This is a genomic window from Pseudomonas guariconensis (genome assembly GCF_900102675.1).
Taxonomy (GTDB): Bacteria; Pseudomonadota; Gammaproteobacteria; order Pseudomonadales; family Pseudomonadaceae; genus Aquipseudomonas; species Aquipseudomonas guariconensis.
Window position 1 is genome coordinate 1 of the sequence record NZ_FMYX01000005.1, and the last position, 114,566, is coordinate 114,566.

At 63.4% G+C, this 114,566-nt stretch carries 98 protein-coding genes, 2 tRNA genes and 2 pseudogenes (1 of these 102 running past the window's edge); 42 read left to right on the forward strand and 60 right to left on the reverse strand.

Annotation, left to right across the window (positions count from 1 at the left end; genetic code table 11):
- From BLS27_RS09780 to BLS27_RS24195, 3 genes and pseudogenes are all read left to right on the forward strand, one after another.
- Nucleotides 1–315: aldehyde dehydrogenase family protein (locus tag BLS27_RS09780; RefSeq protein WP_139205748.1), on the forward strand; the 315-nt coding region annotated here is incomplete at its 5' end.
- A gap of 111 nt (nt 316–426) precedes the next feature.
- A pseudogene (locus BLS27_RS24190) lies at nt 427–1,440 on the forward strand (HAMP domain-containing protein); the annotation flags it as partial.
- A gap of 339 nt (nt 1,441–1,779) precedes the next feature.
- Nucleotides 1,780–2,298: pseudogene (locus BLS27_RS24195) on the forward strand (methyl-accepting chemotaxis protein); the annotation flags it as partial.
- A gap of 85 nt (nt 2,299–2,383) precedes the next feature.
- On the opposite strand, the gene BLS27_RS09790 reads toward BLS27_RS24195, so the two are convergent.
- A complete protein-coding gene (locus BLS27_RS09790; RefSeq protein ID WP_043212077.1) occupies nt 2,384–2,626 on the reverse strand; it encodes a DUF465 domain-containing protein in 243 nt (80 codons plus the stop codon).
- A 272-nt stretch (nt 2,627–2,898) separates the two neighbouring features.
- On the opposite strand from BLS27_RS09790, the gene BLS27_RS09795 reads away from it, so the two are divergent.
- Nucleotides 2,899–2,973 (forward strand) — tRNA-Gln (locus BLS27_RS09795).
- A 171-nt stretch (nt 2,974–3,144) separates the two neighbouring features.
- Here BLS27_RS09795 and BLS27_RS09800 read toward each other — a convergent pair.
- The 3 genes from BLS27_RS09800 to BLS27_RS09810 form a co-directional block, all read right to left on the reverse strand.
- Complete coding sequence (locus BLS27_RS09800; protein WP_043212076.1) at nt 3,145–4,293, reverse strand: M14 family metallopeptidase; 1,149 nt, start codon at nt 4,291–4,293, stop codon at nt 3,145–3,147.
- A 106-nt stretch (nt 4,294–4,399) separates the two neighbouring features.
- Nucleotides 4,400–4,912, reverse strand: coding sequence for a DUF4880 domain-containing protein (locus tag BLS27_RS09805; RefSeq protein ID WP_090344412.1), 513 nt, complete (start codon nt 4,910–4,912; stop codon nt 4,400–4,402).
- A gap of 431 nt (nt 4,913–5,343) precedes the next feature.
- Nucleotides 5,344–5,661, reverse strand: coding sequence for a hypothetical protein (locus tag BLS27_RS09810; protein ID WP_043212074.1), 318 nt, complete (start codon nt 5,659–5,661; stop codon nt 5,344–5,346).
- 130 nt (nt 5,662–5,791) lie between these two features.
- On the opposite strand from BLS27_RS09810, the gene BLS27_RS09815 reads away from it, so the two are divergent.
- On the forward strand, nt 5,792–6,445 hold the full coding sequence (locus BLS27_RS09815) for a LexA family protein (protein WP_043212082.1): 654 nt from the start codon (nt 5,792–5,794) through the stop codon (nt 6,443–6,445).
- A gap of 47 nt (nt 6,446–6,492) precedes the next feature.
- Here the strand turns inward: BLS27_RS09815 and BLS27_RS09820 are convergent, their stop codons facing one another.
- From BLS27_RS09820 to BLS27_RS09835, 4 genes are all read right to left on the reverse strand, one after another.
- Nucleotides 6,493–8,445, reverse strand: a complete 1,953-nt coding sequence (locus BLS27_RS09820; protein ID WP_043212072.1) for an acetyl/propionyl/methylcrotonyl-CoA carboxylase subunit alpha — start codon at nt 8,443–8,445, stop codon at nt 6,493–6,495.
- Nucleotides 8,442–9,254: a gamma-carboxygeranoyl-CoA hydratase gene (locus BLS27_RS09825; protein WP_090344415.1), complete on the reverse strand. Its 813-nt coding sequence runs from the start codon at nt 9,252–9,254 to the stop codon at nt 8,442–8,444. Before BLS27_RS09825 ends, BLS27_RS09820 begins: the two co-directional genes overlap by 4 nt.
- Before the next feature lie 2 nt (nt 9,255–9,256).
- Complete coding sequence (locus tag BLS27_RS09830) at nt 9,257–10,864, reverse strand: carboxyl transferase domain-containing protein (RefSeq protein WP_043212068.1); 1,608 nt, start codon at nt 10,862–10,864, stop codon at nt 9,257–9,259.
- A gap of 102 nt (nt 10,865–10,966) precedes the next feature.
- Nucleotides 10,967–12,130: an isovaleryl-CoA dehydrogenase gene (locus BLS27_RS09835; protein ID WP_090344418.1), complete on the reverse strand. Its 1,164-nt coding sequence runs from the start codon at nt 12,128–12,130 to the stop codon at nt 10,967–10,969.
- A 239-nt stretch (nt 12,131–12,369) separates the two neighbouring features.
- On the opposite strand from BLS27_RS09835, the gene BLS27_RS09840 reads away from it, so the two are divergent.
- On the forward strand, nt 12,370–14,040 hold the full coding sequence (locus BLS27_RS09840; RefSeq protein ID WP_090344421.1) for an AMP-binding protein: 1,671 nt from the start codon (nt 12,370–12,372) through the stop codon (nt 14,038–14,040).
- Between the two features lie 178 nt (nt 14,041–14,218).
- On the opposite strand, the gene BLS27_RS23795 is transcribed toward BLS27_RS09840, so the two are convergent.
- A complete protein-coding gene (locus tag BLS27_RS23795) occupies nt 14,219–14,386 on the reverse strand; it encodes a hypothetical protein (protein ID WP_167358084.1) in 168 nt (55 codons plus the stop codon).
- Nucleotides 14,387–14,523: 137 nt separating this feature from the next.
- On the opposite strand from BLS27_RS23795, the gene BLS27_RS09845 reads away from it, so the two are divergent.
- From BLS27_RS09845 to glgB, 3 genes are all read left to right on the forward strand, one after another.
- Nucleotides 14,524–16,542, forward strand: a complete 2,019-nt coding sequence (locus tag BLS27_RS09845; protein WP_090344423.1) for an alpha-1,4-glucan--maltose-1-phosphate maltosyltransferase — start codon at nt 14,524–14,526, stop codon at nt 16,540–16,542.
- Nucleotides 16,543–16,666: 124 nt separating this feature from the next.
- Complete coding sequence (gene treS / locus BLS27_RS09850) at nt 16,667–19,978, forward strand: maltose alpha-D-glucosyltransferase (RefSeq protein ID WP_090344426.1); 3,312 nt, start codon at nt 16,667–16,669, stop codon at nt 19,976–19,978.
- A gap of 76 nt (nt 19,979–20,054) precedes the next feature.
- Nucleotides 20,055–22,265: a 1,4-alpha-glucan branching protein GlgB gene (gene glgB / locus BLS27_RS09855; protein WP_043212061.1), complete on the forward strand. Its 2,211-nt coding sequence runs from the start codon at nt 20,055–20,057 to the stop codon at nt 22,263–22,265.
- An 87-nt stretch (nt 22,266–22,352) separates the two neighbouring features.
- Here glgB and BLS27_RS09860 read toward each other — a convergent pair whose 3' ends face one another.
- From BLS27_RS09860 to BLS27_RS23800, 10 genes are all read right to left on the reverse strand, one after another.
- A complete protein-coding gene (locus tag BLS27_RS09860; protein WP_090344429.1) occupies nt 22,353–23,426 on the reverse strand; it encodes an autotransporter domain-containing protein in 1,074 nt (357 codons plus the stop codon).
- A 330-nt stretch (nt 23,427–23,756) separates the two neighbouring features.
- Nucleotides 23,757–24,551 carry an endonuclease/exonuclease/phosphatase family protein gene (locus tag BLS27_RS09865; protein WP_090344432.1) on the reverse strand — a complete coding sequence of 265 codons (795 nt, stop codon included), beginning with the start codon at nt 24,549–24,551 and terminating at the stop codon, nt 23,757–23,759.
- Between the two features lie 177 nt (nt 24,552–24,728).
- The gene (gene glgX, locus BLS27_RS09870) at nt 24,729–26,882 is read right to left on the reverse strand and encodes a glycogen debranching protein GlgX (protein WP_043212058.1); all 2,154 of its coding nucleotides are present in this window, start codon (nt 26,880–26,882) and stop codon (nt 24,729–24,731) included.
- 90 nt (nt 26,883–26,972) lie between these two features.
- Nucleotides 26,973–27,257 (reverse strand): DUF2934 domain-containing protein, encoded by a 285-nt coding sequence (locus BLS27_RS09875; RefSeq protein ID WP_043212056.1) that lies wholly within the window; start codon nt 27,255–27,257, stop codon nt 26,973–26,975.
- Nucleotides 27,258–27,271: 14 nt separating this feature from the next.
- On the reverse strand, nt 27,272–30,046 hold the full coding sequence (locus BLS27_RS09880; protein WP_090344435.1) for a malto-oligosyltrehalose synthase: 2,775 nt from the start codon (nt 30,044–30,046) through the stop codon (nt 27,272–27,274).
- Nucleotides 30,043–32,112: a 4-alpha-glucanotransferase gene (gene malQ, locus BLS27_RS09885; RefSeq protein WP_090344437.1), complete on the reverse strand. Its 2,070-nt coding sequence runs from the start codon at nt 32,110–32,112 to the stop codon at nt 30,043–30,045. Before malQ ends, BLS27_RS09880 begins: the two co-directional genes overlap by 4 nt.
- Nucleotides 32,109–33,851, reverse strand: coding sequence for a malto-oligosyltrehalose trehalohydrolase (gene treZ, locus BLS27_RS09890; RefSeq protein WP_090344439.1), 1,743 nt, complete (start codon nt 33,849–33,851; stop codon nt 32,109–32,111). Before treZ ends, malQ begins: the two co-directional genes overlap by 4 nt.
- Nucleotides 33,852–33,866: 15 nt before the next feature.
- Nucleotides 33,867–35,426 carry a glycogen synthase GlgA gene (gene glgA, locus BLS27_RS09895; RefSeq protein ID WP_043212048.1) on the reverse strand — a complete coding sequence of 520 codons (1,560 nt, stop codon included), beginning with the start codon at nt 35,424–35,426 and terminating at the stop codon, nt 33,867–33,869.
- 454 nt (nt 35,427–35,880) lie between these two features.
- Nucleotides 35,881–36,339, reverse strand: coding sequence for an SgcJ/EcaC family oxidoreductase (locus BLS27_RS09900; protein WP_090344442.1), 459 nt, complete (start codon nt 36,337–36,339; stop codon nt 35,881–35,883).
- A gap of 152 nt (nt 36,340–36,491) precedes the next feature.
- Nucleotides 36,492–36,662 carry a DUF6026 family protein gene (locus BLS27_RS23800; RefSeq protein ID WP_167358085.1) on the reverse strand — a complete coding sequence of 57 codons (171 nt, stop codon included), beginning with the start codon at nt 36,660–36,662 and terminating at the stop codon, nt 36,492–36,494.
- Between the two features lie 202 nt (nt 36,663–36,864).
- On the opposite strand from BLS27_RS23800, the gene gnd reads away from it, so the two are divergent.
- From gnd to BLS27_RS09915, 3 genes are read left to right on the forward strand one after another with little or no spacing between them, the layout of a single operon-like run.
- A complete protein-coding gene (gene gnd / locus BLS27_RS09905; protein ID WP_043212045.1) occupies nt 36,865–37,845 on the forward strand; it encodes a phosphogluconate dehydrogenase (NAD(+)-dependent, decarboxylating) in 981 nt (326 codons plus the stop codon).
- The gene (zwf, locus tag BLS27_RS09910) at nt 37,842–39,347 is read left to right on the forward strand and encodes a glucose-6-phosphate dehydrogenase (protein ID WP_043212043.1); all 1,506 of its coding nucleotides are present in this window, start codon (nt 37,842–37,844) and stop codon (nt 39,345–39,347) included. Before gnd ends, zwf begins: the two co-directional genes overlap by 4 nt.
- A 57-nt stretch (nt 39,348–39,404) precedes the next feature.
- Nucleotides 39,405–41,264 carry a glycoside hydrolase family 15 protein gene (locus BLS27_RS09915; protein ID WP_090344445.1) on the forward strand — a complete coding sequence of 620 codons (1,860 nt, stop codon included), beginning with the start codon at nt 39,405–39,407 and terminating at the stop codon, nt 41,262–41,264.
- A gap of 19 nt (nt 41,265–41,283) precedes the next feature.
- Here BLS27_RS09915 and BLS27_RS09920 read toward each other — a convergent pair whose 3' ends face one another.
- From BLS27_RS09920 to BLS27_RS09940, 5 genes are all read right to left on the reverse strand, one after another.
- Entirely contained in the window at nt 41,284–43,728 is a 2,445-nt protein-coding gene (locus BLS27_RS09920; protein ID WP_090344448.1) for a TonB-dependent receptor, read from the reverse strand.
- A 76-nt stretch (nt 43,729–43,804) separates the two neighbouring features.
- Entirely contained in the window at nt 43,805–44,641 is an 837-nt protein-coding gene (locus tag BLS27_RS09925) for a FecR family protein (RefSeq protein ID WP_090344451.1), read from the reverse strand.
- Entirely contained in the window at nt 44,638–45,162 is a 525-nt protein-coding gene (locus BLS27_RS09930) for an RNA polymerase sigma factor (RefSeq protein WP_043212039.1), read from the reverse strand. The genes BLS27_RS09925 and BLS27_RS09930 overlap by 4 nt, the downstream gene beginning before the upstream one ends.
- A gap of 182 nt (nt 45,163–45,344) precedes the next feature.
- Nucleotides 45,345–45,770: a glycine zipper domain-containing protein gene (locus tag BLS27_RS09935; protein WP_090344454.1), complete on the reverse strand. Its 426-nt coding sequence runs from the start codon at nt 45,768–45,770 to the stop codon at nt 45,345–45,347.
- Nucleotides 45,771–45,902: 132 nt separating this feature from the next.
- Nucleotides 45,903–46,853 (reverse strand): ribonuclease Z, encoded by a 951-nt coding sequence (locus BLS27_RS09940; protein WP_090344457.1) that lies wholly within the window; start codon nt 46,851–46,853, stop codon nt 45,903–45,905.
- Between the two features lie 152 nt (nt 46,854–47,005).
- On the opposite strand from BLS27_RS09940, the gene BLS27_RS09945 reads away from it, so the two are divergent.
- The gene (locus BLS27_RS09945; protein WP_090344460.1) at nt 47,006–47,647 is read left to right on the forward strand and encodes a LysE family translocator; all 642 of its coding nucleotides are present in this window, start codon (nt 47,006–47,008) and stop codon (nt 47,645–47,647) included.
- A gap of 54 nt (nt 47,648–47,701) precedes the next feature.
- Here BLS27_RS09945 and BLS27_RS09950 read toward each other — a convergent pair whose 3' ends face one another.
- The 7 genes from BLS27_RS09950 to ehuR form a co-directional block, all read right to left on the reverse strand.
- Complete coding sequence (locus tag BLS27_RS09950) at nt 47,702–49,087, reverse strand: aspartate aminotransferase family protein (protein ID WP_043212033.1); 1,386 nt, start codon at nt 49,085–49,087, stop codon at nt 47,702–47,704.
- 12 nt (nt 49,088–49,099) lie between these two features.
- Nucleotides 49,100–50,566, reverse strand: coding sequence for an NAD-dependent succinate-semialdehyde dehydrogenase (locus tag BLS27_RS09955; protein ID WP_043212031.1), 1,467 nt, complete (start codon nt 50,564–50,566; stop codon nt 49,100–49,102).
- Nucleotides 50,567–50,607: 41 nt separating this feature from the next.
- A complete protein-coding gene (gene doeB / locus BLS27_RS09960) occupies nt 50,608–51,621 on the reverse strand; it encodes a N(2)-acetyl-L-2,4-diaminobutanoate deacetylase DoeB (RefSeq protein ID WP_043212028.1) in 1,014 nt (337 codons plus the stop codon).
- A gap of 4 nt (nt 51,622–51,625) precedes the next feature.
- Nucleotides 51,626–52,816, reverse strand: coding sequence for an ectoine hydrolase DoeA (gene doeA, locus BLS27_RS09965; protein ID WP_090344462.1), 1,191 nt, complete (start codon nt 52,814–52,816; stop codon nt 51,626–51,628).
- A 29-nt stretch (nt 52,817–52,845) separates the two neighbouring features.
- Nucleotides 52,846–53,838: an ectoine utilization protein EutC gene (gene eutC / locus BLS27_RS09970; RefSeq protein ID WP_090344465.1), complete on the reverse strand. Its 993-nt coding sequence runs from the start codon at nt 53,836–53,838 to the stop codon at nt 52,846–52,848.
- 31 nt (nt 53,839–53,869) lie between these two features.
- The gene (gene eutB / locus BLS27_RS09975) at nt 53,870–54,841 is read right to left on the reverse strand and encodes a hydroxyectoine utilization dehydratase EutB (RefSeq protein WP_090344467.1); all 972 of its coding nucleotides are present in this window, start codon (nt 54,839–54,841) and stop codon (nt 53,870–53,872) included.
- Between the two features lie 150 nt (nt 54,842–54,991).
- A complete protein-coding gene (ehuR, locus tag BLS27_RS09980) occupies nt 54,992–56,386 on the reverse strand; it encodes a MocR-like ectoine utilization transcription factor EhuR (protein ID WP_043212184.1) in 1,395 nt (464 codons plus the stop codon).
- Nucleotides 56,387–56,655: 269 nt separating this feature from the next.
- Here ehuR and ehuB point away from each other — a divergent pair, with 269 nt between their 5' ends.
- From ehuB to ehuA, 4 genes are all read left to right on the forward strand, one after another.
- Complete coding sequence (gene ehuB, locus BLS27_RS09985) at nt 56,656–57,513, forward strand: ectoine/hydroxyectoine ABC transporter substrate-binding protein EhuB (RefSeq protein ID WP_043212186.1); 858 nt, start codon at nt 56,656–56,658, stop codon at nt 57,511–57,513.
- Between the two features lie 62 nt (nt 57,514–57,575).
- Nucleotides 57,576–58,235 carry an ectoine/hydroxyectoine ABC transporter permease subunit EhuC gene (gene ehuC / locus BLS27_RS09990; protein ID WP_090344470.1) on the forward strand — a complete coding sequence of 220 codons (660 nt, stop codon included), beginning with the start codon at nt 57,576–57,578 and terminating at the stop codon, nt 58,233–58,235.
- On the forward strand, nt 58,232–58,888 hold the full coding sequence (gene ehuD, locus BLS27_RS09995) for an ectoine/hydroxyectoine ABC transporter permease subunit EhuD (RefSeq protein ID WP_090344472.1): 657 nt from the start codon (nt 58,232–58,234) through the stop codon (nt 58,886–58,888). Before ehuC ends, ehuD begins: the two co-directional genes overlap by 4 nt.
- Nucleotides 58,888–59,745: an ectoine/hydroxyectoine ABC transporter ATP-binding protein EhuA gene (gene ehuA / locus BLS27_RS10000; RefSeq protein WP_409287604.1), complete on the forward strand. Its 858-nt coding sequence runs from the start codon at nt 58,888–58,890 to the stop codon at nt 59,743–59,745. The genes ehuD and ehuA overlap by 1 nt, the downstream gene beginning before the upstream one ends.
- 110 nt (nt 59,746–59,855) lie before the next feature.
- On the opposite strand, the gene BLS27_RS10005 is transcribed toward ehuA, so the two are convergent.
- Nucleotides 59,856–61,604, reverse strand: a complete 1,749-nt coding sequence (locus BLS27_RS10005; RefSeq protein WP_043212194.1) for a BCCT family transporter — start codon at nt 61,602–61,604, stop codon at nt 59,856–59,858.
- A gap of 291 nt (nt 61,605–61,895) precedes the next feature.
- On the opposite strand from BLS27_RS10005, the gene BLS27_RS10010 reads away from it, so the two are divergent.
- The gene (locus tag BLS27_RS10010; RefSeq protein ID WP_070572581.1) at nt 61,896–62,288 is read left to right on the forward strand and encodes a GFA family protein; all 393 of its coding nucleotides are present in this window, start codon (nt 61,896–61,898) and stop codon (nt 62,286–62,288) included.
- A 55-nt stretch (nt 62,289–62,343) separates the two neighbouring features.
- Here the strand turns inward: BLS27_RS10010 and nhaB are convergent, their stop codons facing one another.
- A complete protein-coding gene (gene nhaB, locus BLS27_RS10015; protein WP_090344475.1) occupies nt 62,344–63,846 on the reverse strand; it encodes a sodium/proton antiporter NhaB in 1,503 nt (500 codons plus the stop codon).
- A gap of 150 nt (nt 63,847–63,996) precedes the next feature.
- Between nhaB and BLS27_RS10020 the strand changes: the two genes are divergently transcribed.
- Nucleotides 63,997–64,809, forward strand: coding sequence for a crotonase/enoyl-CoA hydratase family protein (locus BLS27_RS10020; RefSeq protein ID WP_090344478.1), 813 nt, complete (start codon nt 63,997–63,999; stop codon nt 64,807–64,809).
- Nucleotides 64,810–64,844: 35 nt separating this feature from the next.
- Nucleotides 64,845–65,675 carry an NAD(+) diphosphatase gene (gene nudC, locus BLS27_RS10025; RefSeq protein ID WP_070572574.1) on the forward strand — a complete coding sequence of 277 codons (831 nt, stop codon included), beginning with the start codon at nt 64,845–64,847 and terminating at the stop codon, nt 65,673–65,675.
- Here the strand turns inward: nudC and BLS27_RS10030 are convergent.
- Nucleotides 65,649–66,422, reverse strand: a complete 774-nt coding sequence (locus BLS27_RS10030; protein WP_043212203.1) for a TSUP family transporter — start codon at nt 66,420–66,422, stop codon at nt 65,649–65,651. The genes nudC and BLS27_RS10030 overlap by 27 nt on opposite strands.
- Before the next feature lie 183 nt (nt 66,423–66,605).
- Nucleotides 66,606–67,895 carry an NAD(P)/FAD-dependent oxidoreductase gene (locus BLS27_RS10035; protein ID WP_090344481.1) on the reverse strand — a complete coding sequence of 430 codons (1,290 nt, stop codon included), beginning with the start codon at nt 67,893–67,895 and terminating at the stop codon, nt 66,606–66,608.
- Between the two features lie 152 nt (nt 67,896–68,047).
- On the opposite strand from BLS27_RS10035, the gene BLS27_RS10040 reads away from it, so the two are divergent.
- The 3 genes from BLS27_RS10040 (at nt 68,048) to BLS27_RS10050 (ending at nt 71,236) form a co-directional block, all read left to right on the forward strand.
- Nucleotides 68,048–68,935 (forward strand): LysR substrate-binding domain-containing protein, encoded by an 888-nt coding sequence (locus tag BLS27_RS10040; protein ID WP_090344484.1) that lies wholly within the window; start codon nt 68,048–68,050, stop codon nt 68,933–68,935.
- Between the two features lie 94 nt (nt 68,936–69,029).
- Nucleotides 69,030–70,139: an agmatine deiminase gene (gene aguA, locus BLS27_RS10045; protein ID WP_043212208.1), complete on the forward strand. Its 1,110-nt coding sequence runs from the start codon at nt 69,030–69,032 to the stop codon at nt 70,137–70,139.
- Nucleotides 70,139–71,236, forward strand: a complete 1,098-nt coding sequence (locus tag BLS27_RS10050; RefSeq protein WP_090344487.1) for an extracellular solute-binding protein — start codon at nt 70,139–70,141, stop codon at nt 71,234–71,236. Before aguA ends, BLS27_RS10050 begins: the two co-directional genes overlap by 1 nt.
- A 69-nt stretch (nt 71,237–71,305) precedes the next feature.
- Here the strand turns inward: BLS27_RS10050 and BLS27_RS10055 are convergent, their stop codons facing one another.
- The 8 genes from BLS27_RS10055 to BLS27_RS10090 form a co-directional block, all read right to left on the reverse strand.
- Complete coding sequence (locus BLS27_RS10055; RefSeq protein ID WP_090344489.1) at nt 71,306–73,279, reverse strand: DNA topoisomerase III; 1,974 nt, start codon at nt 73,277–73,279, stop codon at nt 71,306–71,308.
- 219 nt (nt 73,280–73,498) lie between these two features.
- A complete protein-coding gene (locus BLS27_RS10060) occupies nt 73,499–73,933 on the reverse strand; it encodes a GNAT family N-acetyltransferase (protein ID WP_043212214.1) in 435 nt (144 codons plus the stop codon).
- Nucleotides 73,926–75,092: a ribosomal protein uL16 3-hydroxylase gene (locus tag BLS27_RS10065; protein ID WP_043212218.1), complete on the reverse strand. Its 1,167-nt coding sequence runs from the start codon at nt 75,090–75,092 to the stop codon at nt 73,926–73,928. The genes BLS27_RS10060 and BLS27_RS10065 overlap by 8 nt, the downstream gene beginning before the upstream one ends.
- An 81-nt stretch (nt 75,093–75,173) precedes the next feature.
- The gene (purB, locus tag BLS27_RS10070) at nt 75,174–76,544 is read right to left on the reverse strand and encodes an adenylosuccinate lyase (RefSeq protein WP_043212220.1); all 1,371 of its coding nucleotides are present in this window, start codon (nt 76,542–76,544) and stop codon (nt 75,174–75,176) included.
- Nucleotides 76,545–76,670: 126 nt separating this feature from the next.
- A complete protein-coding gene (gene hflD, locus BLS27_RS10075) occupies nt 76,671–77,291 on the reverse strand; it encodes a high frequency lysogenization protein HflD (RefSeq protein ID WP_043212222.1) in 621 nt (206 codons plus the stop codon).
- Nucleotides 77,288–78,412 carry a tRNA 2-thiouridine(34) synthase MnmA gene (gene mnmA / locus BLS27_RS10080; protein ID WP_090344492.1) on the reverse strand — a complete coding sequence of 375 codons (1,125 nt, stop codon included), beginning with the start codon at nt 78,410–78,412 and terminating at the stop codon, nt 77,288–77,290. Before mnmA ends, hflD begins: the two co-directional genes overlap by 4 nt.
- A 58-nt stretch (nt 78,413–78,470) precedes the next feature.
- The gene (locus tag BLS27_RS10085) at nt 78,471–78,911 is read right to left on the reverse strand and encodes an NUDIX hydrolase (RefSeq protein ID WP_090344495.1); all 441 of its coding nucleotides are present in this window, start codon (nt 78,909–78,911) and stop codon (nt 78,471–78,473) included.
- A 157-nt stretch (nt 78,912–79,068) separates the two neighbouring features.
- Nucleotides 79,069–81,294, reverse strand: coding sequence for an NADP-dependent isocitrate dehydrogenase (locus tag BLS27_RS10090; RefSeq protein WP_043212228.1), 2,226 nt, complete (start codon nt 81,292–81,294; stop codon nt 79,069–79,071).
- Between the two features lie 487 nt (nt 81,295–81,781).
- Between BLS27_RS10090 and icd the strand changes: the two genes are divergently transcribed.
- The gene (icd, locus tag BLS27_RS10095; RefSeq protein WP_070572558.1) at nt 81,782–83,038 is read left to right on the forward strand and encodes an NADP-dependent isocitrate dehydrogenase; all 1,257 of its coding nucleotides are present in this window, start codon (nt 81,782–81,784) and stop codon (nt 83,036–83,038) included.
- 72 nt (nt 83,039–83,110) lie between these two features.
- On the opposite strand, the gene cspD is transcribed toward icd, so the two are convergent.
- Nucleotides 83,111–83,368 (reverse strand): cold shock domain-containing protein CspD, encoded by a 258-nt coding sequence (gene cspD, locus BLS27_RS10100; RefSeq protein ID WP_043212231.1) that lies wholly within the window; start codon nt 83,366–83,368, stop codon nt 83,111–83,113.
- A 230-nt stretch (nt 83,369–83,598) separates the two neighbouring features.
- Between cspD and clpS the strand changes: the two genes are divergently transcribed.
- Both clpS and clpA read left to right on the forward strand, forming a co-directional pair.
- Complete coding sequence (clpS, locus tag BLS27_RS10105; protein ID WP_043212233.1) at nt 83,599–83,961, forward strand: ATP-dependent Clp protease adapter ClpS; 363 nt, start codon at nt 83,599–83,601, stop codon at nt 83,959–83,961.
- A 30-nt stretch (nt 83,962–83,991) separates the two neighbouring features.
- Nucleotides 83,992–86,262, forward strand: coding sequence for an ATP-dependent Clp protease ATP-binding subunit ClpA (gene clpA, locus BLS27_RS10110; protein ID WP_043212236.1), 2,271 nt, complete (start codon nt 83,992–83,994; stop codon nt 86,260–86,262).
- Nucleotides 86,263–86,412: 150 nt separating this feature from the next.
- Here clpA and infA read toward each other — a convergent pair whose 3' ends face one another.
- The 3 genes from infA to aat form a co-directional block, all read right to left on the reverse strand.
- Nucleotides 86,413–86,631 (reverse strand): translation initiation factor IF-1, encoded by a 219-nt coding sequence (gene infA / locus BLS27_RS10115; RefSeq protein ID WP_002553999.1) that lies wholly within the window; start codon nt 86,629–86,631, stop codon nt 86,413–86,415.
- A gap of 103 nt (nt 86,632–86,734) precedes the next feature.
- A complete protein-coding gene (locus tag BLS27_RS10120; RefSeq protein WP_090344498.1) occupies nt 86,735–87,442 on the reverse strand; it encodes an arginyltransferase in 708 nt (235 codons plus the stop codon).
- A gap of 55 nt (nt 87,443–87,497) precedes the next feature.
- The gene (gene aat / locus BLS27_RS10125) at nt 87,498–88,178 is read right to left on the reverse strand and encodes a leucyl/phenylalanyl-tRNA--protein transferase (RefSeq protein ID WP_043212240.1); all 681 of its coding nucleotides are present in this window, start codon (nt 88,176–88,178) and stop codon (nt 87,498–87,500) included.
- A 322-nt stretch (nt 88,179–88,500) separates the two neighbouring features.
- On the opposite strand from aat, the gene BLS27_RS10130 reads away from it, so the two are divergent.
- From BLS27_RS10130 to cysG, 6 genes are all read left to right on the forward strand, one after another.
- Nucleotides 88,501–90,999 carry a DNA translocase FtsK gene (locus BLS27_RS10130; protein WP_377735719.1) on the forward strand — a complete coding sequence of 833 codons (2,499 nt, stop codon included), beginning with the start codon at nt 88,501–88,503 and terminating at the stop codon, nt 90,997–90,999.
- Between the two features lie 62 nt (nt 91,000–91,061).
- Nucleotides 91,062–91,685, forward strand: a complete 624-nt coding sequence (gene lolA / locus BLS27_RS10135) for an outer membrane lipoprotein periplasmic chaperone LolA (protein WP_043212241.1) — start codon at nt 91,062–91,064, stop codon at nt 91,683–91,685.
- A 12-nt stretch (nt 91,686–91,697) separates the two neighbouring features.
- Entirely contained in the window at nt 91,698–93,023 is a 1,326-nt protein-coding gene (locus BLS27_RS10140; protein WP_043212243.1) for a replication-associated recombination protein A, read from the forward strand.
- Nucleotides 93,020–93,394 (forward strand): fluoride efflux transporter CrcB, encoded by a 375-nt coding sequence (crcB, locus tag BLS27_RS10145; protein ID WP_043212246.1) that lies wholly within the window; start codon nt 93,020–93,022, stop codon nt 93,392–93,394. Before BLS27_RS10140 ends, crcB begins: the two co-directional genes overlap by 4 nt.
- A 28-nt stretch (nt 93,395–93,422) precedes the next feature.
- Nucleotides 93,423–94,703, forward strand: coding sequence for a serine--tRNA ligase (gene serS, locus BLS27_RS10150; RefSeq protein ID WP_090344503.1), 1,281 nt, complete (start codon nt 93,423–93,425; stop codon nt 94,701–94,703).
- Entirely contained in the window at nt 94,704–96,095 is a 1,392-nt protein-coding gene (gene cysG / locus BLS27_RS10155) for a siroheme synthase CysG (RefSeq protein ID WP_090344507.1), read from the forward strand. It abuts the gene before it with no gap.
- A gap of 33 nt (nt 96,096–96,128) precedes the next feature.
- On the opposite strand, the gene BLS27_RS10160 is transcribed toward cysG, so the two are convergent.
- The 8 genes from BLS27_RS10160 to BLS27_RS10195 all read right to left on the reverse strand — a co-directional run bounded on the left by BLS27_RS10160 (nt 96,129) and on the right by BLS27_RS10195 (nt 101,939).
- Nucleotides 96,129–97,088 (reverse strand): glutathione S-transferase family protein, encoded by a 960-nt coding sequence (locus BLS27_RS10160; protein WP_090344510.1) that lies wholly within the window; start codon nt 97,086–97,088, stop codon nt 96,129–96,131.
- 96 nt (nt 97,089–97,184) lie between these two features.
- A complete protein-coding gene (locus BLS27_RS10165) occupies nt 97,185–98,186 on the reverse strand; it encodes a glycosyl transferase family protein (RefSeq protein ID WP_090344513.1) in 1,002 nt (333 codons plus the stop codon).
- Nucleotides 98,183–98,518: a TusE/DsrC/DsvC family sulfur relay protein gene (locus BLS27_RS10170; protein WP_043212258.1), complete on the reverse strand. Its 336-nt coding sequence runs from the start codon at nt 98,516–98,518 to the stop codon at nt 98,183–98,185. Before BLS27_RS10170 ends, BLS27_RS10165 begins: the two co-directional genes overlap by 4 nt.
- On the reverse strand, nt 98,515–98,811 hold the full coding sequence (tusB, locus tag BLS27_RS10175) for a sulfurtransferase complex subunit TusB (protein ID WP_043212260.1): 297 nt from the start codon (nt 98,809–98,811) through the stop codon (nt 98,515–98,517). Before tusB ends, BLS27_RS10170 begins: the two co-directional genes overlap by 4 nt.
- Nucleotides 98,811–99,170, reverse strand: coding sequence for a sulfurtransferase complex subunit TusC (tusC, locus tag BLS27_RS10180; protein WP_043212262.1), 360 nt, complete (start codon nt 99,168–99,170; stop codon nt 98,811–98,813). Before tusC ends, tusB begins: the two co-directional genes overlap by 1 nt.
- A gap of 1 nt (nt 99,171) precedes the next feature.
- Nucleotides 99,172–99,564, reverse strand: coding sequence for a sulfurtransferase complex subunit TusD (gene tusD, locus BLS27_RS10185; RefSeq protein WP_090344515.1), 393 nt, complete (start codon nt 99,562–99,564; stop codon nt 99,172–99,174).
- A gap of 88 nt (nt 99,565–99,652) precedes the next feature.
- Entirely contained in the window at nt 99,653–101,032 is a 1,380-nt protein-coding gene (locus BLS27_RS10190) for a nucleobase:cation symporter-2 family protein (RefSeq protein ID WP_043212265.1), read from the reverse strand.
- Nucleotides 101,033–101,267: 235 nt separating this feature from the next.
- Nucleotides 101,268–101,939 (reverse strand): Bax inhibitor-1/YccA family protein, encoded by a 672-nt coding sequence (locus tag BLS27_RS10195; RefSeq protein ID WP_043212266.1) that lies wholly within the window; start codon nt 101,937–101,939, stop codon nt 101,268–101,270.
- A gap of 139 nt (nt 101,940–102,078) precedes the next feature.
- On the opposite strand from BLS27_RS10195, the gene BLS27_RS10200 reads away from it, so the two are divergent.
- Nucleotides 102,079–102,166: transfer RNA gene (locus tag BLS27_RS10200), tRNA-Ser, on the forward strand.
- A gap of 501 nt (nt 102,167–102,667) precedes the next feature.
- Nucleotides 102,668–103,051: a hypothetical protein gene (locus BLS27_RS10205; RefSeq protein ID WP_090344517.1), complete on the forward strand. Its 384-nt coding sequence runs from the start codon at nt 102,668–102,670 to the stop codon at nt 103,049–103,051.
- A 61-nt stretch (nt 103,052–103,112) separates the two neighbouring features.
- Here BLS27_RS10205 and BLS27_RS10210 read toward each other — a convergent pair whose 3' ends face one another.
- Entirely contained in the window at nt 103,113–103,427 is a 315-nt protein-coding gene (locus BLS27_RS10210; RefSeq protein WP_080642113.1) for a phage holin, lambda family, read from the reverse strand.
- Between BLS27_RS10210 and BLS27_RS10215 the strand changes: the two genes are divergently transcribed.
- From BLS27_RS10215 to BLS27_RS10240, 6 genes are all read left to right on the forward strand, one after another.
- Nucleotides 103,426–103,608, forward strand: a complete 183-nt coding sequence (locus tag BLS27_RS10215; protein WP_080642114.1) for a hypothetical protein — start codon at nt 103,426–103,428, stop codon at nt 103,606–103,608. The genes BLS27_RS10210 and BLS27_RS10215 overlap by 2 nt on opposite strands.
- An 89-nt stretch (nt 103,609–103,697) precedes the next feature.
- Nucleotides 103,698–104,471, forward strand: coding sequence for an ABC transporter ATP-binding protein (locus BLS27_RS10220; RefSeq protein WP_090344520.1), 774 nt, complete (start codon nt 103,698–103,700; stop codon nt 104,469–104,471).
- A gap of 457 nt (nt 104,472–104,928) precedes the next feature.
- Nucleotides 104,929–105,327, forward strand: a complete 399-nt coding sequence (locus tag BLS27_RS23900) for a hypothetical protein (RefSeq protein WP_208599408.1) — start codon at nt 104,929–104,931, stop codon at nt 105,325–105,327.
- A gap of 207 nt (nt 105,328–105,534) precedes the next feature.
- On the forward strand, nt 105,535–106,389 hold the full coding sequence (locus BLS27_RS10230; protein WP_090344526.1) for a DUF6502 family protein: 855 nt from the start codon (nt 105,535–105,537) through the stop codon (nt 106,387–106,389).
- Complete coding sequence (locus BLS27_RS10235) at nt 106,386–107,966, forward strand: DUF5666 domain-containing protein (RefSeq protein WP_341845457.1); 1,581 nt, start codon at nt 106,386–106,388, stop codon at nt 107,964–107,966. The genes BLS27_RS10230 and BLS27_RS10235 overlap by 4 nt, the downstream gene beginning before the upstream one ends.
- Before the next feature lie 91 nt (nt 107,967–108,057).
- Nucleotides 108,058–108,810 carry a hypothetical protein gene (locus tag BLS27_RS10240; protein ID WP_090344529.1) on the forward strand — a complete coding sequence of 251 codons (753 nt, stop codon included), beginning with the start codon at nt 108,058–108,060 and terminating at the stop codon, nt 108,808–108,810.
- A 74-nt stretch (nt 108,811–108,884) separates the two neighbouring features.
- Here BLS27_RS10240 and BLS27_RS23805 read toward each other — a convergent pair whose 3' ends face one another.
- Nucleotides 108,885–109,061, reverse strand: coding sequence for a hypothetical protein (locus tag BLS27_RS23805; RefSeq protein ID WP_167358086.1), 177 nt, complete (start codon nt 109,059–109,061; stop codon nt 108,885–108,887).
- A 515-nt stretch (nt 109,062–109,576) separates the two neighbouring features.
- On the opposite strand from BLS27_RS23805, the gene BLS27_RS10245 reads away from it, so the two are divergent.
- Entirely contained in the window at nt 109,577–110,068 is a 492-nt protein-coding gene (locus tag BLS27_RS10245; RefSeq protein WP_090344531.1) for a GNAT family N-acetyltransferase, read from the forward strand.
- Between the two features lie 546 nt (nt 110,069–110,614).
- Here BLS27_RS10245 and BLS27_RS10250 read toward each other — a convergent pair.
- Nucleotides 110,615–111,520: a LysR family transcriptional regulator gene (locus BLS27_RS10250; protein ID WP_090344534.1), complete on the reverse strand. Its 906-nt coding sequence runs from the start codon at nt 111,518–111,520 to the stop codon at nt 110,615–110,617.
- Nucleotides 111,521–111,619: 99 nt separating this feature from the next.
- On the opposite strand from BLS27_RS10250, the gene BLS27_RS10255 reads away from it, so the two are divergent.
- Nucleotides 111,620–112,381: a sulfite exporter TauE/SafE family protein gene (locus BLS27_RS10255; protein WP_090344535.1), complete on the forward strand. Its 762-nt coding sequence runs from the start codon at nt 111,620–111,622 to the stop codon at nt 112,379–112,381.
- Between the two features lies 1 nt (nt 112,382).
- On the opposite strand, the gene BLS27_RS10260 is transcribed toward BLS27_RS10255, so the two are convergent.
- Entirely contained in the window at nt 112,383–113,792 is a 1,410-nt protein-coding gene (locus tag BLS27_RS10260; protein WP_043211689.1) for a GGDEF domain-containing protein, read from the reverse strand.
- Between the two features lie 161 nt (nt 113,793–113,953).
- A protein-coding gene (locus BLS27_RS10265; RefSeq protein ID WP_090344538.1) for an SLC13 family permease crosses the window boundary here: on the reverse strand, nt 113,954–114,566 show its final stretch. 1,217 nt of this gene lie beyond the right edge of the window; 613 of the gene's 1,830 nt are visible here — the last part of the coding sequence; the start codon falls outside the window, past its right edge — the gene reads right to left on this strand; it ends in the stop codon at nt 113,954–113,956.

The window sequence follows — 114,566 nt, forward strand, 5'->3', positions numbered from 1 at the left end:
ATCTTCGGCCCGGTGGTCAGCGTCACCACCTTCAAGGACGAAGCCGAAGCCCTGGCGATCGCCAACGACACCGAGTTCGGCCTCGGCGCTGGCGTATGGACCCGCGACATCAACCGCGCCTACCGCATGGGCCGCGGCATCAAGGCCGGTCGCGTATGGACCAACTGCTACCACCTGTACCCGGCCCACGCTGCGTTCGGGGGCTACAAGAAGTCCGGTGTCGGCCGTGAAACCCACAAGATGATGCTCGACCACTACCAGCAGACCAAGAACCTGCTGGTGAGCTACGACATCAATCCGCTGGGCTTCTTCTAAATCGCGTTGCCTTTTTCGCGGGTGAACCTGCTTCTGCAGTGCTTGTGCTGTGGGGCTGGGTTTACCCGCGAAAAAGTTATCACCGCCTTAACGATTTCTCGTGGAGTCTTGATGAAAATCCGGTACAAGGTCAGCCTCGCCGCTGCCTGTGTGTTGTTGATCACCACCAGCCTGTTGTCCTTGGCCCAGGTCAGCCAGGTGCGCACGCAAGCGGGAGAAAGCATCCTCGAATCAAGCACGGCCGTTGCAAGGCAGATCGAGAACTGGCTCAACGGCAAGCTGCACCTGATGGATTTGACGGTCCAATCCATCGCCAGCCCCGTCAGCCAGCAAACCGTCCAGCGCATCACCGATTCACCTTTGTTGAAGCAGGAGTTCGCACTGGTGTTCGGTGCCCTGCAGGTCGATGGCAAACCCATTGGCGACCTGGATACCTGGAAACCCAAGCCAGGTTATGACGGTCGCACGCGTCCTTGGTATGCGACCGGGGAAGGGAGCAGCCAGGCAGTGCTGACCGAGCCCTATCAGGATTCCTCAACGGGGAAAGTGTTGATCTCGGCTGTCAGCAGAATCACAGACGATGGGCGGTTTGCCGGTGTGCTGGGCGGCGATATCCATCTCGACACCGTCACCGAGGCCATCAATACCCTGGACTTCAGCGGCGCGGGCTATGCCTTCTTGCTGAACCAGAACGGCAACATCATTTCCCACCCCGATGCCCAGCTCAACGGCAAGCCCTACAGCGCGTTGTTCGGCGGCGCACAGCCGCCTTTGGAAAGCCAGCTTCAGTCGATCGAGGTGGATGGCAAGTCCTTGCTGGTGTCGTTCATTCCGTTGTCCAACCTCCAAGGCATGCACTGGTACATCGGCGTGGTACTGGATGAAGGCATCGTCATGGCCGCCAGTCATCAACTGACCTGGCGAGCGGCAGTCGGCACCGGATTGGGTGTGCTTCTGAGCCTGCTGGTGCTGGGCCTGTTAGTGCGGCGCTTGTTGTTACCCTTGGATCGGCTCAAGGCCTCGCTGGCCGACATGAACCGTGGTAACGGCGACCTGACGCGTCAACTACCGGTGTCCGGCAACGATGAAGTGGCGCTGGTGTCGGTGGAGTTCAATCAATTCCTGGGCAACCTCAAGACGTTGATCGGCGATGTGCAGCAGACCTCGCAACAGGTGCGCGAGAGCACCTCGGCTACTTCCCACGAGGCAAACCAGGCGGCCAGCCGCGTGCAATTGCAGTTGCAGGAGCTCGATCAACTCGCCGCCGCCATGAACGAAATGGCCTCCACCGCCGAGGACGTGGCGCGCAATGCCCAGGCCGCTGCCCAAGCCGCGGTGGCCGCACACGATCAGACTGAGAGCGGCGTGGCGCTGGTGTTGCGCTCGACCGGGGCCATCAACGGCCTGGCCGAGGAAATGAACACCACCGGGCAGGCCATCAACGAGTTGTCCACCCTAAGCCACAGCATCGAGTCGATCCTCTCGGTCATCACCAGCATTGCCGACCAGACCAACCTGCTCGCACTCAACGCCGCGATCGAGGCCGCGCGTGCCGGGGAGTCCGGGCGCGGATTCGCCGTGGTGGCCGATGAGGTGCGTTCGCTGGCTTCGCGCACCCAGCAATCGACCCAGGAGATCCGCCTGATGATCGACCAGTTGCAAGCGGGTGTGCGCCAGGCCCAGATGCGCATGCAGCAAAGTCGTGATGCCGCCAGCAAGACTGCCGAGGATGCCAATGCGGCCAATGAGACCCTCGGCCGCATTCGCGAGGCGATCTACCGCATCAACGACATGAACCTGCAGATCGCCGCTGCTGCCGAGCAGCAGAGCGCCACCAGCGAAGAGATCAACCGCAACACCACCAACATTCGCGACATCGGCCTGGAAGTGTCCGGCGGTGCGCGGCAGCAAGTCAGCCAGTGCTCGGTGATGGTCGACCATGTAAGTCAACAGGACCGCCTGCTCAGCCGCTTCCGGATATGAGCGGCCTGACAACTCTCTGCATCGTGTAAGGAGCACGGTGCGACCGTCTTCAACTGGCAGGGACTGCGAAGCAGCCCCACAGGGCTCACGCCTTACGCTCGAGTTGTCGCTCTATCATGTATTTGACCGCCAGGCGCCTTTCCTTGAGGCGCCGCAGGTCGTCGTCATCGGCAATGCCTGCCGAGATCGATTCGGCCGCCAAAACCTGATTGTCGATATCCACATATTCATCCAGCAGCCGGTCCAGCTCTTTGTCCTGCTGGCGCCGTTGCTGGACGATTTCGCGGGGATAGTGCAGGTCCTGGTACAGGTCGTGGGAAACTGGCATGGCGCCCTCCTTGTAATGCGCAGGTTTTCTTACCTGATTGGAAGGGGCGAACACGCGGTTGTTAAAGCGAGGCGCAAAAAATACGACGGATGGCCAGGGCAGGAATCAGCGGGGAAGACTAACTTGCTGTTTTAAGGCAATTTTTTTCATTCCGGGGGTTCCCAGGTGAATCGAGTGTTGGTATAGTGCCGGCCATTCCAGCACAGCGGCTCAACGTCGTTGTCAGCGAACCGTCAGAACGACAGTGCTCATGCACTCGTCGCATCCGATACAGGGGCGTCGCCAAGCGGTAAGGCAGCAGGTTTTGATCCTGCCATGCGTTGGTTCGAATCCAGCCGCCCCTGCCATTTCTTCACATCTCTTCTCGATATTCCTCTTTGCCTTGGCGCACTGTCTTCTAGTGTCTTTCGCTCGTATAGCGATTGAGGCTCGTGGCGCTTATCCGGCTGCCATCGCGGAACAAGCACAAGGCTGCTCCCTGTAGGAGCGGGCTCGTCCCGCGATAGGGCCAGAATGCTTCAGCGCAATTCCTTGACCATCTTCTCCAAGGTTTCCAACACGGCGCCAGCCAGCGCTTTGGATCGCTCGCCCGACCAGCCGGTAATGGCGTTGGGCGCATCGTCGTGATCCTTGAACGGCATCTCCAGCGTCAGTGAAAGGCAATCATAGGCTTGGCCGACGGCGTTGCAGGCCAGTGTCATGTTGGCCTGACCGGGCTCGTCGCGGGTATAGCCGTGCACGGTCTGGAAGTCCCGTGTGATGCTGCACAGTGTGGAGCGGAACTGCTCCTCTAGCTTCGCCAGGCGGGGCGTGTAGCCCGGGTTGCCTTCGCAGGCGGCGGTGAAGACATGTGGGATTTCCTCGTCGCCATGCACATCGATGAACGCATCCACCCCGTGCTGTTTCATCTGGCTCTGGGCGAAGAAGACCTCGGGGCTGAGCTCGACGCTGGCGTCCTGCCAGGCGCGGTTGAGGTCCTTGCCCTTGAAGTTGGTGCGCAGATGTCCGAGGAAGGCGCCATCAGGGTTCATGTTCGGGATCAGGTACAGGTCGGCGGCCGCGAGCAGTGACTGGACGGTGCTGTCGTTGGCTTGCAGGCGGTCTATGACGCCCTCCATGAACCATTCCGCCATGTGCTCGCCAGGGTGCTGCTGAGCGATCAGCCACAGCTTGCGCTTGCCTGGTGCGCCGTCGCCTGCGCGCAACAGCGGGATATCGCGGCCTTGCACGCTACGACCGCAGGCCAGCAGCTCGACGGCCGGCAGTTGCTTGGCTCGTTCGATCAGTTGGTTGTGGCGGGCGCGGGGGTAGGGTTCGAAATAGGCGAACCAGGCCTGCGGAGCCTTGGCTTGAAGTTCGAACACCAGGGCTTGGCCGTCGAACTGGCTGGGGATGCGAAACCAGTGCTGTTGATCATAGGATGCCACGGCCTGATAGCCGTGCCAGGCCTTGTTGTAGGAGGACTGGCTGGCGTTATCGAGGCTGAAGCGGTGGGTCTGGCCCGGGGTCAGGCCGCTGGCCTTGAAGTGGAACCACTGGAAATGGCCACTGTTGGTATCGGGGCGGATGGCCAAGCGCACGCGGCTCGGGTCGCGGGTGTCCAGTACCTGGATATTGCCGGAATCGAAATCGCAGTCGATCTGCAGCGGGGACAGCGTCACGGTCATTGCCAGACTCCTGTGGCTTTGTTGTGGCGTTACTGTACACCGCTTGGCCAGAAGGCTGGGCGACTAAATCCTGTAGGAAAGAACTGCTTGCCCAATGGCCTGGGATTCAGGTCAAGAAGCCGAGCAAGGCCAAGGCTGCCACACCCAACCCGACCACGATCGCACAACCGCCCAGCGACAGTGCTGCCCGGCCATGGCGGTACCAGCCGTCATGGCCCAATTGGCGCGCAGGGGCGAGCAGGCTGCGCCATCGCAGTTCGGTCTCGTGGAAAGCCTGCAGGTGTTCCGGGGCGGCGTCGAGCCAGCGGCGAAAGTCGATGCGTTCGCAGGCGGTGGCCTCGGGGTTCTGCAAGTGGATGTACCATTGCCCCGCAGTGCGAGCGAGGGCGTCGCCTGGAGTGCAGGTGGTTTGCAAGGCCTGATTCAGGTGGCGCTCGATGGCCAATAGCGGGAGGTCGAGACGCTGGGCGATGTTCGCAAGGTCCAGCTGGTCGAGGCGGTTGAGCAGAAAGACCTGTTGCACGCGCCGTGGCAAGCGCTGCAGGCCATGGAGCAGGGCGTCGCCGGTTGGCGTCTGCAAGGCGGTGTCATGTTCCAGAGGCAGCAATAGACGGTTCATGGACAGCTCCTTGCTCAAAATGGAGTAGGGGGCATCTTCCGTGATGCGCGAATAGATTAATCTTAACGATATTGATTCTCAAGTGCTGATTCCGTAAAACGCTGCAACACCCGTTCACGATTTGACATACCTTTGCTATCCTCGCGGCCATCAAGCGGTACCGATCTTCATTAGCCTGAAGAGCCAAAAAAATGACCCGGCAAAAAGCCGGGTCAAAAACCGTGATTAGCCTGATGAGGAGATAATCTGAGAGTCCGACCTAAGGGCTTCCAGGTTATCCAGCAGGTCTCGCGACCAGCTGAGTGCAATAATAATCGTTATCATTTGACAGTCAAATGAATTTTCCCCTTCCTGGTAAAAAAATATTACCGGGCGGCTCCCTGATAGCCGGAATACGGGCTCTTCACCGCTCGTCGGCCATCACGTCTTGCTCATCTCTCGGTCTTTCCTGACGCTTGCTCGTGCTCCAGCAACGCCCTGGCCATGTTCATCATGTGCATCAATGCGAACATCACCTCCCGGGTCATGCCCTGGGGCTGGTGAGTGGCTGTTTCGTGCGCGGTGGCCGCCGCGCAGCGCAACAGCGCCAGGGCATGATCCCGGGCCTGTGCGGCGCTTACGCCTTCATGTAGCGTCCAGATCTTGTTGTCCAGATTGGGGCGGGGCGGCGTGGGATTAAGGTAGTAGTCCAGGGCGCGGCGGGCTGCTTCGCTGTCGAGATCTGTTTCGTCGTTTTTCGATGGTTTCATCCTGATACCTGTTGATATTCACTTGGGAGTGGTGAATACGCAGCATAGGTCAGTGTGTATTATTTATCTCATTGAAGATAATTCAGGATGTGTATTGATGCGGCAGATGCAGTCCGTATTGTTCTCCGCCATGGAAAACTGGAACGAATTTCTTGCGCGCTACAAGCGTGAACACAAGCTCAACCAGCTCAAACTCGCTGAACGTCTGGGCATGACCCAGGGCGGCGTAGGCCATTGGTTGCGCGGTACCCGAAAACCCACGCTGGCGACCATCAACGAAAAACTGGAAAAACTCGGGCTGGTGTATCTGCAAGCCCAAGTCATGGTGGTGGAGCGCAACCTGTTGCGTGAAGCACCTGGGGTCTACGCGCCAGGGCGGCCAATATCGGGCGAAGCGTTGCGCTATGCCAGTTTTCGGCTTCCGGTACTGGCCTGGAGCGATCTACAGGGCAAATTGCCCGAAACCGCCGAAGTGCACGAGCAGAGTGACTACATGCCAGCCGGTAATGCATTCTGGCTGCCGGTTGAAAACGATTCGATGAATGCCGCAAGCGGTGTGAGTGTGCCCCAGGGAATGCTCATCCTCGTGGATACGGGGCTTGAGGTGGCGCCTGGAAAGCTGGTGATCGCTCGTCAGCCGGGCAAGGCCGCGGTGTTGAGGCAATTGATCGAAGAAGGCGGAGAGCGGATGCTCAGGCCGCTCAATACCCGGTATCCCACAGTGCTGTGCGAAGAGGGCTGCGAGTTTCTCGGCGTCGTGGTTCGCGTGCACGGCAAGTTCTGATCGGCAGGGGCCGCTGCGCAATTCATCGCGCAGCGGCCCCTTTGTGTTTACTCAGCCAATTCCACCAGCACCGCCCCTTCGCTGACCATGTCACCCTCCTGACAAAACAGCGCCTTGACCGTGCCGTCATGCGGTGCGCGGATGCTGTGTTCCATCTTCATCGCTTCGAGCACCATCAGCGCGGTGCCAGCCTCCACGGCCTGGCCCGGCTCCACCAGCACACGTACGATACTGCCGTTCATGGGGGCGCTCAGGCCGCCTTGATGGCTATGGCTGGCTTCGGCCTCGGCGATCGGGTCGAAGGCGTTGACCCTATGCATTTCGCCATTCCATTGCAGATACAGCGCGTCACCTCGGCGTATGGCCAGGTAGCGGCGACGCAGGCCGTCCTGCTCATGGCACAGCTGCTCGCCCTGAAGTTGCCAGGCGGAAGGAGCGCTGGATTCCAGCGCCACGGCCTGGTCCTGTCCGCCACTGCTCAGATGCAGGCTGCTACGCGCCGGCAGGCCCAGGCGCAGGCCGTCATGCCGGGCCCAGGGCGAGCCGGGATCGTCCTGACGCTGGTGCGTGGGACTGCCCTGCAACCAGGCCTCGGCGGCGGCTTGCCAGAACGCCGCAGGCAAGGCAGCGGGGGCCGGCAGCAGCTCGGCCTGGTGGCGTGGAATGAAGCCCGTGTCCAGTTCGGCCGCCGCGAAGGCCGGGTGCGCCAGGATGCGGCGAAGGAAGTCGATATTGGTCTTCAATCCGCCGATGGCGAACTCGTCGAGCATGGCCAGCAGGCGCAGACGGGCCTGTTCGCGGTCTTCGCCCCAGGCGATCAGCTTGCCCAGCATGGGGTCGTAGAACGGCGAGACGGCATCCCCCTCGCTCACGCCGCTGTCCACTCGGCGGCCTTCGCCTGGGGCCGATTCGCGGTACAGCGCAAGGGTGCCGGTGGCCGGCAGGAACTCGTTGGCGGGGTCTTCGGCATACAGCCGCACCTCGATGGCATGACCGATCAGTGGCACCTGAGCCTGGGTGATCGGCAGAGGTTCGCCACAGGCCACGCGGATCTGCCAGGCCACCAAGTCCAGGCCGGTGATGGCTTCGGTGACCGGGTGCTCGACTTGCAGGCGGGTGTTCATCTCCATGAAGAAGAACTCGCCACGGGCATCGAGCAGGAATTCCACGGTACCGGCACCGACATAGCCGATGGCCTGAGCGGCGCGCACCGCCGCCTCGCCCATGGCCCGACGCAGCTCAGGCGACAGGCCTGGGGCGGGGGCTTCTTCGACAACTTTCTGATGACGGCGCTGGATCGAGCAGTCGCGCTCGTTGAGGTACAGGCAATTGCCGTGCTGGTCGGCGAACACCTGGATTTCCACATGACGCGGCTTGAGCACGTACTTTTCCACCAGCATGCGCGCATCGCCGAACGACGATTGCGCCTCGCGCTGCGCCGAGGCCAGGGCGTCGGCCAGTTGGCTTTCTTCCTCGACCACTTTCATGCCTTTGCCGCCACCGCCGGCACTGGCCTTGAGCAGTACCGGATAGCCGATGCGCTCGGCGGCGGCGCGGAAGGTTTCCAGGTCTTGGGCATCGCCGTGGTAGCCGGGCACGAGCGGCACGCCGGCGCTTTCCATCAGCGCCTTGGCCGCCGACTTGCTGCCCATGGCATCGATAGCGCTGGCCGGTGGGCCGAGGAAGATCAGGCCGGCCTGCTCGACGGCGCGGGCGAAGCCTGCGTTCTCCGAGAGGAAGCCATAGCCTGGGTGAATGGCCTGGGCGCCGCTGGCCTTGGCGGCGGCGATGAGTTTGTCGATCACCAGGTAGCTTTCGGCAGCCTTGGTGCCGCCCAGGTCGATGCGAATATCTGCCTCGCGACTGTGGCGGGCATCGCGGTCGGTGGCGCTGTGCACGGCGACCGTGGTCAGGCCCATGGCTTTGGCGGTGCGCATGATCCGGCAGGCGATCTCGCCGCGGTTGGCGACCAGCAGGGTGGTCAGGGTGGGACGGCTCATGGGCGCGGTTCCTTCTCGTTGACTTGCCAGGCGGGGCGGCGTTTTTCCAGGAAGGCGCGCAGGCCCTCCTGGCCTTCCGGGCTGACGCGGATGCGGGCGATGGTGTTTTCGCAGTAGCGGCGCAGGGCCGGGCTCAGCTCGCCGTCGTCGACTTCGCGCAGCAGATCCTTGGTGGCGCGTAGGGCCTGGGGGCTGTTGAGCAGCAGGTTGTCGACCCAGGCCTCGACCTGAGCGTCCAGCTCGTTGGCCGGGTAGACCTCGGCCAGCAAACCCAGCTCACGGGCGCGCACGCCGCTGAAGCGCTCGGCGGTCAGGGCATAGCGGCGGGCGGCGCGCTCGCCGATGGCCTTGACCACGAACGGGCTGATCACCGCTGGCGCGAGGCCGATGCGCACTTCCGAGAGGCACAGTTGTGCGTCCTCGGCGCCGATGGCCATGTCGCAGCAACTGATCAGGCCCAGGGCACCACCGAAAGCTGCGCCTTGCACCACCGCCAGGGTTGGAGCCTTGAGCCGGTGCAGGGCGTACATCAACTCGCCCAGCTCACGGGCGTCGTCCAGATTGGTGTTGAAGTCCAGCTGTGCCGATTGTTGCATCCAGGCCAGATCGGCACCTGCGCTGAAATGCTGGCCGCGGCCGCGCAGCAGCACAAAGCGCAGGCTGGCGTCCTCGGCGAGCTGGTCCAGGGCGACGATCAGTTCGCGGATCATCTGCGCGTTGAAGGCATTGTTCTTGTCTTCGCGGCTCAGCCACAAGGTGGCGAAGCCGCGAGGGTCCTTGATGACTTCCAGGGTGCTGAAATCGTTCATGGTCACATCCGGAAAATGCCGAAGCGGCTCTGTTCGATCGGGGCGTTCAGCGCGGCGGACAACGCCAGGCCGAGCACATCGCGGGTCTGCGCCGGGTCGATGACGCCGTCGTCCCATAGCCGTGCGCTGGAGTAGTAGGGGTGGCCCTGGCGTTCGTACTGGTCGAGGATCGGCTGTTTGAGCTTGGCCTCTTCCTCGGCGCTGAAAGCCGTACCGGCGCGTTCGCTCTGTTCGCGCTTGACCTGGGCCAGTACGCCAGCAGCTTGCTCGGCCCCCATCACGCCGATGCGTGCGTTGGGCCACATCCACAAGAAGCGCGGGTCGTAGGCGCGACCGCACATGCCGTAGTTGCCGGCACCGAAGCTGCCGCCAATGATCACGGTGAACTTCGGCACTTGGGCACAGGCCACCGCGGTCACCAGCTTGGCGCCATGCTTGGCGATGCCGCCTTCTTCATACTTCTTGCCGACCATGAAGCCTGTGATGTTCTGCAGGAACAGCAGCGGGATGCCGCGTTGGCAGGCCAGCTCGATGAAGTGCGCACCTTTTTGCGCGGCCTCGGCAAAGAGGATGCCGTTGTTGGCCAGGATCGCCACCGGGTAGCCATGCAGGTGGGCGAAGCCGCACACAAGTGTGGTACCGAACAAGGCCTTGAACTCATCGAACACCGAACCATCGACCAGACGTGCGATAACTTCGCGCACGTCGAATGGTTGCTTGGCATCGGCGGGGACAACGCCGTACAGCTCCTGGGCGTCGTACAGCGGGGCGATCGGTGCCTGGCGCTGCACGTGGCCGAGCTTGCGCCAGTTGAGATTGGCCACGCTGCGCCGGGCCAAGGCCAGGGCATGTTCATCGTTGTCGGCGTAGTGGTCGGCCACGCCGCTGGTGCGGCAATGCACGTCGGCGCCTCCCAGGTCTTCGGCGCTGACCACCTCACCGGTGGCAGCCTTCACCAAAGGGGGGCCTGCGAGGAAGATCGTCGCCTGCTGGCGCACCATGATCGCTTCGTCGGCCATGGCCGGTACATAGGCGCCGCCTGCGGTGCACGAGCCCATGACCACGGCGATCTGCGGGATACCTTGCGCGCTCATGTTGGCCTGGTTGAAGAAAATCCGTCCGAAGTGCTCGCGGTCCGGGAAGACCTCGTCCTGGCGGGGCAGGTTGGCGCCGCCGGAGTCCACCAGGTAGATGCAGGGCAGGCGGTTCTGCAATGCGATGGTCTGGGCGCGCAGGTGTTTTTTCACCGTCAGCGGGTAATAGGAGCCGCCTTTGACCGTGGCGTCGTTGGCTACGATCATGCACTCGACCCCTTCGATACGACCGATGCCGGCGATCACGCCCGCGGCGGGTACGTCTTCGCCGTAGACCTCATGGGCGGCCAACTGGCCGATCTCGAGGAAGGGCGAGCCTGGGTCGAGCAGGCGATCGATGCGCTCGCGTGGCAACAGTTTGCCTCGCGAAGTATGCCGCTCCTGGGCCTTGGGGCCGCCGCCTTGGTTGACCTGGGCGAGCAGGGTGCGCAGAGCCTGGACCTGGGCCGCCATGGCGCTCCAGTTCTGCGCGAACTCTGGTGATTTAACGTTCAACTGTGACTTCAGGATCATCATGACTCCTCGCGCAGAATCAAGCCTCAAGCTTCAAGCTGCAAGAATGTTCAGTGTTGTGACTGCAAGCGCGCATCGCTGTTTGTCTTGCTGCTTGAAGCTGCTTCAGCGGGTTTCGTTGAACAGTTCGCGACCGATGAGCATCCGGCGGATCTCGCTGGTGCCAGCACCGATTTCGTACAGCTTGGCGTCGCGCAGCAGTCGACCTGCCGGGAATTCATTGATATAGCCATTGCCACCGAGGATCTGGATCGCCTCCAGGGCCATCTGAGTCGCGCGTTCGGCGGTATAGAGGATCACCCCGGCGGCATCCTTGCGGGTGGTCTCGCCGCGGTCGCAGGCCTGGGCCACGGCATACAGGTAGGCGCGGCTGGCGTTGAGCTGGGTGTACATGTCGGCGATCTTGCCCTGGATCAGCTGGAACTCGCCGATGCTCTGGCCGAACTGCTTGCGGTCATGGATATAGGGCACCACCAGGTCCATGCAGGCTTGCATGATGCCGGTCGGGCCGCCGGAGAGGACTACGCGCTCGTAGTCCAGGCCGCTCATCAGCACACGCACGCCGCCGTTGAGCTGGCCGAGGATGTTTTCCTCCGGGACTTCCACACCATCGAAGAACAGCTCGCAGGTATTGGAGCCGCGCATGCCGAGCTTGTCGAACTTGTTGCTGCGCGAGAAGCCTTTCCAGTCGCGCTCGACGATGAACGCGGTGATGCCATGGGGGCCCTTGTCCAGGTCGGTCTTGGCGTAGATCACATAGGTGTTGGCGTCAGGGCCGTTGGTGATCCAGGTCTTGCTGCCATTGAGTACGTAGTGATCGCCGCGCTTCTCGGCGCGCAGCTTCATCGATACCACATCGGAGCCGGCGTTGGGCTCGCTCATGGCCAGGGCGCCGATGTGCTCGCCGCTGATCAGCTTAGGCAGGTACTTGAGCTTTTGCTCATGGGTGCCGTTGCGGTTGATCTGGTTGACGCACAGGTTGGAGTGGGCGCCATAGGACAGGGCCACCGAGGCCGAGCCGCGGCTGATTTCTTCCATCGACACCACGTGGGCCAGATAACCCAGGCCGGCGCCGCCGTATTGCTCTGGCACGGTGATACCCAGCAGGCCCATGTCGCCGAACTTACGCCACATGTCGGCCGGGAACAGGTTGTCCTGGTCGATCTGAGCCGCGCGGGGGGCCAGTTCGGCGGCAACGAAGGTGCGCACCTGGTCGCGGAGCATGTCGATGGTTTCGCCCAAAGCGAAGTTCAGGGTGGGGTAATGCATGCGGAGGGCACCTTCTTGTTATTGACGTTGGGTTACACCGTAGCTCAAGGGCTATCCACCGCTCCCACGGGATGGGTGTCACGCCGACAAGCCGGTTGTCATTTTTCACCTTTACGTTAACGTAAACCTGCTGACTGAGGGTGTCAATCAGCTCGTGACCTTTACGTTAACGTAAATCTGCGCCAGAGTAGCGTCGCTTGCTTCAGTCATGCCCAGAACAAACACAAGAAGGGACATCCATGAGTCAACCAAGCTACACCCGCGGTCGCCAGGACCGCCCGTTGTTGACCCTGACCATCGGCCAGGCCTTCGATGCGACTGTGGCTCGCTATCCCGACGGCGAAGCCCTGGTCGTTCGCCACCAAGGACAGCGCTACAGCTGGCGGCAGCTGGCCGAGACTGTCGATGAGCACGCCCGGGCACTGATGGCGTTGGGTGTGCAGGTCGGCGACCGGGTCGGGATCTGGGCGCCCAACTGTGCTCAGTGGTGCATCCTGCAACTGGCCAGCGCCAAAGTCGGCGCTATCCTGGTCAACATCAACCCGGCCTACCGGGTCGGTGAACTGGAATACGTACTGCGCCAGTCAGGCTGCAGCTGGCTGGTGTGCGCCGACGCCTTCAAGACCTCTGACTACCACGCCATGCTGCTGGACCTGGCCCCAGAACTGCGCACCGACGCGCCCGGCCAACTGGCCAGCGAGCGGCTGCCGGCGCTGCGCGGGGTGATTAGCCTGGCCGTCAACCCGCCGGCCGGTTTCCTGCCTTGGACTCGGCTGATCGAGCGGGCAGGGCAAACCGACCTTGCGGCCTTCGACGCCCGCCAGCGCAGCCTGCAATTCGACCAGCCGGTAAACATCCAGTACACCTCCGGCACCACCGGCGCGCCCAAAGGCGCCACGCTCAGCCACTACAACATCCTCAACAACGGCTACATGGTTGGTGAAAGCCTGGGCCTGACGGCACAGGACCGCATGGTCATCCCGGTGCCGTTGTACCACTGCTTCGGCATGGTCATGGCCAACCTGGGCTGCGTTACCCATGGCAGCACCATGATCTATCCCAACGATGCCTTCGACCCCGGCCTGACCCTGCACGCCGTGGCCGAGGAGCGCGCCAGCATTCTCTACGGCGTGCCGACCATGTTCATCGCCATGCTTGACCACCCCGGTCGCGCCGAGCTGGACCTCTCCAGCCTGCGCAGCGGCATCATGGCCGGGGCCACCTGCCCGATCGAGGTAATGCGCCGGGTGATCGGGCAGATGCACATGGCCCAAGTGCAGATCGCCTACGGCATGACCGAGACCAGCCCGGTGTCGTTGCAGACCGGTCCTGACGACGAGCTGGAGCTGCGCGTGACCACGGTCGGGCGTACCCAGCCACAACTGGAAAGCAAGCTGGTGGATGAGCACGGCAACATCGTCCCGCGTGGCGAAATCGGCGAGCTGTGCACTCGCGGCTACAGCGTGATGCTCGGCTACTGGAACAACCCGCAAGCCACCCAGGATGCCATCGACCCGGCTGGCTGGATGCATTCGGGTGATCTGGCGGTAATGGATGAGCAGGGCTATGTGCGCATCGTCGGGCGCAACAAAGACATGATTATCCGCGGAGGCGAGAACATCTACCCGCGCGAGCTGGAGGAGTTCTTCTATACCCACCCGGCGGTCGCCGATGCCCAGGTGATCGGCATTCCCTGCAGCCGCTATGGCGAGGAGGTAGTGGCCTGGATCAAGCTGCACCCCGGGCACAGCGCCACGGCCGAGGAGCTACAGGGTTGGTGCAAGGCGCGTATCGCGCATTTCAAGGTGCCGCGTCATTATCGCTTCGTCGAGGAATTCCCGATGACGGTGACCGGGAAGGTGCAGAAGTTCCGCATGCGCGAGATCAGCATCGCCGAGATCAATCTCTGAACAGTCCTCGGTATCACCTGGTTGCGAGGGAGTCATGGTCTTGCTGCGGTGACCTTCGCGTGTAAACCCGCTCCCACAAAAAACGCGCTTGCGAAGACACAAGCGGGCTTACCTGCGAAAGGGGCGGCAGTTTCGCTGCCGCTCCCACTGTCCATCCCGTGCTTGTCACGGTCCTTGTCTATCCTTTGCCTTTCACCGGTGGCTCCTCGCTCGGCGGATCCCCCACGGTCGGCGGCACGGTCGGCTTGATCGGCAGCTCGTCCGGCTCCTCCTCTGGCACGCCCGGCGGCAGGGTAGGGTCGTCGATGTTCGGGTCGGGCGTCTCCGGTGGAATGGGAATGTTCATGGCCAGGCCTCCTTTGGGATTCAAGCGTCTTTGCAGGCTTTGACTTGGCCCTGCACCGTTCGCTCATTTTTTTTGAACCCCAGGCAGCGCCCACGGCTCTGAACCCTTACCGCCACCGCAAAAGGGAGCAAGGTTCGATGTCAGGAAATGAGCCGTTCGACAGCGTGCCCATGGCCAATGATCACCCGGACCAGGCCATCAGCCTGTCCCAGGCGTTGCTGGCGCCGCGGATCGTGGTCGAAGATACGCAACCGGTGCTCGACGCTGGCACCTTCGCCACCAAGGCGGTACGAGGCCAGCGCGTGGCGGTGAGCAGCAAAGTCTACAGCGACGGCCATGACCGCTTGGCGGTGGTCCTGCACTGGCGCCAGGCCCACAGCCGCCGCTGGCATACCGTGCCCATGCACTCGCCTGGCAACGACCTGTGGCTGGCCGAATTCACGCCGCTCGAACTGGGCCTTCACCTGTTCAGCATCGAGGCCTGGATCGACCCCTTCGCCACCTACTGCCACGACCTCGAGAAGAAGTACCACGCCGGTGTCGACGTCACGCTCGAGCTGGAGGAGGGCAGGCTGCTGCTGGGCAAGGGCGCCGAGCGCAGCAACGGCCAACTGCGTGGGCAACTCGAGCAGCTCCAGCAACGCCTGCCGACGCTCGCCACCGATGATCAGGTGGCACTGTTGCTCGAGCCGGGCACCGCGGCGCTCATGGTCGATGCCGAGCACCGCAGTTACCTCACCCGCAGCGCAGAGTTCCCGGTGGATGTGGACCGCGAGCAGGCGCTGTTCGCCAGTTGGTACGAACTCTTTCCGCGTTCGATCACCGACAGCGCCGAGCGTCACGGCACCTTCAACGACGTGCACCAGCGCCTGCCGATGATCCGCGACATGGGCTTCGACGTGCTGTACTTTCCGCCGATCCACCCCATCGGCACCAAGCACCGCAAAGGCCGCAACAATGCCCTGCAGGCCGAGCCGGGAGACCCAGGCAGTCCTTATGCAATCGGTAGCCCCGAAGGTGGCCACGATGCTATCCATCCGCAGTTGGGCAGCCGCGAGGATTTTCGCCGCCTGGTCGCCGCCGCCGCAGAACATGGGCTGGAAATCGCTTTGGATTTCGCCATCCAGTGCTCCCAGGATCACCCCTGGCTGACCGAGCATCCCGGCTGGTTCAGCTGGCGCCCGGATGGCACCATCCGCTACGCCGAGAACCCACCGAAAAAGTACCAGGACATCGTCAACGTCGACTTCTATGCCGCCGAGGCCGTGCCCTCCCTGTGGTTGGCCCTGCGTGACGTGGTGATCGGCTGGGTCGAGGAGGGCGTGCGCACCTTCCGTGTCGACAACCCGCACACCAAGCCGTTGCCGTTCTGGCAATGGCTGATCGCCAATGTTCGCAGCCGCTACCCCGATGTGATCTTTCTCGCCGAGGCCTTCACCCGCCCGGCGATGATGGCCCGCCTGGGCAAGGTCGGCTATGCCCAGAGCTACACCTATTTCACCTGGCGCAACACCAAGCAGGAGCTGCGCGAATACTTCCTCGAACTCAACCAGCCGCCCTGGTGCCACTGCTACCGGCCGAACTTCTTCGTCAACACGCCGGACATCAACCCCTATTTCCTGCAGACCTCCGGACGCGCGGGGTTCTTGATTCGCGCTGCCCTGGCGACCATGGGGTCCGGGCTGTGGGGCATGTATTCGGGTTTCGAGTTGTGCGAGGGCACGCCGTTGCCGGGCAAAGAGGAATACCTGGATTCGGAGAAGTACGAAATCCGCCCGCGGGACTTCACCCAACCCGGCAACATCATCGCCGAGATCGCCCAGCTCAACCGTATCCGCCGGCAGAACCGCGCCCTGCAGACCCACCTGGGCGTCGCATTCTTCAACTGCTGGAACGACAACATCCTGTATTTCGCCAAACGCACGCCGGAACGGGACAACTACATCCTGGTGGCGATCAGCCTCGATCCGCACAACGCTCAAGAGGCGCACTTCGAACTGCCGCTGTGGGAGCTGGGCCTGGACGACAACGCCGACACCCTCGGCGAAGACCTGATGAATGGCCACCGTTGGACCTGGCACGGCAAGACCCAGTGGATGCGCATCGAACCCTGGCACCTGCCGTTCGGCATCTGGCGAATCGAAAAAGCCCGTTAGAACGGCGTCCCCTGTGGGAGCGGGTTTACCCGCGAATGCGTCAGTGGGGTAAACCCCTCCCACAGGTCTTAGCGCTACCGGACAACACCGTTGCACGCTGAAATCGAATTGAAAGGAGTCGCCCATGGCCAAGCGTTCCCGCCCACAAGCCTTCATCGACGACCCGCTGTGGTACAAGGACGCAGTGATCTACCAGCTGCACATCAAGTCCTTCTTCGACTCGAACAATGACGGCATCGGTGATTTCGCCGGGCTGATCGGCAAGCTCGACTACATCGCCGAGCTGGGCGTCAACACACTGTGGCTGCTGCCGTTCTACCCCTCGCCACGGCGCGATGACGGCTACGACATCGCCGAGTACAAGGCCGTGCACAGCGACTACGGCACTCTGGCCGATGCCCGGCGCTTCATCGCCGAGGCTCACAAACGCGGCCTGCGGGTGATCACCGAGCTGGTCATCAACCACACCAGCGACCAGCACCCTTGGTTCCAGCGCGCCCGCCACGCCAAACCTGGGAGCAAGGCGCGGGACTTCTACGTGTGGTCGGACACCGACCAGAAATACGACGGTACGCGGATCATCTTCCTGGACACCGAAAAGTCCAACTGGACGTGGGATCCGGTCGCCGGCCAGTACTTCTGGCACCGTTTCTATTCGCACCAGCCGGACCTGAACTTCGACAACCCGCAAGTGATGAAGGCCGTGATCGGCGTCATGCGCTTTTGGCTCGATCTTGGCGTCGACGGCCTGCGCCTGGATGCGATCCCCTACCTGATCGAGCGCGACGGCACCAACAACGAGAACCTCCCCGAAACCCACGCGGTACTCAAGGCGATCCGTGCCGAGATCGACGCCAACTACCCCGACCGCATGCTCCTGGCCGAGGCCAACCAATGGCCCGAGGACACCCGCCCCTATTTCGGCGAGGGCGATGGCGACGAATGCCACATGGCGTTCCACTTCCCGCTGATGCCGCGCATGTACATGGCCCTGGCCATGGAAGACCGCTTCCCGATCACCGACATCCTGCGCCAGACCCCGGAAATCCCCGCCAACTGCCAATGGGCGATCTTCCTGCGCAACCACGATGAACTCACCCTGGAAATGGTCACCGACCGCGAACGTGACTACCTGTGGAACTACTATGCCGAGGACCGCCGCGCCCGCATCAACCTTGGCATCCGCCGTCGCCTGGCGCCGCTGCTGCAGCGTGACCGTCGGCGTATCGAACTGCTCACCAGTCTGTTGCTGTCGATGCCTGGCACTCCGACCCTGTACTACGGCGATGAATTGGGCATGGGCGACAACATCTACCTGGGCGACCGCGATGGCGTGCGCACGCCCATGCAGTGGTCGCCGGACCGCAACGGCGGATTCTCCCGCGCCGACCCGCAGCGCCTGGTGCTACCGCCGATCATGGACCCGCTCTATGGCTACCAGACCGTCAACGTCGAGGCCCAGTCCCACGATCCGCATTCGCTGCTCAACTGGAACCGCCGCCTGCTCGCCGTGCGCAAGCAGCAAAAAGCCTTTGGCCGTGGCACCCTGAAAATGCTCACCCCCAGCAATCGACGCATCCTCGCCTACTTGCGCGAGTACACCGATGGTGAGGGCAACACCGAGATCGTTCTGTGCGTGGCCAACGTTTCGCGTGCGGCCCAGGCTGCCGAGCTGGAGCTGTCGGCCTACGCCGACAAAGTACCGGTGGAGATGCTCGGCGGTAGTGCCTTCCCGCCCATCGGCCAGTTGCCGTTCCTGCTCACCCTGCCGCCCTATGGTTTCTACTGGTTCCTGCTGGCTTCGCGTGATCGCATGCCCAGCTGGCACATCGAGCCGAGCGAAGGTTTGCCGGAGCTGACCACCCTCGTGCTGCGCAAGCGCATGGAGGAACTGCTCGACGCACCCTCGAGCGAGACCCTGGAAACCACCATCTTGCCCCAGTACCTGCCCAAGCGGCGCTGGTTCGCCGGCAAGCAGGGGCCGATCGATCAGGTGCGCCTGAACTATGGCGTACGTCTGGCCACCGCCACCACGCCGGTGCTGCTCAGTGAGCTGCAGGTGCACAGCGAGGGTGTGGTGCAGCATTACCAGCTGCCGTTCGGCCTGCTGCCCGAAGAGCAGATCAACAGCGCCTTGCCCCAGCAGCTGGCGCTTTCGCGGGTGCGCCGTGGCCGCCAGGTGGGGCTGATCACCGACGCCTTCGTGCTCGAACCGTTCATTCGCGCCGTGCTCAGCAACTGCCAGGCCCGCACGCGTCTGCCGTGTGGTACGGGCGAACTGCGTTTCGACTGCACCGAACAACTGGCCAGCCTTGCGCTCAATGAAGAAAGCGAAGTGCGTTACCTGAGCGCCGAGCAGTCCAACAGCTCGGTGGTGGTGGGCGGCAGCCTGGTGCTCAAGCTGATCCGCCGGGTCAATCCAGGCATTCATCCGGAGCTCGAGATGAGCGCGTATTTGACGGCCGCCGGCTTTGCCAACATTTCGCCGTTGCTCGGCTGGGTCAGCCGGGTCGATGATCAAGGCACGCCGCATCTGCTGATGATTGCCCAAGGCTATCTGAACAACCAGGGCGACGCCTGGGATTGGACCCAGAACACCCTGGAGCGCGCCGTGCGCGACGAGATGGAGCCGGCCAGCGTCGAGCCCGAGGCGCACACCGACGCCTTGGTGGAACTCACAGGCTTTGCCGCGTTGCTGGGCCAGCGACTGGGCGAGATGCACCTGTTGCTGGCCGCACCCAGTGATGACGAGGCTTTCGCGCCGCGCCCCAGCGCCACCGAGGACAGCACCCGCTGGAGCACGCAAGTCAGCGCGCAACTGGACCACGCCCTGGACCTGTTGGCCCGGCACCGCGACAGCCTGGACCCTGACAGCCAGGCCCTGGTCGACGACCTGGCGCAACAACGCGAGGGCTTGGCCCAGCACATCGACACCCTGGCCCGCCAGGCCCAAGGCGGTCTGCTGATGCGCGTGCACGGCGACCTGCATCTGGGCCAGGTCTTGGTGGTGCAGGGCGATGCGTACCTGATCGATTTCGAAGGCGAGCCTGCCCGGCCGCTGGAGGAGCGACGGGCCAAGCACAGCCCGTACAAGGATGTCAGCGGCGTGTTGCGCTCCTTCGACTATGCTGCAGCGATGATCTTGCGCAGCGCCTCGGCGGTAGACCTCTCCGACGCTGCACGCCAGGCTCGGCAGCGAGTTGCCCGGCAGTACCTGCATCAGTCGCGTCATGCCTTCGTCGAAGCCTATGGCCTGGCCACCGCCGCCATGCCCCACGCCTGGGAGCAGGCCGAGGGCGAGCGCGCCGCACTGGAGCTGTTCTGCCTGGAAAAAGCCGCCTACGAAATCATCTACGAAGCCGAGAACCGGCCAGGCTGGTTGGCTGTGCCCTTGCATGGACTGCATGGGCTGATCAGTACGTGGGGGGAGGGCTAGGCCTCATGACAGGCGATAGGCCTCCTCTGTGGGAGCGGGTTATTTACTTCAAACAACAACGGATAGGGGCAGTGAGATGAATGCAACCACGCGTGATAACGGCGGCCTTCGGCAACGGGATCTGGACGCCCTGGCCCGCGCCGAGCACGCCAATCCCTTTGCGGTGCTGGGGCCCCACGCCGATGGTGCAGGAGGGCTGTTCGTCCGGGCCTTCCTGCCCACTGCGCTGAACGTCCAGGTGCTGGCGCGCCATGATGGGCGTGTGCTGGCCGAAATGGTGCAGGGCAGCCTGCCGGGGCTGTTCACCGCGCACCTGGACGAAGCCCATCCGTACCTGCTGCGCATCGGTTGGGCCGGAGGTGAGCAGATCACCGAGGACCCCTACAGTTTCGGCCCGCAACTGGGCGAAATGGACTTGTACCTATTCGCCGAAGGCAACCACCGCGATCTCTCCGGGCGTTTCGGCGCCCAGCCGATGTGTGCCGATGGCATCGATGGGGTGTGCTTCTCGGTGTGGGCACCCAATGCCCGGCGCGTGTCGGTGGTGGGCGATTTCAACAACTGGGACGGACGCCGCCATCCCATGCGCCTGCGCCACGACGCCGGCGTGTGGGAGCTGTTTGTGCCACGCCTGGGTATCGGTGAGGCCTACAAGTTCGAGGTGCTCGGCCAGGACGGTGTGCTGCCGCTCAAGGCCGACCCGCTGGCCCGCGCCACCGAGTTGCCGCCGAGCACCGCGTCCAAGGTGTCAGGCCCCCTGCAGCACGCCTGGCAGGATCACGACTGGATGCAACAGCGCGCCGCGCGTCACGCCTACGACGCGCCGCTGTCGATCTACGAGCTGCATGCCGGCTCCTGGCGCTGCGAGCTGGACGACGCCGGCGAGGTGTCGCGCTTTTACAACTGGCGTGAACTGGCCGAGCGCCTGGTGCCCTATGTGCAGGATTTAGGGTTCACCCACATCGAGCTGCTGCCGATCATGGAGCACCCGTTCGGGGGCTCCTGGGGCTACCAGCCACTGTCGCTGTTCGCACCCACCTCGCGCTACGGCAGCGCCGAGGACTTCGCGGCGTTCATCGATGCCTGCCACCAAGGTGGCATCGGCGTGCTGCTGGACTGGGTTCCGGCGCATTTCCCCACCGATGAACATGGCCTGGCGCGCTTCGACGGCACCGCACTCTACGAATACGACAACCCCCTGGAGGGCTACCACCAGGACTGGAACACCTTGATCTACAACTTGGGGCGCAACGAGGTGCGCGGTTTCATGATGGCCTCGGCGTTGCACTGGCTCAAACACTTCCACATCGATGGCCTGCGGGTCGATGCCGTGGCCTCGATGCTGTATCGCGACTACTCGCGCAAGGCCGGCGAGTGGGTGCCTAATCGCCACGGCGGCCGTGAGAACCTCGAAGCCATCGATTTCATCCGCCACCTCAACGGCGTCGCCGCCGTCGAGGCACCGGGCGCCTTGATCATCGCCGAAGAGTCCACCGCCTGGCCCGGGGTCAGCCAGCCGGTGCAGCAGGGCGGGTTGGGCTTTGCCTACAAGTGGAACATGGGCTGGATGCACGACACGCTGCACTACATCCAGAACGACCCGGTGCACCGTGCGTATCACCACAACGAGATGAGCTTCGGGCTGATCTACGCGTACTCAGAGCATTTCATCCTGCCGATCTCCCACGATGAAGTGGTCCATGGCAAGCATTCGCTGATCGACAAGATGCCCGGCGATCGCTGGCAGAAGTTCGCCAACCTGCGCGCCTACCTCACCTTCATGTGGACCCACCCCGGCAAGAAGCTGCTGTTCATGGGCTGCGAGTTCGGCCAGTGGCGCGAGTGGAACCACGACCACCAGCTGGATTGGTACCTGCTGCAGTACCCCGAGCACCAAGGCGTGCAGCGCCTGGTGAGCGACCTCAACCGCCTGTACCGCGAGCTGCCCTCGCTGCACGAACAGGATTGCCAGCCCCAGGGCTTCCAGTGGCTGATCGGCGATGACGCGCACAACAGCGTGTATGCCTGGCTGCGCTGGAGCAGCGCCGGGGAGCCGTTGCTGGTAGTGGCCAACTTCACCCCGGTGCCACGTGAGGGGTACCGCATCGGTGTGCCGTTCGGCGAGCGCTGGCAGGAGTTGCTCAACAGCGATGCCGAGCTGTATGCCGGGTCGAATGTGGGCAATCTGGGAGCGGTGGCCAGTGAGCAGGTGGCCAGCCATGGGCAGCCGCTATCGCTGGCCTTGAACCTTCCGCCGTTGGGGGTTCTGGTGATGAAACCGGCCTGAGCTGTACCGGGGGCCGCAAAGCGGCCCCTTAAGTCTTGAGGTGTTCCATCGATTGAGGACATGGGGCTGCAAGGCAGCCCCGAAGTCTCACCAGCGCATTCTCACGCCCAGGCTGCCAATCAGGCCATTGAGGTCATTGCCGTCCACATCGCTGCTGTAGTCGGCACTGACGAACAGCGCTACTTTCGGCGTGACCCGCGCCACCAATCCCAAGCCAAGGTCCACGGTGGTCGAGTACCGGGAGCTGGAGATCTTGTCGACCTGGTCCAGCTTTACGGTGTCCGAATCGGTGAAGTCGTACCACACGTTGGTCCGCACGTAGGGTTCGATGGGCATCCCACGTACGGTGTAGCGCCCCGACAATTTGGCACCGACCCGGCCGCTCCAGCTCGGCTGGCTGTCGAATGCCTGCAGGGTTTCTTCCTGTGCCCGGTTGCTGGGGAAGAACTGCTGGTTGATCAACTGCGCCTGGGGCTCGATGACCCAGCCACCGCCCAGGCCGATGGGGTATCCACCTTCAACCGAAAAGGTCATCGCATGGCCGCTGTCGTCCAATCGCTGGCCGCTCTCCCCACGGCCATTGACGTCGATGCGGGTGCCCATGGCCACGGCATCGACGTGCCAGCCTTGCTCATGGGTCATGCTCCAGTACACCCCCAGGCTTTCGCCGCTGAGGTTAACGGCATTCTTCTGCTTGTCGCCGAGCAACCGGCGCATGCCGTTGAAGCTGCTTTGCAGGTTGTTGTGGCCCACGAAAATCCCCGCCCGATGCACATTGCCGTTGGTTTCACGCACGAACAGGTCCGGGCCGATCGTCAATTGTTGGCTGGGCGCCTCCAGTTGCGCGGGCACTTGGGCGCCGGGTCTTGTGGCATCCGGGAAGAACTGCGACCACTGGCTGGCGACCAGGTCCGGGGCCGCTTGGCCGTGGCGTTCGCTCATGCGCTCGGAAAATGCACTCAGGGTGCCCAGGCTCAGGCCGCTGGCGGTCACCGGATCGAGGGAGAGCTGCGGCACGGCCGGCGGCTGCAACAGGCCAGCGAAGGAGGCCTGTTCCTGCAGTTCGAACGCGAAGGTTTCCACCGGGGTTGCCAGGAGCAGCGACGTGGAAACCGCACAGAAAATCGCGTCGAAGCGCCAGGGGTTCGAGGTTCTTTTCATGGCGGATCTCCTCTGTTGTGTTGGTGTGTGTTGGTACAGCCCAAGGATCTGGCCTGATGTCACGAGCTGTACGACACAAAAACAGAGGGCGACCCAAACCAGCACGCCTGGGCTCGCAGGTACGCACAAAGGTGCACGCTAGAGGCCCGGCGCGAATTTTTTACGACACGTTGTAGAGTTCAGCTAAGGAGACGTCGCCGCCTGCGTCAAGAAAGCGTGAAAGACTTGTCGGTATGTCGATGAGAGGCGTAAGCGAATGATTTGGCTCGAAATTCAGCTATCGATATCGAGGTTGGTTCTTTACCGAGGTTGGACTATGCCGAATCATTGCTAAAGACGCACCTCCACCGCCAAGGGCAGATGATCGGACAGATGCGTCCAAGGCTTGTGCCCGAGGATTCGCGGGGCATGACTCTCGGCGTTGCGCAGGTAAATGCGGTCCAGGCGCAGCAGCGGCAGGCGGGCCGGATAGGTGCGTGCCAGCAGGCCGTGGTGGCGCTCGAATGCTTCGTGCAGATCACGCTGAGCCCCCAGGGTGCGATTGCCGCGCAGCTGCCAGTCGTTGAAGTCGCCTGCGATGATCACCGGGGCGTCGGCCGGCAGGCTGTCGAGCAAACGGCGCAACAGGTGCAGTTGCTTTTGCCGATGGCTTTCCAGTAACGACAAGTGCACACAAATGGCATGCACCTGGCGTTGGCCGGGCACGTCGAGGATGCAATGCAACAGGCCCCTGCGCTCGGGGCCCGTGATCGATACGTCGAGGTTGCGGTGTTCGAGAATCGGGTACTTCGACAGCAAGGCATTGCCGTGGTGGCCATCGGGATAGACCGCGTTGCGACCGTAGGCGAAGTCGCTCCACATGCTGTCGGCAAGAAACTCGTATTGGGACGTCTGTGGCCAGCCCTGGTAGCGCGCGGCGTGGCGGTCATGGCTGCCGAGCACTTCCTGGAGAAACACGATGTCGGCCTGGGTACTGCGCACAGCCTCGCGCAGCTCTGGCAGGATGAAGCGCCGGTTGAAGGCGGTGAAGCCCTTGTGGGTATTGACCGTCAGCACCCGCAGCCGATGAACGGCTGGGGCTTGGCTGACGCTGGCGAAACCTGGACTACCGGCTTCGGGGCTCACGATGGCTCCTCAAGGACTGCGGGGTTGAATGCCCCATCGCAGGCATGCCGACGTCAGGGCCACTCGCACAAACAGACACTGATTCGGACAGATCTTGCTCGCCTGGGTTCACTCTCCAAGAGGCATCAGGTGTACATACTTATGCAACTCTTTTCGCAAGCCAGTGAGACAGGCCTATCACTCTTCTTCGCGCTGTAGCGCCATCAGCAGCAATGAGCGCCCTTTGACCTCGAACAGCGTATCGAAGGCCAGGTGCTGAGGCTTACGCATCTGTGGCCGGTCGGTGTCGACCAGGCAGCTCCAATAGTCGCCCTCGGGCACCGAGGGCAGCTGGAAGGGCACCGTGTCATGGTAGGCGTTGACGATCAGCAGCAAGGTCGCCTCGCCGCCGGGCCGGGCAATGCCACTGACTTGGGCGCGGCCGTCCATGAGCATGCCCAGGCAGCGGCCATGGGGATCTTCCCACTGCTCCACGCTCATTTCATTGCCATCGGGCGCCAGCCAGGTGACGTCCTTGACCCCGATCGCCTCGTTGTAGTCGCCCACCAGGAACCGCGAACGGCGCAGCACCGGGTAGGCCAGGCGCAGCCGGGTCAGGCGTTTGACGAAGGCCAGCAGTTCGGTGCCTTCCTGGTCCAGATCCCAGTTGATCCAGCCGATCTCGCTGTCCTGGCAGTAGGCATTGTTGTTGCCGTGCTGGGTGCGGCTGAACTCGTCGCCGGCGACGATCATCGGCGTGCCCTGGGCCAGCAGCAGGGTGGCGAAGAAGTTGCGCATCTGGCGCATGCGCAAGGCGTTGATCTGTGGGTCGTCCGTAGGCCCTTCGACACCGCAGTTCCAGGACAGGTTGTTGTCGGTGCCGTCCTGGTTGTTCTCGTCGTTGTCCTCGTTGTGCTTGTCGTTGTACGACACCAGATCGCGCAGCGTGAAGCCATCGTGGGCGGTGACGAAGTTGACCGAGGCATAGGGCCGCCGGCCACGGTTGTTGAACAAGTCGCCCGAGGCGGTCATGCGTGAGGCGAAGTCCGCCAGCTGGCCTTCATCGCCTTTCCAGAAGGCGCGCACGGTGTCGCGAAAGCGATCGTTCCATTCTGCCCAGCCGGGGGCGAAGTTGCCGACCTGGTAGCCACCCGGGCCGCAGTCCCAGGGCTCGGCGATCAGCTTGACCTGGCTCAGCAGCGGGTCCTGGCGGCAGGCCACCAGGAAACTGTGACGCTCGCTGTAGCCATCGTGATAGCGCCCCAGAATGGTCGCCAGGTCGAAGCGAAAACCATCGACATGCATCTCGCCGGCCCAGTAGCGCAGTGAGTCGGTGACCAGTTGCAACACGCAGGGATGGCTCAGGTCGAGGGTATTGCCGGTGCCGGAGTCGTTGATGTAGTAGCGCTTGTCGTCGGGCATCAGCCGGTAGTAGGAGGCGTTGTCGATGCCGCGCATGGATAGCGTCGGCCCCAGCTCGTTGCCCTCGGCGGTGTGGTTGTAGACCACGTCCAGGATCAGCTCCAGGCCAGCATCGTGCAGGTGCGCGACCATCTCCTTGAACTCGGCGACCTTGCCGCTGGCCAGGTACTTGGGGTGAGGCGCGAAGAAGGCGATGCTGTTGTAGCCCCAGTAGTTGTTCAGGCCCTTCTGCAGCAGGTGCTGGTCGTTGACGAAGGCGTGGATCGGCAGCAGCTCGATGGAGGACACGCCCAGGTCCTTGATGTGCTTGAGCAGCTCATCGTTGGCCAGGCCCGCGAAGGTGCCGCGCAGTTCTTCCGGTACCGCCGGATGGCGCATGCTGATGCCACGGGTATGGGCTTCGTAGAGAATGGTGCGCTCCCAAGGGATCTGCACCCGCTGGTCGCGGCCCCAGGTGAAGGCCGGGTCGATGACCTTGCACTTGGGTACGAAGGGCGCACTGTCGCGCTCGTCGAAGGACAAGTCGCCATCGGGATGGCCGATGGTGTACCCGAACAGTGCCTCGGACCATTTCAGATTCCCCACCAGTTGCTTGGCGTAGGGGTCGATCAGCAGCTTGTTGGGGTTGAAGCGGTGACCATTCTCCGGTTCGTACGGGCCATGGACCCGGTAACCGTAGACCAGCCCGGGATGCGCGTCGGGCAGATAGCCGTGGTAGATCTCATCGGTGTATTCGGGGAGCTCGATGCGTTCGATCTCCTGTTCGCCGGTGGAGTCGAACAGGCACAGCTCGACCTTGGTGGCATTGGCCGAGAACAGGGCGAAGTTGACGCCCAGACCGTCCCAGGTGGCACCGAGAGGGAAGGGCAAGCCTTCGCGGATGCGTGAGGGAGCGACGGAGCGGGTTTTCTTCGGGGTGCGGGGGCTCATGACAGTCCTCGTTGGCCTGGTGGACGGATGTACCGATGCATCTATGCCAGCCCTTTCGCGGGCAAACCCGCGAAAGGGTTCGGTACAGGCTCAGCCTGCAGTGGGTTTCTTCACAGCCTTTGGCTTTTTCGCCGCAGCCGGTTTGACCCCCGGCAAGGCAGCCACTTTCGGCTCGGCCGGCGCTTTGGGTTCAGCCGCTGCCTTGGGCTTGGCCGCCGCCTTCTTGCGCGGGGTCGCCTTGGGCGCCAGCGCCTCGGCCTCGGCCAGTTTGCGCGCCATCTCCCAGTGGCGTTCTTCCTGACCTACGGGTTTACCCTCCGACTCCCAGATCTGGTAGGCGAATTCGCGAATACGTTTTTCATCGGCACTCATCATGACGCTCCTGGTGTTCAAGATTGTTGTATCAGCAGGTTGACCGGAAACTCCGCCAGCACAGTATTCAAATACAGCTCCTTTGAAGGGCTGACAGCCGCACTGGAAAAAAGTCCCAAGCAAGTGGCAGACGACAAGGCAAACGGCAAGATCAGCCGGGTATCGTCCCAGTTCTGCGCTGGGATCAAGGGCACAGGGGCGTCGCCGAGCAGGGGGGCGCACAGGCGCGGCACTACCACGATGGCTCGGGCATCCTCGCCCAGGCGTGCGAACGCCAGCACCTTGTCGGCGTGCCGGCCATGCACGGTCAAAGGCAGGTAGGCGCCGCGTTGGAACAGCTGCGGATGGGCCTGGCGGGCATCCAGAACCCGGGCGATCAGCGCCTGCTTGATACGCCCATCGCGCCAATGCGCCAGCAGCTCGGCCAGCGGCACGCTGTCGTCCAGGCTCGCGCGGCGCGCGGCGTAGTCCACCGGGCGACGGTTGTCCGGGTCGACCAGGCTCAGGTCCCAATACTCGTTGCCTTGGTAGAGATCCGGTACGCCGGGGCTGGTCATGCGCAGCAGGCACTGAGCCAGGCCGTTGAGTGCGCCGGCAGAGGCGATGAGCTGCGCGGCGTCGTGAAGCGAGCGGCGCAACTGTTGGTTTTGCGGCCCCAGCAACAGCTCGTCAACGTAGGTCGCGCAGGCTTGCTCGTAGGCGTCGTTCGGTGCGCTCCAGCTGCTGCGCAGCTTGGCCTCGCGCAGGGCCTTCTGCTGCCACTGGCGGACCCGCTCGGCATAACGGCCCAAGGCTCCGAGGTCCTGCAGGTCCAGCTCCAGCGGCCAGCTGCCGAGCAGCGTCTGGTACAGCAGCAGTTCGTCCGCCGGGCTCGGTGCCGGGCCGTCGCTCAATGACTGGCGCAGTGGTGTGGCGAGCTCGCGCCAGTGCTCCACCCGGCTGGCCAGCCAGGGGCCGTGTTCGCTCAGCACCGCCAGGCGCGCGCGGCAGTCCTCGCCGCGCTTGTGGTCGTGGGTGGCGGTGGCCAGCAGGTTGTCGGGAAAGTCCCGCAGGCGCTGCTGGGCCTCGTTGTGGAACCAGGTGGCATCGGCGCTGAACCGTTCGGCTTCGAAGCCCACATCGTTGCGCGACAGCAGGCGTCCTGAGCGATAGAACGCAGTGTCTTCCACGGCTTTGGCCGCGCTCGGTGCCGTCAATTGCTGAAAGCGCACGCAGGCATGGCGCAGGTGCTTGCGGGGCAGGCCACGGGGCAGTTGGCGCCAGGGTTGGCCGCCCAGCCAGTGCTGCAGATGATCGAGCAGTGGCCAGTCGGCTTCAGCCAGGCTCTGCCGGGCGCCGGCCAGGGCGTGTTGGAAGAACGCTTCGTCTTCGGCCGGACGGCCGCAGGCATTGATGTAGGTGCGGTACACCGGGTAATGCTCGACCAGCGCCTGCAGCGCCCGCCGGATCGCGCCGAGGGTCAGGTCGCGGGTCATCAGGTCGCCACGGGCCACCTGCAACAGGGCCTGGGCCACGGACTCACAATCGCCGGCCAAGCTGGCATTGAGCACCAAGTGGCGAGCCTGGCGCACTTCCTCGGGAAAGTCCGGGCGTTCGCTGATACTGCTCCACAGCTCGGTCAAAGGGGCTTCGCCGGCCGGGTCGTGCTGCAACAGCGAGACTTGGTTCATGAACTCGTAGCCGGTGGTGCCGTCGGTGCGCCAGTCCAGATGCAGGTGCTCGCCTGCCCCGAGGATCTTCTCCACATAGATCGGAAAATGCGCTACGGCGGCCTGCACAGGGCGGCGGGCGAGCAGGCGCTCGACCCGTCGGCGCAGCTTGCGGCAGTACTGGCGAGGATCGGCCAGGCCGTCGATATGGTCGATGCGCAGGCCGTCCACCAGGCCTCGTTCGATCAGCTCGAACAGCTTGGCGTGGGTTGCCTCGAACACCACCGCACGCTCCACGCGTAGCCCGCCCAATTCGTTGATGTCGAAAAAACGCCGCCAGTTGATGTCATCGGCCGCAGTGCGCCAGCTGGCCAGGCGATAGGTCTGGTGTTCGAGCAGCAGGTGCAGGCGTTTCAGACCCGCTTCGGTGCGGCTGTCGAACGCGGCCAGGGCGCCGTCGAGGCTCGCGCCTTCGCCAACCAGGCGCGCCAGCTCGGCCTGCAGGGGCAGGGCGTCGGTCAACGGATCGGCGGCCTCGCGCAAGGCACTGAAGTGTTGAGCCAATGCTTGCAAAGCGGGGTGTTCGCTCTGGCCGAGGATTTGCCCGTAGTCCAGCGGGCAGATGGGGAAACGGTGCTCGTAATGGGCGACTTGCAGCACGCCTTGGTCGCTGTCGAACGTCAGCGGGATCTCGCCGTTGTGCAACGCCACGCCGTAGTCAGTGCCCAGGAACGGCAGCAACAGTTGCCCGGCCAGCAGCGGGTCACTGGAGTGCCACTGAATGTCGAAGAATTCTGCGTAGGGGCTGCGCCGGCCCCAGGCCAGCAGGCTCTGCCACCAGGGGTTGTCGGCGCCGCCCACGGCCATGTGGTTGGACACCGTGTCCAGGATCAGCCCCATGCCATGCTGGCGCAGCGCGGCGACCAGGCGTTCGAGCGCCGCTTCCCCCCCCAGCTCCGGATTGACCTGGGTCGGGTCGACCACGTCGTAGCCGTGGCGCGAGCCCGCCCGGGCCTTGAGAATGGGCGAAGCGTACAGGTGGCTGATCCCTAGGCGGGCGAAGTAGGGCACCAGGGGCACCGCATCGTCCAGGGTGAAGTCACTGTGCAATTGCAGGCGCACCGTGGCGGTCAAGGGTTTCATCGGTCACGCTCCCAGGCTTGTTCGCGGGCTTGGGCCAGCAGCTCCAGGCGGCGGGCGGCGTCTTCGTCGTCAAGCAGCTCGCGCACCGGGCGGGCGAAGCGGCGACGCCAATTGGGGTGGCCATCGGTGGTGCCGGGCAGGTTGGGCTGTTCGTCGCAGCCCAGCAAGTCTTCCAGGGGGACCAGCACCAGGGGGGCACGGGTATGTCCGACGTAGCGGATCGCCGCGTCGATCAATGCGTCGTCGTCAGCCAGGGCGCCATAGTTCTGCTCCAAGGTGCGGCGCAGGCCATCACGCTCCCGTTGGCGGGTGTGGCGCCAATGCAGCTCGGCGGCCGCGTCCACCAGTTGCAGGCGATGGCTCCAGTCGATGTCGCGCGCTTGCAGCCAGCCGGCCAAGGGGGCGAGATCGTGGGTGCCGGTAGTGGCCAGGGCATTGTCCGGCCAGTCGAGAATCGGTTTGAAATGCCCCGGCGGTTGTTGCTCGAACGGCAGCACGCGCATGCCCAGCACGGCCTTGGCCGCCAGGGTTTCGCGCAGGCCTTCGGGCACCGTGCCCAGGTCTTCACCCAAAATCACCGCCCGGTGGCGCACCGACTCCAGGGCCAGCAGGCGCAGCAGGTCGTCCAGCGGGTAGTTCAGGTAGGCGCCCTCGCTGGGGCGCGCCCCCCGCGGGATCAGCCACAGCCTGCGCAGGCCCATGACGTGGTCGATACGCAAGCCGCCGGCGTGGGCAAGGTTGGCGCGCAGCATTTCGATGAAGGCGCGGTAGCCGTTGCGCTTGAGGCCTTCCGGAGAGAAGGCGCAGATACCCCAATCCTGGCCCTGGCGGTTGAGGATATCGGGAGGGGCGCCGACCTTGAGATCGGCCAGCAGTTCGTCCTGGCGGCTCCAGGCCTGGCTGCCGGCGCCGTCGGCGCCCACGGCGAGATCCGCGATCAGGCCCACGGCCATGCCGTTGCCGCGCGCGGCCTCCTGGGCGCGTTGCAGGCCGCGTTCGGTGAGCCACTGGCAGAAGGCATGGAACTCGACCTGGGCCGGGCAGGCGCTGGCAAAGGCTTCCACCTCCGGGTGATAAGGGTCGTGCCAGGCCGATGGCCAGTTGCGCCAGTCAGCACCCAGGCCTCGGGCTACCGCTTCGGCCTGCAGCACCTGGAACCAACAGTGGTGCAACAGGGCCTGGCCACCGGCCTCACGGTAGCTGTCGAAGTCCTTTTGCAGGGGGTGAGCGCCCCGGCTGAAGTCCTTGTACAGCGCCTGCAGCAGCTGTTGCCTGGCTTCGGCGGCGCGGGGCCAGTCCACCAGCGGCAGTTGCTCGAGCTCATCGAGCAGCGGCTGCAACTGGCACGCCTCGATCGCCATGCGCACTTCCCGCTCGCCCAGCAGTGCGGCGGGGCTGGCGTACAGCGTGTTGAGCAGCAGGCGGCTGGAGGGGGAGTAGGGGCTGTAGTGGCGCTGGTCGATCGCCGACAAGGCGTGAATCGGGCTGATCGCCAAGGCGTCGGCGCCTCGTTCCGCGGCGGCTCGGGCCAGTTGCTCCAGGGCCAGGCAGTCGCCGTAGCCGCCGTCACCGGGGCGGCGCAAACTGTACAGTTGGACCGCAAGGCCCCAGCACCGAGGCGGTGATTGCTCGGTTGCCTCGTCCAAGGCATGGCAGCGCGCAGGCGCGACCGCCAGGGTGAACGGGCGGTCGTCGATGTTCAGTTGGTGATAGCCCACGGGCAGCTCCCCCGGCAGCTGCGCCTGGCCATCGAGGGCCAGGGTCAGCGGGTCACCGTTCTCGAGGGTGCACTGCACCGGGCTGCCAGGGGCGAAATAGCGCGCAAGGTCCAGCGGCAGGCCCACATCGGCGGTGAGCAACGGCGGCAGATGGTCGGCATCCTCGGCCTCATCGAGCGCCTGGAGGCTGGCGGCGATAGCGGTTTCGTCTTCGGCCGGGTGGCCAAGGCCTGCCAGCACCTGGCGCAGGACGTCATCGCTGACCCGTTGGGGGCGGTCGTTGGCATCGACCCAATCGCGGGCCAAGCCCACCCGCGCGGCCAGTCGGTGCAAAGGCAATTCGCTCATGGAGCCTCCTGGTCGGGTGGCAGCAGGCTGACCACGCAACTGTGCGCGGGCAGGGTAGTGTCGAGATGCGCGGTGTCGCTGCTGTCGAACAACCAGCGCTCGACTGGAGGCAGTGCTACCGATTGCGGCTCGCTGGCCAGGTTGAGGTCGATCCGCAATTGGCTACCGTCGCCCAGGCGCCAGCGTGCGGTCAGGGCCCGTTCGCCCAGTACCGTGGCGCCCAGGGCGCGACTGCCAGGCAGGCGTGGGGTGAGATGCAGGCGGCGCAGGGTCAGCAGGCGCTGGTACAGCCCGTGCCAGCCGGCCACCACCTCCTGCGCTGCGAGCTGCGAGGCGTCGAAGGTGGCCTGGGCGTTGGGGTCGGGGATGCGTTCGCGCTGCGCAGGGTCGGCGAACGCAGCGAAGTGGGCGAACTCGGCACGGCGACCTTCGCGCACCGCGTCGGCCAGCTCATCGTGATGATCGGTGAAAAACAGAAATGGCCGGCGGCTGCCTTCTTCATCGCCCATGAACAGCAGTGGAATCATTGGCGCCAGCAGCAGCAAGCCGGTGGCCGCGCGCAAGGCCGGGGGCGGGCAGAGGCGGGTCAGGCGTTCACCCATTGCCCGATTACCGATCTGGTCGTGGTTTTGCAGAAATAGCACGAACGCACTGGGCGCTAAGTGCCCGCTGGGCTCGCCCCGTGGCGTGCCATGGCGGTTGGCCTGGCCCTGGAAGACAAACCCCTCGCTCAGGCTGCGGGCCAGTTTTTCGATCGGACGATCCTTGTAGTCGGCGTAGTAGCCTTCCGTTTCGCCGGTCAACAGGACATGCAAGGCGTTGTGGCCGTCGTCGTTCCACTGGGCGTCGAAGCCCTGCTCGAGCAGCGAGGCCTGGTTGTGTTCGTTCTCCAGCACCAGCCATACCTGACGACCTGGGGCCACGGCGGCACGTACGCGCTGGGCCAGTTCGATGAGAAAGTCCGGCTGGTCGATGGCATGCACCGCGTCCAGGCGCAGGCCGTCGAAGCGATAGTCGCATAGCCACATCAGGGCATTCTGGATGAAGAACTCGCGCACCTGGGGCCGGCGAAAATCGATGGCAGCGCCCCAGGGCGTCTGCCGGTCTTCGCGAAAGAACGTGCTGGCGTACTGATGCAAGTAGTTGCCGTCGGGACCGAAGTGGTTGTAGACCACATCGAGCAGCACCATCAGGCCATGGCCATGGGCCTCGTCGATCAAGCGGCACAGTTCGGTCGGACTGCCATAGGTGTGCTGCGGGGCGAACGGCAACACGCCGTCGTAGCCCCAATTGCGCGTCCCCGGAAACGCCCCCAGCGGCATTAGCTCGATGGCCGTGATGCCTATCTCGGCCAGGCGCGGCAGTTCGCGCATGACTCCGGCATAGCCGCCCAGCAAGCCGACATGCAGCTCCTGGATCACCGCCTCGTGCCAAGGTCGGCCTTGCCAGGGGTGACGCCAGGGATAGCTGGCGGTGTCCACCACTTGGCTGGGTCCCTGCACGCCCTCGGGCTGGTAGCGCGACGCGGGGTCGGGCACCTGCAGGGTGTCATCGATTCGGTAGCGATAACGGTCGCCCGCCTGGCAAGGCGCCAGGCCGGTGAACCAGCCATCTGCTTCAGGCAGCAGTTCGACCGCAGGTTGTTGCTCCAGCTGCAAGCTCACGCTGCGCGCATCGGGCGCCCAGAGGGCGAAGCGCGCCGACGTGGCGTCCAGCAAGTGTGCGCCATGCCTTTGCATCTTCGGTGCCCTCGTTCAGTAGTGGCCAGCGTGGGCCTGACAGACCAGCTCCTCGTACAGCTTGGCGTAGGGTTCCACGGCCTGGCACCAGTTGAAGGGCTGGGTCATGGCCAGGCAGCGCATGGCATTGAGCAGGTCTTTCTTGCCATGCACGTAGAACGCCCGGCTCAGGGCCTCGCGGTAGCTCTCGACAGTGGACGCGTCGAACAGGAAACCGGTGACTCCGTCCTCGATGGTGTCGGCCAGCCCACCGGTGTTGCGCGCCACCGGCAGCGAGCCGAAGCGCTGCGCGTACATCTGGCTCAGGCCGCAGGGCTCATAGCGCGACGGCATCAGGAGGAAGTCGCTGCCTGCGAACATGCGTCGTGCATCGGTTTCGTTGAAGCCGATGCGCACGCCGATGCGCCCCGGGTAGCGTAGGGCCAGCTCGCGCATGGCCTGTTCTTCCTCAGGTTCGCCTCGACCGATAATGGCGATCTGGCCACCTTGTTTGACGATGTAGTCGGCCACGCCCAGCGTCAGGTCCAGGCCTTTTTGGTACACCAGGCGCGAGACCACGGCGAACAATGGCCCCTGCGATGCCTCGAGTTGGAACAGCGTGCGCACTTCTTGTGCGTTGCGCGCCTTGCCGTCCCAGTCGTTGAGGCTGAAATTGTGCTGCAGGTGCTTGTCGGTGGCCGAATCCCAGCTCTCGTCGATGCCATTGGGAATGCCGCCGAGCAGGCCCTGCTGCGCCTTGCTGGCCAGGAAGCCATCCAGCCCGCAGCCGAATTCGGGCGTGGTGATCTCCCGGGCATAGGTGGCGCTCACGGTGGTGATATGGCTGGAATAAGCCAGGCCCGCCTTGAGGAACGACAGCTTGCCGTAGAACTCCATGCCTTCCTGCTGCAGGGCATGGTCAGGGATGGCCAGCTCCGGGCAGCAGGCACGGCTGAACACGCCCTGGTAGGCCAGGTTGTGGATGGTGAACAGGGTCGGGGTGTTCAGGCCGCGCCAGTGCATGTACGCCGGGGCCAGGCCTGCCGGCCAGTCGTGGGCGTGCACCAGGTCGGGGCGCCAGTGGATCATGCCTTCGCCGGCGGCGATTTCCGCAGCGGCCAGGCCCAGTCGGGCGAAGCGGATGTGGTTGTCCGGCCAGTCGCGGCCATTGTTGGCGCCATAGGGCGTGCCGTCGCGCTCGTACAGTTCGGGGCAGAGCAGGACATAGATGACCAAGCCGTCGGCCAGATCCATGCGGCCGATCTTGCAGGGTGGCAGCGCCGCGTGCCCACCCAGTTCGCCGACGATATGGATGGGGTTGTCGCTGTCGACCACCTGGCGGTAGCCAGGAATCAACACACGGACATCGTGCAGATGGGACAGGGCCCGGGGCAGGGCCGAGGACACGTCGCCCAAACCCCCGGTCTTGACCAGGTCGGCGATTTCCGATGTGACGAACAGGATTTTGCGTTTGTGCGGGTTGTGACGGCGCTGGGCGCCGGGTGCCTTGGCTGTCGTGGCGAATCCTGGCGGCAGCGGTTCGCGGTTGTCCGGGGTGAATGTATCTACGTGAGGTTCGACAGCGGCACTGATCATACTTCTCTCCGTCCCTTGTATCGGGTGGCTGGCACCCTTTGGCGTTATGTCGTGTTGGTTCTCTCTAGTTCAAATCTTCGTAGTGCGGTCCATGCCCCAGAGTGGTGCGCACAAGCACCGTGCAATCGGCGTTCCAGCCGAAGGCAGTTGAGCTGTTTGGGGTGTGGGTGGGCCGAAGCGGGGGGGTCCCCTGTGCATTGGCCTACTTAGTTCCTGACCTGCCGCTTTGTTGGAAAGTTTCTTTTTTTTTCCGTCCGGTTACCCAGACGGTTTGGCGGGCAGAATCCCGAGTGTAGGAGAGGTTGCGTTACATTTGTGACCCGCTGGTCATTTAAATGATGACCGTGGGTCCGCGCAAACGTTGGCGGGTTGTCACAGGATGTTAATGCCGAAGGTAGAGGGGCCGCCTGAAAGGCAGCCCAGGACGCGAAAGGGTGCGTAGGCACTCCAGCGATCAATCGGTGGGCAATAGTGAGGAATGGTGCTGGCTGATCAACCAGCGTTCGCCGTCCCAGCGATAGGTGAAGGTGTAACGTGCCGCCACTTGTTGGCCGCTGGCGGCAAGATCAAAGGTATACAAACCGGCCAGGGTCGCCTCGTTGCAGCTTTGGCGTAGGTGATAGGTGTCGAGTTTGCCGCTGGGGCGCTTGGCCAGAAAGTGTTCGAAGTAGTCAATTCGCGCCTCACGGGTCTGGCGAGGAATCCTGGAAACGGTCGGCAGCAGCAGGGCGTCGTCCTGATAAAGGCTGGCGACCTGGTGTGGATCGCCGCTTTTGAGGCTGTCGTTCCATTGCGTGAACAGCCCCAGCACTTCCCTTTCGCTGGCGGTCTTGCACAGAGCTGCCGTGGCAGGGGCCGACAGGCCGACAAGCCCGATGAAAGTCGGGATCAACCTGTATTTGGATGAGGTCATGCGCGATCTCCGCTCAAAGCAGGCAACACAAGCCTGCGACGCGGCCACTGTAGGAAGGGCGGCGACAGCGAACTATCGGAATCCGGTACGGAGGATGAAGGGAGAATCTTGTCGAGTGGGAGCCATCAGCTCCCACCAGTAGCGATGAAAGATCAGATGCGAATGGCTTTGTCGTCTTCGCAGCGGGCCTGCTCGAGCAACTGATTCAACTGGGCGACCTGCTGGCGCAATTGGTCGCGTTCGTCCTTCAGGCGGCGCAGCTCGTCACGGCGCACGGTGACATAGAGGGTCTGGGTGGGAGTGGAAGGCATCAGGGTACCCATTGGAACACCTCGCGGTTCTGGCTGGTGACAATTTCAAGCGTAGACGCTTGGCGCGGCGCGCATTCTGAATTCTTTTCCTGGCCTTGGGAACTTTTTTGTTTATCGTTGTCGCCCCGTTCGTCGGTGAACCCTCGAACGGAGCACTGGACTAATCTGAAAACCTGAACCGCGTTGTCATCCATTTCAAGGGGAGCATCGACACATGCAACTGGGAATTGTCGGGCTGGGCCGCATGGGCGGCAACATCGCGAGGCGTCTGATGCTCGCAGGGCATCGGACCGTGGTCCACGACCGCAACCGCGACGCGGTGATGACGCTGGAGAGCGAGGGCGCCCAAGGGGCACACGACCTGGGAGCGCTGGTGCAGAAGCTCAAGGCACCTCGCGCGGTGTGGGTAATGCTGCCTGCCGGTGAGCCCACCGAGCAGACCATCGCCCAGCTGGCCGAGCTACTGGAGCCGGGCGACGCGATCATCGATGGTGGCAACACCTTCTATAAGGACGACATGCGCCGGGCCGCCGAGCTGGCCAAGCTGGGCCTGCATTATCTGGACGTCGGCACCTCCGGTGGCGTGTGGGGCCTGGAGCGCGGCTACTGCATGATGATCGGTGGTGAGAAGGACGTATTCGAGCGCCTCGAGCCGCTGTTCAAGGCCCTGGCCCCTGGCGTAGGCGACATCCCCCGCACCCGGGGCCGCGAGGGTGAACATGGCCGCGCCGAGCATGGCTATATCCATGCAGGGCCTGCCGGAGCCGGGCACTACGTGAAGATGGTGCACAACGGTATCGAGTACGGCTTGATGCAGGCCTACGCCGAAGGCTTCGACCTGCTGCGCAGCAAAGGCGGCAACGAACTGCCCGAAGACCAGCGCTTCGACCTGGACGTGGCCGAGATCGCCGAGGTCTGGCGTCGCGGCAGCGTGGTGACCTCCTGGCTGCTGGACCTGACCGCCGACGCCTTGGTGGCTGACCCGCAATTGGCTCAGTTCAGTGGCTCGGTGTCCGACAGCGGCGAAGGCCGTTGGACCATCGATGCCGCCGTCGAGCAGGCCGTGCCGGTGCCGGTGCTGTCCAGTGCGCTGTTTGCCCGTTTCCGTTCGCGCCAGCAGCAGGGCACCTATGGGGACAAGATCCTCTCGGCCATGCGCCTGGGCTTCGGCGGCCACGTCGAGAAAGGCAAATGACGGCACAGCGCATCCCGGCCGCGCCGCCCTGCACGTTGTTCCTGTTCGGCGCCAACGGCGATCTGGTCAAGCGCCTGCTGATGCCGGCGCTGTACAACCTCAGCCGCGATGGCCTGCTGGACCGCAACCTGCGCATCGTTGGTGTCGACCACAATCCAGCCACGGCCGAGGCGTTCGCAGAGCGCCTGCATGCCTTCATGGTCGAGCGCGACAAAGGCGGGGAGGGCTCCAACAAGTGTCTGGATGACAAAGTGTGGGCGCGCCTGGCCAAACGTCTGGACTACCAGATCGGCGATTTCCTGAACCCGGCCACCTATGAGGCCATCGGCAAGCGCATCGACAAGACCGCCCATGGCAATGCCATCTTTTACCTCGCCACCTCGCCGCGCTTCTTCCCGGAAGTGGCGCAGCGTCTGGGAGATGCCGGGCTGCTCGATGAGTCCGGCGGCGGTTTTCGCCGGGTGGTGGTGGAAAAACCCTTCGGCACCGACCTGGCCAGCGCCGAGGCGCTCAACGCCTGCCTGTTGGGGGTGATGAGCGAGCGGCAGATCTACCGGATCGACCATTACCTGGGCAAGGAAACGGTGCAGAACATCCTGGTCAGCCGGTTCTCCAACGGGCTGTTCGAGTCGTTCTGGAACAACCATTACATCGACCACGTGCAAATCACTGCGGCCGAGACCGTCGGTGTCGAAACCCGTGGCGCCTTCTATGACAACACCGGCGCCCTGCGCGACATGGTCCCCAATCACCTGTTCCAGTTGCTGGCCATGGTCGCCATGGAACCGCCGGCGGCCTTCGCCGCCGATGCGGTGCGCAGCGAGAAAGCCAAGGTGATCGGCGCCATCCGCCCCTGGTCGCAGAAGATGGCCCTCAAGCACTCCGTGCGTGGCCAGTACGTGGCCGGCAAGCAGGGCCGCAAGCGCCTGGCCGGGTATCGTCAGGAGCCGAACGTCGATCCTCAAAGCCGCACCGAGACCTATGTTGCCCTCAAGGTGATGATCGACAACTGGCGCTGGGCCGGGGTGCCGTTCTACCTGCGCACCGGCAAGCGCATGAGCGTGCGCGACACCGAGATCGCCATCTGCTTCAAGCCGGCGCCGTATGCGCAGTTCCGCGAGTCGGAACTGGAACGGCCCAAGCCCAACTACCTGAAGATCCAGATCCAGCCCAACGAAGGCATGTGGTTCGACCTGCAGGCCAAGCGTCCCGGGCCTGAGCTGGTGATGGAAAACGTCGAGCTTGGTTTTGCCTACAAGGACTTCTTCAAGATGACCCCGGCGACCGGTTACGAGACCTTGATCTACGACTGTCTCACCGGCGACCAGACCCTGTTCCAGCGCGCCGACAACATCGAGAACGGTTGGCGCGCCGTGCAGCCGTTCCTGGATGCCTGGGCCAGCGGTGGGGAGGTCCATGAATACCCCGCCGGCGAAGATGGCCCCGCGGCGGGCGACGAGCTGCTCACGCGTGACAAGCGGGAGTGGCACACCTTGGGATAAAGGGCTGCGATGGGGCGCAAAGCGCCCCCAAACCGACCGTCTTGCAAAGGAGCGCCCATGCCAGCCCCGATCGAAGACTACGCGTTAGTGGGCAACTGCCGCAGCGCCGCCTTGGTCAGCCGCGACGGCTCCCTGGATTGGCTATGCGTCCCGCGTTTCGACGCCCCGGCGGTGTTCGCCGCGCTGTTGGGCAATGAAGAGAACGGCCGCTGGCGACTGGCGCCCAGCGACCTGGTCGAAACCGTCACCCGCCGCTACCTCGATGACACCTTGGTGCTCGAAACCACCTACACCACTGCCAGCGGCCGCGCCCGGGTCATCGATTGCATGCCCCTGGGCGAACACAACGCCGTGGTCCGCATCGTCGAAGGCTTGGCCGGCGAAAGCGCCTTCGAGATGGATCTGGTACTGCGTTTTGACTATGGGCGCAGCGTCCCTTGGGTAGAGAAGCTTGACCCGCACACCCTCAGTGCGGTCGCCGGCCCTGACCGGATGATCCTGCGCAGCACGGAGCCTGTGCACTCGCGCGACTATCACAGCGTCAGCCGCTTTCGCGTTCTGGCCGGTGAGCGCCAGGTGTTCAGCCTGCGTCACCAGCTCTCGCATCTGCCGCCACAACCGGACTTCGACGTCGACCAGGCCTTGGAAACAACCATCGCCCAGTGGCAGGCCTTCGCCGCCCGCTGTCCGGATGTCGGTCCTTGGACGCCCTTGGTCCGCCGTTCCTTGCTCACCCTCAAGGCCATGACCTACGCCCCCACCGGTGGCATCGTCGCCGCCGCGACCACTTCCCTGCCCGAGCGTGTGGGTGGCGAACGCAACTGGGATTACCGCTACTGCTGGCTGCGCGATGCCACCATGACCCTGTTGGCGCTGATGAACCTCGGCTACTTCGATGAGGCCCAGGCCTGGCGGGAATGGCTGCTGCGTTCGGTCGCCGGCAATCCCGAGCAGATGCAGATCATGTACGGCCTGGCCGGTGAGCGCGACCTGCAAGAGTTCACCCTGCCGTGGCTGAGCGGTTACGAGCACTCCCGCCCCGTGCGTATCGGCAACGCCGCCTCGGGGCAGTTGCAGCTGGACATCTATGGCGAGCTCGCCGATGCCATGACCCAGGCCATCCGCGGTGGCCTGCCCCGGCATCCGCGCAGCTCGGCCATTGCCCGCGCGATCCTGCCGTACCTGGAGCGCATCTGGCGTGAGCCGGACGAAGGCATCTGGGAAGTGCGCGGCGGGCGGCAGCACTTCGTGCATTCCAAGGTCATGGCCTGGGTCGCCTTCGACCGCGCCGCAAGCCTGGCCGACACCACCGAGGAAGACCGCGAACGAGGCCGGCACTACCGCCAAGTGGCCGATCAGATCCACCGCGAAATCTGCGAACAGGGGCTCGACCCTGCGCGCCAGTACTTCGTCCAGGCCTATGGCTCCCGGGAAGTGGACGCAAGCCTGTTGCAGATCGCCCTGACGGGCTTCCTGCCTGCAGACGATCCACGCTTTCTGCGCACCCTGGCGCAGATCGAGCAGCGTCTGCTGCGCAACGGCTTGCTGCTTCGCTACGACAGCGACCGCTGTAGCGACGGCCTGACGCCGGGGGAAGGGACGTTCCTGGTGTGTTCGTTCTGGCTGGCGGACGTGTACGTGTTGCTCGGGCGGCAGCAAGAAGCCCAGGCCTTGTATGAGCGACTGGTCGGGCTATGCAACGACGTGGGCCTGCTGGCCGAGCAGTACGACCCGGTGGGTAAGCGGATGCTGGGCAATTTCCCGCAGGCGTTCAGCCATATCGGGATCATCAATACGGCGTTGAATCTGCACCGGGCGCAGTGTCCGGTGCGGGATCGGGCGGAGTTTTCCGACGCCAGTGTCACCCCTGTGGAAGCGGGCTCAACCGCGATGGGCGCGCGTAGCGCGCCCAAATAGCCGGTGGTGCCCCATGGGGTTACCAGTCGTGCGTATAACTGGCCGTCAACACCATGCCGGGTGCTGGCAGATGGCTGGTGTTGTTGTTATTGCGCAACAACTGGCTGTAGAGCGGGTAGTAGTCGCGATTGAACAGGTTCTGGATGCCCACGCTCACCTTGTCGTCAGGGGAGACCTGGTACTGGCTGATCAGATCCACGGTCGTGTAGGTGTCGACCTGGTGCCGGCCGAAGCTGTCCATGCCATCGAGGCGATAGTCTTTGGAGTCGAAGAAGGTGGCTTGCAGTCGGTTGCTCCAGTCGAAATTCGGCTTGTACTGCAGGTAAGCGGTCAGTTTCAGCGGAGGAACGCGGTAGCCGGTCATGTCTTGCCAGTCTTTGCCGTCTGGCTTTTCTCGTCCTTGCATCCAGGTCGCGCTGCCGCCGGCGCCCCAGATCTCATCGTCCGACAGCCAGTCGGCGCTGGCTTCGACGCCATAGATGCGCTCTTTGGTCCGGGTCAGGATCAAGCCGTTGTTGAAGCTTTGCACATCGCCCAGCTTGGACGTGGTGTAGAACAACGCCAGGGTGCCTAGCGTGTTGCTGCCCAGTTCCCCTCGCCAGCCAAGCTCATAGTTGTTGGTTTTCACAGGTTCCAGGTTCGAGGCGCTCAGATCGAAACCACGGCGTGCGTTTCGCAGTTGGATACCCACATCAGGCAGCTGGAAGCCCTGGCTGAAGGAGGCATAGATCTCCTGGCCGAGCACTGGCGAATAGACGATGCCAAGGTTCGAAAGCACCGCATCGTAGTGGATCCGCCCCCCTTCGACTGCCACGGGCGAGGTGGCCCGGGATTCGGACAGTGGAACGAAGTCATCGAACTGGGCGGTGGAGTATTCGTATCGCAGCCCGCCGTCGATCGACCAGTGCTCGTCGAAACGATGCTGAAGTTGGGCGAACGCACCTGCGCTTCGGGTCTTGAGCGGCGGCATGTAGGTGAGCTTGCCGATCTTGTCGAAGACAAGGCCACCACTGGCGTCATAAGCCGCGGGGTCGAATACATCCAGTGGCATGTCGCTGCGCTCCTGGTTGTAGTCGCCGCCCCAGACCAATTCGGTATTGCCACTTTGCCCGAGCGGGGTGCGCAAGGTCAGGCGGCTGCCGAACACTTCGCTGTTCTGCATCACCTGGTCCACGTTGCCGCCACGGGTGGCGACGGCGCGGGCGTCGAATGGCGTGAAGCGCGTGAAATAGTCCCGGTAGTACAGCTGCGCGGAAAGCCGGCTCGAGAGGATATCGAGATGCTCGTATTCCAGATTCACCAGGGTGTTGCGAATGCGGTTCTGCTCGTCCAGATCCAGTCCCTTGATCGCGTTGGCCGGTACCGAGCCTGCTGGCAGTTTGGCGACGCGTGGGTCGGTGGCGTAGTCGGTGTCCTGGCGCGCGTCGTAGTGGCTGACACCCAGCTGCACCCGTTGGTTTTCGTCGATGTGCAGGCCAAGCTTGCCGCCGATGTTATAGATGTTGGCGTCGAACAGGTCCCCCTGGCTGGGCTCAGGCGCAATGCGGTCGCCGTGGGCATCGTACGAAGCACCGATGTGGCGGGTGCCGAAATCGAAGGCATAGTCCACCGCGCCTTGGGCGCCTGCGACATACTGTTGGAACTGCCCGCCCAGGCCATCGCTGCCCAGCCGGGTGAGGGGCGAGGTGGCGCTCAGGCTGGTCTGCGCGCGGTTCTCGCCACCGGCAGGGCGGGTAGTGATGGAGATGATGCCGCCTGTGGCGCCGCTGCCATAAATGGCGCTGCTGCCGCGGATGACTTCGACCTGTTCGATCAGTGCCGGGTCGATGTTGGCCAGGTTGCGCGAGGAGTCGCGGTTGGTGTTGAGCGGTACGCCGTCGACCATGATCAACATGCTGCGCCCGCGCAAGGTCTGGCCGTATTCGGTGACGGTGCGGCTGGAGTCGGACATGCCAGGAATCGCCTTGGCCAGTACCGTGGCCAGGCTCTCGGAGCCTTGGCGTAGCGCCTGTAGCTGGTCGTGGTCGATCAGTGTCGATTGCCGAGTTGCCGAGACCAGGTCGCTGCGGGTACGCGAAGAGGTGATTTCCATCTGCGCCATTTCAACAGGTTCGCTGCGGGTGATCGGCGAGGGGGTGGCCTGGATTTGCTCGGAGGGGACGATGATGAAGGTATGCGCATCCTTGGCCTGTACCTGCAGCCCTGAGTGCTCGAGCAGTTTTTGCAGTGCTTGCTCTGGCGTGAATCGCCCCTTCAGCGCAGGCGCCTGTTGGCCTGCACCCAGGTCGCCTGCAAAGATGATCTGTACCGAGGATTGCTGTGCCAGGGTGTTGATGGCCTGGCCAAGCGGGGCGGCCGGCAGGTCGATGTTCACCAGTTCCTGGCCTTGAGCCGATATCGCGATGAACAGGCTGCTGGCGAGTAACGACAAGCGTAGAGAGCGACCGCGCAAGGAAGAATGCACTTCTCGAGTTCCTTTGTAGTTGGCTTTTTCAACTAGCCGTCTGGGGAATCGAAAAACCCTACCTTCGCTTGAGTATTTATTTTCCGGGCGCCCGGCGTTCGACCTGGACGCTGCCGTCTTCCTGGCGCGACAGGGAAACAGGCAGGATGCTTGGGAGCAGATCCAGCAGCAGATCGACGTTGTGCGCCTGGAACACGCCAGTCACCTTGAGCGCCGCCAGGCTTGGGTCACCCAGCTCGATGGGCGCCGTTCGATAGTGGCGAAGCACGGCAACGGCCTCGTCCAGCGGTGTTTGCTCGAACACGATGCGATCATGTTTCCAGGCCATCGCCTTGGTCGCGTCAACCTTCGCTACCGTCGTGAGCTGTCCACCGATCGCATCGACCTGTTGCCCTGGCGCCAGGATGACCGGCGTTTGCACGGTTGCCGGTGTATCGACTTCCACACGGCCCCGCGCCAACGTCACCCGAACATTGTCGTCATCCAGTCGACGGATATTGAACAGTGTGCCAAGCACCTGGACCCTGGCCGAACCTGCCGACACCACGAAGGGGCGGTAAACGGCCGAAGACACCTCGAATAGGACCTGGCCGGCGCGAAGATCCACATCGCGACTGAACACACGCCAGCGGACATCGATAGCGCTGGCGCTGTCGAGCAGCAGTTCGCTGCCATCGGCAAGCGCAACAGCGCGCCGCTCGCCGACCGCAGTGGTGAATCGCTCTTGCTTGTAGGCAGGGTTCAACCAGCCCAGGGCACCGATGGCCAGCGCGGCCAACAGCATGAGCGCGGCGGCCTTGGCTGGTTTGCGCGCTGTCGGCTTGGCTGGCGGAACGGGAAACAGCCGCTTGAGGTCTTCACGATGCCGTCCAAGGGCCTCATCCAATCGCCCCTTGTCGGTGTCATGGGTCATGGATGCACCTCGTCACGTCCGAGCGTTGCCCTGCATGCGGCAAGCCCCAGGCGAAGATGCTTTTCCACTGTTTTGATGGAAATACCAAGGTGCTTTGCCACTTCCGCTTGAGGGATTTCGTGGATTTTATGCAGGACGAACACCGCCTGACAGCGCGCAGGCAGTGCGGCGATCGCATCGACGAGCAATTGAAACTCACGCTCGGCCTCGTATCGGTTCACGGGGGTGGCAGCGGTACAGGGGATCTCGGGCAGTTCGCTGGCGGCCTCCACCCAGGCGGCTCGACGGCGCTCGCCACGGTAGCGGCTGATGGCGGTGTCGTGGGAGATTTTGCGCAGCAGGGCGAGGGGACTGCGGACTTCTTCCTTTTCGCCTCGCTCGAGCAACTGCACGCACACGTCATGCACCACGTCGCGCGCTGAGCTTTTGTCACCGAAGCGTCGGCGAATGTGCTCCACGAGCTCGTCGTAGTGCCGGACCAGTGTGGTCAGCAGCGTCGGTTTGGCGGGATCGAACGACACGATGCACCCAGGAAGAAAGCTTGCTTTCGAAGCGAGTGGGCGAGTGTAAATGAGAAATAATTGCGAATAAATACCATCTTTCACAATGGTAATCGTCGAACGAAGGCGGGGGTCGAGCTTGGTTGGAGCTTTGGCGCCACAAGGGACGCGTTGCGTCGTCCCCTGTGGGAGTGCCCAAGCGATCAATCGTGATGCTTGTGCTTCTTGTGCTTGTGTTTCTTGCCGGAGTTGTGGCTGTGAGGGTGATCGTCATCGGCCATGCTGTTGCCGATGGCACTGCCCGCCGCGCCGCCCAGGCCGGCACCGATGGCGCCGCCGGTGGAGCCGCCAACCTTGTTGCCCAGCACCTGGCCACCTGCGGCGCCCAGGCCACCGCCGATGGCGGCTTCGGTTTTCTTGCCGTGCTTGGCCGACACCGCACCGCCTGCCGCGCCGCCAACGCCGGCGCCGATCGCGGCACCCGTACTACCACCAATGGCCTGACCGACCACACTCCCCAGAGCTCCGCCGACACCACCGCCGACCGCGGTGTTGGTGGTTTCGCCGGCGATGGCATACGAGCTGGCCATCAAGGTGAACAGTGCGATTACAGGAAATGACTTGCGCATGTTTTACAGATCTCAGGATGAATCACGAGCGCGAAGTCTGCGGCCCGGCGTGGGCACGGTCAACGAAAAACCGATGGGCTCTGGACTCAGGTCAAGCATTCGACGAGCGCTATGGCCGTTGGTCGGGGCGTTTCATGTCAAATGCCCGTCGCGCGTCATGTGATAACGCCGCAGGTCTTGCGCGAGGATCAGGTTGCCGCGGTAGTGTGCCAGGGCTTCCTGATGCACGTCTGCGATGGACGGGCTGCGCTGGGGGTTGGGCTGATAGCGGGCACTGAAATGGGTGAGCACCAGGTTCTTCACCCCCGCCTGTTCGGCGAACTGCGCCACCGCCGCGGCCGTGCTGTGGCCGAAGGTGGCCTGGGTGCGCTCGATCAGCGGTTGGGTGAAGGTCGCCTCGTGCACCAGCACATCCACGTCCTTTGCCACCTCGGCGAGCAGGCCTGGGGTGTCGTTGTCGCCACAGACGATGATGCGCCGGGCAGGGCGGGACGCGCGCAGGTAATCCTGGGGGTTGAGCCTGCGGCCGTCGTGTACGACCGGATTGCCATGGGCCAGCTCGCCCCACAAAGGACCCCGCGGGATCCCCTCGGCGTCCAAGCGCTGGATGTCCAGGCGTGGTTCGGGGTTGATTTCGGTGAACACAAAGCCGTGGCTGGGGACGCGGTGAGACAGCGCCACGGTGCTCACCTGGATATTGTCGTTGTGCCAGGTGCCGAGTGCTTCGACCGCCAATAAGCGCAATTCGAAGGTCAGGAAGGTCTGGCTGACCGCAAGGCTCAGGCGTATCCAGTCGTGCAGCGCCGCCGGTGTGATCAGATCCAGGGGCTCGGTGCGCCCGGACATGCCTGCGCTGGCCAGCAGGCCTGGAAGGCCGAAGCAGTGGTCGCCGTGGACGTGGGTGATGAACACCCCTCGCAGGTCGCGGATCGACAGCGAGGTATGGAGCAATTGGTGCTGGGTGGCTTCTCCGCAGTCGACCAGGTACCAATGGCTTCCAGTCGCTTCGATGACGGCGGTGCCGGTCACGTTGCGCGCCTTGGTGGGCACACCGGCTGAAGTGCCCAGAAACTGCAGATCCATGGATGGGCTCCTTAGGGGGATAGCGGCATTTTCACGGGTGACCCTGCCGTGAGGCAAGCCGGTGGCCCGAGGATCGAAAAGATGCGTCCCACGCGCCGATCAGTAGGGTATATCTGTAAGATTCAGTCTTCATTTTGCTTAGAGCTTTGGCTATGGACGTTCATTCGATTCTCGCCTTCACCGTGGTCGCCGCGATTGCCATTGCCAGCCCCGGGCCCGCCACCTTGATGGCCATCAATAACAGCCTGGCGCACGGACAGCGCAGCGCGGTGTGGTCCTCGATCGGCAATGCCAGTGGCCTGTTCTGCCTGTCCGCGGCCGCAATGCTTGGCCTGGGGGCGCTGCTGGCCAGTTCCGAATGGCTGTTCAACGCGGTGAAGATTCTCGGCGCGGGCTATCTGTTCTATCTGGGCGCCAGGCAGTTGCTCAAGAAAGGTCCGATGCTGGCGCAAGGCGTCGAAGCGAGTGCGCAGAAGGCCCGCCCCACACGCTGGAAACTCTACAAGTCGGCCTTCCTCACGGCGGTGACCAACCCCAAGGCGACGATGTTCTTCACGGCCTTGTTCCCACAGTTCATCGACCAACAAGCGGCACTGCTGCCGCAGTTCCTGATCCTCACTTCGATCTTCATGGCTTTGTCGCTGGTGTCGTTGAGCCTGTATGCCGCTCTCGCGTCGCGGGCCAAGGGAGTGCTGACCCGTCCTGCGTTGTCGCGGTGGGTCAGTCGGGTGGTGGGGTCGACGTTCATCGGTTTTGGCGCTGCCATCCTGACCATGCGCCGGCAGGCCGCGTGAGGCACCGAGCGGTGCTTTGCAGACGAAAAGGGGGGCGCTTGGCGCCCCTTTTCGTTAACCCAACACTTTTCCGGCCACCTCATCCACGGCGGCCTTGGTGATGGCCACGATGCGCTCGGCATCCTGCTTGTCCAGCACCAGCGGTGGCGCAAAGCCGAGGATGTCGCCGTGGGGCATGGCTCGCGCGATCATGCCACGCTCCAGACAGGCCGCCGACACCTGGGGGCCGACCTTCAGGGCCGGGTCGAACGCAGTACGGGCATCACGGTCGGCCATGAACTCGACCGCGCACAGCATGCCATCGCCGCGCACTTCACCGACCAGCGGATGGCCTTCGAAGGTCTCGCGCATGCGCTGGTTGAGGTAGGCGCCGACCACGGCTGCATTGCCGGTCAGGTCTTCGCGCTCGAGGATGTCCAGGTTAGCCAGCGCCGCTGCCGCGCAGATCGGATGGCCGGAATAGGTCCAACCGTGGCCCATGGGGCCGGCCTTGCGCGAGCCTTCTTCGATCACGTTCCACACCTTCTCTCCGACGATCACCGCCGACAGCGGTGCATAGGCGCTGGTCAGGCCTTTGGCGGTGGTGATCAGGTCCGGGCGGATGCCATAGCGCTGGCTGCCCATTTTGGAGCCCAGGCGGCCGAAGGCGCAGACCACTTCGTCGGCGATCAGCAACACGTCGTAGCGGTCCAGCACGGCCTGGATCGCCGTCCAGTAGCCCTTGGGCGGGACGATGATGCCGCCGGTGCCCATCAACGGCTCGCCGATGAAGGCTGCCACGGTCTCCGGGCCTTCGGCGAGAATCAGTTTCTCCAGCTCATCGGCGCAGTACTGCACGAAGGCTTGCTCGTCCATGCCGGCCGGGGCCTTGCGGTACCAGTGCGGGCAGACGGTGTGCTTGACGCCTTCGACCGGCAGGTCGAAGTGCTGGTGGAAGCTGGGCAGGCCGGTGAGGCTGCCGGTCATGATGCCCGATCCGTGGTAGCCACGATCACGGGAGATGATCTTCTTCTTGTTCGGGCGACCGAGGATGTTGTTGTAGTAGCGCACCAACTTGACTTGGGTCTCGTTGGCGTCGGAGCCGGAGAGGCCGTAATAGACCTTTTTCATGCCCGCCGGCGCCCAGTCGATGATCCGGCTGGAGAGCTCGATGATCGCCTCGGTCGAGTGGCCCACATACGTGTGGTAGTACGCCAGCTCCTTGGCTTGGCGGTGGATGGCGTCGGCCACCTCGGTGCGGCCGTAGCCGATGTTGACGCAGTACAGGCCGGCGAAGGCATCGATCAGTTCGCGCCCTTCGTGGTCGCGCAGGCGAATGCCTTCGGCGCCGGTGATGATCCGCCCCTTGAGTGCGCCGCTGGCATGGTCATGGGCGTGGGTCGAGGGGTGCATGAAGTGGGCGCGGTCTTGTTCGAACAGCTGGTTGTATTCTGGGTTCATGGCAAACACTCCTTAGAGTTGACCTTGATGGTGCAGGCAAAAGTATTTGGTTTCGACGAAAGGCTCGAAGCCTTCGCTGCCGCCTTCGCGGCCAAGGCCTGAGGCCTTCATGCCGCCGAAGGGGATGGGGTGGCCGGTGAATTTCACGCCGTTGACCGCGACCATGGCGTGGTCCAGCCGTCGGATCAGCGGGTGGACCACGTCCAGGCGGTTGGAGCAGATGTAGGCGGCCAGCCCGTACTCGGTGTCGTTGGCCATCTCGATGGCCTGCTCCAGGGTGTCGAAGGGCATGACCCCGGCAATCGGTGCGAAGTTCTCTTCCTGGTAGATGCGCATGCCAGGGGTCACGTCGGCCAGCACCGTTGGCTGGTAGAACCAGCCGCCCAAGGCGTGGGTTTCACCGCCCACCAGGCGGCGGGCGCCTTGGGCGATGGCGTCGTCGACCCGTGCCACCGTGGCATCGAACGCGCCCTGGTGCATCAGGGGGCCGACGTCGGCCGGGGTTTCCTGGCCGTCCACCATCGCCGGCCCTACCCGCAGCGCCCGTACCGCCTCGGCGAAGCGCGCCAGGAAGGCCTCGTACAGTGGGCGCTGGACCATGATTCGGTTGGCCGCGCAGCAGTCCTGCCCGGAGGTCTGGAACTTCGCGGCCACGGCCACCTTCACGGCCAGGTCCAGGTCGGCATCGGCGCAGACGATGAATGGCGCGTTGCCACCGAGCTCCAGGGCGACCTTCTTCACGTCTTGCGCCGCCGCCTGCAACACCAGCTTGCCGACCCGGGTGGAGCCGGTGAAGCTGACCGAGCGCACCCGTGGATCACGTACCAGGGTCTCCATCGTCATCTGCGGTTCGCCGATCACCACGTTGAACACCCCGGGCGCAAAGCCCGCCGCCTCGGCCAGCGCGGCCAAGGCCAGCGCCGAGTAGGGCGTCTCGTGGGCGGGCTTGACCACCACGGTGCAGCCTGCCGCCAGGGCGGCGGCGGCTTTGCGGGTGATCATCGCGCTGGGGAAGTTCCACGGGGTAAGCAGCGCGCACACGCCCACCGGCTCCTTTACCGTGCCCAGGTCTGCGCCGGGGATATGGCTGGGGATGGTCTGGCCATACAGGCGTCGGGCCTCTTCGGCGAACCAGGGAATGAAACTTGCGGCATAGGCGATCTCGCCGCGGGCCTCGGCCAGCGGTTTGCCTTGCTCCTGGCTGAGGATGCGCGCCAGGGCCTCCTGGTGTTCGATGATCAGTTCACCCCAGCGGCGCAGCAGGGTCGCACGTTCCTCAAGGCGCAGCTTGCGCCAGGGGCCGAAGGCACGCTGGGCGGCGTCCACCGCGGCGACGATCTGCTCGTGATCGAGCAGCGGCACATGGCCGATGGTCTGGCGGTTGCCGGGGTCGAGCACGGCGATGCTGTTGCCGCTGGTGCTGTGCACCCATTGGCCGTCGACGTAGCACAGGGATTTGAATGGGTATTCGTTCGACATGATGTTTCCCCTACCTCTCGTTGTCGTCGCGTGCGTGCCGTCTATGCCAGTACGTCCGCGATCACCGCCAGGGTGTCGCCGCACTGCACCAGTCCGGGAAAATGCCGGGCGGCCAGCAGGCCGTCGCGACGGGCGCGGTACTCCACCGGCGCGCTGCCGGTGCGGCGGATGTCGTGGATGCGGGCGATCACTTCGCCCTGGCTGACCTGTTCGCCCAGGTCGCGGCACATCTCCAGCAGGCCGTCGTGCTCGCTGGCGATGAAGCAGTCGCCATCGGGCATGTCGAGCATGATCGATTCGTCGGGCGTGACCTCGCCTTTCAGGATGCCGGCATGCACCAGCAGGTTGTGCACGCCACGTTCGGCCAGGGCCACGCTGCGCGCCGTGGCGGTGCCACCACCCCCCAGTTCGGTGGTGACGAACACCTTGCCCTGGGCCTCGGCAGCGGTGTCGTACATGGCCTGGGCATCGAGCTCCAGCATGCGCATGGCATAGGGCGCTGCGAACGCCCGCATGCCCGCTTCGCAGCGTGCCTGCTGGGCCTTGTCGGGCAGTACGTGGCAGGCGGCGAAGGGCAGAAAGTCCAGGGTGCGGCCACCGGAGTGGATGTCCAGCACCACATCGGCCATCGGCAGCAAGGTGCGTCGGAAGTAATCGGCGATTTTCTGTGTGACTGTGCCATCGGGCTTGCCCGGAAAGCTGCGGTTGAGGTTTCCCTGGTCGATCGGCGAGGTGCGGGTGCCGGCATGGAACGCCGGGGTGTTCATGAACGGCACGATGATCACCCGTCCGCTGACCTGGTCGGCGCGCAGCCGCTGGGCCAGCTTGCTGAGCGCCACAGGTCCTTCGTATTCGTCGCCATGGTTGCCGCCGGTGAGCAGCGCGGTCGGGCCGTCGCCGTGCTTGACCACGGTGATCGGAATCATCACCGCGCCCCAGGCCGAGTCGTCACGCGAATGAGGCAGCTTGAGAAATCCGTGTTGCACGCCATCGCGGGTGAAGTCCACCGTGCTGCTGATCGGGTTGGCCACTTCGGTGTCTGTGAATGCGTTCATGGCATCAGTCCTTGACGAACAACTGGCGTGGCACGTCGCACAGGGTCTGAACCCCGGTCTCGGTGATCAGGATGCTTTCGGTGATCTCAAGCCCCCAGTCGTCCATCCACAGCCCTGGCATGAAATGGAAGGTCATGCCCGGTTGCAGCACGCTGGTGTCGCTGGGGCGCAGGCTCATGGTGCGCTCGCCCCAATCCGGCGGATAACTGAGGCCGATCGGGTAGCCGCACCGGCTGTCTTTGTGAATGCCGAACTTCTCCAGCACCTTGAAGAACGCCTTGGCGATGTCACCGGTAGTGTTGCCGGGGCGGGCGGCCTCCAGGCCGGCGGCGATGCCTTCGACCACGGCTTTCTCGCCTTCGAGAAAGTGCCGTGGCGGCTTGCCGAGGTACACCGTGCGCGACAGCGGGCAGTGGTAACGCTTGTAACAGCCAGCGATCTCGAAGAAGGTCCCGGCGCCTTTGACGAACGGGGAGTCGTCCCAGGTCAGGTGCGGGGCGCTGGCGTCGGCGCCGGTCGGTAGTAGGGGCACGATGGCCGGGTAATCCCCACCATGGCCGTCCACACCGAGAATGCCGCTGCTGTAGATCTCAGCCACCAGCTCATTCTTGCGCATGCCTGGTTCGATGCGTTCGAGGATGCGCGCATGCATCTTCTCGACGATGCGTGCGGCGATGCGCATGTACTCGATTTCCTGCGGGGACTTCACCGCCCGTTGCCAGTTGACCAGCCCGGCGGCATCGCTGAAGGTCGCCTGGGGCAAATGGCGGCACAGGGCCTGGTAGGCAGCGGCGCTGAAGTAGTAGTTGTCCATCTCCACGCCGATGTTGAGCGCGCCCCAGCCCTTGGCCAGGATCACTTCCTGGCACAGGTAGTCCATCGGGTGACGCTCGCGCGACTGCACGTAAATGTCCGGGTAGCCGACGATGTTGTCGTGGCCCATGAATACCGTGCGCTTGGCGCCGTTGGCGTCCTGGCCGCGGCCGAACCAGATCGGTTCGCCTTCCTGCGCCAGCAACACGCACTGATGGACGTAGAACGACCAGCCGTCATAGCCGGTTAGCCAGGCCATGTTCGACGGATCGGTGACCAGCAACAGGTCCAGGCCCTGCGCCTGCATGGCGGCGCGGGTCTTGGCCAGGCGCTGGGCGTATTCCTGCCGGCTGAATGGCAGGTTGACCACTGACTGAGACATTGCAATGCCCTCTGATGAGTGGGGTGGGTTCAGCTGTTGAATGCCAGGCCTTTGCCGGCAGCGCGGGCGCGCTCGAAGGCGAGGTTGGCGATGGCAGTGTCCTGGGCGCCGGTGCCGGTCAGGTCGCACAAGGTGATCTGAGCGGCGCTGAGGCGACCTGGCTGTTGGCCGGCGATGACCTGGCCGAGCTCGCAGAAGCGGCTTTCGTCTTTCACCACCCCAGCGCGCAGGGCGTGGTGCAGCTCGCCGAGCAACCGGGTCTGGCCAAGGCGGTCGGCGACATAGCGCTCGACCTGGGCCACCACCTGCGGTGCGATCTCGTTCTTGTGCTCGGCATCCGAGCCCATGGCGGTGATGTGCAGGCCGGGTTTCAGGTGCCTGGGATGGATCAACGGCTCGCGGCTTGGCGTGCAGGTGATGGCAATGTCCGCGCCGTGCATGGCCTGGTCGACACTGTCGCAGACTGCGACCTGCAAGTGGCCGTCGCGTCCCAGCTCATCGCCCAGCGCCGCGGCCTTTGCTGCATCGCGTGCCCACAGTTGCACCCGCTCGATCGGGCGTACCAGGCGCAGCGCCTGCAACTGCAGGCGAGCCTGTTCGCCGCTGCCGATCAGGGCCGCGCAGCGGCTGTCTTCGCGGGCCAGCCAGCGCGCCGCCACCGCGCCGGCGGCAGCGGTGCGCACGGCGGTGAGGTAGCCGTTGTCCAGCAACAGCGCATCGAGCAGGCCGGTGCGGGCTGAAAGCAGCATCATCATGCCGTTGAGGCTGGGCAGGCCAAGGCTGGGGTTGTCGAAGAACCCCGGGCTGACCTTGATCGCGAATCGCTCGATGCCCGGCAGGTAGGCGGTTTTCACGTCCACCTCGCCGTTGTGCTCCGGCACGTCCAGCCGAAGAATCGGCGGCATGGCCACCTTGGCCGTGGCCAGCAGGGCGAATGCCTGCTCGACAGTATCGATCGCAGCGTGGTCGAGGGTGATGCAGTCTCGCAGGTCGGCTTCGTTGAGCAAGGTGATGGCCGGCATCGGTGAACCTCCAGTGAGCGAAAAAAAGACCTCAGGCAGCGGCGCCGTTGATCACCCGCAGGTGTTGTGCGGTGTCGACATTGCGTCCGCTGACCACCACCACGATCGGCCCGCGAGCGGACACCCGGCCCTCGAGCAGGGCGGCGATACCCACTGCAGCGGCGCCCTCGAGCACCAATCGCTCCTGCTGATACGCGTGACGCAGGCCATTGGCGATGGCGGCTTCGTCGAGCAGATGGACTTGGTCGAGCAGGCGTTGGGTGAGGGCGAAGGTGTGGCGGTTGTCCAGGCCGATACCGCCGCCGAGGGAGTCGGCCAGGGTCGGCAGTTCTTGCACCTCGACCGGGTGGCCGGCCTGCAGACTGGCGTGCATGGCCGCGCCGCGGTGCATGCTGATGCCGTGGGTGGTGATGGCCGGGTTGATGCTTTTGACGGCCAAGGCGACGCCGGCGAACAGACCACCGCCGGAAAGCGGTACAAGCACCTGGGTGACCTCGGGCAGTTGTTCGAGGATTTCCAGGCCCAGGGTGCCTTGGCCTGCGATCACGTCCGGGTGGTCGAACGGCGGAACCAGCGTCGCGCCTTGTTCCTGGGCATGGCGCAGGGCGGCGTGCTGGGCGTCGTCCTGGGAATGGCCGACGATGCATACTTCGGCGCCTAGGTCACGGATGGCCTGGACCTTGTTGGCGGGCACCAGATCGGACAGGTAGACGGTCGCCGGCACGCCCCGTTGCGACGCGGCGTAAGCCAATGCCCGACCGTGGTTGCCAGTGGAGGCGGTCACCACCCCCAGTGCCCGCTGTTCATCGCTGAGGCAGGCGATGGCGTTGCTGGCGCCGCGCAGCTTGAAGCTACCGGTGAGCTGCTGGGACTCGAGCTTGAGGTAGACCGGCACGCCGACCTGGCGGGTCAGGGCAGGGGAGTGCTCCAGTGGCGTGCGGCGCACGAGCCCCTGGATGCGCTGATGGGCAAGGTAGATATCGTGAAGCGAAAGCACTGACATGACCGCATCCCAACCTGTGACCTTGTGTTGGGCGGAGTCTAAGAGCGGCAAATTGTCGTGATGAATGTACTAGGTCAATTTGCCGGACATTTTTTTCATGGCGGGGATTCGGGGCGGCTTTGCGGCCTGTCGCAGGCTTCCAGTCCTGCTTCAAAGCTCATGGATCTGCGGGTATTGGCCGAACAGTTCATGCATGTCGGCCAGGGCCTTGCGCATCTTGGTGTCCGAGCATTCAGCGCCAACACACAACCTGACCGCCCGTGGCCGTGGCGTACCGCGCACCAGGAACGGTTCCGGGGGCGTCACGGCGATATGCCGACGGCGCAGTGCCCTGACCAGGCTGTCGACTTCCCAGTGCGCGGGTATGCCCAGCCAGGCACCGAGCGCCTGCGCCGGGTTGCCCAACAGGTACTCGCCCAGGTGTTCGCGCACCATCGCCTGGCGGGCGCTGATCAGCTTGCGCTGCAGTTCGGCCAACTGCGCCGCGCGGCCGTCGTTGATCCAGCGGGTGGCGATCTCCGCCACCAGCGGGGTAGCCATCCAGCTGTTGACCCGCAGGATGCTCTCGGTGCGTAGCGCCAGGCGCTTGGGCATCGCCAGGTAGCCGACCCGCAGCCCGGTGAGCACCGACTTGGTCATGCTGGTGCAATAGAACGACAGCTCCGGCGCGTAGTGGCTGATCGGCGGCGCATGCCGCTCGCCCAGCAGGGGGCCGTAGACGTCGTCCTCGATGATGTGCACGCCAAAGCGCCGAGCGATGGCGGCGATCTCCCGGCGCCGGGCGTCGGGCATCAGGCTGGTGGTGGGGTTGTTGAGGTTGGGCGTGCACACCAGAGCCGTGACCCGCTCGTTGCTGCACAAGTCCTCGAAGTGCTCCGGGTCGATGCCGTCGCGGTCCATCTCCAGGCCCTTGAGAGTGAACCCCAGCACCTGCGAATTGCCGATCACGCCGTGGTCGGTCAGCCCCTCGCAGAGCACCACATCATCCGGCCCGGCCAGCGACGCCAAGGCCAGGAAGATGCCATGGGCCGCGCCGTTGGTGACCAGCACGTCGTCGCGCTCCACATTCATGCCCAGTCCGGCCAGCCAGCGCACCGCGGCCTCGCGATGGCTCTCGAACCCGGCGATCGGGCGGTAGGCATGGATCCAGGGTTGGTCCTCTTCCACGCTGAGCTCGGCGCAGGTGTCGCGCCAGATGCGCTCGTGCGCCTGGGTATGCAGGATGCGGGTGATGGAAAAATCCACCAGGGTACGCTCGGGCAGGTCGATGATGTCGTCAGCCACCCGGTCGCTCATGCGTCGGCTGACGAAACTGCCACGGCCAATCTCGCAGCGCACCAGGCCTTGGCGCTCCAGTTCCTTGTAGGCATTGGTCACTGTCTGCACGCTGATTCCCAGGGCATCGGCCACCTGGCGCTGCGGTGGCAGGCGCTGGTCATGGACCAGCTCGCCGCGCTCGATCTCCCCGGCGATGGCCTGCACCAGCAGCTTGTACTTGGACTCGCCGATGCGCGCCGAGTCGAGGACGTTCTTCCAGTTCTTCATGTGTATCGCTTCGCTGACCGGGACTGCACACAGCATCGCCCGCGCAGGATCTTCGGGCAATTGTCCTAGTGCAATCCCATCGGCTGCGGGGCTTTTGTATGCTCCGGCCCAAGGTCGACACCCGTAAGTAACAAGACTACGTCGGCCCGCCGGAACGCTCGGGCTGTGCACCGATCGAACGACACACCCGGCCTTCGCTGTTTTGCTCCACTGCCTCCTAAACACAGAGCCGTCGCCGACGGTTTGATAACAAAACAGGAGATTCATTGATGAGCCAGCCTTCCCCCAACGCGGTTTCTTCCCTCAAGCGCCTGCTGGTGGCCTGTGCGGCCATCGGCCTGGCAGCCAGCGCCCAGGCGACGACCCTCGACACCATCAAGGAAAACAGCCGTATCCGCATCGGATATGCCAACGAAACCCCGTTCGCTTTCACCGAGACCGATGGTCGAGTCACGGGCGAATCGCCCGAGATCGCCAAAGTCATCTTCCAGAAGATGGGCATCAAGCAAGTCGATGGCGTGCTGACCGAATGGGGCTCGTTGATCCCTGGTCTGCGGGCGGGGCGCTTCGATGTGATCGCCGCCGGCATGTACATCACGCCGGCGCGCTGCAAACAGGTGATCTTCACCGACCCGCAGTACGCCTTGCCCGACACCTTGCTGGTGGCCGCCGGCAACCCCAAAGGCCTGCACAGCTATGCCGACATCGCCAAGAACCCCGATGTGAAGCTCGCGATCATGGCCGGTACCGTCAACCTCGCCTACGCCCGCGAATCCGGGGTCAAGGACGAGCAGATCCTTCAGGTACCCGACACCACGGCGCAGTTGCAAGCCGTGCGTGCCGGTCGCGCGGACGCCGCCGTGGGCACTCAGCTGACCATGAAGGGCTTGGCGAAAAAGGGCGGCGACAAGGTCCAGGCGATCACCGACTTCACCGACGATCCGTCCCATACCGGCTATGGCGCTCTGGCGTTTCGCCCAGAGGACAAGGACCTGCGTGATGCGGTCAATGCCGAGCTCAAGCGCTGGCTGGGCAGCGAGGAGCACCTGAAGACTGTCGCGCCGTTCGGCTTCGACCGCTCCAACGTGACCGACAAGACCGCCGCCGAGCTGTGTGCCCAGCAATGAATCGAGGTGGCATGGCGCTTGCCATGCCGTTCCCTGCGTAATCCGATTATTCAGGTCGAACCATGGGTGAATTGATACCGCTGTTACTGCAAGGCGCCTGGATCACTGTCCAGGTCACATTCTTCGGCTCGCTGCTGGCCATTGTCGCCGCGATACTCGCGGCCCTTGGCAGGCGCTCGTCCTGGCGACCCTTGAGCTGGTTCTGCGTGGCGTACATCGAGCTGTTTCGCGGCACGTCGCTGCTGGTGCAGCTGTTCTGGCTGTTCTTCGTCCTGCCGCTGCCGCCGTTCAACCTTGAGCTGAGCGCCTACACGGTGGCCATCGTCGGCCTGGGGCTGCACATCGGTGCCTATGGCGCCGAAGTGATGCGTGGGGCCATCGGCTCGGTGGCCAAGGGGCAATATGAAGCCTGCGTCGCCCTCAACATGCCGCCGGCCACCCGCTTTCGCCGGGTCATCCTGCCCCAGGCACTGCTGGCGGCAATCGCTCCGGGCACCAACCTGTTGATCGAGCTGCTCAAGAACACCTCGCTGGTGTCCTTGATCACCTTGTCAGACCTGAGCTTCCGCGCCCGCCAACTGGATCAGGCGACCTTCCAGACCCTGGAGATCTTCAGCCTGACCCTGCTGCTGTACTTCGTCTTGGCGCAATTCATCAACTTCACCATGCGCGGCGTCGAACGGCGCCTGGGCCGTGGTCGCCTGCGGGGGAGCCTGTCATGAATATCTGGGACTGGAACTACGTCGCGCAGATCCTGCCACAGTTGCTGCAGGCCTCGATCAAGACCCTGGGCATCACGCTGGTGGGCTTTTTGATCGCGATCGTTCTGGGGCTGTTCCTGGCGATCGGTCGACGTAGCCGGCAAGCGGTCATCGCCTGGCCGGTGACCTTGCTGATCGAGTTCATCCGCAGCACACCGCTGTTGATCCAGGTGTACTTTCTGTACTACGTGCTGCCCAACTATGGCGTGAACATGAGCGCGATGCAGGCGGGCATCCTCGGCATCGGCCTGCACTACGCCTGCTACCTCGCCGAGGTCTATCGCGGGGGCCTGGACGCCGTGCCGCGCAGCCAGTGGGAGGCGGTGGTGGCGCTGAACTTCGCGCCCTGGACGGCCTACCGCACGGTCATCCTGCCCCAGGCGGTGCGACCGATCCTACCGCCATTGGGCAACTACCTGATCGCGATGCTCAAGGACACCCCGGTGCTCTCTGCCATCACCGTGGTGGAAATCATGCAGCAGGCCAAGAACGTCGGCTCCGAAAGCTTCCGCTACCTGGAGCCGATCACCCTGGTCGGTCTGTTCTTCCTGGCCTTGAGCGTCGCTCTGGCCTATCTGGTTCGGCGCCTCGAAGTGCGCCTGGAGTTACGCTAATGATCGCGCCTGTCTCGAACCTCGCCACCCTCACCACCAGCCCCCTGCAGCGGGACCACGCCATGCCGAAACCGGCCATCGCCCAGCCGATCGTCGCCTTTCGCGACGTGACCAAACGCTACGGCAACTTCACCGTGCTCGATGGCCTGAACCTGGAAGTCGCGCCGGGCGAGAAGGTGGCGATCATCGGCCCCAGCGGCTCGGGCAAATCGACCTTGCTACGGGTACTGATGACCCTGGAGGGTATCGACCAGGGCATGATCGAAGTGGACGGCGAATCGCTGACCCACATGCCAGGACGCAACGGCACCCTGGTGAGCGCCAACGACCGCCATGTGCGCCGCGTGCGCTCGAAGATCGGCATGGTGTTCCAGAGCTTCAACCTGTTCCCGCACATGAGCGCCTTGCAGAACGTCATCGAAGCGCCAGTGCAGGTCCTTGGCATCAAGCCCGCCGAAGCCCGAGAGCGCGCCGCTGAACTGCTGGAAATGGTCGGGCTGGGCAACAAGTTCGACCATTACCCTTCGCAGCTTTCAGGTGGCCAGCAACAGCGGGTGGCCATCGCCCGGGCCTTGGCCATGCGGCCCAAGGTGATGCTGTTCGACGAGGTCACCTCGGCCTTGGACCCGGAGCTGTGCGGTGAAGTGCTCAATGTCATCCGCAGGCTCGGCAGCGAGCACAACCTGACCATGCTCATGGTCACCCACCAGATGGGATTTGCCCGCGAGTTCGCGGATCGGGTGTGCTTCTTCTACAAGGGGCAGATCCACGAACAGGGCGCGCCCGCCCAGCTGTACGAGCATCCTCAGCAGGAGCGGACCCGGGCGTTTCTGAGTGCGGTCAGGGAAGCCAACTGAAGGCCATCCTGTGCCATTTTCCATGGCCCGTTCGCGGCGTCGAACCGCCGCGAAGCAGGCGGCGCGGTGGAGCAGGGCAATCGCTCCCACACGCACCGCGCTGGGTGGCCTCAGGTCTCTGTGGCCTGTGCCTCGGCGTGGGTGCGTTTGACGGCGGATTTCTTTTCCTGAACGACGATGTAGAACTCCTCGCCATGCTTGACCGCGCCATACAGTACGGCTTTCTCGATCAGCTCGTTGCCGCGCAGGTGACGCAGCATCATCGGATCGCGGCGCAGGTCGCGGTAAAGCGCCAGGCACAGCAGCACCATCACGATCACGAACGGCAACGCCACGACGATCGTGAGGTTTTGCAGCCCGGTCAGGGCCTCGCCTGGGTTGGCCGGGTCACCGATCGCCAGCATGATCGCCGCTACTGTGCCGGTCAGCGCGCCCCAGAAGATCACCGTGGCCCGGGACGGCTCCGTGGTGCCGTGCTCGGACAGCGTGCCCATCACCAGGGAGGCGGCATCGGCGCCGGAGACGAAGAAGATACCCACCAGGATCATGATCAATACCGAAGTCACCGACGCCCACGGGTAGCTTTCCAGCAGCTCGTAGAGCGCGTGGTTGCTGTTCACGGCGCCATTGACCAGGGTGAAGGTGCCTTCTTGCAGGGCATCGATACCGGCACCGCCGAAGATCGTGAACCAGATCAAGCTCACCAGGCTAGGCACCAGCAGCACACCGGTGACGAATTGGCGAATGGTGCGCCCGCGGCTGATGCGCGCGATGAACATGCCGACGAAGGGCGTCCAGGAAATCCACCAGGCCCAGTAGAACACGGTCCAGCCGGCCAGCCAGTTGTCCATCTGCTCGCCACCGCTGGCGCTGGTGCGCGCCATCATTTCCGGGAGCATCTTGATGTACACGCCGATCGAGGTCGGCAGCAGGTTGAGCATCAGCAGCGTCGGGCCGACCATGAAGGTGAACAGCGCCAGCACCAACGCCAGGACCATATTGGTGTTGGACAGCCACTGGATGCCCTTGCCGATACCGGACACCGCCGAGGCGACGAAGGCCACGGTCAGCAGGGTGATGATCGAGATGTAGAAGATTTTGCCGGGATGCTCGATCCAGCCGTTGTACTCCAGGCCGCCGGCGATCTGCAGGGCGCCCAGGCCCAGGGAGGCGGCGGAGCCGAACAAAGTGGCGAAGATCGCCATCATGTCGATCACGCGGCCGATGGGGCCGTTGGCATGGCGGCCGATCAGCGGTCGGAACGCCGTGGAAATCAGCTGCGAGCGCCCGCGCCGGAACGTGCCGTAGGCGATCACCAGGCCGACGATGGCGTACATGGCCCAGGGGTGCAGCGTCCAGTGGAACAGGGTAGTGGCCATGGCCACCTGCATCGCCTCGCTGGTTTGTCCGGCGGCAGTTCCTGGAGGCGGGGAGACGTAATGCGACAGTGGCTCAGCCACGCCGAAGAACATCAGACCGATGCCCATGCCGGCGCTGAACATCATCGCTACCCAGGACACGGTGCGAAACTCCGGCGCCTCGCCATCGCGCCCCAACGGGACTTTTCCATAGCGGCTTGCGGCCAGCCACAGCACGAAGACCACGAACAAGGTCGAGGTGAGAACGAAGAACCAACCGAAATGCACGATGACCCAGGACTGGGCGGTGGAGGCGCTTTTGGCCAGGCTCGCTTGGCTGACGAAGCCCCAGATGACGAATGCGACTGCGAGGATGCTGGTGATGCCGAAGACAATCCAGTCGATCTTGCCTTCGAGGTGACGATCCTTCTTGGCTTCTTCGGTCTGCGAAGGATCTGTCACGCCAAGGGCGAGTGTTTCAACGTTCTCTTCCTTTGCCATGTGTCGTAATGCCCCTTTTGTGGGTGCCTGGCCGCTGCAGGTTTGTTGTTGTTGTGCTTGCCGCTACGCGACGACGTGCGACCCGGTCAGGCCGAGCCGCCAAGCGGCGATTATCCTGCCGGCCAAAGGGGGCTTCCTATTCCCAGACCGTCCTGGCACGTCCTTGTTACGACGCCATGGCGGGCTGCCGATTTGGCCGTTGGGCCAGAAGATGAGCCGGAACACCTAGTGAAATCTTCGTAGGACTATCCTTTTCAGCGACATCAAGATCACGACCAAAGGAGGTTAGGTATGCACCTGTTCACAGGCGGTTGCCTTTGCGGTCAGGTCCGCTTCGAGGCTTCGGGGCAGCCCTATAGAGTGGGGCTTTGTCATTGCCTCGATTGTCGAAAACACCATGGGGCACTGTTTCACGCGTCGGCGATTTTCCCCGAAGAGGCGGTGAAGGTCGAAGGCCGGACGGGTGACTATGCCGGACGGTTTTTCTGCCCGCGCTGCGGTTCGTCGGTGTTTTCGCGAAGCGGGGATGAGGTGGAGGTCCACCTCGGAGCGCTGGATGCGCCAGATCAGTTCACGCCAACTTACGAAAGTTGGACCGTTCGGCGTGAAGCGTGGTTGCCGGCGTTCCCGTTCGCCCGACATTACACGGGCGATCGGGAAGGGACGGGGCGTACCGAGGGCTGATTTCGACCCGACAGTCTCGCTTGCAAAGCCATCGCCTCTCGCCCGCGCTAGCCGCTCAGAGCCAGTAGGTCACCGCCCACCAGCCCAGCCCGCCCATGACCACGGTATAAGGCAATGCCATCCATACCATCCGCCCGTACGACAACCGCACCAGCGGTGCGATCGCCGAGGTCAGCAGGAACAGGAACGCCGCCTGCCCATTGGGCGTGGCCACGCTGGGCAGGTTGGTGCCGGTGTTGATCGCCACCGCCAGGGTCTCGAAGTGCTCACGGCTCATGGCGCCGTTGAGAAACGCCTGCTTCACCTCGGTGATGTAAATCGTGGCGACAAACACGTTGTCGCTGATCGCCGACAGCAAGCCATTGGCCAGGTACAGCATGCCCGGCTGCTGGTCGGCCGGCAGAGCCAGGACCCACGTGATCAATGGGCTGAACAACTGCTGCTGATGGATCACCGCGACCACCGCGAAGAACACCACCAGCAGTGCGGTGAACGGCATCGCATCCTGGAATGCACGGCCCAGGCGGTGCTCGTCGGTGATGCCGGTGAAGGCGGTGATCAGCACGATCACCAGCAGGCCGATCAGGCCGACCTCGGCAACGTGCAGGCCTAGGCAGACAATCAGGATCAATGCGGCGATCCCCTGTACCAGCAAAGCGACGCGCTGGGCCGAGGTCCGCGCGGCATCGTCTTCGGCCGCATAGCTGGCCAGCACCTGGCGCACGCGTTCGGGCATCAGCGTGCCGTAACCGAACAACCGCAGCTTCTCCAGCAACATGCACGTCACAAGGCCTGCCGCCAGCACCGGCATCGACACCGGCGCCACCTTGTAGAAGAAATCGGCGAAATGCCAGCCCATCTCATGGCCGATCAGCAGGTTCTGTGGCTCGCCTACCAAGGTGCACACCCCGCCCAGGGCCGTGCCCACCGCGCCATGCATCAACAGGCTGCGCAAAAAGGCGCGGAACTGGTCCAGGTCTTCACGGTGCAGTTGCGGCACCTGGTGGTCGCTGTCGAGTTCGGACTCCTCGCGCGGGTTGGCGCCGGAGGCGACGCGGTGATAGACCGCATAGAAACCCACTGCGGCGCTGATGATCACCGCCGTGACGGTCAAGGCATCGAGAAACGCCGACAGGAATGCCGACAGCACGCAGAACAGCAGCGCCAGGATGGCCTTCGAACGCACGCCTAGCAGGATCTTGGAGAACAGGAACAGCAGCAGTTCCTTCATGAAGTGAATGCCGGCGACCATGAACATCAGCAGCAAGATCACCGGAAAATTGTGCTGCAGCTCTTCATAGAGGGCCTGGGGCGTGCTCATCTCCAACAGCAGCGCCTCGATCAGCAGCAAGCCGCCGGGCATCAACGGGTAGCACTTGAGCGCCATGCCCAGGGTGAAGATGAACTCGATCACCAGCACCCAGCCGGTGACCACCGGACCGAGGGTTGCCAGCAGCACGGGGTTGAGCACGAGGAACAGGCAGATGACGGCCTTGTACCAGAGCGGCGACTGGCCCAGGAAGTTATGGGCGAGAGCGCCGGTCAGGGAGCGGGACATGAATTTGTATCCTTTTGATTCAGCAGTCGCGCAAGGTGCCCGATGCGGGCGTCAGGTGCAAGGCGTTCAGTCCCGCTTTTGGCACAAGCACGGCCTTGAGGGTGCGTTATAGTCCGGCGCGTGAACCTTTTACCTACAGGAGTACCGCCCGTGACCGAGTACCGCGCATTCAAGGTTGAGTTGACCGACAACATTGCCCATGTGCAGATCAACCGTCCGGAAAAGCTCAATGCCATGAACGGCGACTTCTGGAAGGAAATCATCGACATCTTCCAATGGATCGACGACACCGACGCGGTGCGCGTGGTGGTGCTGAGCGCCGCGGGCCAGCACTTCAGTGCAGGTATCGACCTGGCCTTGCTGGCTCAGCTGGCCGGGCAAATGGGCAAGGACGTGGGCCGCAATGCGCGCCTGCTTCGGCGCACCATCCTGGGCCTGCAGGCTTCGTTCAATGCCGTGGACAACTGCCGCAAACCGGTGCTGGCGGCGATCCAGGGCTACTGCCTGGGCGGTGCGATCGACCTGGTCTCGGCCTGTGACATGCGTTACTGCAGTGCCGATGCGCAGTTCTCGATCAAGGAAATCGACATGGGCATGGCCGCCGATGTCGGGACCTTGCAACGTTTGCCGCGTATTATCGGCGACGGTGTGATGCGCGAAATGGCCTACACCGGACGCCATGTCCTGGCGCACGAGGCCCAGCGCATCGGCCTGGTCAATCAGGTGTTCGACGATCAGGCCGCACTGCGTGAAGGAGTCTTTGCCTTGGCAGCGCAAATCGCGCAAAAATCTCCGATTGCGGTGAGCGGCACCAAAGAGATGCTCAATTACATGCGCGACCATCGCATTGACGATGGCCTGGAGTACATCGCCACCTGGAACGCCGCCATGTTGCAGTCCGAAGACCTGCGGGTCGCCATGGCGGCGCACATGAGCAAACAGAAACCGACCTTCGCCGACTGACCGGGGCGGGGGGACGCGCTTTTAAGGATCCCGAAATGTCAGCACGTTGGACTACCGCAGTACTCGACCCGCAGATCACCGGCGGCCTGGCCGTCGCCCGTGGCCCGGAAGGGTTCCTGATGGATGACAACGGCGCGCTGTTCCCCCGCGATTGGCTCAAGGAGCAAGACCTGGACGTGCTCTGCGAGCATGGCATCGGCCACCTGGACGGCCAGCCGGTGTTTCTGCTCGAGCTGCGTGGCAGTGCCGAAGTGTCCGGCTGCAGCTGGCGCGGCCTGCGCCAGTTCATGCTCGAAGGCGACATGCTGACCTACACCCTCTTGGGATATGCCGCGCAGATCGGCACCTGGGCGCGCGAACATCGCTTCTGCGGCAGCTGCGGCCAGCCGATGACCCAGATCCGCTGGGAGCGGGCGATGTACTGTCAGCCGTGCGACCTGCGCAGCTACCCGCGCATCTCGCCGAGCATGATCGTGCTGATCACCCGGGGGGATGAAGTGCTGCTGGCGCGCTCGCCGCGTTTCGTCACGGGCGTCTATAGCACCCTGGCCGGCTTTGCCGAGCCAGGCGAATCGGCCGAGGACTGCCTGGTACGGGAGGTGCGCGAGGAAGTGGCGGTGGAGGTGAAGAACATCCAGTACGTGGGCAGCCAGTGCTGGCCGTTCCCGCACTCGATGATGCTGGGCTTCCACGCCGAGTACGCGGGCGGCGAGATCGTCATGCAACCGGACGAGATCGAGGACGCCCAGTGGTTCAATGTGCACGATCTGCCGCCGCTGCCTGCCGGGCGCTCCATCGCCCGTTACCTGATCGACCTCTACGTGGCACGTCGCCTGGGCCTACCCGACCCAGTGCTGCCACACTAGGCGTACAGTCAACGCCAGCACCACGGCGATGAACACCGGGCGGATGAACTTGCTGCCGCCGCTGATCGCCGTGCGTGCGCCGAAGAAGGCGCCGACCATCACCGACAGGCCCATGCACAGGCCGACGATGTAATCCACCTGCCCGGAAATGATGAACACCGTCAGTGCCGCGATGTTGCTGACGAAGTTCATGCTGCGCGCCACGCCGCTGGCACGCACCAGGTCGATGGGGTAGAGCAGCAGGGTACTGACCGTCCAGAACGCCCCGGTGCCGGGGCCGGCCACGCCGTCATAGAAGCCCAGGCCAAAGCCCTGGGGGAACTGCCACTTCTTCTTGATCGGCGCGTCGGCATCCAACGGTGCCTTGGGCGTCCCGCCGAACAACAGGTAGACGCCACAGGCGAAGACGATCACCGGCAGCATCTTGTTCAGCCAATCGGCCGGCATGTAGTGGGCGGCCAGCGCCCCCAGCAGCGCGCCGACCAAGGTACCGACCAACGCCCGGCGCCACTGCGCGGGGTGGAACAGCTTGCGTCGGTAGTAGGTGAAGCTGGCGGTGGCCGAGCCGAAGGTGGAGCTGAGTTTGTTGGTGCCCAGCACCAGATGGGGCGGCATGCCGGCGGTGAGCAAGGCCGGGGTAGTGAGCAGCCCCCCGCCGCCAGCGATGGCGTCGATGAAACCGGCCACGAAGGCGACCAGGGCGAGGATGAGCAGGGTGAGCGGTTCTACGGTGAGTTCGAAAGGCATGGGGCTTTTACAGACAGGGCGGCGAGTGCGGCAAAAGGCCGCGCTAGAGGCGGTACAGGGTAGTCCTCAAGGACGGGGAATACCAGTCATGCCATGGAGTAGGTGAAGCCCCAGGGATCCGGGGGCGCTTTGCGGCTCCTTGCAGGCTACGCCAGGCCCCAGATCCCCTCCTGCCTGTTCCCGTCAGACGTAGTCGCGCAATCGGTACCACGCCTTCGCCGCCGCCTCCAGGGGCGCGGCCATCAGCTCGCCGCCTGGGAAGCGGCCATTGTCGATGCCTTGGTACAGCCCCAGCAGGTCTTCGTCGCCGAGGATCGCATCGCTCACCGCCCGGGCCGCGGCCAGGGTCGGCAGCACGCCATGCCCCGAGAAGCCCTGCAGCCAGTAGCGTTGGCCCAGACGGCCGATATCCGGGGTGCGCTGGATGCTGCAATCCAGATGACCGCCCCAGGCGTAGTCCAGGCTCACCCCAGTGAGCTGCGGGAACACACGCTCCAGGTAGGGGCGCGTGGCGCTGGCGACGTCCTTGGGGATGCCTCCGAGGTAGGTGCAACCGCCGCCAAACAGCAGGCGATGGTCTGGCGTGAGGCGGAAGTAGTCGGGGACGAACTGGTTGTCGATCACGCAACTGTTGCGCGGCAGCAGCGACTGGGCCATGGCCGGATCCAGCGGCGCGGTGGCCACCTGGTAGGAGCCGACCGGCAGCAGACGGCGCGACAGGTCGCGGTCGAGGCGGTCGATGTAGGCGTTGCAGGCCAACACCAGCACCTGGCTGCGGACTTCGCCCAGGCCTGTACGGGCGACGAAGCCGCTCGAGCTTTCGTGGTAGTCGAGCACCTGGCTTTGCTCGAAGATCTGTCCGCCCGCGGCTTCGATGGCGGCGGCCAGGCCCTGGGCCAGCTTGAGGGGGTTGAGGTGGGCACCGTTGGGATCGTACAGGGCAGCCTGGTAGCGGGGGCTGTCGATCCAGTCGGGCAGCTCGTCACGGCCGATCAGGCGCAGGCAGTCGTAGCCCCATTTCCGTTCGGCTTCGTGCTTGGCTTCTTCGAGTATTTTCACGCGGCGAGGCATCACTGCGGTCCACAGGCTGCCGACCCGGTAGTCCACGTCGAAGCCGTGGCGTTCCGGCAGCTCGCGCATCTCTTCGGCGGCCCAGCGCATGCTGTCCCAGAGGCGCCGGGCGCGTTCGACGCCCAAGGCCTTTTCCAGCGGCGGCATATCACAGGACCAGCCCAGCAACGCCTGGCCACCGTTGCGCCCGGAAGCGGCCCAGGCCACCCTGCTGGCCTCCAGCACGACCACGCGCCTGCCGGCCAGGGCCAAGCGCAGTGCCGTGTGCAGGCCGCTGAAGCCGGCGCCGATAATCAACACGTCGGTGTCCAAGGCGCCTTGCAGGGCAGGGCGCAGCGGGATCGTGGTGGGGTAGGTCTGGGCGTAGTAGCTGGCAACGTGCTGCGCGGACTGTTTGAACATGCGGGCCTCGTGAAATTTGTTGTTATTAATTTCATGAAAAAGTAACAGAAAAAATTCACGACGCCAGCCCCTTCATGGGTAAAGGCTTAACGGGAGCCTGAAAATGCCCTATATGATTCGGCTCCGATTACCTCGACCCGCGGAATACCTCGATGCGCCGTCTGCCTTCCCTGACTGCCCTGCGCACGTTCGAATGCGCCGCCCGCCATGGCCACTTTGGCCGTGCTGCCGCCGAGCTGTGCGTGACCGACAGCGCGGTCAGCCACCAGATTCGCCAACTGGAGGATCAGCTTGGCGTGGCCCTGTTCGAACGGGCGGGGCGCCAGGTGCGTCCGACCACCGAGGCCGAGCGCCTGCTGCACCATTTACAACAGGCCTTCGAGCTGATCGGCAAGGCCTGTGACGAGCTGCGCGACCCTGCCTCCCAGGCCGTGCTGCGGGTCGCGGTCACGGCGGAGCTGGCGCAGAAATGGTTGGTCGCACGGCTTGCCGACTTCAGCAGCCGTTATCCGCACATCACCTTGCACCTGCACGAACAGCCCATCAACGCGGGGGCTCCGGCTTTGGATATCGACATCGCCATCACCTACGGCACCAGTGCGCTGGATGCCAGCACCCACTTCGTACGCCCGTTGCCGCTGTTGCAGTTCTTCCCCGTGTGCAGCCCGGGCCTGTTCAACCAAGGCGGGCTCAAGCGCCCACGGGACTTGGTACGCCATTGTCTGCTGCACGATGATCAGGACGGACGCACCTGGACCACCTGGCTGGCCACGCACGCCGAGGACGCTTTGCCCACCCGCCAGCTGTACTTCCCCCATGCGGCGCTGGCCCTGGAGGCGGCGGTACTGGGGCAGGGGGTGGCGATGGGCGACAACCTGACCTGCCAGGCCGACCTGCAAAGTGGCCGCCTGGTGCGCCCGTTCAGCGCTAGCGTGACCGCTCAGGGCCAGTACGCGCTGATGTGTGAGCGCCTGCGTCTGGAGCGGGGCGCGGTGGCCGAATTCATCGACTGGTTCACCGAACAGATCACCGAATCTTGAATTGAATTCAGCTATTGGCAAGTTTTCATCGTTGGAAGCCTGAGCCCGCGCGGCGTAGCGTGCAGTCATCACTCACCGATGACGAGGTTGATCCATGGCACGTTCGCTCACCACCACCCCCAAGGCCGATGGTTTCCGCCTGCCTGGCGAATTCGAGCGCAAGACGCGCTGCTGGCTCGGCTGGCCGGAGCGTCCGGATGTGTGGCGCAACGGCGGCAAGCCTGCGCAGAAGGTCTGGGTCGACATCGTCACCGCCATCGCCTCCAGCGAGCCGGTGACCGTGTGCGCCTCCGCCGCCCAATACGCCAATGCCAGGCGCCTGCTGCCAGCTCATGTGCGGGTGGTGGAGATGACCTGCAACGACACCTGGTTCCGCGACAGCGGCGCCTGCTTCGTGGTCAATGACGGTACCGGCGAAGTGCGCGGCGTGGATTTCGAGTTCAATGCCTACGGCGGTTTGGACGGCGGCCTCTACTATCCCTGGGACAAGGACGATCAGATCGCCCAGAAGATGCTCGAAATCGAGGGCCTGGACCGCTACCGCGCACCCCTGATCGCCGAGCTGGGTGGCATTCAGAGCGATGGCCAGGGCAGCCTACTGACCACCGAACAGTGCCTGCTCAACCGCAACCGTAACGCCCACCTGGGCAAGGAGGAAGTCACCCGCAGGCTCGAGGATTACCTGGGCGCCGAGCAGGTGATCTGGCTGCCGCGTGGCTGTAAGTTCGACGAGACCGATGGCCACGTCGACGACCTGGCCTGCTTCGTGCGCCCAGGCGAGGTGGTGTTGCAGTGGACCGATGATCGCAACGATCCGCAGTGGGAGATCTACCAGGAGGCCTATGACATCCTGCGCAGCACCCGTGACAGCCGTGGTCGCGAGCTGAAGGTACACAAGCTGCCGCAGCCCCAGGTGCTGGAATGGACCGCCGAGGAAGCGGCCGGGCTGGACCAGGTCGACGGCACCCACCTGCGCCAGGCCGGCACCCGGATCTGCGCCTCCTACATCAATTATTACGCCGGCAACTCGGCCATCGTCGTGCCGCTGTTCGGTGATCGCAATGACAGCGTGGCGCAGGCCACTTTGGCCGAGTTGTTCCCTGACCATCGCATCATCGGTATCGAGAACTCGCGGGAGATCCTGCTCGGTGGCGGCAACGTCGCCTGCATCACCATGCCGCAATACGCCGCTGGAGGTCGCTGATGAAACTCGCCCCGCTGGTCTTGGCGGTCGCCCTGGGTTGCGCAGCGTCGGCGGCCCAGGCAGCCGACGCACAACAGCCGACCGTCAATCTTTACATCTGGGGCGAATACCTCGCCCCGGACACCTTGGCCAACTTCCAGAAGCAGACCGGCATCCGCGTGGTGGCCGACCACTTCGACTCCCTGGAAACCGCCGAGACCAAGTTGCTCACCGGTGGCAGTGGCTACGACGTGGTGCTCAGCGCCGGCCAGCACCTGAGCCGGGCGATTGCCAGCGGTGCCCTGCAGCCGCTGGACAAGAGCAAGTTGCCGCACTTGGCGGGCATCGGCGAGGAGTTTCGCCAGCACATGGCGGTGTTCGACCCGGGCAATCGCTATGCCGGCACCTACGCCTGGGGCACCACGGGCGTGGGCTATCAAGAGCAGGCGGTGGCGGCGCGGCTCGAGGATGCGCCGCGCGACAGCTGGGCGATGCTGCTCGATCCGCAGGTGGTGGCGAAGTTCGCCGATTGCGGGGTGAGTTTCCTCAACGATCCTAACGAGGTGTTCGCCGCGACGATGCGCTACCTGGGGCTGGACATCAACCAGCAGCGCCTGGAAGACCTCAAGACCGCCGAGGCGCACCTGCGCAAGGTGCGTCCGTATATCCGCTATTTCGACAACGACCGCAATATCAACGACCTGGCCAACGGCGAGACCTGCGTGGCAATGTCGTGGAACGGCAACGTGGCCATCGCCCAAGCCCAGGCCGAGCAGGCGGGAAAACCGTTCACGCTGGATTACAGCATTCCCAAGGAAGGCACGTTGATCTGGCTGGATGCGCTCGTTGTGCCTAAGGATGCGCCGCATCCGGAGGCGGCGTGGAAATTGATGGACTACCTGATGCGGCCGGAGGTGATCGCGCCAATCACCGACACCATTCACTATGCCAACGCGATCACGGCGGCCGACGCTCTGGTGGACCCGAAGATCCGCAATGCGCCAGGGACCTATCCACCCGCCGACGTGAGGGCGCGGTTGTACAGCAAGAACGACAATGCCAAAGCCTTCAACCGGGAGCTGACCCGGGCGTTCAGCCGGCTCAAGAGCGGGACCTGACAGAGGGACGTTTGCCTATTCCGGCCCTTTCGCGGGTAAACCTGCGAAAGGGCCGGAATAGGCGACGCATCAACGCGAAGCCTTGCGTCGTGGTTGCCTCGGCTTGCTGCCCGTAGCTTTGGCGCTGTCGGCAGAAGCCTTGCCTTTCCCGCCACTGCGCCGTTTTTTCTTCCAAGGCGCCCCCTTGCTCCCCGCCGGCACCGGCGGCCCGCTGATGGTCAGGCGCATGCCGCTGCAGCGCTGCACCAGCTTGCCCATCCAGGCCGATTGTCGGGCGACGAACTCTTCCAGGCTCATCTCGCCGCTCTGCACCATGTCCAGCGCCTGCTCCCAGATGGCGGTGGTACCGGGGTCGGCGATGGCGCGGGGTACGGCGTCGATCAGGCTGAAGGCAGCCGGTGTGGCGGACAGGGCCTTGCCGTTCTTAACCAGGTAACCGCGGTCGAGCAGGCCCTGGATGATGCTGGCCCGGGTGGCCTCGGTGCCGATACCGGTGGTTTCCTTGAGCTTCTGCTTGAGCAGTGGGTCGTCCACCAGCTTGGCGACGTTCTTCATTGCCTTGATCAGATCGCCTTCGGTGAAGGGTTTGGGCGGTTGGGTCCACAGGTCCTTGAGTTGCAGGTCATGCACGGCGCAGGCCTGGCCTTGGTTCAAGGTCGGCAACACCTGAGGCGGTGGCGCTTCGCGGCCTTTGGCCGGGGTCAGCGCCTCGGGCAGGGCCCGACGCCAACCAGGCTCGACGATCTGCTTGCCTACCGCGCGCAGGGCGTGGCCGGCGCAGTCGAATTCGGCCTGGGTGCGATCGTACTCGTGGTTGGGCAGGAACTGCGCCAGGTAGCGGGCGCGGATCAAGGTGTAGACGGCCTTGTGCTTGGGTGGCAGGCGCGAAGGGTCGCTGGCGGCGGCGGTGGGGATGATGCCGTGGTGGGCGCTGACCTTGGCATCGTTCCAGGCCCGCGAGCGGCGCTGGGGCTCCAGGTGCGCTTGCAAAGGCGCAAGACTGCCGTCGGCGCGTTGCAGGGCGGCCAGGATCCCCGGCGCCTCGCCATGCTGGCTGAGCGGCAGGTAGCCGCAGTCGCTACGTGGGTAGGTGATCAGTTTGTGAGTTTCGTACAGGGCCTGGGCAATATCCAGGGTCTCCTGGGCGCCGAGGCCGAGCTTCTTGGAGCAGACCTCCTGCAGGGTGCCCAGGTCGAAGGGCAGGGGAGCCGCTTCGCGCACGCGTTCGGTGGCCACCTTGGTCACCTGGGCGCTGCCGGCGGCCTGCATGTCGACGGCGGCTTGCTGGGCCAGTGCCGGGTTCAGGCAGCGGCCCTGATCGTCACAGTTATCTTCGGGCGCTCGCCATTGAGCGGTGAAGACGCTGCCGCTGCTCTGGAGTTGCACATCGATAGCCCAGTAGGGCACCGGCACGAAGTCAGCGATGCTGCGGTCGCGGTCGACCACCAGGCGCAGGGTCGGTGTCTGTACCCGGCCCACCGGCAGCACGCCCTGGTAGCCGGATTGGCGGCCCAGCAGTGTGAACAGGCGGCTCATGTTCATACCGATCAGCCAGTCGGCGCGGGAGCGGCCGAGGGCCGAATGGTACAGGCTGAAAGTCTCCTGCCCTGGCAGCAGGCGGGCCAGGGCCTTGCGGATCGAGGCGTCGTCCAGGGCCGAGAGCCACAGGCGTTGGATCGGGCCGCGGTAGCGACAATGCTCCACCAGCTCGCGGGCGATCATCTCGCCTTCGCGGTCGGCGTCGGTGGCGATCACCAGTTCCCGGGCTTCACCGAGCAGGCGCTTGACGGCCTTGAACTGGCTGGCGGTCTTGGGCTTGACCAGCATCTTCCATTTTTCCGGAATGATCGGCAGGTCCGCGAGGTTCCAGCGCTTGTAGCGCTCGTCGTAGCTGTCGGGCGGGGCGGTTTCGAGCAGGTGGCCGATGCACCAGGTCACGCAGACGTCGGAGCCTTGCCAGCAACCGTCGGCCTTGCGGGTGGCGCCGAGGACTTTGGCGATGTCCTTGGCCTGGGAGGGTTTTTCGCAGAGGAACAGGCGCATGGCCGGGAACGCTTCATCGCAAATGAGGGCGCTAGAATGCGCAAGCCAGGGCGCGGAAGCAAGCTTTGTCTGGATGGATATACAGCTTTTTGTCAGGGCGCGTTTCAGCGTCCTCCTTGACTATTCGCGGGTTAACCCGCTTCCACAGGTGCTTCGCTGAGCCCTGTGGGAGCGGGGGTTACCCGCGATTAGGTCCGTCGAATCAGACCGACTTGCGGGTCAGGCCGGTTCGCGGGAGTCGCGCACCATGTCCACATGCGGGATGCCGGCCTCGAGGAATTCCTCGCTGACCACGCGGAATCCCAGGCGCTCGTAGAATGGCGTGGCGTGTACCTGGGCGCTGAGCATCTGCTGCTTGAGGTCACGGTTCTGCGCTTCGACGATCACTGCGCGCACCAGGGTGTCGCCGACCTTCAGCCCGCGCCAGTCCTTGAGCACCGAGATCCGCCCGATGGTGCCATCGGGCAGCAGGCGTGCGGTGCCGATCGGGTAGTCCCCTTCCAGGGCCAGGAAGTGCAGGGCGTCCTGGTCTTCGGCGTCGAACTCCAGCTCTGGTGGAATGTGCTGCTCGGCGACGAACACCGCCTCGCGGATGCGGCGGATATCGGCGTTGTCTTTATGCCAGTCGGCGAGGCGAACGCTGATCTTATTCATTGGCAAATCCCAGGCTTCCTTGTTTGACCAGCTGGCACAGCAATGTCAGACCTTCTTCGTCTTCGAGCCACTGAGAAAGGTTTTCGATGTGCAGCGCGTCGGCGGCGCAGATCAGCTTGAGCAGCTCACGCAGATGGCCCGAGAGCAGGCGGCTCTGGCCGCTGGCGAACAGCAGCAGGTTATCGTCGACTTCCGACCAGGCCATGCGCGCGCTCGGGTTGCGGATCAGGATGGCGCCTTGCTCCAGGCTGTCGATCAGGTCTTCTTCGCTCAGCTCTTCGCCGGTCACCAGCTCCGGATAGCGCGGCTCGGTCATGAACTGGCCGAACCAGGTCAGCAGCAGGCGCTCGTCACCCATGTGCTCGGCCAGCAGGGCCTTGAGGCGGTCCAGGGCATCGTGCTGGATCTGGTGAGGATCTGCGGCAGGCTGGGCGTCGGCATCGCTGTAACGCTCCTCGTCCGGCAGGAACTGGCTGAGGAAATCGGTGAAGTGGGTCAGCACTTCAGCGGCGCTCGGGGCGCGGAAGCCCACCGAATAGGTCAGGCAGTCGTCTTCGGCCACGCCGTAGTGGGCCAGGCGCGGCGGCAGGTAGAGCATGTCGCCAGGCTCCAGGGTCCATTCGCTGCTCTGTTCGAATTCGGCGAGGATGCGCAGGTCGGTGTGTTCCAGCAACGGGCTGTCGCTGTCGCACATCTGGCCGACTTTCCAGTTTCGCTTGCCGTGGCCCTGGAGCAGGAACACGTCGTAATTGTCGAAGTGCGGGCCGACGCTGCCGCCTGGCGCGGCGAAGCTGACCATCACGTCATCGATACGCCAGCTTGGCAGGAAGCGGAAATGCTCCAGCAGCTCGGCGACTTCCGGGACGAACTGATCCACTGCCTGGACCAACAGGGTCCAATCGCGCTCTGGCAGGGTGGCGAAAGTGTCTTCGGCGAAGGGGCCGCGGCGCAGCTCCCACGGGCGCTCGCCGTGCTCGAGCACCAGGCGAGACTCGACTTCCTCTTCCAAGGCAAGGCCGGCCAGTTCGTCAGGGTCGATCGGGCTTTCGAAGTCCGGGAAGGCCTGGCGCACCAGCAGGGGCTTCTTCTGCCAGTAGTCGCGAAGGAATTCACGGGCCGTCAGGCCGCCCAGCAGCTGCAGTGGAGTATCAGGATTCATGTTCAACCTATTGAAAAAACGTAATTTTCATCCGGGAATAAAAACGCCCGGCCAGGCCGGGCGTTGATCACGGGGCGCAGGTCAGATGCGTTTGGCCTGGGCCGCCGCGTTGCCGATGTAGGTAGCCGGGGTCAGCTGCTTGAGCTCGGCCTTGGCTTCAGCTGGCATGTCCAGCCCATCGATGAACGCCTGCAGCGCTTCGGGGCTGATGCCCTTGCCGCGCGTGAGCTCCTTGAGCTTCTCGTAGGGGTTCTCGATGTTGTAGCGGCGCATGACGGTCTGGATCGGCTCGGCCAGGACTTCCCAGCAGGCGTCCAAGTCTTCGGCGATGCGAGCGACGTTCACTTCCAGCTTGCCGATGCCCTTGAGGCTGGCCTCGTAGGCGATGACGCTATGGGCGAAGCCCACGCCCAGGTTGCGCAGGACGGTGGAGTCGGTCAGGTCACGCTGCCAGCGGGAGATTGGCAGTTTGCTGGCCAGGTGCTGGAACAGGGCGTTGGCGATACCCAGGTTGCCTTCGGAGTTCTCGAAGTCGATCGGGTTGACCTTGTGTGGCATGGTCGAGGAGCCGATCTCGCCGGCGACGGTCTTCTGCTTGAAGTAGCCCAGGGAAATGTAGCCCCAGACGTCGCGGTCGAAGTCGATGAGGATGGTGTTGAAGCGGGCGATGGCGTCGAACAGCTCGGCAATGTAGTCGTGCGGCTCGATCTGGGTGGTGTAGGGGTTGAACTGCAGGCCCAGTTCGTCTTCGATGAAGGCGCGGGCGTTGGCTTCCCAGTCGATCTGCGAATAGGCCGACAGGTGGGCGTTGTAGTTGCCCACGGCGCCGTTGATCTTGCCCAGCAGCGGCACGGCGGCGACCTGGGCGATCTGGCGCTCCAGGCGGTAGACCACGTTGGCCAGCTCTTTGCCCAGAGTGGTTGGCGAAGCCGGCTGACCGTGGGTGCGCGAGAGCATCGGCACGTCGGCGTGGGCGTGGGCCAGGGCGCGGATGGCCTGGGCGATCTGGCGCATCAGCGGCAGCAGCACTTCGTCACGGCCGGCGCGCAGCATCAGGGCGTGGGACAGGTTGTTGATGTCCTCGCTGGTGCAGGCGAAATGGATGAATTCGCTGACCTTGGCCAGTTCCGGCAGGGTCGCGGCCTGCTCCTTGAGCAGGTATTCGATGGCCTTGACGTCGTGGTTGGTGGTGCGCTCGATTTCCTTGACGCGCTCGGCGTGCTCGAGTTTGAAATCGGTGGCCAGGGTGTCCAGCAGGGCATTGGCTTCGGCGGAGAACGCCGGCACTTCGCCGATCTGCGGGTGGGCGGCCAGACGCTGGAGCCAGCGCACCTCGACCAGGGCGCGGAAACGGATCAGGCCGTACTCGCTGAAGATGGGGCGCAAGGCCTGGGTTTTGCCGGCGTAGCGGCCGTCTACAGGGGAAACCGCAGTGAGCGAGGAGAGCTGCATGGGGTGTTCTCGGACAGTCAGGCTTTTGGAAGGGCGCATATCATACATGAAAAAGGTAGGCGGCGAGCTTCTAGCTGCAAGCAGCACGTAAAAGCCGACGTGCTGCGTCTGCTGGATGCATGCAGCTTACCCTCGCATCATGTCGTACAGTTCGTTGAGCAATTTGCGACGGCTGAACACCAGCTGCCAGCGGTGTCCACCCAGCTGACGCCACAGACGCGCAGCGCGGATGCCGGAGAGCAGCAGGGCGCGGATCTTCGAGGCATTGCCGGCCTGCTGAAGGAAGCGCATGTCGCCATGCACTTGGATGCGCTGGCGCAAGGTGCTCAGGGTGTCCTGGTACAAGGCTCCGCTGGATGCGATGACATTATCGTGAACCAGGCCGAAATGATCGGCCTGGGCCTGGATCTGGGGCAGGCGCTTGCCGATGGTCTCGAGCATGTCGTCCCGTTTGGCCAGCTGGCGCTCCAGGCCGAGCATCGACAGGGCATAGCGCAGCGGCTCGCGCTGAAGGCTGCTGGGGTCGCGCTCCAGGGCGCCGACCAGGGCGCGGTAGCCGTCGCGCAGGTTCAGGTCATCGCCGCCGAACACCTCCAGGGTGTCCTTGGGGTCCCGCACCAACAGGCTACCCAGCATGCAGCCGATATTGGCCTCGCTGGCCTGGCCGGTCCGGGCGATGCGGTCGACCAGCACTGCGGCCTGGAACACGCCGCCCAAGGCGACCAACTGCTCCTGGAGAGTATTCATTGGCGAGGGCTCCAAGGCTCGGCGGTCTCGATCACACCGCCGCCCAGGCATACCTCGCCGTCATAGAACACCACCGACTGCCCCGGAGTGACAGCGCGTTGCGGCTCGTCGAAGACCGCGCGATAGCCATGCTCGGTGCGCTCCAGGGTGCATTGCTGGTCGCTCTGGCGGTAGCGCACCTTGGCGGTCAGCCTGCGCGGGCTGCTCAGGTCGATCGGGTTGACCCAGAAGATCTCCGAGGCGAGCAGGGCGCGGGAGAACAGCCAAGGGTGTTCGTTGCCTTGACCGACCACCAGTACGTTGCGGGTCAGGTCTTTGTGCAGCACGTACCACGGCTCGTCGCCGGCGTCCTTCAGGCCGCCGATGCCCAGGCCCTGGCGCTGGCCGATGGTGTGGTACATCAGGCCGTGGTGACGCCCGATGACTTCTCCGTCGGTGGTCTCGATGTCGCCCGGCTGGGCGGGCAGGTACTGCTTGAGGAAATCGCTGAAGCGGCGCTCACCGATGAAGCAGATACCGGTGGAGTCTTTCTTCTTGGCCGTGGCCAGGCCGTGCTTCTCGGCAATGGCACGTACTTTGGGCTTTTCCAGCTCGCCGACCGGGAACAGGGTGCGGGCGATCTCCTTGCCGCCGACAGCATGCAGGAAATAGCTCTGGTCTTTGTTCGGGTCCAGCCCCTTGAGCAGTTCGGTGAGCTCGCCGGTGTCGCGGCGGCGCACATAGTGGCCGGTAGCGATCAGGTCGGCGCCCAGGGACAGGGCATAGTCGAGGAAGGCTTTGAACTTGATCTCGCGGTTGCACAGGATGTCCGGGTTCGGTGTACGTCCGGCCTTGTACTCCTCCAGGAAATGCTCGAATACGTTGTCCCAGTATTCGGCCGCGAAATTGGCGGTATGCAGCTTGATACCGATGCGATCGCACACGGCCTGGGCGTCGGCCAGGTCCTCGCGGGCGGTGCAGTATTCGGTGCCGTCGTCCTCTTCCCAGTTCTTCATGAACAGACCTTCCACCTGGTAGCCCTGCTCCATGAGCAAAAGGGCGGAGACGGAAGAGTCCACGCCGCCGGACATGCCGACGATAACGCGGGTCTTGGCGGGGTCTTTGAGTGCTGGGCTGGTCATGGCTACCGGTGTGTATCAGGGGGAAAAATTCCGATTCTATCAGGCCAAGGGCCGGACGTCAGTCGCGCAGCAAGGCGAGGCTATGCAGTGGACCGGCCAGGTAATCGTCGATGCAGCGCGGTACCAGCTCGCTGCGCCAGCGTGCGGGGTCGGCCAGCAGTTGCTCGCGGGTCAGCCAGACGGCACGGACAATATCGCTGTCCAAGGGGCGGGCGGCGTGGTGATGCACGGGGCGCGCGGCGAAACAGATGCGCTGGTAGGTAACGCCATTGCTGGGGGCGGTATAGAGGTAGATGCCAACCACGCCAGTGAGTTCGACTTCCCAGGCGGTTTCCTCCAGGGTCTCGCGCAGGGCGGCCTGGGTCAGGGTCTCGTTGGGCTCAAGATGCCCGGCAGGTTGGTTGAAGACGTGTTGGCCGGCCTTGAACTCTTCGACGAAGAGAAACTTGCCCTCGTGTTCGACGATGGTGGCGACGGTGATGTGGGGTTGCCAGGACACGGTCGGTGCTCTCCCTAAGTGACAAGCTCCAAGCTGCAAGCCACAAGTCAAGATGCTATGCAGACTGCGCTTGCTTGTGGTTTGCAGCTTGAAACCTGCGGCTGAAAAAGCACAAACCCCGGTGCGTGGCCGGGGTTTGTGGTGTTACATCAGAACCTTACAGTGCGGCAATGGCGCTGTTGAGGGTCTGGCTTGGGCGCATGACCTTGGCAGTCAGCTCGGCATCCGGCGCGTAGTAACCACCGATGTCGGCCGGCTTGCCCTGGACGGCAGCCAGTTCGGCGACGATGGTCGCTTCGTTCTCGGCCAGGGTCTTGGCCAGCGGTGCGAAGCGCGCCTGCAGGGCGGCGTCGTCGGTCTGGGCAGCCAGAGCCTCGGCCCAGTACAGGGTCAGGTAGAAGTGGCTGCCGCGGTTGTCGATACCGCCGACTTTGCGCGATGGCGACTTGTTGGTGTCGAGGAACTTGCCGGTGGCCTGGTCCAGGGTATTGGCCAGGACTTTGGCGCGTGGGTTGTCGTAGGTGTTGCCCAGGTGCTCCAGGGAAGCGGCCAGGGCCAGGAACTCACCCAGCGAATCCCAGCGCAGGAAGTTCTCTTCGACCAGCTGCTGCACGTGCTTCGGAGCCGAACCGCCGGCGCCGGTTTCGAACAGGCCACCGCCATTCATCAGCGGGACGATCGACAGCATCTTGGCGCTGGTGCCCAGCTCCATGATCGGGAACAGGTCGGTCAGGTAGTCGCGCAGGACGTTGCCGGTCACCGAGATGGTGTCCTTGCCTTCGCGGATGCGGGCCAGGGAGAACTTGATGGCATCGACCGGCGCCAGGATGCGGATGTCCAGGCCGCTGGTGTCGTGGTCCTTCAGGTACTTCTGGACCTTCTCGATCATCACGCCGTCGTGGGCGCGGGCAGGGTCCAGCCAGAACACCGCCGGGGTGTTGCTCAGGCGGGCGCGGTTGACGGCCAGCTTGACCCAGTCCTGGATCGGCGCGTCCTTGGTCTGGCACATACGGAAGATGTCACCGGCTTCGACGCTCTGTTCCAGCAGCACCTTGCCCTTGCCATCGACCACGCGCACGACGCCGTCGGCCTTGATCTGGAAGGTCTTGTCGTGGGAGCCGTACTCTTCGGCCTTCTGAGCCATCAGGCCGACGTTCGGCACGCTGCCCATGGTGGTCGGGTCGAAGGCGCCGTTGGCCTTGCAGTCCTCGATCACGGCCTGGTAGATGCCGGCGTAGCAACGGTCCGGGATGACGGCCTTGGCGTCCTGCAGCTCACCGGCGGTGTTCCACATCTTGCCCGAGTCGCGGATCATCGCAGGCATCGAGGCGTCGACGATGACATCGCTCGGCACGTGCAGGTTGGTGATGCCCTTGTCGGAGTTGACCATGGCCAGGGCCGGGCGGACGGCGTACAGGGCCTGGATGTCGGCTTCGATCTCGGCCTGCTTGTCAGCTGGCAGGTCCTTGATGCGGGCGTACAGGTCGCCGATGCCGTTGTTGGCGTTGAAGCCGACTTCGGCGAGGGCTGCGGCGTGCTTGGCCAGCACGTCGTTGTAGAACTCTTCGACGATGACGCCGAACATGATCGGGTCGGAGACCTTCATCATGGTGGCTTTCAGGTGGACCGACAGCAGCACGCCGGAGGCCTTGGCATCGGCGATCTGCTCGGCGATGAAGGCTTTGAGGGCCTTGCGGCTCATGACGGCGCAGTCGATGACTTCAGCGGCTTTGACGGCGGTCTTTTCTTTCAGGACGGTGGTAACGCCGTCTTTGCCGACCAGCTCGATGCGCAGGCTGTCATCGCCTTCGATCAGTGCGGCTTTTTCGCTGCCGTAGAAGTCGCCTTGGGTCATGTGGGCGACGTGCGACTTGGAGTCGGCAGTCCAGGCGCCCATCTTGTGCGGATGCTTGCGGGCATAGTTCTTGACCGACAGCGGAGCGCGGCGGTCGGAGTTGCCTTCGCGCAGAACCGGGTTCACGGCGCTGCCTTTGATGCGGTCGTAGCGGGCGCGGGATTCTTTTTCTTGCTCCGTGCTCGGCTCGTCAGCGTAGTCGGGGATGTTGAAGCCCTTGCCTTGCAGTTCCTTGATCGCGGCCTTGAGCTGCGGTACCGAGGCGCTGATGTTCGGCAGCTTGATGATGTTGGCTTCCGGGGTGGTGGCCAGCTGGCCCAGCTCCGCCAGGTGATCGCCTACGCGCTTCTCGGCGCCCAGTTGCTCCGGGAACGCCGCGAGGATACGGCCAGCCAGGGAGATGTCACGGGTTTCGACGGCGATGTCAGCCGAAGCGGTGAAGGCTTCGATGATCGGCAGCAGGGAATAGGTGGCGAGGGCGGGAGCTTCGTCGGTGAAGGTATAGATGATCTTGGAACGGGTGGGCATGCGGGTTAACTCTCTGTTTTGCTGAGCGTGCTCGAAGTCTCGAGATGCGCAGGGTAGGCGCTACGCCCTGGCAGCGCCATGGGCAATTGGTCGAGAGGCTTGCGAGCGGTGATGGTAGATGCATCAGTCGAGCGTCAAACGGCTGGGCGGCGGTAACAGCCCAGGCTTTTTGGCCATTCTTGGCCGAGGGCGAGCCGCGTTTTTCCAAGGGGTCGCCCCAATGACCCTACGGTCAGGGCCGGAGTATACCAAACCCTTCGGGCTAAGTGATATCGGACCGCCTATAAGACGAAAGGCGTAAGGGCAATGTGGCGCGATGCCGCATCCCTCGGCGTCTGCGCGCGGCCAAACTGTGAGTGGGCTTGTCAGTGGTCGCTGCCGGTCAGCTTGCAACTTGCAGCGTGAAGCTTGCAGCTCAGGAAAGCTGGTTTAGGCTCATTGGATCGCAGGATGTCCAATCACACCTGGAAAAGCGGAGTAGTGCAGCATGGGATACCAGAAAATCAAGGTTCCAGCAGACGGCGCCAAGATCACCGTCAATGCAGACCATTCGCTCAATGTTCCCGACAATCCCATCATCCCGTACATCGAGGGCGACGGTATCGGTGTCGATGTTTCGCCGGTGATGATCAAGGTAGTGGATGCTGCCGTGCAGAAGGCCTACGGCGGCAAGCGCAAGATCGCCTGGATGGAGGTGTATGCCGGCGAGAAGGCCACGCAGGTCTACGACCAGGACACCTGGCTGCCCCAGGAAACCCTCGATGCCGTGCGCGATTACGTGGTGTCGATCAAAGGGCCACTGACCACGCCTGTCGGTGGGGGTATCCGTTCCCTGAACGTGGCCTTGCGCCAGCAGTTGGATCTGTACGTGTGCCTGCGTCCGGTGCTGTGGTTCCAGGGCGTGCCGAGCCCGGTGAAAAAGCCTGGTGATGTCGACATGGTGATCTTCCGCGAGAACTCCGAGGACATCTATGCCGGCATCGAATGGAAGGCCGGCTCTGCCGAGGCCAACAAGGTGATCAAGTTCCTCAAGGAGGAAATGGGCGTCACCAAGATCCGCTTCGACGAGAACTGCGGCATCGGCGTCAAGCCGGTCTCCGAGCAGGGCACCAAGCGCCTGGTGCGCAAGGCGCTGCAGTATGCCGTGGACAACGACCGCGAGTCGGTGACCCTGGTGCACAAGGGCAACATCATGAAGTTCACCGAAGGGGCCTTCAAGGATTGGGGGTACGAGGTGGCGCGGGACGAATTCAAGGCCGAGCTGCTCGATGGCGGCCCGTGGATGAGCTTCAAGAATCCCAAGACCGGGCGCCAGATCGTGGTCAAAGATGCGATTGCCGACGCCATGCTCCAGCAGATTCTGCTGCGACCGGCCGAGTACGATGTGATCGCCACCCTGAATCTCAACGGCGACTACCTTTCCGACGCCCTGGCGGCCGAGGTCGGGGGCATCGGTATCGCCCCGGGCGCCAACCTGTCCGACACCGTCGCGATGTTCGAGGCGACCCATGGTACGGCGCCCAAGTATGCCGGGCAGGACAAGGTCAATCCGGGCTCGGTGATTCTGTCGGCAGAAATGATGCTGCGCCACATGGGCTGGACCGAGGCAGCCGACCTGATCATCAAGGGCACCAACGGCGCCATCGCGGCCAAGACCGTGACCTACGACTTCGAGCGCCTGATGGACGGCGCCAAGTTGGTCAGCAGCTCCGGCTTTGGTGATGAGATGATCAAGCACATGTGAAGGCAATGAAAACCGGCCAGCCCTTGCGGGGCTGGCCGGTTGCCGATGTGCCTGCAGAAGGTCAGGGGTGGATCAGGCCTGGACGATGCTCTCGACCGGCTGGACTTCGACTTTCGATGCCGTGGCGCCGGCGCCGCAGATGTTGACGGCGTGCAGCCCCTTGGGTCCCTGGACGATGTCGAAGGTCACGGACTGGCCAGCCTTGAGTGTCTTGTAGCCGTCCATCTGGATATGCGAATAGTGGGCGAACAGGTCTTCGCTCTTGCCCTCCTCGTTGACGAATCCATAGCCCTTGGCATTGTTGAACCACTTGACTTTACCGCTCGCCATCCTCATGTCCCTCTGCAAAGGACTCCATCACTGGAGTATCATCCACGTCATCCGCATACGAACCATGCGAAAAAATCTGGTTGACTGCGCGGATCTTTATCGATCACGGTGGGTTCTTATTGGTTGTAACACCGTTTTGCCGATAGTCAAGGTCAGACGGCCCCCGCGCCGGCAGCGGCCTACGCGGTCAAACCATCACCTTAACTTGTCGTTATGATGAAATTCTTTCCATGCAACCACTCAGCCAGATTCGACTAACATTCAATCAGGATCGCCCGCAATCTAACGAGGACGACGGCTCCGGTCTGGCGGTACAGGAAGCCAAGCCGATCCTGCAGGCGCCACCGATGTACAAGGTGGTTTTGTTCAACGATGACTACACGCCAATGGATTTCGTCGTCGAAGTGCTCGAGACGTTCTTCAATCTGAACCGCGAGCTGGCGACCAAGATCATGCTGACCGTCCATACCGAAGGGCGGGCAGTGTGCGGATTGTTTACCCGTGACATCGCCGAGACAAAGGCCATGCAGGTCAACCAATACGCCAGGGAAAGCCAGCATCCGCTACTCTGTGAAATCGAGAAGGACGGTTAATCGCCGACCACTTGGGTATGAGGTGAAGCTATGTTAAACCGCGAGCTCGAAGTCACCCTCAATCTGGCCTTCAAGGAGGCTCGTTCGAAGCGTCATGAGTTCATGACCGTCGAGCACCTGCTGCTAGCACTCCTTGACAATGAGGCCGCCGCGACCGTTCTGCGCGCCTGTGGCGCCAATCTCGACAAGCTCAAGCACGACCTGCAAGAGTTCATCGATTCCACCACGCCGCTGATCCCTGTCCATGACGAGGACCGCGAGACTCAGCCGACCCTGGGCTTCCAGCGCGTGCTGCAGCGTGCCGTGTTCCATGTGCAGAGCTCCGGCAAGCGCGAAGTCACCGGCGCCAACGTGCTGGTGGCGATCTTCAGCGAGCAGGAAAGCCAGGCCGTGTTTCTGCTCAAGCAGCAGAGCGTGGCACGCATCGACGTGGTCAACTACATCGCCCATGGCATCTCCAAGGTGCCGGGCCACGGCTCGCACAGCGAAAACGATCAGGACATGCAGGACGAGGAGGGCGGCGAATCTGCTTCCTCGAGCAATCCGCTGGATGCTTATGCCAGCAACCTGAACGAATTGGCCCGTCTGGGCCGCATCGATCCGCTGGTGGGGCGTGAGCAGGAAGTCGAGCGCGTCGCGCAGATTCTTGCTCGTCGGCGCAAGAACAACCCGCTGCTGGTCGGCGAGGCTGGCGTGGGCAAGACGGCCATTGCCGAAGGTCTGGCCAAGCGCATCGTCGACGGTCAGGTGCCGGATCTGCTGGCACAGAGCGTGGTGTATTCCTTGGACCTTGGCGCATTGCTGGCCGGTACCAAGTACCGCGGCGATTTCGAGAAGCGCTTCAAGGCGTTGCTCGGTGAGCTGCGCAAGCGTCCGCAGGCCATTCTGTTCATCGACGAGATCCACACCATCATCGGTGCAGGTGCTGCATCCGGTGGCGTGATGGATGCCTCCAACCTGCTCAAGCCGCTGCTGTCGTCGGGCGACATCCGCTGCATCGGCTCGACCACCTTCCAGGAATTCCGTGGCATTTTCGAGAAGGACCGCGCCTTGGCGCGGCGCTTCCAGAAGGTCGACGTCACCGAGCCGTCGGTCGAAGATACCGTGGGCATCCTGCGGGGCCTGAAGGGCCGCTTCGAGAGTCATCACAACATCGAATACAGCGACGAAGCTTTGCGCGCCGCCGCCGAACTCGCTGCGCGCTATATCAATGACCGGCACATGCCGGACAAGGCTATCGACGTGATCGACGAGGCGGGTGCCTATCAGCGCCTGCAGCCAGAGGGCAGTCGCGTCAAGCGCATCGATGTGCCTCAGGTCGAGGACATCGTCGCCAAGATCGCGCGGATCCCGCCCAAGCATGTCACCAGCTCCGACAAGGAGCTGCTGCGCAACCTCGAGCGCGATCTCAAGCTCACCGTGTTTGGTCAGGATGCCGCCATCGATTCGCTGGCCACTGCCATCAAGCTGTCCCGTGCCGGGCTCAAGTCGCCGGACAAGCCGGTCGGCTCGTTCCTGTTCGCAGGCCCCACGGGTGTGGGCAAGACCGAGGCGGCCCGTCAGTTGGCCAAGGCGCTTGGGGTGGAGCTGGTGCGCTTCGACATGTCCGAGTACATGGAGCGGCATACCGTATCGCGCCTGATCGGTGCGCCTCCTGGCTATGTCGGGTTCGACCAGGGTGGTCTGCTGACCGAAGCGATCACCAAGCAGCCGCATTGTGTGCTGTTGCTCGATGAGATCGAGAAGGCCCACCCGGAAGTGTTCAACCTGCTGCTGCAGGTGATGGATCACGGAACCCTGACCGATAACAATGGGCGCAAGGCGGACTTCCGCAACGTGATCCTGATCATGACCACCAACGCCGGTGCTGAAACTGCCGCGCGGGCCTCGATCGGGTTCACTCAGCAGGACCACACGTCTGACGCTATGGAGGTGATCCGCAAGAGCTTCACGCCGGAGTTCCGCAACCGTCTGGACACCATTATCCAGTTCGGCCGCCTGAGCCACGAAACCATCAAGAGCATCGTCGATAAGTTCCTCATCGAGCTGCAGGCGCAGCTGGAAGACAAGCGCGTGCTGCTGGAAGTCAGTGATGACGCCCGCGGTTGGCTGGCGGCTTCTGGTTATGACGTGCAGATGGGGGCGCGGCCGATGGCGCGGCTCATCCAGGACAAGATCAAGCGGCCGCTGGCCGAAGAGATCCTGTTCGGCGAGCTCTCCGAGCATGGCGGCGTGGTGCATGTCGACCTGCGTGATGGCGAGCTGGTGTTCGACTTCGAGACCACGGCTGAGGTTGCATGAGGTCTGGGCTGCTTGCAGCCCCTTTCGCGACATTAAGGCTTCTCCTGTGGGAGTGGCCTTCTGTCGCCAAAAGAGCAGAAAGCGACCCTCTGCATTCGAGCGAGCACAAAAAAGCCCGGCACATTGGCCGGGCTTTTTATTGGCTGAGACTCAGCGGGCGCGATAGGTGATGCGGCCCTTGCTCAGGTCATATGGCGTCAGTTCGACGCGGACCTTGTCGCCAGTGAGAATGCGGATGTAGTTCTTGCGCATCTTTCCGGAGATGTGCGCGGTTACGACGTGCCCGTTTTCCAACTCCACGCGGAACATGGTGTTGGGCAGGGTGTCGACGACAGTACCTTCCATTTCGAAGCTGTCTTCTTTCGACATGCAGTAAAGCCCTCGGTATCCAGTGAATGGCCCGATACGCAACTGCACCGGGCAAAAAAGTGGCGTGGATTATGCCCGAAAACTGTGTTTCAAGCCAATGCTTTCAATTGAGGGTAACCCAGCGCTGGTTGATCAGCAGTTCAATGGGCCGGTACTGGGTCTTGTAGTTCATTTTCTTGCAGTTCTTGATCCAGTAGCCGAGGTAGACCGCATCGAGGTTTTGCCGCAGGGCTTCGGTGATCTGCCAGAGGATGGCATAGCGCCCAAGGCTGCGGCGCTCCTGCTCGGGCTCATAGAAGGTGTAGACCGCAGACAGGCCGTTGGGCAGCAGATCGCTCACGGCCACCGCCATGAGTTTGCCTTCCAGGCGGAACTCATAGAACCAGCAGAACGGCAGGTCGCGCACCAGGAAGGTGGAGAACTGGTCACGGCTGGGGGGGTACATGTCGCCATCGGAATGGCGTTGCTCGATGTAGCGGCGGTACAGGTCGAAATATTCTTCGCGAAACGCCGGGCGCGCGGCGGTGACGGTCAGATCGGCGTTGCGTTTGAGGATGCGCCGTTGCTGGCGGTTGGGGATGAAGCGCGCAGCCGGAATGCGCGCGGGCACGCAGGCGTTGCAGTTCTGGCAATGAGGGCGGTACAGGTGATCGCCGCTGCGGCGAAAGCCCATTTCCGACAGGTCGGCATACACATGCACGTCCATCGGTTGGCTGGGGTCCAGGAACAGCGTAGTGGCCTGCTCCTCTGGCAAATAGCTGCAGGAGTGGGGTTGAGTGGCATAGAACTTCAACCGCGCCAGCTCTGTCATGATCAACCCCTCGGTAAGACTTTGACTTAAGTGTAAGCCAGCTGGCAGAACTCGCCTAGCGAGCCCAGGTCGCCGTGTTTGGGGTATCGAGATAGCGTGCCAGGTGCTCTGCAAAGCAGGCCCGGCTGATGGCGCGGGCGCCGAGGCTGTGCAGATGGTTGGTCGGCATCTGGCAGTCGATCAGCACGAATCCGGCGGCTTTGAGGTGCTCGACCAGGGCTACGAAGCCGACCTTGGACGCATTGTCGGCGCGGCTGAACATCGACTCGCCGAAAAACAGTCGGCCCATGGCCAGGCCATATAGCCCGCCCACCAGTTGACCGTCGCGGCGTACCTCGACCGAGTGGGCGATGCCACGTCGGTGCAGTTCGCAGTAGGCCGCCTGCATGTTGTCGGTGATCCAGGTGCCGTCGGCATAATCGCGTGGCGCGGCGCAGGCGGCGATGACGGCGGGGAAGTCGGTGTCGAAGCTGACCTGGTAATGGCCTTGGCGGATGAACTTGGCCAATGAGCGCGATACGTGCAGCTCGTCCGGGAAAAGCACGGTGCGAGGGTCCGGTGACCACCACAGGATCGGTTGGCCATCCTGGTACCACGGGAAGCAGCCATGGCGATAAGCCTGCACCAAGCGTTCCGGCGTCAGGTCGCCGCCTGCGGCCAGCAGGCCGTTGGGGTCGTGCAGGGCTTTTTCCAGGGGCGGGAAGTTCAGCGAGTCGCGGGTCAGCCAGGTGAGCATGGTCTTTCGGCGGTGGGGGAGGGGAGGGCAACCAGCATGGCGCGCTGGTGGTGTGAGGTCAATGTGTGGCCTTGTGGTGTCAGCCGTTGGCGCGTCTGGGCGCAGGCTGGCACTTTGCGAGGTAATTTCCTGACCATTCAGGCGTCCATTGGCACCATCCGGCACATTTGCTGTCATACCTGTGCAAAAACACAGCATAAGCCTTTGTCACAAAAGAAAATGCGTGCTCAAATTGCACCCATAGGAAATCCGCGCCGCTCCAGCCTCACCTGGCGTGCCGCCATGGCGGCTGGCGGGCAGTAATGTTAAAAGTAGTGGTTCATTGACCGGACACCGGGTCGATCACTACTGGACGCGCAGCAAGCGCAGGAATAGACGCGTTTTGAAGAAATCCACCGCAACCCCGCCCCCTTTGCCCGTGCCCCTGTGGCGACAGCAGCTGCATTACCGCCTCAAGGAAGGTGCGCTGATCGCTGTCGGCGCCCTGTGCCTGTACCTGTGGATGGCACTGCTGACCTACGACACGTCGGACCCAGGCTTCAGTCACACCAGCAATGCCGAACAGGTGCAGAACGCCGCTGGCCGCGCCGGTGCCTACTTTGCCGATATCCTGTTCATGGTGCTGGGCTACTTCGCCTATATCTTCCCGTTGCTGCTGGCGATCAAGACCTGGCAGATCTTCCGCGAGCGTCACCAGCCCTGGCAGTGGAGCGGCTGGCTGTTTTCCTGGCGGTTGATCGGGTTGGTATTCCTGGTGCTGTCGGGCGCGGCGCTGGCGCATATCCATTTCCATCCACCGGCGAGCATGCCGTTCTCTGCCGGTGGTGCCTTGGGCGAAAGCCTGGGCGATCTGGCGCGCAACCTGTTGAACGTGCAGGGCAGCACCTTGATGTTCATCGCCCTGTTCCTGTTCGGCCTGACGGTCTTCACCGACCTGTCCTGGTTCAAGGTGATGGACATCACCGGCAAGATCACGCTCGATCTGTTCGAACTGGTGCAGAGCGCGGCCAACCGTTGGTGGGAAGCGCGCAACGAGCGCAAGCGCCTGGTGGCGCAACTGCGCGAGGTGGATGAGCCGATCCTCGATGTGGCGCCGATGGCCGCCGAGAAGCGCGAGCCGATCAAGCCTCAGCCGCGTGAACGCATCAGCGAACGTGACGAAGCGCCCGCCCGGCCTGTGCTACCACGCGAACCTGTGGTGCCACGCGAGCAACCGGTCGCGCCGGTGATCATGCCGCCAACCCCGGTCAAGGCGCCTGAACCGAGCAAGCGGGTGATGAAGGAGAAGCAGGCACCGCTGTTCGTCGATAGCGCCGTGGAAGGTACCTTGCCGTCAATCTCCATTCTCGACCCGGCCGAGCAGAAGAAGATCGAGTACTCGCCAGAATCCCTGGCCGGTGTCGGCCAATTGCTGGAAATCAAGCTCAAGGAGTTCGGCGTCGAAGTTGCGGTGGACTCGATCCATCCGGGTCCGGTGATCACGCGTTACGAGATCCAGCCGGCCGCTGGCGTGAAGGTCAGCCGCATCGCCAACCTGGCCAAGGACCTGGCGCGTTCGCTGGCAGTGACCAGCGTGCGCGTGGTTGAAGTCATCCCGGGCAAGACCACCGTGGGTATCGAGATTCCCAATGAAAACCGACAGATGGTGCGCTTCTCCGAGGTGCTGTCCACGCCGCAGTACGACGAGCAAAAGTCGCCGGTCACCCTGGCCCTGGGCCATGACATCGGCGGCAAGCCGGTGATCACTGACCTTGCCAAGATGCCGCACCTGCTGGTGGCCGGTACCACCGGTTCCGGTAAGTCGGTGGGTGTCAACGCCATGATCCTGTCGATCCTGTTCAAATCCAGTCCTGAAGATGCGCGGTTGATCATGATCGACCCGAAGATGCTCGAGCTGTCGATCTACGAGGGTATTCCGCATCTGCTCTGCCCGGTGGTCACTGACATGAAGGACGCCGCCAATGCACTGCGCTGGAGCGTGGCCGAGATGGAGCGGCGCTACAAGCTGATGGCCGCCATGGGCGTGCGGAACCTGGCGGGCTTCAACCGCAAGATCAAGGATGCCCAGGAGGCCGGCGAGGTCATCCACGACCCGCTGTACCGCCGCGAGAGCATGGACGACGAGCCGCCTGCGCTGAAGACGCTGCCGACCATCGTGGTGATCGTCGACGAGTTCGCCGACATGATGATGATCGTCGGCAAGAAGGTCGAAGAGCTGATCGCCCGTATCGCCCAGAAGGCACGGGCCGCCGGTATTCACCTGATTCTTGCCACCCAGCGTCCGTCGGTGGATGTGATCACCGGCCTGATCAAGGCCAACATTCCGACCCGCATGGCGTTCCAGGTGTCCAGCAAGATCGACTCTCGGACCATCATCGACCAGGGTGGCGCCGAGCAGTTGCTCGGTCACGGTGACATGCTCTACATGCCGCCGGGCACCAGCCTGCCGATCCGTGTGCATGGTGCGTTCGTCTCCGACGACGAGGTGCACCGGGTCGTCGAAGCCTGGAAGCTGCGCGGCGCGCCGGACTACAACGACGACATCCTCAACGGCGTCGAGGAAGCCGGTAGCGGCTTCGAGGGCGGCGGTGGTGGCGGCGGCGATGGCGACGATCCGGAAGCCGATGCGTTGTACGACGAAGCCGTGCAGTTCGTACTGGAAAGTCGTCGGGCGTCCATTTCCGCGGTGCAGCGCAAGTTGAAGATCGGCTATAACCGCGCCGCGCGGATGATCGAGGCGATGGAGATGGCCGGTGTGGTCACCCCCATGAACAGCAACGGCTCGCGGGAAGTGATTGCCCCGGGCGGCCCACGCGATTGATGATCACCTTGCCGGACGTCGAAGGCGGCGCCCGGCCCATTCACTGTTCAACGAGGATTCCCATGCGCGCGATTCGCATGCTGTTGGTTTCTGCCCTGGCCCTGGGCGCTGTGTCGGCCCAGGCCGATGAGAAGGACGTTGCACGCCTGACCCAGTTGCTGGAGAAGTCGCAGACCATATCGGCTCGTTTCTCACAACTTACCCTCGATGCCAGCGGCACGAGCTTGCAGGAAACCAGTGGCGAGATGTCCGTCAAGCGCCCAGGCCTGTTCTACTGGCACACTGATGCGCCTCAGGAGCAGGTGGTAGTGTCCGACGGGCAGAAGGTCACCCTGTGGGACCCGGACCTGGAGCAGGCCACCATCAAGAAGCTCGACGTGCGACTGAACCAGACCCCGGCGCTGTTGCTGTCCGGTGATGTGTCCAAGATCAGCCAGAGCTTCGATATCACCTCCAAGGAACAGGGCGAAGTCATGGACTTCACCTTGAAGCCCAAGACCAAGGACACCTTGTTCGACTCCCTGCGTGTGTCGTTCCGCCGCGGTCTGATCAACGACATGCAACTGGTCGACAGCGTGGGTCAGCGCACCAATATCCTGTTCAATGGGGTCAAGGCCAACGAGGCGATCCCGGCGAGCAAGTTCCAGTTCAAGATCCCGGAAGGCGCCGACGTCATCCAGGAGTAATGAGAGCGCATCATGGACCTGTTTCGAAGCGAACCTGTCGCCCAGCCCCTGGCCGCCCGGCTGCGTCCGTCCAACCTGGACGAGTACGTCGGCCAGGAGCACCTGCTGGCGCGTGGCAAGCCGCTGCGTGAGGCGCTGGAACAGGGCGCGCTGCACTCGATGATCTTCTGGGGGCCGCCTGGAGTGGGCAAGACCACCCTGGCGCGGTTGTTGGCGCAGTTCTGCGACGCTCACTTCGAGACGGTGTCGGCGGTGCTGGCCGGGGTCAAGGAGATCCGCCAGGCGGTAGAGGTGGCCAAGCAGCAGGCGGGCCAGTATGGTCGCCGGACCATCCTGTTCGTCGATGAGGTGCACCGCTTCAACAAGTCCCAGCAGGATGCCTTTCTGCCTTATGTGGAAGACGGCACGCTGATCTTCATCGGTGCCACCACCGAGAACCCCTCGTTCGAATTGAACAACGCCTTGCTGTCTCGGGCTCGGGTGTATGTGCTCAAGAGCCTGGACGAAGCGGCCTTGCGCAAGTTGGTCAACCGCGCCCTGACCGAGGAACGCGGCCTTGGTGCACGCCAGCTGAGTGTCGGTGACGACGCTTTCAAAATGCTGATGGCGGCAGCTGACGGCGATGGCCGGCGGATGCTCAACTTGCTGGAGAACGCTTCGGATCTCGCTGAGGACGGCGGCGAGATCGGCGTCGATCTGTTGCAGAGCTTGCTCGGCGACAGCCGGCGTCGCTTCGACAAGGGGGGCGAGGCCTTCTACGACCAGATCTCGGCGTTGCACAAGTCTGTGCGGGGCTCCAATCCCGATGCGGCGTTGTACTGGTATGCGCGTATGCTCGACGGCGGCTGCGATCCGCTGTACATCGCTCGTCGAGTGGTGCGCATGGCCAGCGAGGACATCGGCAACGCCGATCCTCGCGCCTTGAGCCTGTGCCTGGCTGCCTGGGATGTGCAGGAGCGTCTGGGCAGCCCCGAGGGGGAACTGGCGGTGGCTCAGGCCATTACCTACATCGCCTGCGCGCCGAAGAGCAATGCCGTGTACATGGGCTTCAAGGCCGCCATGCGCGAAGCCGCCGAGCACGGTTCCCTGGAGGTGCCGTTGCACTTGCGCAACGCTCCGACCAAGCTGATGAAGCAGCTGGGGTATGGCGAGGAATACCGCTACGCCCACGACGAGCCTGATGCGTACGCCGCAGGTGAAGACTACTTCCCCGAACAGCTCGAGCCACGCCAGTACTACCAGCCGGTACCCCGGGGCCTGGAGCTAAAGATAGGGGAGAAACTGCGCCACCTGGCCGAGTTGGACCGCACCAGCCCCCGGCAACGGAGAAAGCCATGATCGGCCTCATCGCCGCGGTCAGCGCGGGCGGTATTGCCGGAACCCTGTTGCGCTTTGCCACGAGCAATTGGGTGGCGGCACACTGGCCACGCCACTTCTATCTCGGTACGCTGGCGGTCAACCTGATCGGCTGCCTGCTGATCGGCCTGCTCTATGGCTTGTTCCTGCACAAGCCGCTGGCGCCGGTCGAGCTGCGCGCCGGGCTGATCGTCGGCTTTCTGGGTGGCCTGACGACTTTTTCTTCTTTCTCGCTCGATACCGTGCGCCTGATGGAAAGTGGGCAAGTTCCGCTGGCCTTGGGCTATACCGGTATTAGCGTAATCGGCGGGCTGCTTGCCACTTGGGCCGGCCTGTCGCTGACCAAATTCTGAACCAACACTCACATAACGAGAGAACGATATGCTCGATTCCAAACTGTTACGCGGCCAACTTCAGGAAGTGGCGGATCGCCTGGCCTCCCGTGGCTTCAGCCTGGATGTCGCGCGCATCGAATCCCTGGAAGAGCGCCGTAAGGCCGTGCAGACCCGCACCGAGCAACTGCAGGCCGAGCGTAACGCCCGTTCCAAGTCGATCGGCCAGGCCAAGGCCAAGGGTGAAGACATCGCGCCGCTGATGGCGGATGTCGAGCGCATGGCTGGCGAGCTGACCGAGGGCAAGGCAGAGCTGGATGCCATCCAGGCCGAACTTGACGCTATCGTGCTGACCATCCCCAACCTGCCGGACGCCAGCGTTCCAGTCGGCCCGGACGAGGAGGCCAACGTCGAGGTGCGCCGTTGGGGCACCCCGCGTGACTTCGATTTCGAGATCAAGGACCACGTGGCACTGGGCGAGATCAGCGGCGGCCTGGACTTCGAGACCGCGGCCAAGCTCTCCGGCGCACGCTTTGCCCTGCTGCGTGGCCCGATCGCCCGCATGCACCGCGCCCTGGCCCAGTTCATGATCAATCTGCACACCAGCGAGCACGGCTACGAGGAGGCCTATACCCCGTATCTGGTGCAAGCGCCGGCCCTGCAGGGCACCGGCCAGTTGCCGAAGTTCGAGGAAGACCTGTTCAAGATCGCCCGTGAAGGCGAGGCGGACTTCTACCTGATTCCGACCGCCGAAGTGTCGCTGACCAACATCGTCGCCGGCGAGATCATCGATGCCAAGCAACTGCCGATCAAGTTCGTCGCCCACACTCCGTGCTTCCGCAGCGAAGCCGGTGCTTCGGGTCGCGATACCCGCGGCATGATCCGCCAGCACCAGTTCGACAAGGTCGAGATGGTGCAGATCGTCGAGCCGTCCAAGTCGATGGAAGCGCTCGAAGGCCTGACCGCCAACGCCGAGCGCGTGCTGCAGGCCTTGGAGTTGCCGTACCGTGTCCTGGCCCTGTGCACCGGCGACATGGGCTTTAGCGCCGTGAAGACCTACGATCTGGAAGTCTGGGTGCCGAGCCAGGGCAAGTACCGCGAGATCAGCTCCTGCTCGAACTGCGGCGACTTCCAGGCCCGCCGCATGCAGGCCCGCTGGCGCAATCCGGAGACCGGCAAACCTGAGCTGGTGCATACCCTCAACGGCTCAGGCCTGGCGGTCGGCCGCACCCTGGTGGCGGTGCTGGAGAACTATCAGCAGGCCGATGGCTCGATTCGCGTGCCGGAAGTGCTCAAGCCCTACATGGGTGGTGTCGAGGTCATCCGCTAAATGGATTACCTGCCGCTGTTCCACAAGCTGCAGGGTGGTCGGGTATTGGTCGTCGGTGGCGGTGAGATCGCCCTGCGCAAGGCGCGTCTGCTGGCCGACGCCGGCGCCGCGCTGCGGGTAGTGGCACCGGAGGTCGACGGCCAGCTGGCCGCGCTGGCCCGTGAGGGTGGTGGTGAGGTCTTGGTGCGCGGTTACCAGCCAGGCGACCTTGACGGTTGCCGGTTGGTGATCGCCGCCACCGACGACTCCGTGCTCAATGCCCAGGTCTCTGCCGATGCCCAGGCGCGTAGCCTGCCGGTCAACGTAGTGGATGCGCCGGCCCTGTGCACGGTGATTTTCCCCGCGATCGTCAATCGTTCGCCTTTGGTGGTGGCCGTGTCCAGTGGCGGCGACGCGCCAGTGCTGGCGCGGCTGATCCGCGCGCGCCTGGAGGCCTGGATTCCAGCCGCCTATGGCGAGTTGGCCGGTTTGGCCGCGCGTTTTCGCGACAAGGTCAAGGCGTTGTATCCGGACGTCAACCAGCGTCGCGGTTTCTGGGAGGATGTCTTTCAGGGGCCGATCGCCGAACGCCAGTTGGCCGGGCAGGGCAGCGAGGCCGAGCGCCTGTTGCAGGCGAAGGTCGATGGTGCGCCGGTGCAGCAAGGGGGCGAGGTGTATCTGGTCGGTGCCGGCCCGGGTGACCCGGACCTGCTGACCTTCCGTGCCTTGCGCCTGATGCAGCAGGCCGATGTGGTGCTGTATGACCGATTGGTGGCGCCGGCGATCATCGAGATGTGCCGACGTGATGCCGAGCGGATCTACGTTGGCAAGCGCCGCGCCGATCATGCGGTGCCGCAGGAGCAGATCAATCGCCTGCTGGTGGACCTGGCGCGCCAGGGCAAGCGAGTGTTGCGCCTGAAGGGCGGCGACCCGTTCATCTTCGGCCGTGGTGGTGAGGAGATCGAAGAGCTGGCCGAGGAGGGTATCCCGTTTCAGGTGGTACCGGGCATCACCGCGGCCAGTGGTTGCTCAGCTTATGGCGGAATTCCGCTGACCCATCGGGATTATGCCCAGTCGGTGCGCTTCGTCACCGGGCATCTGAAGGATGGCACCAGCAACTTGCCTTGGGATGATCTGGTGGCGCCTGCCCAGACCCTGGTGTTCTACATGGGCCTGGTCGGCCTGCCGACCATCTGCGCCGAACTGATTCGCCATGGCCGCGCGGCCAGTACCCCGGCGGCGTTGGTGCAACAGGGGACCACACGTAACCAGCGGGTGTTCACTGGGACCCTGGCGGATCTGCCGGCGCTGGTGGCGCGTCATGAAGTGCATGCGCCGACCCTGGTGATTGTCGGGGAGGTGGTGCGGCTACGCGAGAAGCTGGCGTGGTTCGAAGGATCACAACAAGGGTGACATGATTGGGGCCGCTAAGCGGCCCCAGCTGTTTCAAGCCTGCCAGATGCCTTTGCCCGCCAGCCGCTCGCGGTCATGCGGCTGGTTGAAATCCTGCAGCGGTCCTTTGGGCACGATGCCATTCGGGTTGATGGTCTTGTGGCTCATGTAATAGTGCTTCTGGATGTGCTCCATGTTCACGGTCCCGGCCACGCCCGGCCACTGGTACAGCTCGCGCAGCCAGTTGGACAGGTTCGGGTAGTCGGCCAGGCGACGCAGGTTGCACTTGAAGTGGCCGTGGTACACGGCGTCGAAGCGCACCAGGGTAGTGAACAGACGTACGTCGGCCTCGGTGAGATATTCCCCCGCCAGGTAGCGTTGACGGCCCAACAGGGTCTCGAGGTGATCCAGTTCAGCGAACACCTGATCGAACGCCGCCTCGTAGGCCTCTTGGGTGGTGGCGAAGCCTGCACGGTACACGCCGTTGTTCACCGCCGGGTAGATGCGTTCGTTGAGTGCATCGATGGTCGGGCGAAGCGGCTCGGGGTAGAGGTCCAGCCGGTTGCCTGTCAGCTCATCGAAGGCGCTGTTGAAAATGCGGATGATCTCTGCCGACTCGTTGTTGACGATGCGCTTTTGCTGTTTGTCCCACAGCACCGGTACCGTCACGCGGCCGGTGTAGTGTGGGTCATCCTGGGTATAGCGCTGGTGAAGGTACTGCAGGTCGTCCAGGTGGTCGCCGGTGGAGCCGTGCTGACGATCGAAGGTCCAGCCATGCTCGCCCATCAGCCAACTCACTACAGAGACATCGATCAGCGGTTCCAGGCCCTTGAGGGCACGGAAGATCAAGGTGCGGTGAGCCCAGGGACAGGCCAGGGAGACGTACAAGTGGTAGCGCCCGGCTTCGGCGGCAGGTAGTTGATTACGGCGTTGGGCGTTCTCGCGCTGGAATGCGCCGTCCTTGCTGTTCTGGTACCACTGGTCATGCCAGCGGCCGTCGATTAAAAGGCCCATGGTGAGCTCCTCGGAACATAGTCGTTTGTCGTTGGAGCTCAGTCTAGGCAACTCTGTTCGAATAAATAGCGCAAAGACTGCGGCGATCGGATCGATTTATTCGATGTTTTTACGTTGCGTCCAGTAGTTGCGTGCGGTTTCGAAGGCCTGCTCACGGCTTTGCCCAAGCCCACGCAGGGCCATCGCCATGGTCGCCAGCACTGCCAGTTCGCCATAGCTGTCCTCGGCTTCGCCGCGCCATACCTTCAACAGGTGCTCAGGTTGCAGGGTGGCTGGTTTGACGTGGCGCTGGGCACTCAGCGCCGGCCATTCTTCGTCCCAGGCTGCGCCGGCGGTGGTGCCATAGAGATGGCTGATCACATCGGGGTTGACCTCGATCTCCCCGCCGTCGCCCTTGATCACTACGGCATGGTCGCCCAGTAGACGGCTCGCCTCGCGATGCACAGCCTGGTAACCGGGATGGAAGATGCTTTGCAGGCCGCAGCGTGCGCCCAGCGGATTGAGCACCCGGGCCAGCGAGTGAATCGGCGAGCGCAGCCCCAAGGTGTTGCGCAGATCGATCATGCGCTGCAGTTGCGGGGCCCAGTCCTGCAGCGGTGCGAAGGCCAGGCAGCGCTCTTCCAGGGCCTGGACTACAGCGGGCCAGTCGCGGCACAGGGGGATGTCCAGCAAGTCCAGCAATTGCTCGGTATACAGGCGCCCGGCGGTGTGCGCACCGCCGCCATGCAGGATAATGCGCACACCGTTACCCGCCAGGCATTTGACCGCAAGCAGGTACCAAGGCAGATGGCGCTTCTTGCCGGCGTACGTGGGCCAGTCCAGGTCCACGTTGATGGTAGGGGGCTGCAGGTGAGCGCGTAAGGCCTCGGTGAAGCCGGCGAGCTCCTCGGCGCTTTCCTCCTTGTGCCGCAGCAGCATGAGGAAGGCGCCCAGTTGGGTGTCTTCGACCTTGCCCTCAAGCAGCAGAGTCATGGCCGTGCGGGCCTCCTCACGGGTCAGGCCACGGGCGCCGCGCTTGCCTTTGCCGAGGATGCGCACGAATTCAGCGAAGGGATGTTCGGCCGGGGTTTGCAAAGTGAGTGGACGAGCGATGGTCATATGCAGTTGGTTGGCTTGGGCAGGCCCGCCAGCTTGGCAGCGAGTTTGGCGGGAGTGCCGTTGAACAGACGATTGAGGTGCGGACTGTTGCCTTTTTCCGGGCCTAGCTTGAGGGCGGTGTACTTGATCAGCGGGCGGGTGGCCGGTGACAGCTGGAACTCGTCGTAGAACTGGCGCAGCACTTCCAGTACCTCCCAGTGCTCGGGCGTCAGCGCAATATTCTCGCGTGCGGCCAGCGCTTGGGCGACCTCAGGGGACCACGCTTGCAAGTCGGCCAGAAAGCCGTCCTTGTCCAGGGCGATCTGCTGATCGCCGACAGTGAGGTTGCTCATAGCCAGCTGTTGACCTTGTGGTAATGCAGTGACAGTTCGACGAAGGCCGGATAGTCCACAGGCTCGGCTAATGCGCTGTCGATGGCGCGGGCCTGCAGATCCTCGGCGAGGGCGTAAAGGCGGTTACCTAAGGCGGCGGCTTCGAGCTTGCGCCATGGCTCACTGCCGGCGCGCAGGGCATAGACAGCGTCGCCGCACAGCAGCAGAGCATCATCCGTGCCCAGCAGGCGTAGGCAGCTGTCCAGACGATTGTCGCCGAAGGGCGAATGGCTGATTACATGCAAGGTCGTCATCAGAGTGTCACCACCTGGTCGAAACGGGCAATCAGGGCGGTCAGGCCTGCATCATCCAGCACCTCGACCGCCAGCTCCAGCGCGTCACCCGCCAGGCCGCGCTCGGCCAGGCTGTGGCCGCAGGCGAACAGTTCCTCGACACCGAACATCGGCAGCGCCTGGAGATTGGCAGCGAGATTTTTCTGTTGCAGTGCGCCAGGCTGCTGGCCGGGAGCGAGTTGGAATACGCCATCATCGAGAAAGAGCATGCCCAGGGGCAAATCGAAGGCGCCGCCGGCCAGGGCGATATCCAGGGCCTCACGGGCGCTGGGGCCGTTCCAGGGCGCCTGGCGGCTGATGATCAACAGGGATTTGGCCATCTCAATCACCTCCGAAGCAGACCAGGCGGTCGGCCACTTGTGCCGCCTCATGCAACTGGCCGAGGCCCGAAAGCTCCCAAGGGGCCGGCAGGTTCACGGCCGGGCGCTGGTAGCGGTTGGCTTCGCTCTCATCCAGCACGCCTCGACGCAGGGCTGCGGCGATGCAGACCACGGCATCCAGCCGATGGCTATCGATGAAGTCGCGCCATTGGGCGGCAACGTCCAGTTCATCTTGGGGGACAACGATATTGGCCGAGGCGCTGTGTACCCCGTCCTGGTAGAAGAACAGCCGGGCAATCTCGTGCCCAGCGGCCAGCGCTGCCTCGGCGAAACGCAGGGCGCGACGCGAGGAGGGCGCATGGGCCGGGGAAAAAACCGCGATGGCGAATTTCATGGAAAGCTCGTGCAAAGGGATGGGGCCATGATAAAGCAAAAAGCCCGCACCTGTCGGCGCGGGCTTTTTGGGCCAACGCAAGCATGCGTCAGGCCTGGCCCTTGCTCTCTGGCAGGAACCAATTCAGCACCAGGGCGCAGATGCCGCCGGTGGCCACGCCCGACTCCAGCACGTTACGCAGCGCCGCCGGCATGTGCGCGAGGAACTCCGGCACTTGTGCCACGCCCAGGCCTAGGGCCAGGGATACCGAGATGATGAGCAGTGCCCGACGGTCCAGGCGGGTGCTGGCCAGGATGTTGATACCCGACGCTGCTACCGCGCCGAACATCACCATGGCTGCGCCACCGAGCACTGGTTCAGGCACTGCCTGGATCACACCGGCAACGCTGGGGAACAGGCCCAGCAGCACCAGCATAAGGGCAATCCACACACCGATATGGCGACTGGCGATGCCGGTCAGCTGAATGACGCCGTTGTTCTGCGCAAAGATTGAGCTGGGGAAGGTATTGAACACGCCAGCTAACAGCGAGTTGGCACCGTTGACCAGCACGCCACCCTTGATGCGCTGCATCCACAGCGGGCCTTCGACCGGTTGGCGCGAGACTTTGCTGGTGGCCGTGACGTCACCGATGGCTTCCAGCGAAGTCACCAGATAGATCACCAGCATCGGAATGAACAGGGCCCACGAGAAGCTCAGGCCAAAGTGCAGCGGCATCGGCACTTGGAACAGCGCGGCTTCATGCATGCCGGTGAAGTCCAGGCGGCCGAGGTAGCCGGCCAGGGCATAGCCCACGGCGAGGGCGATGACGATGGCGCAGCTGCGCATCCACACCACCGGAATGCGGTTGAGGATAACGATGATCGCCAGCACAACGCCCGACAGCAGCAGGTTCTCGCCGTTGGCGAAAGTGCCGTTACCCATGGCGGTGAAGCCGCCTCCCATGCTGATCAAGCCCACCTTGATCAGCGTAAGACCGATCATCAGCACCACGATGCCGGTCACCAGAGGGGTGATCAGGCGTTTGACGAACGGGAGGATGCGTGACACGCCCATCTCCACGAAGGAGCCGGCGATCACCACACCGAAAATTGCAGCCATCACGCTCTCTACCGGGGTGCCCTGCTTGACCATCAGCGCACCGCCTGCGATCAGCGGTCCGACGAAGTTGAAGCTGGTGCCCTGCACGATCAACAGCCCAGCGCCAAACGGCCCGAAGCGCTTGCACTGGACGAAGGTCGCGATACCGGAAATCACCAGCGACATGGAGACGATCAGGTTGGTATCACGCGGGGAAACCCCCAAAGCCTGGCAGATCAGCAGGCCAGGAGTGACGATCGGGACGATGATCGCCAGCAGGTGCTGAAGTGCAGCCAGCAGGCCGATCAACGGCCTTGGCTTGTCCTCTAGACCGAGGACCAGTTCATTGGCAGGCGCCGTCGCGCCCGGCCCGTGTTCGATGGAACTCATGGGAAGCTGCCCAGGATGAAAAAAGGAGCGCATTCTACGGGGCAAGACTGGATTGGGGTAGGGGGAAATGCGTGAAGGCGGCCGTACCTGAGGCCTGACAGGTTATAGCAGGATAACGCATTGTCCATGTATTCGCAGGGCACTAGGCTGGCTGGCCCGCGGTGGGGTGTGCAGGAACTCGAAAGTCACCCATAAAAAAACCCGCCGAAGCGGGCTTTTTCTAGTAGCAGGGCTATCAGTCGTCACGGCCCATGATGCCGAACAGCTGCAACAGGCTGACGAACAGGTTGTAGATCGATACATACAGGCTGATGGTCGCCATGATGTAGTTGCGCTCACCACCGTGGATGATCGCACTCGTCTGGAACAGGATGCAGACCGACGAGAACAGCACGAAGCCCGCGCTGATCGCCAGTTGCAGACCGCTGATCTGGAAGAAGAAGCTGGCCACGACAGCGCCCAGCAGCACGAAGAAGCCAGCGGTGATGAAGCCGCTGAGGAAGCTCATGTCCTTACGGGTGACCAGCACGTAGGCCGACAGACCACCGAATACGAGGGCGGTCATCGCGAAGGCCGAGCTCACCACTTCGGCGCCGCCACTCATGCCCAGATAACGGTTGAGGATCGGGCCGAGGATGAAACCCATGAAGCCGGTGAGTGCGAAGGTGGAGACCAGACCCCAGACCGAATCACGCAGCTTGGCGGTGAGGAAGAACAGACCGTAGAAACCGATCAGTACCACGAACACGTTCGGGTAACCGACTCGCATCTGTTGGGCCACGAATGCCATGACGCCGCTGAAGGCGAGGGTGAGCGCCAGCAGACTGTATGTGTTGCGCAGGACGCGGCTGACTTCCTGCTGCTCGGCCTGCTGGCCGTGGTGGACGGCATAATCCTGTTCGCGCATGGCGACACTCCTGTGGTGTGAATCTGTGGTTTCGAAACGAATGGTTGCAATGAGGATACCAGAGCAGCTGCAAGCCGCGACACAGAGAGTTTGACAGCTTGTTTCATTACGGTATGATTGCGGCCGAAAAATTGATCCTGGAAGCGTGGCCGAGTGGTTTAAGGCAACGGTCTTGAAAACCGTCGATGGGCAACTATCCTAGAGTTCGAATCTCTACGCTTCCGCCACATTCAAAGCCCTGATTATTCAGGGCTTTTTGCATTTCTGGGGTAGGCAAATCATTGCTGAGCCCATGCCGCCACTCATCCCCTGCAGGCCCCGGACCAGGGTCGGCACCTCGAATCCTTGACCGACCCAGTATGACGCTCGGCCACGATGGCCTAGCGCTCGTGTGCAGTCGTGAAGATCAGACTGTTTTCGAAATTTTCCGCAACGATGAGTCCTTGGTTCGAGGTCATGCTGTTCGAGCGTGATGCGCCGCTTGAGTTGGTGGATTATGCCCGCTAATTGCTTGGGTAGATCGTGCCGTATATTCAAGAACGAGTGCCATTCGTTGTATAGAACGAGGTGATTTCGTTTCTATAGCGAATTGAAATAGATGAGCTTTTTTACGCGCCAAACACCAACGGAGGGTGTAGGCTCGAAAATCGAACCGCAGTAATTATTTCAAAAAAGGGGCAGTGTGGGTCCGAACCTATCCATTTCAGTGGGGTGGCCGGAGATTTCACATGAACAGTTCCATAACGCCTAGAACGCTGGCGCATGGCGCGCTGCTGTCGGTCCTTGCGGGTTTCTTCGCTGTTGGCTGTACACACGATCCTGATATCCGCATGGGGCACGACAATTCCTCGGGCTACACGGGGAAAAACCCATCGGCTTACTTAAGTTGTGTGAAGAGTGAGCTCCCGGCAAGCGCGAAGACGTATACGCAAGAGCATCAGGACGTGCTCGCGCTATATGTCGACAGTACCGACCCGAACCAGGCAACTGGCCTTGTCGAAGTCAAGGGTTCAGGGCAGGAGCATCAATATCTGGCATACCAGCGAGATGCCTGGTACGACCAAGGCCGTTTGCTCGATGCGGCGCTGATGTGTTCTAGAGCCAGTCTCTGAATATCCTCCCCCTCATCAAGCCCAGCCTGAGCTGGGCTTTTTGTATCGCCGTTGCGCAGCGTCAGGGCAACGGCTTTTTCTGAACGAAGAACTTGATGACTGCGGCACGTATGCCTTCGACGCCGAGCAGTCCGATCACGCCGCCAAAGAAGGGTGCGGTTTCGCTTGGCACGCCGATCAGCGAAAGGCCATGACTTGCAGCGAGTGCGAGGGCGCCGCACAAGGGGGCTTCGATCAGCATTCGTCGCAGCGAGCCGCCCCCATAAATTACGCGTAACGCTGCGATGATTAAGGCCAAGAGGCCTGCGTACAGCCCTGGCCAGTTATCTTGAAGCCAGCGTTCGAGCCAGGCCCAGGCCTCAGGTCGATCAATCATGATTGCACACTTCCTCATGGCCATTCGGTTGTGGCTGGTCTGGGCAATCAAGACCGGCAATGTTTTTCGTGAAGCTACAGGCAGGGCGGGGCATGGAGGTGTCCTTTTAACGGCGCGATATCGCCTTGATGTCGGCATGGTCTGCAGCGGCTCGAAAATCGACAATCCGCAGATGTTCTAGGACTGGCGCTTCATGGCGCGCTTCATGTCTTTCCGTTTGTGTACATCGACGGCACACTCTGCGTTCGTTTGCCCTCAGATGAGCCAACCATGATCGATATTCACAATGTGACCGCCTTCCAGCAGCAGACCCGCGTGCTCGATGGGTTTTCCCTGCACATCGGCGAAGGCGAGAAAGTCGCCATTCTGGGCCCCAACGGTGCCGGCAAGAGCACGTTGCTCAAGCTGATCACCCGAGAGCTCTACCCGGTGGAGCGCGAAGGCAGCCACTTGCGCCTGTTCGGGAGCGAGACGGTCAATCTGTGGGCGCTGCGAAGCCGCATCGGCTTCATCTCTCAAGACCTGCAGGATGATTACACACCCTATACCCAGGCCCTGGATGTGGTGGTTTCCGGTTTCTTTGGTGCCATTGGCGCCCATGGCCATCTGCAGCCGAGCGATGAGCAGCGCGAGCGGGCGCGTCAGTTGCTATCAGTCGTCGAGATGGCCGAATACGAGCAGACCATGTTCCAGCGGCTGTCCACCGGCCAGCGACGCAGGCTTCTGTTGGCACGGGCGTTGGTCCATCAGCCGCGAGCGCTGATTCTCGACGAGCCGGCCAATGGCTTGGACATGGGCGCCAGCCTGGGCATGCTCAACCTGTTGCGGCGCTTCTGCGGTGAAGACCATGCGATGATCATTACCACTCACCATATCGACGAAATCATTCCCGAGATCGAGCGTGTGGTGTTGCTCGAGAAGGGACGCATCATCGCCGATGGTCCCAAGGCCGAAGTGCTGACCAGCGAACGCTTGTCCGCCCTCTACCAGACGCAGCTGCGCATCACCGAACAGGATGGCTGGTACCGCTGCTGGCATGCGTGAGCTCCACTGGCCTGTCTTACCCGCGCCCTTTGTAGCCACCTCTGGCATTTTCCCGAAGGGCGGGGCTTCCCCTGACCGATCTCTGCACCCAATAACCGGATAACCGGTCATTGACTCTCCAGTGTGGAAAACTAATCTCATGACGTGGGAAAAATTCCCACAAAATAAAAACGCTGACTGGCATAGAAGGGAACGTGCACGAGTTACTGCACCTTCATCACCAAGGAGCGGCCGCTGGTTGGCTGGTTGCCCGCAAGGCAGCTGGAGTTCATTGGTTGTTGCGTTCGATTTGAGTACGGAAATGCAACTCTGAAGCGGAGATTCGTCATGCTGCTCAAAAAATGCTTGTTGGCGCTGGCCATCGGTGGCGTCCTTTCGGCATCGCTGGCATTGGTGCCTGACTCGATTAGTGATTTCTCCAGCGCATACGCCAAGGATGGCGGCGGAGGTGGCGGTCATGGTGGCGGCGGTGGTGGCCACGGCGGTGGTGGTGGTGGTGGTGGCGGTGGCCATGGCGGAGGTGGTGGCGGTCATGGCGGCGGTGGCCATGGCGGAGGTGGTGGCGGTCATGGCGGCGGTGGCCACGGTGGCGGCGGAGGCGGTCATGGTGGCGGCAGCGGTGGGGGCCATGGTGGTAGTGGTGGTGGCCACGGTGGCTCAGGTCACGGGGGCGATGGAGGCCATAGCGGTAACAGTGGCCATGGCAATTCGGGGCGTGGCAGCGATGACGGTGGTACCCATGGTGTCGGCCACGGTGCCGATGATGGTGCCAACCACGATGCTGGCGGGCCTCATGGTGTCGGCCATGGCGCAGATGATGGTCCTAACCACGACGTGGGCGACGATCACGGTGTAGGCCGCGGCGCCGATGATGGCCCCGATCATGATGTTGGTGATGATCGTGGCGGTGCCTGACCGCTGAACCTCGGAAGCCGAAACCCGGAGCGATCCGGGTTTCGCATCGACGAGGCGGGTCCTGAACGGTTGTGATGTGCAGGGCAAGGTGCTCGAATGTACCGCCCATGAACACCGTGCGCTCCCCCTTGGTTAAGGAAGCTTTGCAATGCATCTGCCCACTCTACCGCCCTCCCTGTTACCGGCATTGCGCTCTGTGATGCGGCCATTGGTGCGGTTGATGCTGAGAAAGGGAGTGACCTTCAGTAGCTTCGTCAACCTGCTCAAGGAGGTCTTCGTAGAGGTTGCTGAGCGCGAGTTCCGTCTCGATGGAAAACCGCCCAGCGACAGTCGGATCAGTCTGCTGACAGGGGTTCACCGCAAGGACGTCCGGCGCTTGCGGTCCCAGGTCCTGGAGGACGAGGCCAGCCTGCCGGAAGCAGTATCTTTTGGCGCGCATCTGGTGAGTATCTGGCTGAACCACGAGCCATTCTGTGAACAACCCGGCGAACCTCGGGCATTGCCGCGTTTGGCCAGTGTGGGCGGCGAACGGTCATTCGATGCCTTGGTCGCGTCGCTGAGCACGGATATCCGCGCCCGTGTCGTGCTGGATGAGTGGCTCCGCCTAGGGGTCGTGAGCGTCGATGAAGACGATCAGGTCCATTTGCAGACCCGAGCATTCATCCCTCAGCGCGGCTTCGAGGAAAAGATCGCCTATTTTCGGCACAACTTGCATGACCATGCCTGCGCCGCTGTACATAACCTGACCGATGCAGGCGAGCCGTTCTTCGAGCGCAGCGTGCACTACGACAGCTTGTCCCAGGCGGGTGTCCAGCAGCTCAGAGACGCCGTGCGTACCGATGGCATGCAGCTCCTGCTCACGCTCAACCAGCTGGCCGCCGAGCTCGAGGAGCGCGAACAGCCGCCGGCTGAGGTCCGTCAGCGCATCACCGTCGGCCTTTATTTCTACGCCGAACCCAGCCCGCCCGAGGCCGCGTCCGCGACCAAGGCCAGTAAGCCATGAACATGACGTCGCACCTGCTGAGCTCGCTCGCAGCGCTGTGCTGCGCGCTTACCCTGTCGGCGCCGCTGAGTGCCGCGCCTGCCTGCCTCGAGCCGGGTGGCAGCGGCGGTACAGGCATGATGGCGCCGGGCGGCGTCGGTGGGACAGGCGCGCCTGACAATGGAGGCGTCGGTGGGACCGGTGCGCGTCCGGGCGGTGGCGGCATCGGGGGTACCGGTGCGTCGCAGGACGAAGGTGGTGTGGGCGGCACGGGCATCGTCGGCACCATCACAGGATTCGGTTCGATCTGCGTCAATGGCGTGGAGGTTCATTTCGACAACAAAGTGGCGCTCAGCGAGAACGGCCAGCCTGCCAGCAGTCAACGATTGGCGATCGGCCAGGTGGTGGCCGTCGAGGCCCAGCCGTCCCGTCGGGGTCTGGAAGCGCGCAGCATCGCCATACTCAATGCCTATGAAGGGCCGGTGACTGGGCTTGCATCCGGCGATACGCCGATGCGCGTCATGGGCCAACCGGTGCGGGTGGCGGCAGGTGCCCGGGTAGCGCCGGGCCTGCGCATTGGCGAGCCGGTGCGTGTCAGCGGCATGCGCAATGCGCAGGGCGAGGTGGTGGCCAGCCGCGTAGATCGAGCGCCGGGTCTGGTCCAGGTCAGTGCCATCGGTGATATCGGCAAACCGGGCGACTTGCATGGCCTGGCCTTGAATAAGGTGTTGCCACCCACGGGTGAGGTACTGGTGCGCGGCGCCTGGAACGGTCAACAACTGAATGTGGCGCAAACCCTCCGGGATCCAAGCTTCCCCTTCGCTGGACGAGTGCGTAACGCCTTGGTCGAAGGGCTGGTACGTGGACAGCAGGGTAATCGCATCGAAGTCGGTGGTTTCACAGCCAATATCGACCGCGCCACCGAGGGACGGGTCGAGACGCTTGCCATCGGTCAACGCGTCCGCGTCAGCGGTGTGTTCGACACTGGGCGCATCATTCACGCGCAGCGAGTGGAGGTGGTGCATGAACATCACGGCGACAGTCACTGGCATGGCGTGCAGCCCCGTCAGTCTCAGGGGGGCGAGTCCGATGGGCCTCGGGAAGTCGAATCGGGAACGTCTACAGCCGTCGAATCCGCAAAGCAAGCTGGCCGTGGCTCCAGCCATGAACAGGGGCACACCCGCGAGCGCATCGAGAGTGGCGCAGCCCGAGAAAAGGTGGAGCGCACAGACGTATCTGAGTCGGGGGGCGTAGAGCGTCGAGAACGCATCGAAACGCGCGAATCCGGTGATCGGGTGGAAACGCGCGAGCGCATTGAGGTCTTCGAAAATGGCGTGCGTGTTGAGCGGATCGAACGGATTGAGAAGATCGAGCGTTCGGACCGGCCAGACAAGCCTGACCGCATCGAGAAGATCGAGCGCATCGAGAAAGTCGAGCGTCCTGAGAGGGTAGAGCGGCCGGACAAAGTCGAACGCCCTGAGAAGGTCGAGCGTCCGGAAAAAGTCGAGCGGCCCGAGAAGGTCGAGCGACCTGAGCGCCCTGAAAAAGTGGAACGGCCTGAGAAGCTCGAGCGCTCTGAACATTCTGGTTCTCATTAGGCTCGGTTTCCCTGCGCCCGGCTATGCTTCAAAGCATCCAGACCAGGCTGTACCGCACCTGATGTAATGTCCTGATCGCAACGAGGTAGGCATGATTTCGATGCGTGGGTTGTTTCCCTGCCTGATGGCCCTGGCCTGGCCAGCCCTGGCTGATGAAGTGACCTTGTCTACGGGGATGGATTACTCGCGGGGGGACTACGGCACGGCGGCCACCAGCGAGACCTGGTATGTCCCGGTCATTGGCAAGTACGAAACCGGTCCGATGATCTACAAGTTGACCATTCCCTATCTACGCATCACCAATCCTGCGGTAGGGCCGGGTGGTGAACCGCTGGCGGGTGACGACTGTGGCCGCGTCGAGAGCGGGCTCGGCGATACGGTGGCCAGTGCCGATTACGCACTGCTCGATGGCCGCGACGGCGGTAATCTGCTTGTGGATCTGGTTGGAAAGATAAAGCTGCCTACCGCCGATGAAGACCATTGCCTGGGCACCGGCAAGACCGATTATTCAGCCCAGGTGGATCTGGTTCGGGCATTCGGTGCGGTGAATGGCTTCGCCACATTGGGTTGGAAGAAGTTCGGCGATCCGGCCGACTCGGATTTCCATGATCCGGTTTTCACTTCCATCGGCCTGCTCAGCCGGATCGCAACAGCCACATCGATAGGGGCGGTGTACGACTGGCGACAGAAAGTGTCATCAGACGGCGATGAGATCCAGGAACTCACCCTGTTTCTGACCCAAAAACTCAGCGAGGGTTGGAAGGTCCAGCTGTATGCGCTGAAAGGCTTTTCCGACGCGAGCCCTGATTCAGGCGGCGGGCTGCTGCTCAACCATTCGTTTTGACCCCGCACCGGTGCGATTGCCTCAGAGCTGCCTGCCGCCTGGCCCGCGAAACCAGGCGGTTTTGGCATCAGGTGTTACTGCAGGGTAGGGGTGTCCGGTATCTCGCGCAGTGTCGCCTCTATGCCGGCGATGGTTCTGGCGAGCTTGTCGGCTTCCTGGTCGCGGCCTTGGGATTTGAGCAGGTCACGCTGTTGACGCAGGTTGAGAAGCGTCTTCTGCAGGGCCAGGGCGGAGGTTCGATAGGGGTCCATGTCGCTCTCGTGCATTCCATGCTGGGGTAGGAGGCCGCGACCGTATCAGCTCGTTCAAACAGGTGAAACTGATGTTTCATACAGCAGCGGCCAAGCTCGTAGTCTGGAAGCTACTAGCACATAGGAACCCTCCTACAGGAAAGGTGGTAGGAGTGTTTCAGGTGATGTACCGCCTACGGCCTAGCACTCAATGTTCATGGGGGTTGCACGGGCTCCAGTCCGCTCAGTGTCGCGCTCAGGCGCGCATGGCCAGTGTCGATCCACTGAAAAGTTATGTTGCAAATGGGGCTCGAAATCACGCGCCGCGCACGGCCTGTCGCTCCAGAGATCGCGTGGCCACGGCTGCCGTCGATCCCGGTTCTGAGCGCTGGACGCAGAGCAGGTGAAAGCCTGCCGCGCTGGGTAGCTGCTTCATTGGGCAGAACTTACGGGTGAATGCTGGCATTCCTCATTCGGTGTGCGCACAGACTTGCGCTAGCATGTCGTTCCGTTTTTGTATTTCGGATATTGCCCCCATGAGTACCCCGCATTTGCGCCAGGCCACGTCCAAGGATGTGGATCGTTGCTATCAGATCGAGATCAGCGCCTACGAAGGTGACGAGGCCGCCACCCGCGAGAAGATCGCCACGCGCATCGCTCAGTACCCGGAAGGGTTCCTGGTGCTGGAACTCGAGGGGGTGGTGATCGGGTTCATCAACAGTGGTTGTGCCTTTGACGTGGTGATGTCCGACGAGTCCTTCAAGGAATTGGTCGGCCATGACGCCCAGGCGCCGAACGTAGTGATCATGTCGGTAGTGGTCGATTCTGCCTTTCAGGGGCGAGGGTTCGCTGGCCTGCTCATGAGCCATTTCGTCGATCAGATGCGTCAGCGCGGCAAGGCCACCATCCACTTGATGTGCAAGGACCGCCACGTGGGGCTGTACGAAAAAATGGGCTACCGCTATGTGCAGCCTTCGGCCTCCGACCATGGCGGGATGGCTTGGCACGAGATGGTCATGGCTTTGTGACGTTTGCTCTGCGACTGGGTCTGCGGCCCCATCTGATATGCTTTTTTTCCATGAACCTGAATCTGTAACCGTATCAGCCTGCATCAGACAATACCCATCAAGCCCAGCCTTCCGAACCGGCGTGCGCTGGGCAAGCTGCGCTGCTCTGCAACAGCACCGGCCAGCCTCGCCGTTTCGCCATTACCTATAGAGGTTCCGATGGGCAAGCTCGCACTTTTCCTGGGTGGATTCCTGTTGCTGACAATCCTGGTCGGCCTGTTAGGCACCATTCCGCCAAGCTGATACGTTCGTGCCGGCCCGCCGCCTCAATAGGCGGGCTTGTTCTCTTGGGCATGGCCCGCTTCCAGACGCTGCAGGGCGATGCCCTGCGGCGTTGTCGTGCGTACGATAAGTCATTCTCGGCGTTGAGAAATCTGTCCACAAAAAACGTGGGTAGGTCTGTGGATAAATCGCTGCAACCCAAGCCGGCGGCGGGCTCTGTTAAATTGAACAGAATTTGAGCAGCGCTGTCGGTAAGGGGCTATGCGCATGCGTACGCTCACTGACCTAGTGCTGAGGATAGGCGCGGCGCACCCATTGCAATAGCTCGCGCACCCGCACGGGCAGTTCCCCTGCGGGATACAGCGCATGCATCTGCGGATCCTGGCCGCTGCTCGAAGTCAGGCGGTAGTCGGTGCAGACGCGAACCAGGCGCCCGGCATGCACCATTGGCTCGGCCACCCAATCAGCCAGGCGGGCGATTCCCGCACCGGCTAACGCGCTTTGCAGGATCGCCCCCCCAGCACTCAGACGCAGCCGCGGATGTGGGCGCAGGCTGCTGATCTGCCCATCGCGATAGAAGTGCCAGGCCTTGAGCACGCGCGGCGCGGTATGCAGGATCAGGGCGTGCCCATGCAATGCCTCAGGATGTTCGGGCATGCCGTGGCGGGCCAGGTAATCGGGGCTGGCGTACAGGTAGCGCCGATAGGACCAAAGGGGATAACCGATCAGCTCGCTGGACTGCGGAAAGGCGCCCCGGATGACGAAGTCGAACTTGCCCTGCAGCGGATCGAGGGCCTGGTCGCTGAACTGCACGTCCAGGGTGACCTGCGGATATTGCTGGGAGAATGAAGCGAGCACCGCGGGCAATAGCTGTTGGCCGAGCAGCTCGGGCGCGGCGAAGCGAATCCAGCCTTGGGATGAGCCGCTCAGCGCCGCCAGCTCGTCGACGGCATCCCGTTGCACATCCAGCAAGCGCTCGGCATGGGGTAGCAGGCGTTCACCGGCCTCGGTGAGGGTCACGGTACTGGCGCTACGATTGAGCAGCTTGGCCCCGGCATTGTCTTCCAGCGCCTGCACGGCGCGGGTGACGGCGCTTGGCGAGCGCCCCAGGGCACGGGCGGCGGCAACGAAGCTGCGCTTGTGGGCGACGGTGACGAAGGCCTGGATTTCTCGCAACATGTCCAATGCCATGGACGCTCCTGATTGCAGTTTTCGCAACGTCGCATTTCAACATAAGCGCCACCATTTGGTTAGCCTTGGGGCTCTGCTTTTCGTTCCGGAACCTGCCCCATGATGGATATCGCGCTGCTTTCGTTGTTCGCCTTCGCCGCCGGGCTGATCGATGCCGCTGTTGGCGGTGGCGGGTTGATCCAGATTCCGGCGCTGTTCAACGTACTGCCGAACGCGCAACCGGCCGCGCTGCTGGGCAGCAACAAACTGGCCTCGGTCTGTGGCACCTCGTTCGCGGCTCGTTCGTTCCTGCGCAAGGTGCATCTGGACTGGGGCCTGATCGTGCCAGCCGCTGCCAGTGCCTTCGTCATGTCGTTCGCCGGCGCCGCCACGGTTTCGCTGGTGCCACCCAGCGTGATGCGCCCGGCGGTGCTGGTGCTGATCGTGCTGATGGCCATCTACACCTTCTGCAAGAAGGACTTCGGCACCCTGCACAAACCCGCCCGGATCGGTCGCAAGGAGCAGTGCCTGGCGGTGCTGATCGGTGGCGCGATCGGCTTCTACGATGGTCTGTTCGGGCCGGGCACCGGAAGCTTTCTGATCTTCCTGTTCATTCGCTTCTTCGCCTTGGATTTTCTCCATGCCTCGGCGTCAGCCAAGCTTGTGAACATCGCCACCAACCTGGCCGCACTGGTGTTTTTCATCCCATCTGGAAATGTACTTTGGGCCATCGCATTGCCGATGGCGGCCTTCAACATTCTGGGGGCGCTGACGGGCACTTGGCTTGCGGTGCGCAAGGGGGCGGGGTTCGTTCGCGGACTGTTCCTGGTGCTGTTGTGCGTGCTGATTGCCAAGTTGTCCTGGGACTTGCTGGCGGTTTGAGTCAGACGACCTGGCGCTGCGCCTCGGCCTGTACGATGCGATTGCGGCCCGCAGCCTTGGCACGGTAGAGCGCCTGGTCAGCCTGTGCCAGCAAGCTGTCGAGGTTGGGCGCCAACTGCTGGGCGCGGCAACCCGCCAGGCCGATGCTGACGGTGATCTGCAGGCGGCGGTCGAGCACCACCACGCGCAAGTCCTGCACGGCGCGACGCAGACGCTCGGCAGTGAATGTGGCCTGCTCCGGCGCAAGCCCTGCAACGATGATCACGAACTCTTCGCCCCCGAGGCGGGCGAACAGCTCGCCTTCGTGCAATTGGTCCTGAATGGTATGGGAGAACTGACGCAGCACCTGGTCGCCTACGGCATGGCCGTATTGGTCGTTGATGTTCTTGAAGTGATCGATATCTAGCATCATCAAGGTCAGGGGCATCGCTTGGGCATGCTGCTGACGGCTCTCGAGCAGGGCGTTGGCACGACGGGTGAAGGCGCTGCGGGTCAGGGCGCCGGTGAGATGGTCGATGGTGGCTTGGTGCGCCAGGCGTGCCAGCAGACTGCGGTTGGCATTGCTGACGCAGGCCACCACCAGCGGACCGAGCACGAGCATGGCGATGCCCAGGCGCGCCGACATCAGTGTGTTCACCCCAGGCATGCTCTGCGGGAGACTGAAATGCATGAGGCTCAGCGCCACGGCGACGATCAGCGTAGTGCCGGTGGTGAAGGTCAGCAGCGACACCATGAATGACGAGTATGTCCAGGCGCACCACAACAAGGCGGCGATGGGGAAGGCGATGGCGCCTGGCCCGCCGAAAGCGATGCTCAGTGCCAGGGAGCCTAGCAGGATCAGCAGCGGCATCAGACGAATCGCCTGGCCACCGCCTCGAGTCAAGGAGCGTAGGTTCGGTGCGGTGAGTAGCATCGGCAACACCAGCACATTGGTCGAGAACTGTTCGCTGAACCAGGCCAGCCAAGTGGCCTTGAGCGATTCCTGGAACCAAGGAGCGGCCACTACACACGCCATGCTCGCCGCGACGACGGCTCCGGCGGCGCTGGCGCCGAATACACGCAGCACGCCTTCCGGCGTGCGCATGCGGCGATGCACCCGCGGCAAATGCGACAACACCCGCCAGAGGGTGATGATCACCCCCAGATTGCATAGGTTGAACCACAACGCAGGCTTCCAGGCGCTGCCGGTGGCGAGGTCGGCGGTGACCATGGCCAGCCAGACCAGGCCGAACCCTGCGAAGGTGGCCTGCCGTGGATAGCGCAGCAGCACGCCGGCAAGCACCGCATTGACGGGCCAGAACAGCGACAGGGATTCGATCGGTCGGGCCAGGATACCGCCCAGCGTCAGGGCGAGGGACAAGCCGAACAAGGCAAGAAGAGGAAGCAGGCGCGACGGGGCTGGGAACACCATGGGCTCGACCGGCTAGCGGAGACGGAATCCAGGAAAACGCCTGTAAGCACCTGGGGTAATGAGGCGTCAGTGTGTTTCCTGAATGGAGGGATGTCAATTAGCTGGTGTCTGGGCGGCTTTCTATGTGGTAGCGGCCATTTTCGTCGACTTATTGACGCCGGCTACAGACCAAAAAACCACGGCACCATGAAAACAGTCACCAGCATCACCACCATCGTGAACGGCACCCCAACCTTGACGAAGTCGCCGAAGCGGTATTGGCCTGGCCCCAAGACCAGTGTGTTGACCGGCGAGGACACTGGCGTCATGAACGCCGCCGAGGCCGCCAGGGCGACGGTCATGGCGAACGGGTAGGGCGACATGCCTAGCTGCTGTGCGGTGCTGATAGCAACCGGTGCCATCAGCACCGCCGTGGCGGTATTGGAAATGAACAAACCGATCAGCGCGGTGACGGCGAACAGGCAGCCGAGGATAGCGTAAGGCCCCGCATCACCGAGCAGGCTGACCAGGCCGCTCACCGCCAGGTCGATGCCACCCGTTTTCTGCAGGGCCAGGGCGAAGGGCAGCATGCCCACGATCAGCACCAGGCTTTGCCAGTGGATGGCGCGATAAGCGCTGTCCATGTCGATGCAGCGTCCGGCACCCATCAGCACGCAACCGATCAGCGCGGCAACGACGTTGGGCACCATGCCGCTGACCATCAAGCCGACCATCACCATCAGGCTGATCAGTGCAAAGGGGGCTCGGGTCCGGGCCGGAGCCACTTGATCGATT

Bases quoted from the DNA above. Each gene is read 5' to 3' on its own strand.
- BLS27_RS09790 (WP_043212077.1), bottom strand. From the start codon at position 2,626: ATGCCAGTTTCCCACGACCTGTACCAGGACCTGCACTATCCCCGCGAA.
- BLS27_RS09800 (WP_043212076.1), bottom strand. From the start codon at position 4,293: ATGACCGTGACGCTGTCCCCGCTGCAGATCGACTGCGATTTCGATTCC.
- BLS27_RS09805 (WP_090344412.1), bottom strand. From the start codon at position 4,912: ATGAACCGTCTATTGCTGCCTCTGGAACATGACACCGCCTTGCAGACG.
- BLS27_RS09810 (WP_043212074.1), bottom strand. From the start codon at position 5,661: ATGAAACCATCGAAAAACGACGAAACAGATCTCGACAGCGAAGCAGCC.
- BLS27_RS09815 (WP_043212082.1), top strand. From the start codon at position 5,792: ATGGAAAACTGGAACGAATTTCTTGCGCGCTACAAGCGTGAACACAAG.
- BLS27_RS09820 (WP_043212072.1), bottom strand. From the start codon at position 8,445: ATGAGCCGTCCCACCCTGACCACCCTGCTGGTCGCCAACCGCGGCGAG.
- BLS27_RS09825 (WP_090344415.1), bottom strand. From the start codon at position 9,254: ATGAACGATTTCAGCACCCTGGAAGTCATCAAGGACCCTCGCGGCTTC.
- BLS27_RS09830 (WP_043212068.1), bottom strand. From the start codon at position 10,864: ATGATGATCCTGAAGTCACAGTTGAACGTTAAATCACCAGAGTTCGCG.
- BLS27_RS09835 (WP_090344418.1), bottom strand. From the start codon at position 12,130: ATGCATTACCCCACCCTGAACTTCGCTTTGGGCGAAACCATCGACATG.
- BLS27_RS09840 (WP_090344421.1), top strand. From the start codon at position 12,370: ATGAGTCAACCAAGCTACACCCGCGGTCGCCAGGACCGCCCGTTGTTG.
- BLS27_RS23795 (WP_167358084.1), bottom strand. From the start codon at position 14,386: ATGAACATTCCCATTCCACCGGAGACGCCCGACCCGAACATCGACGAC.
- BLS27_RS09845 (WP_090344423.1), top strand. From the start codon at position 14,524: ATGTCAGGAAATGAGCCGTTCGACAGCGTGCCCATGGCCAATGATCAC.
- treS (WP_090344426.1), top strand. From the start codon at position 16,667: ATGGCCAAGCGTTCCCGCCCACAAGCCTTCATCGACGACCCGCTGTGG.
- glgB (WP_043212061.1), top strand. From the start codon at position 20,055: ATGAATGCAACCACGCGTGATAACGGCGGCCTTCGGCAACGGGATCTG.
- BLS27_RS09860 (WP_090344429.1), bottom strand. From the start codon at position 23,426: ATGAAAAGAACCTCGAACCCCTGGCGCTTCGACGCGATTTTCTGTGCG.
- glgX (WP_043212058.1), bottom strand. From the start codon at position 26,882: ATGAGCCCCCGCACCCCGAAGAAAACCCGCTCCGTCGCTCCCTCACGC.
- BLS27_RS09875 (WP_043212056.1), bottom strand. From the start codon at position 27,257: ATGATGAGTGCCGATGAAAAACGTATTCGCGAATTCGCCTACCAGATC.
- BLS27_RS09880 (WP_090344435.1), bottom strand. From the start codon at position 30,046: ATGAAACCCTTGACCGCCACGGTGCGCCTGCAATTGCACAGTGACTTC.
- malQ (WP_090344437.1), bottom strand. From the start codon at position 32,112: ATGAGCGAATTGCCTTTGCACCGACTGGCCGCGCGGGTGGGCTTGGCC.
- treZ (WP_090344439.1), bottom strand. From the start codon at position 33,851: ATGCAAAGGCATGGCGCACACTTGCTGGACGCCACGTCGGCGCGCTTC.
- glgA (WP_043212048.1), bottom strand. From the start codon at position 35,426: ATGATCAGTGCCGCTGTCGAACCTCACGTAGATACATTCACCCCGGAC.
- BLS27_RS09900 (WP_090344442.1), bottom strand. From the start codon at position 36,339: ATGACCTCATCCAAATACAGGTTGATCCCGACTTTCATCGGGCTTGTC.
- BLS27_RS23800 (WP_167358085.1), bottom strand. From the start codon at position 36,662: ATGGGTACCCTGATGCCTTCCACTCCCACCCAGACCCTCTATGTCACC.
- gnd (WP_043212045.1), top strand. From the start codon at position 36,865: ATGCAACTGGGAATTGTCGGGCTGGGCCGCATGGGCGGCAACATCGCG.
- zwf (WP_043212043.1), top strand. From the start codon at position 37,842: ATGACGGCACAGCGCATCCCGGCCGCGCCGCCCTGCACGTTGTTCCTG.
- BLS27_RS09915 (WP_090344445.1), top strand. From the start codon at position 39,405: ATGCCAGCCCCGATCGAAGACTACGCGTTAGTGGGCAACTGCCGCAGC.
- BLS27_RS09925 (WP_090344451.1), bottom strand. From the start codon at position 44,641: ATGACCCATGACACCGACAAGGGGCGATTGGATGAGGCCCTTGGACGG.
- BLS27_RS09935 (WP_090344454.1), bottom strand. From the start codon at position 45,770: ATGCGCAAGTCATTTCCTGTAATCGCACTGTTCACCTTGATGGCCAGC.
- BLS27_RS09940 (WP_090344457.1), bottom strand. From the start codon at position 46,853: ATGGATCTGCAGTTTCTGGGCACTTCAGCCGGTGTGCCCACCAAGGCG.
- BLS27_RS09945 (WP_090344460.1), top strand. From the start codon at position 47,006: ATGGACGTTCATTCGATTCTCGCCTTCACCGTGGTCGCCGCGATTGCC.
- BLS27_RS09950 (WP_043212033.1), bottom strand. From the start codon at position 49,087: ATGAACCCAGAATACAACCAGCTGTTCGAACAAGACCGCGCCCACTTC.
- BLS27_RS09955 (WP_043212031.1), bottom strand. From the start codon at position 50,566: ATGTCGAACGAATACCCATTCAAATCCCTGTGCTACGTCGACGGCCAA.
- doeB (WP_043212028.1), bottom strand. From the start codon at position 51,621: ATGAACGCATTCACAGACACCGAAGTGGCCAACCCGATCAGCAGCACG.
- doeA (WP_090344462.1), bottom strand. From the start codon at position 52,816: ATGTCTCAGTCAGTGGTCAACCTGCCATTCAGCCGGCAGGAATACGCC.
- eutC (WP_090344465.1), bottom strand. From the start codon at position 53,838: ATGCCGGCCATCACCTTGCTCAACGAAGCCGACCTGCGAGACTGCATC.
- eutB (WP_090344467.1), bottom strand. From the start codon at position 54,841: ATGTCAGTGCTTTCGCTTCACGATATCTACCTTGCCCATCAGCGCATC.
- ehuR (WP_043212184.1), bottom strand. From the start codon at position 56,386: ATGAAGAACTGGAAGAACGTCCTCGACTCGGCGCGCATCGGCGAGTCC.
- ehuB (WP_043212186.1), top strand. From the start codon at position 56,656: ATGAGCCAGCCTTCCCCCAACGCGGTTTCTTCCCTCAAGCGCCTGCTG.
- ehuC (WP_090344470.1), top strand. From the start codon at position 57,576: ATGGGTGAATTGATACCGCTGTTACTGCAAGGCGCCTGGATCACTGTC.
- ehuD (WP_090344472.1), top strand. From the start codon at position 58,232: ATGAATATCTGGGACTGGAACTACGTCGCGCAGATCCTGCCACAGTTG.
- ehuA (WP_409287604.1), top strand. From the start codon at position 58,888: ATGATCGCGCCTGTCTCGAACCTCGCCACCCTCACCACCAGCCCCCTG.
- BLS27_RS10005 (WP_043212194.1), bottom strand. From the start codon at position 61,604: ATGGCAAAGGAAGAGAACGTTGAAACACTCGCCCTTGGCGTGACAGAT.
- BLS27_RS10010 (WP_070572581.1), top strand. From the start codon at position 61,896: ATGCACCTGTTCACAGGCGGTTGCCTTTGCGGTCAGGTCCGCTTCGAG.
- nhaB (WP_090344475.1), bottom strand. From the start codon at position 63,846: ATGTCCCGCTCCCTGACCGGCGCTCTCGCCCATAACTTCCTGGGCCAG.
- nudC (WP_070572574.1), top strand. From the start codon at position 64,845: ATGTCAGCACGTTGGACTACCGCAGTACTCGACCCGCAGATCACCGGC.
- BLS27_RS10030 (WP_043212203.1), bottom strand. From the start codon at position 66,422: ATGCCTTTCGAACTCACCGTAGAACCGCTCACCCTGCTCATCCTCGCC.
- BLS27_RS10035 (WP_090344481.1), bottom strand. From the start codon at position 67,895: ATGTTCAAACAGTCCGCGCAGCACGTTGCCAGCTACTACGCCCAGACC.
- BLS27_RS10040 (WP_090344484.1), top strand. From the start codon at position 68,048: ATGCGCCGTCTGCCTTCCCTGACTGCCCTGCGCACGTTCGAATGCGCC.
- aguA (WP_043212208.1), top strand. From the start codon at position 69,030: ATGGCACGTTCGCTCACCACCACCCCCAAGGCCGATGGTTTCCGCCTG.
- BLS27_RS10050 (WP_090344487.1), top strand. From the start codon at position 70,139: ATGAAACTCGCCCCGCTGGTCTTGGCGGTCGCCCTGGGTTGCGCAGCG.
- BLS27_RS10055 (WP_090344489.1), bottom strand. From the start codon at position 73,279: ATGCGCCTGTTCCTCTGCGAAAAACCCTCCCAGGCCAAGGACATCGCC.
- BLS27_RS10060 (WP_043212214.1), bottom strand. From the start codon at position 73,933: ATGAATAAGATCAGCGTTCGCCTCGCCGACTGGCATAAAGACAACGCC.
- BLS27_RS10065 (WP_043212218.1), bottom strand. From the start codon at position 75,092: ATGAATCCTGATACTCCACTGCAGCTGCTGGGCGGCCTGACGGCCCGT.
- purB (WP_043212220.1), bottom strand. From the start codon at position 76,544: ATGCAGCTCTCCTCGCTCACTGCGGTTTCCCCTGTAGACGGCCGCTAC.
- hflD (WP_043212222.1), bottom strand. From the start codon at position 77,291: ATGAATACTCTCCAGGAGCAGTTGGTCGCCTTGGGCGGCGTGTTCCAG.
- mnmA (WP_090344492.1), bottom strand. From the start codon at position 78,412: ATGACCAGCCCAGCACTCAAAGACCCCGCCAAGACCCGCGTTATCGTC.
- BLS27_RS10090 (WP_043212228.1), bottom strand. From the start codon at position 81,294: ATGCCCACCCGTTCCAAGATCATCTATACCTTCACCGACGAAGCTCCC.
- icd (WP_070572558.1), top strand. From the start codon at position 81,782: ATGGGATACCAGAAAATCAAGGTTCCAGCAGACGGCGCCAAGATCACC.
- cspD (WP_043212231.1), bottom strand. From the start codon at position 83,368: ATGGCGAGCGGTAAAGTCAAGTGGTTCAACAATGCCAAGGGCTATGGA.
- clpS (WP_043212233.1), top strand. From the start codon at position 83,599: ATGCAACCACTCAGCCAGATTCGACTAACATTCAATCAGGATCGCCCG.
- clpA (WP_043212236.1), top strand. From the start codon at position 83,992: ATGTTAAACCGCGAGCTCGAAGTCACCCTCAATCTGGCCTTCAAGGAG.
- infA (WP_002553999.1), bottom strand. From the start codon at position 86,631: ATGTCGAAAGAAGACAGCTTCGAAATGGAAGGTACTGTCGTCGACACC.
- BLS27_RS10120 (WP_090344498.1), bottom strand. From the start codon at position 87,442: ATGACAGAGCTGGCGCGGTTGAAGTTCTATGCCACTCAACCCCACTCC.
- aat (WP_043212240.1), bottom strand. From the start codon at position 88,178: ATGCTCACCTGGCTGACCCGCGACTCGCTGAACTTCCCGCCCCTGGAA.
- lolA (WP_043212241.1), top strand. From the start codon at position 91,062: ATGCGCGCGATTCGCATGCTGTTGGTTTCTGCCCTGGCCCTGGGCGCT.
- BLS27_RS10140 (WP_043212243.1), top strand. From the start codon at position 91,698: ATGGACCTGTTTCGAAGCGAACCTGTCGCCCAGCCCCTGGCCGCCCGG.
- crcB (WP_043212246.1), top strand. From the start codon at position 93,020: ATGATCGGCCTCATCGCCGCGGTCAGCGCGGGCGGTATTGCCGGAACC.
- serS (WP_090344503.1), top strand. From the start codon at position 93,423: ATGCTCGATTCCAAACTGTTACGCGGCCAACTTCAGGAAGTGGCGGAT.
- cysG (WP_090344507.1), top strand. From the start codon at position 94,704: ATGGATTACCTGCCGCTGTTCCACAAGCTGCAGGGTGGTCGGGTATTG.
- BLS27_RS10160 (WP_090344510.1), bottom strand. From the start codon at position 97,088: ATGGGCCTTTTAATCGACGGCCGCTGGCATGACCAGTGGTACCAGAAC.
- BLS27_RS10165 (WP_090344513.1), bottom strand. From the start codon at position 98,186: ATGACCATCGCTCGTCCACTCACTTTGCAAACCCCGGCCGAACATCCC.
- BLS27_RS10170 (WP_043212258.1), bottom strand. From the start codon at position 98,518: ATGAGCAACCTCACTGTCGGCGATCAGCAGATCGCCCTGGACAAGGAC.
- tusB (WP_043212260.1), bottom strand. From the start codon at position 98,811: ATGACGACCTTGCATGTAATCAGCCATTCGCCCTTCGGCGACAATCGT.
- tusC (WP_043212262.1), bottom strand. From the start codon at position 99,170: ATGGCCAAATCCCTGTTGATCATCAGCCGCCAGGCGCCCTGGAACGGC.
- tusD (WP_090344515.1), bottom strand. From the start codon at position 99,564: ATGAAATTCGCCATCGCGGTTTTTTCCCCGGCCCATGCGCCCTCCTCG.
- BLS27_RS10190 (WP_043212265.1), bottom strand. From the start codon at position 101,032: ATGAGTTCCATCGAACACGGGCCGGGCGCGACGGCGCCTGCCAATGAA.
- BLS27_RS10195 (WP_043212266.1), bottom strand. From the start codon at position 101,939: ATGCGCGAACAGGATTATGCCGTCCACCACGGCCAGCAGGCCGAGCAG.
- BLS27_RS10205 (WP_090344517.1), top strand. From the start codon at position 102,668: ATGAACAGTTCCATAACGCCTAGAACGCTGGCGCATGGCGCGCTGCTG.
- BLS27_RS10215 (WP_080642114.1), top strand. From the start codon at position 103,426: ATGATTGCACACTTCCTCATGGCCATTCGGTTGTGGCTGGTCTGGGCA.
- BLS27_RS10210 (WP_080642113.1), bottom strand. From the start codon at position 103,427: ATGATTGATCGACCTGAGGCCTGGGCCTGGCTCGAACGCTGGCTTCAA.
- BLS27_RS10220 (WP_090344520.1), top strand. From the start codon at position 103,698: ATGATCGATATTCACAATGTGACCGCCTTCCAGCAGCAGACCCGCGTG.
- BLS27_RS23900 (WP_208599408.1), top strand. From the start codon at position 104,929: ATGGTGGCGGCGGTGGTGGCCACGGCGGTGGTGGTGGTGGTGGTGGCG.
- BLS27_RS10230 (WP_090344526.1), top strand. From the start codon at position 105,535: ATGCATCTGCCCACTCTACCGCCCTCCCTGTTACCGGCATTGCGCTCT.
- BLS27_RS10235 (WP_341845457.1), top strand. From the start codon at position 106,386: ATGAACATGACGTCGCACCTGCTGAGCTCGCTCGCAGCGCTGTGCTGC.
- BLS27_RS10240 (WP_090344529.1), top strand. From the start codon at position 108,058: ATGATTTCGATGCGTGGGTTGTTTCCCTGCCTGATGGCCCTGGCCTGG.
- BLS27_RS23805 (WP_167358086.1), bottom strand. From the start codon at position 109,061: ATGGACCCCTATCGAACCTCCGCCCTGGCCCTGCAGAAGACGCTTCTC.
- BLS27_RS10245 (WP_090344531.1), top strand. From the start codon at position 109,577: ATGAGTACCCCGCATTTGCGCCAGGCCACGTCCAAGGATGTGGATCGT.
- BLS27_RS10250 (WP_090344534.1), bottom strand. From the start codon at position 111,520: ATGGCATTGGACATGTTGCGAGAAATCCAGGCCTTCGTCACCGTCGCC.
- BLS27_RS10255 (WP_090344535.1), top strand. From the start codon at position 111,620: ATGATGGATATCGCGCTGCTTTCGTTGTTCGCCTTCGCCGCCGGGCTG.
- BLS27_RS10260 (WP_043211689.1), bottom strand. From the start codon at position 113,792: ATGGTGTTCCCAGCCCCGTCGCGCCTGCTTCCTCTTCTTGCCTTGTTC.